This window comes from Tissierella sp. (genome assembly GCF_031460495.1).
Classification (GTDB): Bacteria; Bacillota; Clostridia; order Tissierellales; family Tissierellaceae; genus JAVKTS01.
In genome coordinates, this window is the sequence record NZ_JAVKTS010000006.1 from 57,672 (window position 1) to 160,778 (window position 103,107).

Genomic DNA, 103,107 nt, shown 5'->3' on the forward strand with positions numbered 1-103,107 from the left:
TTTTTACCTCTAATTCATTTAATAGAGCTTTGAATTCGGTGATTTGAGTAAAGCTACTATCTAACTCTAACTGTAATTCTTGAGCTCCTCTTGGTTGTGAAAGAAGGTCCTTTAGCTCAAGTAAAGCTTCCTCATATTTTTTATTCTCTAACTCCATTTGAGTTTGTACATACTCTGAGTTCTTTGAGGATCTCTCTTGAGCCTTTTCTGTAACGAAGGATATAAAGTTATTACCCAATGTATTTACTATATTAGCAGCCTTTTCTGAATCTGTATGTTTCATTTTAATGGTAATCATTTGCGTATCTTTAATAGTCTCAAGGGTTATCTGTTCTGCCAATGTGCTTGGTCTGTATTCGTTTTCTAATTGTAAGTCAGCAATTGTTTTCTTTAGCACTTCTGGTGCTGTAATCTGTTGCCTATATGTCTCTAAACTCATGTCTGGATATTGGGACATTGCATCTAATAATTCATTGATGTTATCTGCACTTGCAGTGACATTTCCGTTCGTTTTATTACCTAAGTTTGATGTCATCATTATCATTTTAGCTTCATATGTAGGTTTTACTATCAAGAAACTATAGATTGCAGCTACGATTATTGCAGCAGCTGTTATAATCGCAATCATTTTCTTTCTGTTTATTAATATTTCAATTAGTTCCCTTAAGCTTATTTCTTCCATCATATTATTTTGCTCCATTACTTATCCCCCATTTAATTTTTGTTATATCTAATTTTACATTAGTTAGGCGTATAAATCAAGGAAATCAAATTATTGGATAAAAAAAAGAGAGGATTTATCCTCTCTTTTAGTTTAAGTTAGTTGATTATTGTAATGTAACTTTTGCTGCGTATAGTACTCTTGTATCGTCAGCTTGGTCAAATAATACTACATAATAATCTCCTGCAGCAAGCGGTGTAGCAGCTATTTGTTTAGGGTCAACAGGAGCTACATTACCAATTGCTCTCTTAGCTACAACTTCATTTCCAGCTGCATCATATACTGCAACTTTAAATAAGTCTGTAGTGAAACCAGCAAAGTCTAATTTTAAATCTGTACCATTGATTAATCCAATTCCTAAGTCAGGAGTGATACCAGCAAATGTATAAGATTGTGCTGGTGTACCATCCACAAATTCAACATATGCCACATATTTAGTTCCTGATAATACAGGAGATACTAAATTGTCTAATGTAGCTACAGTTCTTGTAGAATTGAAGTAAACTGCATCTGATACATTACCTATCACTAGTCCAACAGTGCTTTCTTCATATACCTTAACTGAAGCTATAGCTTTAGTTGCACTTACTGTTACTTTTTTTGCATTGATTATTGCAACACCAGTAACAAATTGTTCTACTTTAACATCTGTGCCAGGGAAATCAAATTTAACTCCTGTTACATCTTCTCTATTTCCTGCTGTATCAACTGCTCCAGATACTGGCTCTAGATAGTAGATGTAGTCTCCCTTAAGTGTTTGTGTTAAGTTTGAAATTGTTATTTCATTAGCTCTGTTAGAACCTCCACCAGTATAAACATAAACTGGTTGATTCCTATCATTTAGATAGTATATTTTGTATGATCCAGTTGTTACATTTTCATCATATGTTATAACAACTGTCTTATTGTTTGTTGCTGTTACACCAGTAATTACTGGTTTTGTAATGTCTTCGTAATATGGTACAAAGATTGTTGATTTGCTTGGATCTGTATTTGTATCAGCTTCGTCTCTAACACCTAAACCTACTAAATCTTCAGCTAGAGCTGTGAAGTTAATTGGATAGTCTCTTCCAACTACAAAATTACTTGTTACATTATAGTACCATTCTGTTAAGTGAGTGTCATCTGTTGTTACAGTTGCAGTTAATGGAGCACCTGTCCTTTTAGCTACTGGCTCTGTAAATACAACTTTAAGTCTCTTTGCATTAATTTGTTCTATATATTCAATTTCTGGTGCATCATTAGTTATTTCATTACCATTGAATAAGAATCTAGAATCTACTGTTGGAAGAACATACTTGTTACCTGCTTCATCAACAAATGTTCCTGTCATAGTTTCTATTTTATAGTTAGTTAATTTTAAATTATCTACTGCAGCATTTGCTTTGTAAACTATTGTAGTTCCATCATTGATTGTTCCAGAATAATTGAAAGTCTTAACAGTACCAACAAAAGCACCATTTCCATCAATTTCTCTTACTGTAATTGGGTCTGGATAAGACTCAACATATTCGTCTAAATTTACATGGATTTCTTGCTCATTTGCAGCGTATATATAAGTTATACTTGGTGCTGTAACATCTAATGAGCTTGCTGTAGCTATAAAGTTAGCTTTTGCATTAGAAACTACATTGCCATATAAATCTTCTACATCATTGATTGTAACAGTATAAGATGTATTATTTGCTAATGTTTGAGTAGTTAATTCAACTACATTACCTGGTAATAAACGAGCCTTAATAGCTGATCCGATATCTTTGTTTATTACAAAGTTAGTTGGATCTATAGCTGTAGCTTTTACTAATCTTTCAGAGAAGTGTAACTTAACCATTGTAGGATTTACATATTCAACTTTTGCTACATATGGTGGTTGAGTATCAACTGCTACTCCAGTGAAGTTGTACTTAGCATATGTTGTTCCAGTAACAGGTTTTAATGCGTTTCCAAACTCATCTTGTACACCTTTTACTTCGATTCTATATGCTTTGTTAATTTCTTGTTGTGCTGTTGTAAGAGTTACTCCTCTCTCAGAGTATCCATCTGGATAAGTTGTATCCCAAGCTTCAGCACTTAATACTGGAAGAACTTCATTGTTTCCGAAAGTAATTACATAGTTGCTGATATCTTCAAGAGAAGCTGCATCCATTGCATTATTTTCAGTAAATTCAATTTCAACTATATTATTGTTATATGCTTTTATTGTTCCTGGTTTTACAGTTGGAGATGTCTTGTCTGCAGAAGCTCCTCTAAAACCACGAGTTGTTTTTCCTAGTGGATTAGCAAGTACTGATCCATCTATTAGGTTTTCCATTGTTAATGTATATGATTTGTTAGCTGTTTGATCTGCAGTCATAAGAACAACTGTCTCTATAAGACCATTAGCATCTACATCATAAGCTTTAACACTTGTGATTTCTAAATCATTAATTGTATAGTTTTCAACTGCCTCTAAAGCTGCTTTATCCATACCATTAGCATCATCAAATTTCACAATTATCATACGGTTATTTTGAACTTGAAGAGTAGTTACTCTTGGAGCTATTCTATCTTCAGTTGCTGTTATAGTACGTGTTGTTTTAGTGATTACTTTAGCATCACTATTCATTACATTTTGAATAACTAATGTATAAACTACATTTCTCTTAGCTGCATCTGTAGTAAGAGTAACTTTTGTTCTATCAGCATTTAATGTAGCTTTAACTACTTTAATGTCTTTATTCATTGTATAGTTTTCAGCATTTGTTGCTGAAGCAAAGTCCATTCTGTCTGAGTATTCTACAACGAATCTATTTGTATCTGTAGCGGAAATTTTAACTACTGTTGGAGCTGTAGTATCAGCTGCTAAACCAGTAAAGTTAATTGTTTTTCCGTTTGAAGTTACAGTGTATGATGTTCCACCTACTAAAGCTTCTGTTTCTAGAACAAATACTTTAGCTGATTCTTTAACAACATCTTTAACTTCTACTACAGTTGTACTACCTTTTTTAACGATTACGAAGTCAGCTACTGAAGCAGCTACTTCTTCTTTAACTTTTACTTCAACTTTGTTGTTAGCTATTGCTACAGCTGAAGTAATTTCGATATCTTTTGATAATTCTGGTGCAGGCATTTCGATTTCTAATTTGTCTGCTAATGTTTCAGTTGAGTCTTTGATTTTTGTTCCAAGAGCGTTTAATGTCATAACTGCCATGTTTCCTCTTAGGAACTTAGCGTCAACATCTATGTCAGCTAAAAGACCTAACTCTTCAGCTTTGTCTAGAGTGTCTTTCCACTCTACATCGCCATATCCTAATACTACTAAAAGTACTCTTGCATACTCATCAGTTGCTAATAAGTCACCAAATCCAAATTGTGCTGGAGCTTTACCAACAAATGTCTTGTTAGCTTCTGCCCATGCAAGGAATGGTGAATAAGCTTCGATAGTAATGTCTTTGTAACTTGGTGCTGTTGGGAATCCTTTTGCTACTTCGAATTCTCCCATAAGCTTACTTAGTAAAATAACTGTATCTTGTCTTGTTAGGCTGTCTCCAAGCATTAAGTCGCCTGATGCATTGCCTTCAAGAACGCCAACTTCTTGTAGGAATTCTCCAGCTGTTTGAGGAGTAACTGCTTCCACTGCAAACACTGATGAGAAACTTCCTAGAACCATAACTAATGCTAATACTAATGATAGGGTTCTTTTCATCTTTACAAAACCTCCTTGAAATTTATTAAAAATTTGTGTTGCATATTATAGTCTGAATAAACTATAAATATTGCACTCTATAAAGTATTATAGCACCTGAATTTCTTAAGGTCAATATCATTATTCCTTTGTAACAATATTGTAATACTTCATAATGGTGCATTTATTTACTTCATAGTGATATTATATACTATGTTTTTGTGAAATACCATTACAGTTGTGTTACAAATGTGTGACAAATGAATATAAAGGGGAGACCCCTAGTTGTTTAGTATTCCTTCTCTGTAGTCATATCTTAATTCGTCTTGCATATAGGAGATTAGGTCTATTATTAGTTTGGCTGCTTCTCCTTTGGTTAGGTCTCTGTGTGGATATAGGTAGTCAGATTTTTCTATGAAGCCTAGCTCTTTTGCTACATATACATAGTCCTTTGCCCAGGCTTGTACCTTGTCTTCATCTTTATATCCTAGGGAATAGCTTTTGATTGGTGCTAAGTTTTCAAAGCCTAGTATCCTGACTACTATTGCAAAGGCTTCTTCTCTGGATAATGGTTTATCTGGATTGAAGTTTTCATCTAATCCTACCATTATATTTCTCTTGGCTACTTCCTCTATATAGTCAAAGTTTCTATGATTTGGATTTACATCATTGAAAAGAGGCTTAGGTTCTTCTACTTTTTTTCTACTGCTTCTTCTAACTTCTTCCTTTATAATAGGAATGTCCATTGCTTTGATTATTGTTCTTGCAAAGTCTCCTCTGCTCATTGATGAATTTGGCCCTATCATTGTACTTTCCAATGGTAGACCTTCCATGCTGGCTATTAGTAGTAGTTCTTCTTCATATTCATGCCCTAGTACATCTCTTAATGCAGGTATATTTAATCTCTTGATCTCTGGATTAGTATCTAGGAAGAGGCTAGATGTACCTACATTCCTTGCTTTAGTATTGACATTTAGCTTAGGCAAGTCATAGGTGTATTTTAGTACATTTTCTTCTTTTTCTGTAATTCTATAGCCACCGTTGAAGCTTATTTGAGATGGAATATTTTCTGCATAGGAGTAATCCTTTGTTTTATTGTAAGATGTCTCTACTATGGCTGTACCTTCTCTATTATTTACTGGTGTCAACCTATTCTCATATCTTATTGTATATTCTATGGTTTGAGTTTCTGTTGCAGACCATGGTCCATTATATCCTACTAGATTCCCCACTGTTTCTATGACTACTGATTCATTCCCCTTATCTACATCATAGGTCTTTCTAGCTGAATAATCTCCTGCATAGTAGCTTAGTATTGGTGTATTGTGAGCAACAGAGCCTTGATTCCATTGATAGTAGGGGTCTTTTACTTCGTATTTTTTACCATTTACATCTATGGATTCTTTATACTTTTCTAATGTTTTTGTTGTAGTTACTTGTTTGTCCTTTGTTTCAAGGCTACCTTCTAAGGTAATGCTTCTAGTTAGTTTTGCATTTAATGCTTTGTTTTCTAACTTATAGCTATAGGTCTCTGACACTGTATTGTCTTTCTCTTTTGTCTTTATTGTTAGAGTTCCTTCCATTATAATAGGTTCTCCTGTGACAAAGATTACTTCTTTGTATGTGGTTTCGTTTATTATTCCACCTTCGTAGCCTGGTATATTGACGGCCATTGCACTAAGGGGTGAAAGTAATATTGAAATAATGATTAGTAATGATAGTATTCTTTTCATTTTCAGCCTCCTTAGTCTTCTATTAGTAGTACATAGCCTTCGTCAAGGGATGAAACCTTTTCTTTTACTGCGTATACCTTTGCCCCTACTCTTAGGTTGTAGATTTTATCTATTGGCAGTGGAAGGTCGTTTAAGAGTATGACTGATTTCCTTATGTCCATTGTTTCATCTGCTATGTTTTCCCATCTATTATTTAACGTATTGTAGTTCTTTACTTTTGTTAAGGTTATTGTACCTCTATCATAGTCTATGCTCTTTATCTCTCCTTGGACGGAATGATTTAGCTTTACATTTTGAGCATAGCTTTGCTTATGTGGTGTAAGGTTCAGTGCTAATAACTCTGCACCGTATTCTGATTCTCTGACTATAAAGTAGGCTTGTTTGTTTTTGTAGTAGTTATTCTTTAGCCTATTTCTTAGGGCTTGATTTTTTATATCTGTTAAATTTGTAAATCTTGAGGAAATAAAATAGCTGGCATCTATGGTTTCTTTTAGATCACTATCATATATCAAGGTATCTTCTGACATAGAAAATCTCTGTGAGTCCTCTTTCTCTTGCCATTTTTGATCTTCTAATAGTAGATAATCTAATCTATAGTTGATTTTCCCTATTTCTATTTCGTAGTCATAGATATCTTCTATTTTTCCTCTATAGATTGAAATCTTTGTATTATCTATTCTATCTTCCAGTAAATTAGCTGTCATGGATATTAGAGATGTGTTTTTTGTTCCATAAATATTATCTACTGTAACGATTACATCTTTGTTTTTATCTATATTTAATGTATCTACTATTCTATTGTCCTTTAACACTATGGTTCCTTCGTTGAAGTGCATTAGGTTCTTATCTACTACCATGGTGCCTGTAGTGTATTGGATATTGGATACTTTAGCTTGATATCCTTGAGCTTGTCCATTCTTTACTGTTAGCTTAGCTACTTGCATTCTGCTATAGCTATTATCATAGGCTATATATACTTCTTTTCCCTTAAAATATTTAAGTTTTTGTAGGGAAATTTTTTCGCTTCCATTATATATAGTATCTCCTGACGCTTTTAAGCTTACAAGATATTGATTGTGTGGTGACCATTTCCCTTCATTATATATATAGGGAGTCTTGATAATTATTTCTTTATTTCTATCATCTACTAGTTCTATTTTCCCTCTAAGTACTCCTGATATTATTTGTTCTTCATCTTCTATTCTGATTTCAGCTACTTCTGAGGTGTAGATACTATTGAAGGTAAGGAGTACTTTGTCTCCTTCTTTTATTTGGTTGATATTGATAGTTCTATTTCTCTTTAGATATATTGTATTGGGTGTTATTCTATATTTTTCTCTTCCTTGGTTTGTCTTTAGTTCTAAGGAGTTATTTGTGATAAATAGGACTTCTCCTCTTTTAAATCTACTTCCTGCCATAATATATCCATCTCTGTCTGGGTCTTCTTCTTCGTAGCCTGTTATTTTTGTTGCTAGTGTACCTTCATAGTTTACATCTACTTCTTGTCCGAAGTAGAAGTCTGTTAAGGTCTTTTTCAGGCCTTCTATTTCTAGTTTTGTTTGTTGATTTACTCTGATTATATGGGTTTTTCCTTGGTAGTCTAATATGGTTAATGTAGACTCCTTGAAGTTTAACGCTTCAATGGTGCCGGAGATAGGCGGAACGATACGAAGATCGTTCCCTACATTGGTGGCGTGGACAGTCTGAAGTCCACGGTGGTCCTTCGCTAGGCCTACAGATAATAGGATTGCAATTATCATTAATGGTATTAGGATTTTATTTTTCATGGTTTTGTCTCCTTATCTGTTGGATAGGAGTATTAGTTTACTCCTACCCTTTATCTCTACTGTTGTAGAGTTAAGCTTTTGATATTCTTGAATTTCTTCATTTATTATATATATACTGCTGCTCTTTGTATTGGGATAAACTATGGTATCTTGTTCTAGGAATAGTTTACCTGGTCTTAGCAGTTCATTGATACTCAATGTGTTCTTTCCATATATATAGTCAAATGATAGCTCATATGCTTTAGAAGCTGCTTTTGTGCCTCTTGGAAGATGAGTTCCTGTTGTTATGTCTATATGGATCCTTAGATATGCATCCTTATCTCCTTTATCTGCTTTGCTGACTGAAAGGGTATACATATCCCTTACATTGATGACAGTGGTCATTGTTCCATCTTTGATGGTTAATCTATTATCCTTTCTTGCTAGCTCTATAGGTACTAGTACTGTAATTTTATTTTGATTTCTATATTTTGCTAAGGATAGGTCTAAGGCTCCTGCTCCATTTTTAAATATTGAAGTACCTAGAGTAATATTTAACCTTCCATTAATGGTTTCTTCATTGCCATTTTCTTTTAATTTATTTTCTGCTTCTTTTCGTTTTTCTTCTTTTTCCTTTAGCTTTTTATCTTGGCGAATGTCTAAAGTCTTCACTGTAACTGTAGCAAAGTCTATGGCTGCACCGTATTTATTTAATGCTCTTACCATAAATGTATATTCAGTCTCTGTTTCTAGACCCCTCACTAAAAATTCTGCCTCTGTGGTGCTTCCTATGAAGTTGTTTTCCTTTTCTTTAGTCAATCTTCCATATATTTCGAATGAAGTCGCTCTATTTAAGACAGATTCAGCTGATTTTGACCAAATCAATTGTACTGTAGACTCATATCCTGGTATTCCTTCTAGGACTAATGGTCTCGTTGGCACTGGTATTTCATAGCTAAAGTTATCATATGGGTCTGATACTCCTCCATCTGGATTGATGATTATCAAGCTTGAATTAGCCAAATCGTTTGTCTCAGGGAAGGTTACTTTAATTACCTTATCATTCTCTACTATGATAGTTGCTGCTTCTACTCCACCTACTACTCCTACTTCTCTATTGACATTGTTAGCATCTACACCTATGATACCTTCACCATTGAGAAGCATTTCTGCTGTAATGTGTTTTTTATCTACTATTGTAGCTCCTACTATGACCTTTGCGCCATCTTGAAACATTGTACCTGTTAGGGTTACTTCTGTTTCTGTGTCATTTGTAAATAGTTTATTTGGAGATACTGTTTGTATTGCTGGCTTAGATATATATTCAAAGCTAATGTTTCCTGATGTCATAGTGCCATCTGGGTTTTCTACTCTAATGGATACCTTTCCAAGTCTTGTAGATGCTGGTGTCAGTAGTTCTATTGAGTTATGTGTAATCTTGGTTATTTCTGTAGCTTCTACTTCACCAAAATATACTCTTAGTTTTTCTCCTTCGTAGCCTTTCATAGTTTCTCTAAAGTCAGAGCCGGTAATGACAACTTTTGTACTTCCTGCTGCAGATCCTTTAGCTGGAGTTATTGTAGTAGTTTCTGGGTCTGATTCTCCCTTAGTGATTTCTATGAATATTGGTGGGTTTAATTTATCAGATAGGGCTGAGCCCCCATCTGTGTTTTGTACTACTACGGGCAATAGCTTGCCTACTTGTGATTCTGGTAGAGCTGGCATGGTGAAAGTAAGTTTTGTAGGAAGGTCATATTCTATTGCAGCTTCCCCTATGGTTAGCAAGTTGGATACTTTGATAATAGCCTTATCTCTAAAGTCTGTACCCTCTACTGTTATTATACTTCCGCCTTTATAATTTACTTTTAGAACTCTTGCATTGCCGTTTATCTCTTTTCTAAATTCCTCTATTGGTTGTCTACTGTCTCTTGTAATATTTGTAATGACTGGCTTAGAGTCTGGGTTTTTGTACTCAAAGTCTCCACTACCTGTACCACCATCTGGATTGATGATAAAAATCGGGGTCTTACCTACAGTGTAGTATGATGGTGTCTCTATGCTTACATGGGTATTATTTACAAATGTAGTCTTTGGTGCATATCCCCTATCTACTAATAGTCTACCATCTTCTATGGCAATTCTTACTAATTCTTTTCCTGAGTAGTTGCTAGTTCCTGATTTAAGTAATTCCATTGGTAGATATCTTTCCTTGTTATCATAGTTTGTAATGGTTCTCTTATATTCTATTCCGCCTTCTTCAATTGTAAATGCTAGAGTTTTATAGTGACCGTTGTATTCTACCTTTAGTCCTCCCAATAGTTCTACTGTAGCTTTTTGGTTGTTAATTAAACCACTATTATCTTTTTCTCTATCTATATTTCTATTGCTTATATTGCCTAATCTAATCAATGGCATGGTCTGTGGATAGGCTATGTTATTGTCCTTATATACATATACATTGGTAGGAGCAAAGCCTGTTCCATGGACTTCTACCTTGTCTCCACCTTCTTTACGACCTTTGTCAGGCACTACATCTGTAATGGCCACCTTAGTTGCCTCATAAGTATAAGGTGTTTTAGCAGATATTCCTCCATCATTATTCAATAGGAATACATCTACCTTACCTGGTGCATGAGCTGGTACTAATACCTTGATATAGCCTAGGTTAAATTCTACTATTTGAGCTTCCTTGTTGCCAAAATATATCTTTGGAAGTATTGGAGAATTATAGTAATGGTCAAACTTAGGATGAGCTGGCTCAAATTTAGTTAGTCCTGCTTTTTTATCCCAATCCTTTATACCTAAGTCTCTCAAATCATCCCATATATCATTTATATACAAATCGTTGAAGGTCTCTCCTACTTCGTAGTATAAGTCTCCATTTAAATCATCATATGGTTCAAAATATCTAAAATCTTTTCCCCATATCTCCACTATTTCAGCTCCTGCTGCAGAGCCTTTTACTGGGGATATCTTTGTGATTTGTGGACTACTGGATGGTATTACATAGAAGAATCCTTTTTCGTCATTTGCTGTACCTCCATCTGGATTCAGTACTACTACTGGCACTGGCCATCTGTCTGTATTTTTGTCCTTTTTCAAATCTCCTACATATTTTGGTACAATAACCGTTATTCTTGTACCTTCTATATTTACTGTTGTATCTGCTGCTGGCACTTCTACTGCATTGATATATACCTTTGGTTTAGTTGCTGTATTTGTCTCAAAGTTTTTCCCTATTATTTCTATTGCGTATCCACCTGCTACTGAACCTTCCTTTGGTATTACATCATAGATCTCTGGTCTTCTCTCTGGTTGTTTGACGAAGAAGAAGCCTGCATTGCCTGTTTTTGCATCCTTTTTAGTATCAGGGTTTATTATGGTTAAGTCCTTATAGCCTTCTGGATGGTTGTTCATAATAGGTACTGTAAAGTAGATAGTCTCTCCATCTATTACCTTAACTTTTTGCCCTACTATTTCAGTATTATTTACCTTATATGGCGTGATATAAGATAGTTCTAATTCTGTTCCATCTGATGCCCTTAAAGTTATATGATTGTCCGCTACATTTACAGTGTGAACTAGTCCACCTTGTTTGTTAGCTATGATTTTGCTTTCATCATTTGAAGCTATGGTTATATCGTAGTTATTTAGTCCACCATCTGATAGCAATATTTCTCCCTTGGTACTTACTGTTAGGATGTATTTTTTATTGTTTACATCCTTTAGAAGTATCCCTTGATAATATGGTTTTACATCTATTTTTTTGTCCTTGATTTCAAATATTGGAGCATCTGGTTGGTAATCGACTAACTGTATTCTATTGTTTTGTGGATTTCTATTGTATTCATTTAATTCAAGATCATCTAAGAATACTCTCGTACCTATTAATCTAAATACATTTTCTTCTGTACCCATAGGGTCTGGTCTAAGAAAGTTTTCTCCCTTAATCATTACTATGGTGCCTGAATTACCCTTCTTTGGGTTAAAATCTATTATCTTTGGATTGGTAAAGGTCTTTACATAAAAGAATGGTCTTGTATCCATTCCCCCTGATGGGTTCATTACCTGAATTTGAGTCTCTCCTTCTCTACCTTTTGGTGCTGGGAAGGTGATTTCTGTACCATCTTCTTTTCTCTTCACACCTTTGACTACTTCCCCATCTATGATTACTTGTACATCTCCTTGGAAGCTATTACCTGTGATAGTAACTGTTTCTCCTCCATCTATGGATACTGTATCTGGCTTTACTGTATTGATAACTGGTATGGTGCCTGATTCTGGTACTACAAATTCTACAAAATCTGGCTTGATATCTGTAAGACCTAAGGTCATAGAGTTTCTAACTGGGTTTTGTACTGATACTGCTTCTTTTGTAGCTTTAGATACTTTTGCCCCCTTTGGAAGCATGACTAATATCTTTATACCTATATCATTGTTTTCAGTACCATCTAATTCTGCTCCTTTGTCACTGAATATCCTAATATATGCATCTGGATTCGTGTCTTTGTCTATTACGATATCTCCTATTTGTATCCGTGGATATCTATATATTTCTGCTCCGCTATCATCTCTATATTTATGAAGCATAAAGTTCTTTCCATAGATAGCAAACATTCTATCCTCTGGTATTTCATACTCTAAGTCCTTTGGTATAACTTGAATTTTCTCTGGTGTAATGGATACTATCTCTGGTTGTATGGTACTTAAAATATATCTATAGCTTCCCTTCTTCTCTGCTCTTTCTCTAACTATTATTTTTTCCCCATTTGATTTTGTAAATGTAGTTGTAGTCTCTACTACTACATCTTTTATAGGGCTATTGTCTCCTATGGTCACTTGAGATGTCCTTACTGTAAGCTTGTCTAAGGCAGGATTAAAGTCTACATCCCAAGCTGTACCTTTCTTTAAGAAAGTAGCTACACCACCTATGGTTACTTTTATTTCCCTTGTTGCGGTAACTTCTTCTTTTAAAGTTCCATAAGTTCCTGCTCCATAATTTATGGTTAGTACTTCTGGATTTGCACCTATTCCACTTATTGTTGGTTTTACAGTAGGATCATCAAGAGTAAATTCATCTATATTCATTGTACCTAAAAACTTACCACTTATTGTAGTATTAGATCCTGTATCTGGTCCAGATGCTGGTAGTACAGATTGAATAAATGGTTTTTTTGTGCCGTCTATTACCGTGAACTTTTGGTCTAATACTTTCCTTTGTGTAATTTGTTTACCAGGGTCTGTACCGTTGGCAATATTTGTAAGGACTACAAAATATTCTCCTACTGGTATGTCTGGTATTTGTGCTGTAAGTATATTATATTCTTTTCCATCTTTTACAACTTTGGATTGAAATGTTCTATTTTTACCTCTATTTGATACTTTGTAGCTATCTGTACCATCTATAGCCGAAAGAAAGAATATATCATACTCTCTTAAATCTACAGTTGTACCTGTTACTGGAGATTCTAAGAAAATTGTCTCTCCTTTTGAGCCTCTATTTGGTGTCATTTGTAGATTATCTACTGCTATTTCTTGATATAGGAGGAACTGATCTTTATATGTGTAAGTTACTTTTACTTTTACTTGTACATTTTGGTTGGCATCATTAAATGTCTTATATTGTTCTGTATTTCTTTCGAATACTATATCCTGTAAGCCTAGGGGTAAGGTTATATTATTTATTGTTGCTTCTTCGCTACCTGCTGAAAAATCATTTGATATATCTTGAGTAGCTCCCTCTTTATATATTTTAGCTGTGATATTATATCCATCTATTTCTGAAAAGTTTGTTCCTTTTAGTGTCAGTTCTCCTTCGTATCCTGATTTTACTTCTGGGGATACTTGAGTAAGTGTTGGCATTGATCCTTCATTTAGATCTATTTCTGTAGATCCTACTTTAATTTTGCTACCTACTTGGTCTGTAGCTAATATGAATTGTAATGTTGTTTCTGTATTAGTCTGTCTATTGGTAAGGACTACATTTCCTGTATTGGTTATCATGGATACATCTGCGTCCTTTAGAAATTTACCATTGATTGTTAGGACACGTCCTATTGACTGACGATTCTTATCATATATTTTATACAATATTACTTCCGATATTGAATACTTGTCTTCGTCATAGGCATGTACTGTTATTTGTCCTACGGGAAGTAGTGGAAGTAGTATTGAGATTATTAAAATGTAGGATATTAGTTTTTTAAATTTAGTCATGGATCCTGCCCCCTCGTTTTTTTAATTCATGATTACTGTAATTATTATCGACAAAAATTGTCTTTTCTTTATCTTTATTGTACATAAATCTGTGATTTGTGCCGATATAATATAAGGATAGTGAAAAGTGAATAGTTATTCACTTGAGATCATCGAAAATCTAAGTTTTGTCATTCAGAGCCATAGACAAAGAATCTTATAAGTATTAAAAACACAAGATTCCTCACTATGTTCGGAATGACAGATCTATTGAGGAATGTTCCAATTTTAGAAAGGACGGGGGGATTTTTTATGCGTAGGAGTTTAGCTTTATTTTTGTCAATGATCATGTTATTTTCCTTCATTCCCATTAATGTTGAAGGTAAAAGTTATGTAAAAGAAGTTGATGCTCTCTTTGGGGATTTCCAGTTAAAGGTAAATAGCAAGAGAATTAGCGGTCATAAGGAAAGTTTTATATATGATGACAATCTTTATGTTTCTTTATTGGATTTGGCTAAAGGTTTAGAGATGGGAGTTAGTGTCAGAGGCAATACTATCAACATTACTTCCAAGGGGAAAATAAATGCTTCTTCTAATCAATCCATAGTATTCCAAAGGGGCTATGAGATTGAAGCTAAGGAAAGGATAATCGAAAACTTAGAGGATGAGGTTCGTGCTCTAAAGGGACAAGGTCCTGCTGGTATTCAGTATGAGATGAATTCTTCTATTAGAAGTATTAAAGTTGGCTTTGGAAATATTTCGATTTATCTGGATGGAAAGAAATTAAATTTGGATAGTGAAGTGTTGAGATATAATAATGACATTTATGTAGGATTGGACTCCATTGCTCCATATTTGTATATTACTCCTAGTATGGGTAAGGACAAGACTAGTGTAAATATTGATGCTAATGGAATATTGATTGAACACAATTTATACTCTACAACAGAAACATTGCTAGCTATAAGAGAAGGTCGAAATTATCTCTTGGATCTGCAAAAAACTGAAGTAGAAAAGAAGAAAAATCTTTTCGAAAACTATAAGTTACCTTACAAGAAGATAGGAGATATTGCAGATTTAGAAGATTATTTGAATAAGCATTTTAAGAAAATTGGGGATATCGATGTAAGCTTTGATGTGATGCAACAATCAAATTGGGTTAATTTAGATATTAGCTTCCCAAGAGCTAAAAATGCTCAATGGACTAAGCTAAGAAGGTCTGATGTGGAGCAATGGATTTGGAGGATTTATACTGCTGTTATACAGCTTTATGATGATGAGGCAATCATATCTGGTGCCATAAGGAATCCATATTATACTTATTATTCAAGTTCTAGTTTGAAAAATTATCTTACTTTCTATACTAAGGACAGTGATATCTTCTTTGATTTCACCAATAGCAAGCTTGTTCCAGATAGGAAATCTAGTCCCGATAATTTACTTGATGTATTGAATAAGGAATTACCTAAGTATCTTAATTATAATTTAACTTATGATGTAAAAATTACAGGGGACAATATAGAGTTAATTGTATATCCAAGCTCTGATAATTTTAACAAACTGTCTCTATTTATGAGAATGGGATATCTAAAATCCCTTAATCAAAAGATTAAAGCTATCTATCCTGATTTAGCAGTACATGGCAAGGTGGTTTATCTTGGAGATATTTTACCAATTGATTTTTATATTAGTGAAAATAGAATTAGTTCAGATGCTCTATTAGAGGAAACTGAAAAGCATATCATCAACAATTATGGGTATTTCTCTCATGGAAACAACAGTTTTAGAATGAATTATTCCTTATATGATAAGGACATGAAAAATTATTATTTATCTATTGAAACTGATTTCTCTGTAGATGAAGATAAATGGATTAAATCAGGGGATAATGGTAAGCAAAGATTGAGTTCAAATATTCACAATGCTGTAAGCTTTGTTCTTTCTCTGTGGGATGCCAATGTATCTACTGAAGTAGTGGATAAAAATGGAGTAATGATTACAGATTTCGATTCTTACCAAGAGGTGGTATCGCTTGTAATGGCTAGTCCAAATAGTGGACAAATAGTAGAAGGTGAAAAGGTATATTTATACACCGACACTCCTTCAGCAAGTATTTATTATACTAAGGATGGTAGCACTCCTACTACTGATACGGGTATTTTATATGATAATCAAGGTATTGTAATCACAGAGGATACTACAATTAATGCCTTTGGATATAAAACAGGCTTAGGAGCAGGACCTGAATCTACTTTTACTTATACTGTAATAAGAGATGAAAATTTATCCTATGGTTTAACTGCTTTAGTTGTAAATCCAGGCTCTTTGGATACTGGATTCTCCAATGCTAAGAGAGATTATAAAGTAAATGTAGATACAGATATAAATTCTATAGATATTACGCCTACTGCTAATGCAGGTGTGATTACTGCCAATGGAAATGCTGTAGCTACTGGAACTAGTGTAGCTGTTCCTTTAAGTGGAGCTTCAACCACTATTACTATTTCTGTGAAAGAAGCTAACAAGGCAGAGAAAATATATACTGTTATAGTAAATAAAGGTGGCAGTCAAGGTGAAACTACTTTTGCTATTGCAGACTTAAAGTTCAATACTATGTTTGGATTGATTTTCAGTGGTAGAGTAACTAGCAATAAAATCAGTGATTTAAATGGATATGAAGTGGAGCTATTGAGTAAATCCGGAGTTCCTATAGGGGACAGGATTGCTACTTCTAGCAACGGAGATTTCTCTTTCCCTAATACTCAGCTGAGTCCAATTGATAAAATCATTGGGTTTAAGTATAGAGTATATAACGATAGCAACGTCTTAGTCTTAGAGAAGAATTTGAATTAATAATAATGGTAAGGGAGTGGTAGTTTTGAAAAGAATTATATTGATCATTCTTTCCTTAATGCTGCTCCTTCCCTCTTTTATATATGGGGAAGGAATGGCAACAAAAGATTGGATAGTTGAAAAAGGATATTTCGGTGTAGGTGGATTAAATCTTGATAAAAAAATTAAGAGATCAGAGCTGGCTACTCTAGCTATTCGTATGGTAGGTCTTGAAGCAAAGGCTAAAGAATATACTGGAAAGTCCTCATTTAAGGATGTCAATGATTGGTCTACTCCTTATGTTGAAATGGCAAAAAAACAAGGATTAATCTCTGGTAAATCTAAGGATTTATTCCATCCTAATGGTAATTTAACCTATGTTGAACTACTTGCAGTATTTATGAGAGCCTTAGGCTACAAAGATGGCATTGATTTTGTAAAGTATCCTGATGACTATTATAAAAAAGCTTTGGAGATTGGACTTGCCGATATGTACATATCTCAGGATGAAGAAGTCCTTAGGGAGATTGTCCTTTCCACTATGGTAAAGGCTTTGAATACAAATATCAAGGGTCAAGATTATACTCTATATAAGTCCTTGAATAATACTGAGCTAGAAGAAGTTATAGAGGAAGCTACGAAATATATCTCTATGACTAATGTAAAATTTAACACTACTATTTCAGGAGTATTTAGTGGGATATTGAAAGGTAGTGATGATTTCACAGGATATAAGGTTGTATTGTTATCTGAAAATGGAACTTTCTATGGAGATTCAATCCTAGGGAAGAGCGGCTCCTTTTCAATTGATAAGTTTGATATTAGTGTAGTTGCAAAACTAAGTGGATATAGATATGAAGTGTACAACAATAAAGGTAATTTAATCCTAAAATCAAAACTACAATAATGGAGGTGTGCATATGAAAAAAGTTCTTATTTGGCTATTGGTATTTACTATGTTACTTGGCTCTATTCCTTCCTTTGCAGCTGATAGAGATGTAATCCACACTGGATTGAAGAAAATTTATAGGGCTGGCGATACTGATGCTTTAATAAATGATGTAATGAATAATATAGGAAGTCCTGAATTCCTTAGTCAATATTATAGAGAAGAAACTATCGATGGTGTCACTAAATATGTCAATGTGGTTGATGAGGAAAATGCTCATTTAGCCTATGTAAGCTCATTGATAGCAAGTGGAGTTAAGCCTGAAGATTTAGCAGAATATTTGAAAACCAATGCAGGCACGGTTGGCGCTGCATTGAGTAAAGCTACTTCCGATGTGGCTAAGACATTTGAGCAAATCACTGATCCTAACAAAGGTAAAATCGAAGAATATATTGGCAATACTGATGCTCTTAAGCTAAAGAGCCCTGACAATTATTCTACTCCTATACCTGGACTTGTTGAACATACTACAAGGATTATGATATTAACTAGACCTAGTAGTGTTTCTTCTACAAAATGGCTGTACAAGATTGTAGAAGCTCCTGTAACTTTCAGTACTAATGATGAGCTTAAAGATGGGGAAATATATACAGCTGGGAAGGATATTGCTATTGCAGAAGGTAAATATATATTGCTTTGTGCGGCAGATTCTTCAAATAGGATCAAGGCTTATGCTAATATAAAGATTACTGCTGACATGTTGAAGAAACCTAGGGTAAAAGTTGATGCAGCTTTGGGTGAAGATATTGATGCTAAGTTTGAGGATAGTAAAAATAAGTCAGGTGCTACTGTGGTTAGTAGGCTTCCAGTGGGTACTTGGAAAGTGGCGATTCTTGATTCTCCTGTAGGTGAAGTTTTCCAAGATAGTACTTTTGCTGGTTCCTTAGCTTATACTTCTGGAATGGAACTAGTATTAGCTAATGAAGCTGAACAGGATAATATGGATGGTTTTGAGAAAGATATAATTGTATATAGTGTAAAAGATGGAATTATTGAGAAGTATAAGGTCTTTGAGCTAAGTAATGCTAATGTTTCTGGGGCTTTAGAGGCTGGGAAGCTTGTTATGAAGATCGATGACGAGACTGAGTATAACTTTTCTGCTCCTGAAAAGGGTGGTAAAAGTGGTACTACAAAGATAGCTGAATTAAAGGGTTTAGAGGGCTTTGGTGCTAGCAAGTGGATGTATGCTTTTGTTGAGAATGATACAGATGTGAAACCTAAGCTTGATAGGATCTATGGTGGAAGCCTTGACTATGTAGCTGGACAAGATATAGTGGCTACTGCAGGAAGTCATTTGATGATATTGGCTACTGATAGTGCTGGTAAGGTTAGAGCTTATGGGATAGTAACCCTTGAGGATGGGATGATAAAGGATCCTTTGGCAATGGTATTATCACCAGAGACTCATTATAGAAATATTAAAAAAGGTAGTGATGTAGGTGAAACTAATATTACATTAAGTAGTTCTACTTCACTTGACAACTTATTTGATACTCAGCCTGCTTCTGTAAAATGGAGATACATTTATAGCAAAGATAAATTTGATATACCTGAGTTAAACTCTTTTATGACTGACACTAATGAGTTGACTACTGGATCTGACTTTGTTGTGGTTACTGAAAGTCAACTTATGGCAGAAGAAGTTTTCGCTAGAAATCTATTGATTCTTGCTACAGAAGGTAATGATGATTTATTTAAGATAAAAGGGTATGCGATGATTCCTTTGACACGAGAACATGTTAAATACCCTATCGCTAAGGAACTTGTGGAGAACACTCATTACTCTACTCCTGAAAAAGGACCAGGTCCTGCTACTACTAAAATTAGTACTCTACATGCCGGGGGAATCGATGGACATTCAACTTGGTGGTACAAAGTAGTTAAAGCCGTAGAGCCTGCACCTATTGAATATAAAGATGTAATAAATACCACTGGTGGATATAGGACTTATACTTTGGGATCTTCTATTACTGCAAATCCTAATGATTATTTGGTACTTGTATCTGTCGATAAGAATAGAAGGGCACTAGCATATAAGAATATATTGTTAAAAGAAGAAAATGTTACTGCAGCTACTGCTACTAATCTGAAATCCATAACAGACTACGAAGGCCCTATACCTGGTACTATTGCAAATAGTACAAGGTTTACTAAGTTCTATAATAATACTCCTTCTGCTGTAAAATGGATGGTAAAAATAGGTGATAAAAGTCTTGGCACTATTGAATCAGGAATGATTGCAAAATCTGAAGATGGATTTGTCGAATACAATGTTGGTGATAATATTGCTAATGTTAGTCCAAATAAGTGGATATTGTTGGTTCGAACTGATATTGATGACAAGATAAATGGATACGCAAATATTCAATTAAGACAAGAACAAGTAAGAAGTATCAATGCAAAGGAAATGAATACTGATAATTATAAAATTGAAAAAGGAGTTAATCCTGGTAGCACTAGACTCTATGACTTAAATCGTGGTGGTATTGAAGGCTCTCCTCATACTGGTTGGAAATGGATGTATAAGCTGATAGATACTAAGCTTACAGGAGAAAATATTCCGTATTTTAATCAGAAACTTGAAGGAGTAAATCTACCAACTAATGGAAATGTAACTATTGGAAATGGTTCAGATTATGGTTATATACTTCTGTTGGCTACTGATGGCAATGGCCTTACCAAGGCTTATGCTCAGATTCTAGTGACATCTGATGATGTTAGAGCATCTGCTCCTCCATTAGCTGTGAATATTGGACCTGGTGATTCTATTGATAGGGTCAAATTTATTGGTACTGATTCTTCTTATATGTATAAAACTGATACTAAATTAATTCCTGCCCCTGCCCTCGATGATGTATTATATGGTGCTACTAACTATATTGTATCTGAGAATGTAGGTATAAGCGGAAAAGCAGGAACTCATCTAATGATTTACAAGGTTGATGGAGATATGAAAATAAAATCTTATAAAGCCTTTGTAATTAAAGATACTGATATTAAGAAAGGCGAAGTTGAAGTTGAAAGTCAATCTTTGCTGGAAGGTAGTGTGAAGAATGGGGGGCAAATTATTTCCTTCACTCTTAAAGGTGTTGATGAATGGAATGATGTTAAATATGATGCAAATATTAGAAACAAACTTTATGCAGGCCTAAGAGCTGACAAACAGAATACAGAATGGCTTAAGGTAGTAAGTGCTTTACAAACTGGGGGTCCTGGAAATATATTTGTGGAGGGCAATAAAATTAACATTAGAATACCTGCCACCGAGGGATATAATATATCAGAAGAGCAAAGTATAAGTCTTGTAGTTCCATTTGAACCTATCAAGGGCGCTATCAATCCTGTAATTGCAAGTAATTCTATAAATATAAAGCCAACTCTTGAGGTTAACATATCTGGAACTGTAGTGTCTAATATAATTAGGGAAAAAGATATAAAAGTTGGCGGTGCCACTATTGTATTGACCCTTACAGATGCTTTTTGGAACATGGATGTTAAGGAAATTCTAAACGATTCTTTTGTAGAAGGTATTGCTGATATTGATCAACCAAATACTAATTGGGCTAAAATAAAGACGGCTGTAATTGCAAACCCTAGCTCTGTTGTGGTAACAAATGAAAGGGTAGTGACTATTACTTTACCTAAAGTAGATGGAGTCGCCTATGGTAGTGACAAGGAAGTTATTTCATTGACAATTGATGAAAGCTATATTCAAGGTGCTGATACACCCGTTGAAGCTACTCCAAAGTTTACCATATATCCTAATGTACTAAAAGTAGACACTGAACTTGTTAATCCAGATAACAAGGTAATAATGCAAGCTCCTGATAACAAAGTGCCACTGGCTAGTGCTGACACTTGGACTGTCAAATTAACTAATTCTACTTTAAAAGATAATATCACTGACAAAGATGTAACTATTATAGGTATGCCTGCTGGATTAAAACCTGTAATTACAAGGCTATCCGATAAAGAATTAGCGGTTAAAATGACTGGTATTGCTTCTAGTAGTTTAGTAGATGGTAGTGTAAGACTTGTGGTAAAAGGAACTGCAGTCAAAGAATTGAATTCTATTGATTCTAATGAGCTTTCTTTACCTTATATAAAAGGTACTCCTATGGATTTAAGTCTAGTCAAGTATGAAATAAAGGCCGATGGAATTTATCTATCTATGCCTTCTGGATTTGAATATGGAGAAATAAGGTATAGTTTAGATTCTACTAATGGAATTAATGGCGAATGGCATAGTGTAACCTCTATAAACCATAGAGTTAATGAATTAGTTGGTCCCCTAAGAATCTATGTCGATGAAGAAGTACAACCAAAAGTATTTAAAGAAATAGTTAATTTGAATCATCCTATTGCACCTCTTGTTAGGGTTAAGGGATATGAGTATAAGCTTAAAGATGAAAAGTACTTGGCCAATATAACTTTAGAAAGTGAAGTAGCTAATCTAGAATATAGCAAGAATAATGGGTTAGAATGGTCTGATTTATCTGGTTTACCAGACAAAAAAGTAACTGATTTGGATGCATCATCAATCCTCATTGTAAGAACAAAAGGAATATTAGGAGAAACAGGTGTATTACCTTCATTAGCTACTCCTAAATTAAATGGAGTATTCTTAGGAGATGTAAAACTTGATGTAAGCCAAAGTAAGATTGATGGTGCTACTACAACTATGCAATATAGTCTAAACTCTGATATAAACGGTAATGGTGGTAGCTGGAATGCTGCAAAGACCCTTAATCCAACAGTTAGCTTTGCTAAAGATAATATAGTTTGGATTAGAGAAGGAAATAGCGAGATAAATAAGAGATATATTGGTACAGTAAGCCAAGTTGCACCATTGCCAACTGATATAAAAGACTTTGTTGATTATAGTATATTAGATAAGACTATGACTAATAAAAGTGATGTTGACTTACAATATAGAATTGCTAATGGGAATTGGTTTAATTTAGATAAGAAATCTGCTGATGCTGATTCTCTTGTAAATAATGTAGTGTTTAGCCCTGGTCTTGTTGAAGTTAGAAGAAGAGGAAATTCTAACGAGTTGCCTTCAGCTCCTATTTTAGTAGCTGAGATAGCTCTTGCTATAAACCCTCCTGAGTTAAAGTTTGATAATGATACAAAAACTATTAAGTATTTTGATAATGGAATCTTTAATGATTTAGATGTTCTTTTTGAGTATAAGCTAGGCGCTACAGGGGATTGGAAGAATGGTGGTAGCTTGTCTACTGACGAAGGCCGTAATGGGGATGTCACTGTATTTGTTAGAAAGAAACCTACTAAGACCTCCGTTGCTAGTAAAGAGGTAAACTTTAACTTTACTAAGAATATTTCATTTACTAATGTTAGTGTTAATGTCGCTGGTGGTGTTATTGACGGTACTACGACTTTGATGCAATATAGTACAGATTCTACTACTGGAAAAGATGGCAACTGGACTCCTGCTGCAAACGGTAAAACTAATATTAAGTTTGTACCAGGTATGAATTTATATATTAGGGAAAAAGATAAACCTAATACATTTAGGAAATTGTTTGAAAACTTAGGGAGGGAAGCTGCTCCTGTATTAGCAGGTGTAACTTATGATGTTCTAGCTAATAGGATTTCAAATGGAAGTGCTCAAAATCTTGAGTATAGGATTGCTGAAGAATCTTGGATTCGACTTGATGCTAATAGTGATAAAATGCCTGCAGGCCTAAAGGCTGGAAAACTTGAGTTTAGAAAATCCGCTACAGCTACTACTTTAGAGTCCATATCAGTTACAAAAGTTTCACCTTTTGATATTATAACTGCTGAAGGGTCTGCACCAGTTATAGATTATAATGATACAATAAACATTATTAATTCTATTAACTCAAAGACTTCTATTGATTGGGACATATTTGAATATAGGGTAGATTCTACTTCTGCAAATACTTGGAGTAATGGTATTCACTTATCAACTCAAGATTTATCTGGTGATAAGAATGTAGAAATTAGAATTAAGGCTACTTCTACTACATTGGCAAGTAAGATCGCCCTTGTTAAGTTCACTAAGAATTTAGATCTATATCTTGTAACTTTAAGTGATTACACTAAACCTTATGAGTTGAATGGCACCACTACTGATATGGAATATAAGATTATATATCTTGATGGAAAAGAAGCGGGCTGGAATAAATGCCTTAAAGATACTACTCCTTTAGTTGGAGTAATGGATACTACTAATGTAGCTCAAATTATCCTTCGTGATGGTAAAGCAGGTCATATAGATAATGAGAGAATAATAAGAATAAGCAATGTAGATTCTGCACCTGTAGGTGTAAAGATAGAAAGCTACGATTATTCAGTGGCTGGAAAGGTCCTTGTGAAGTTAGTAGGTGTGGATAATGCCATGGAATATAAGACTTCTGATGAAGATACTTGGACTCCTATAATAGGCACTGAAGCTAATATTGATCTTTCTACTAATTATGACTTAAGGGTTAGAGTAGCGACTGGGTCAAATGGTCAGCCTTCTATATCTACTTCTAGGCTGAATGGTTTGTATCTAGGTGATGTTACTATAAAAGCCGGTAAGCTTATAGGTACAAATACATCTATGGAATATAGCCTAGATAATGGTACTAGCTGGAAAACTGCTATAGAATCTGAAACAGCTATTGAGATGAAATTAGGTAACAAGATAATGATTAGGCAGTTAAACAACCATATTAACAATAGATTTATGGGTGAGATAGCTCCTGCTACTGCACCTAATCCAAGTGAAATTGATTATAGTATTATAAACAAAAAGATTGTTGCTGATATAGGTCTTGAATATAGGATTGCAGAAGGTCCTTGGATAGAAATCACTAAAACTCCAGTAACTGATGTGAATTTTATGGCTGGAAATTTGGAATTTAGAACTAAATCTAATGGTTTGAATCTAACATCTGGATCTATTATTAAAGCTACTATAGCAAAATCCATAGATACTCCAGAAATTACAGCTGTTGATACAGGCGCAACTAAGAGTATAGAGTACTATGACACCACTTGGAAACCTATTGATAGCAATTTTGAATATAAGGTTGGCAGCAATGGGAACTGGAAACCTGCTAGTGACTTTGCAACGGATACTACAAAAGATGGTAAAGTAATGGTATTTGTAAGAAAGGTAGCTACTCATAAAACTTTACCTAGGAATGAAAAATATGTTAATTTTGATGCGAGTATGACATTTGACAATGTAAAGGCTAATATTGCTTTGGGAAGGATAGAAAATACCACAAACTCCATGGAATATAGTATTAATTCAAGTGATGGATTAGATGGATCTTGGAACCCTACTAGCAACACAGGTTCTAGTACTAATATTGGATTTGTAGAGGGTATGAATGTGTGGATTAGAGAAAAGGCTAAACCAGCTAATGTGAAGCATTTGCTAGTTGATTTAGGTCGAGAGAATATTCCAATTGATGACGATTTAGATTTTAATATTGCAGTAGGTAATATAAGCAATACATCCTCTTCTAATCTTGAATTTAGGATCAAAAAAGGAAGCTGGCAAAAATTAGCTGCTAATACTACTATAAATTATCATTTTACAGATGGTAGCCTGGAGTTTAGAAGGGCAGCTACTGTGGACAAATTAGAATCATTAAGTAAGGAAAGATTTGTAATCAAAGCAGCAGCTTCTGCACCTGTAGTGACTTTTGATGATGTGGCTAACAATATTACTTCTATTAACGGGGGAAATACAGACTGGGAAAATTATCAGTATAGAATAGTTGGTGAATCAACAAATTGGATTCAAGGAGAGTTGTTGCTTACAGATATAGATCTTAGCGGGAAAAAGACCCTTCAGATAAGAAGAAAGGCTGATCCTATTACTTTAGCAAGTCAAATAGCAACAATCGATTTTACACAAAACTTAGAACTAAGTCATGTAACTCTTAGTAAACATGTAAGCCCATATGAACTAAATGGCACTACAGCTCAGATGGAGTATAATATTTATTTGACGCTTGATAGAGTTGTAGGCTGGGAAGCTTGCACTGACGGTAATACTAAAATGCCCGATTGGTTAGCAGAAAGTATGGATCAAAGTGGTGCAGATTCATTTGTAAAACTTGAGATTCGTGATAGTAATCAACATGCAAATATTGTTGTTATAGTTCCATAAAACCTAAATAAGTTTAGAAAATGGTGCCAGGCACCATTTTCTAAACTTATTGTAAGATGAAAGCAGCTAGGAGAATATTCTCCCAGCTGCTTTTCTATCTAATTTTCCCTACATATCTTTAATTTTGATATATCTAGGGAGTTTTTACTTGTTACCATTTCTACCACATTAAAATCATTTCTTAATTCCTTTACCTCATCATGGACTACTTGAATTTCAGTCTTCAATTCTTCAACTGCCAGCTCAAAATCTTCCTTTGTAGCCATGGTATCTCTTAATTCCTGCAAATCTGCCTTGGTAGCCATAGTATCCCTTAATTCCTGTATCTCTGCTTTTAATTCTGTCCTTACTCCTTGTATCTCTGCTTTAAGTTCTGTCCTTGTGGATTGCATTTCTAAATATAACTTTTCCATCAAATCATAAAACCTTTCATCCATTTTTTCACGCCCTTAAATATTCTTATATAAAGTATATCATTTTATCATTCTCATGCAAAAAGATAATTTTGGACAAATTGATTCTGATTTCCTATAATAAGTTTAAAAAATGGTGCCTGGCACCATTTTTTAAACTTATTTCTTGTAGTTGTGGCTGTAGTAGTGTTCTACATTTCTGAAGTTTTTCCACAGTTCTTTGTTTTCTAGTTCTTTTGTGAATCTTCCATTTTCTTTGTAAAAGTTACCGTTAGTTACATCTATTGTTTCCTTTAGTTTACTTATATACTGCATATATTCGTTTCCTTCCCAGCCTAGGTATTGGAATAGTTCTGCCATTAGGAAATTAGGTCCTATGGTGTTTCCTTGTCCTACAAAATCTTTGTTGAAGGTTTCTTTTGCTCCATTGTTACCCCAGATTAAATAGGGTGTTTGGAAATAGTTTGTAAATCCTTCTTCAGTGGATAGATCTATATCAATGCCTAGCATATTATATCCTACTCTATCTGTGCCTAACCATGGATTGTGGTCTCCAAATATAACTATAACTGTTGGCTCTTCTTCATTTCTATAGTAATCGAATAATTCCTTGAGAGCCTCATCTGTTCTGCTTATTCCTGATAGATAATTATTAATGATATTATATGTGCTAGGATCATAGGAGCTGTGTTTCTTTAGATACTCAGTATCCGTATAATCTTCTGCAGGATATGGACCATGGTTTTGGTAGGTTACTGAAAAATTGAAATATGGTTCATTGTTTTTCTTACTGTTTTCATAGCCCTCAATGATGGAGTCAAAGAAATCCGTATCATCCATATATGCCTCTTGTATCTCTTTATATTTATTTTCATAATAATAATATGCATCAAATCCTATATAATCGTTGACACTTCGCCTATTGTAGAAGGAGCCAGTAATAGGGTGCATGGCTTCTGTTCTATATCCTTGTTCCTTTAGATACCATATATGGGAGTTTGTTCTCCTATTGTATTTGGGATGAGAATGATATCCTGTTAGAAATCCTCTTTCTGTATCTATAGTTCCTCCTGCAAAGACATTGGTAATTAAATGGCCTTGTATGGATTCTTCCTGCAATTTATGAAAGTTTTCATATACAGTCTCATCTACTTCCATACTTTCAAATACTGAGAAATCATTGTAAGCCTCTAGCATAATAGCTATAATATTCACCTTTTGGTCTTGAGGGATATCTTGGTAATTATTTTTATTTAGTTCTTCTTTTGCTTTATCTTCATCATATCCTTCTAATACATTGTCTTTTGCATCAGCTATATTGTATATAAAGGGATAGATAAATCCTTTTGATTGTAATTGGTCAGTTTCTACCCAGATGTTTATTATGCTTTTATCTCCTACTTCTGCATATATCTTGGGATTAAAGTAGAATCCTTTAAATATTGTTATGCTTACGAGAATTAATACAAGTATGGTTAAGATTCTCTTGTCTTTTGATTCTATCTTATAGTTAAAAAACTTCTTCAAGAAAATAGCAATCCCTATTAATAATATGAATATTATTATCATCAATGGAGTTAGAGAAATTTTATATTTGTCTGCCATCATCAATGATTCAGTGAATAATGTGACATCCACAAAGGAAAATGGATCATCTCTATAGGTTAATTTGAATTTATTAATTATAGACATGATGACAAATAATAGGCTGGTCACTGTGAAGCTTATCCATAATCTATTGGATATTAAGTAGATAAAAGACATCAATAGAAAAATAGGTATAAAATTCATCACCATAAGCACTATATCTGTAAGATAAGATTTAATAAACACTAAATCCACTTCTGCCCTTGAAAATGCAAAAGTTATTGTCATTATGAATAAGCTTAGGATTATTATGCCAGCAAAAGTAGTTATAGCAGAATTGAATTTTTGTCTCTTCTCTTCATATATAGATGCTTGTATCCTTTTGTTCATTTAAAAACCTCCAATTAAAATCTAAAGTATATAAATGGATTAAATGTTGAATTAATTAAGTACATTGTGCAAGTTAATAATAATCCCATCAATAATATTGGCTTTACATGTCCTTTAAGTACTTTACTAAAGAATGTATCTTTTCCATCTATTTTTTCAATAATCATAGGATATAGAGGAAATGAAGCTATAAAAGCTAGTCCCAGCTCAAATTTGTATTCCATTAAATAATATAAAGCTTTTTGGCTTATTAGCGATGTATCATTTTGACCTATCATTATCATAAAGTAATTATATGCATATGTAATGTTTTCTGATCTAAATAGCAACCATCCAAGGATTACAAATATCATAGTGTAAATATGCTGAAATAAATTAGGTAATTCTTTGAGGTATTTTCCTATGATGAATTTTTCAATAATGAGTATTACACCATAGTATAGTCCCCAGGCGATAAAGTTCCAAGCTGCACCATGCCATAGGCCTGTTAAAAACCATACTACTATTATATTCCTAAGATATTTTAAGGAATTAACTCTATTTCCTCCTAAAGGAATATATACATAATCTCTAAACCAAGTGCTTAAGGAAATATGCCATCTCCTCCAAAATTCACTAACAGATTTGGATATATATGGGTAATTAAAGTTTTCTAAGAATTTAAAACCGAACATATTCCCAAGTCCAATTGCCATATCTGAATATCCTGAGAAATCAAAGTATATTTGAAATGTATATGATAGTATTCCTATCCAAGCAAGTAATGTAGACATCTCATTTATTGGAGAATTAAAAATTTCATCTGCAATTAAGCCTACTGTATTTGCAATTAATACTTTCTTTGACAGTCCTAGTATAAATCTTTCTATTCCATAGGTAAAACCATCTAGGGTTTCTTCTCTATAGTTGATTTGCTCTGCTACTGTCTCATATCTAACTATTGGTCCTGCAATAAGCTGTGGGAATAGTGAGATATACAGGGCCACATTTAGAGGGTTCTTCTGCACCACCCCTTCTCCACGATATACATCTATTACATAGCTCATACCTTGAAATGTAAAGAATGATATTCCAATAGGCATGATGATATTCATAATAGGAAGAGACATCCCTAGTCCAGCATTTATATTAGTTATAATAAAATCTGCATATTTATAGTATCCAATGATTCCAAGGTTGACTAAGGCTGTTGCAATGAGTACTAGCTTTAGTTTGCTTTTGCTTTCTCTAAAGATATGAACTAGCAAACCTAGTAAATAGTTTGCACCTATTGAAAATAGCATTACTATTAAATATTTTGGTTCCCCATAGCCATAAAAGAATAAACTAAAAGTCAATAAAACAAGATTTTTCAATTTACGAGGAGAAATATAGTAAATTAAGATTGATAATGGTAAAAACACAAATAAAAAAATCAAACTACTAAATAACATTATTTCAACTCTCCTATTGCTTTCTTTAGTTGTAAATCTTCTGTTGCTGTATTTTTTACTTGTATATCTGGTTCTATTCCTTTGCCATGAATAGAAGTTTTATTTGGTGTTAGGTATTCCGATGTTGTTAATTTTATTAAGCTGCCATCTACAACAGGGCTTAAAGATTGGACTATGCCTTTTCCAAAGGTTTTAGTGCCTATTAATACTCCCGCTTTTCTATCTTTTATTGCGCCTGCTAATATTTCAGAAGCAGAAGCAGAATTTTCATTGACTAGAACCACAAGTTTGTATTTTGATTTAGTTAGTTTTGATGAATATGTGAATAATTCATCATCACTTCCTCTTGTATGAACTATTGGTCCCTTTGTGACAAATAGTTTAGCTATTGATACTGCTTGATCTAGTAATCCTCCTGGATTATCTCTTAGATCTAAGATTATTTTATTAATTCCTTTTTTATCAAATTCTGATAAGGCCTTTTTCATATCCTTAGTAGCTTGGGAGCTAAAATCTTCTAATTGAATATATCCAATATTATCCTCTAACACTTCTGAATGTACTGGACTAATAGTTATTGTTTCTCTTGTTACTTCATATCTGTGAAGTTTTTCTCCTCTTTTAACTGTAACTGTTACTTTTGTGCCTGTTACTCCCTTAATCATAGATGATACTTTTTCTATTCCTAGGTCTTTTATATCTATATCATTTACCATTATAATTAAATCGTCTTTTTGTATTCCAGCCTTTTCTGCTGGTTGCCCCTTCATTGTGCTATTTACATTTATATATCCGTCTTTTTCTTCAATATAAATACCTACTCCACTAAAAGTTCCTGACAAGCCACTGTATAAGCTATTTGCTTCTTCAGGAGTATAGTAGTTACTATAAGGGTCAACTGATTGGAGCATACCTTTTAATGCACCTTCGATTAATGTTCTTTCTTCTATTTCAAAGGGGTAGCTTTCTTTAATATAGTCTAGTACTTCAAGAAAAAATTCTACATCAGCTGCTGATTCTACAGCTGTATCCTCTGCTGCTGCAAAATTTGGTGCAATTAATACTAAGATAAGGATAAATATTATACTTTTAAATTTATTATTGTACATAGTGTGTTCCTCCTTATGGTCAAATAAAGTTGCCCTATTCTTATTATTTTACAGCATTATTTAATATTGGTCAACCGAAGCACAAAAGCAAAATAAGTTTAAAAAATGGTGCCTGGCACCATTTTTTAAACTTATTGCTGGTGTTGTTTTTAATTTTAATATGGTATAATCTGTCTATATTGGTTATGGAGGATGTATATGGATAGTGAGAAATTAAGTAATAGACAGAAGAAGGCTTTGGAAACTAAGGATAAAATATATAAAGCTGCTTACCTCTTGTTTAAAAATTATGGTTTTGACAATGTAAGTGTAGATTCAATTGTAGAATCTGCAGGGGTTTCTAAGGGGACTTTTTATGTTCATTTTGATTCTAAAAGCTCACTGATTCATGCTCTTAGTGTTGATTTGGTTGATGATGTTGATTCAGACTATAAAGATTTTGTAGAATCTTTACTCCCTAGTACTAACCCATCAGATATACTTATTTTATTTGCTGAGAAAATATCCACTACAATAACAGATGTAGTGGGCTATGACTTAATTAAAGCTACCTATGAAGCACAGATAACAAGAAAAATTAATATTGATGAATCTTTAAAATATTCTAGGGATTTATATCAAACATTTAATAAAATAATCAGTATCGGTATTGAGAAAGAGGAGTTTAAATCTACTAGCCCTGTAGAGGTAATTACTAAACAATGTATCGTTGCCATAAGGGGGCTCACCTATGAGTGGTGTATACGATATCCTGATTTTGATCTCAAATCAGAAGTTAGAGATCATTTTAGCCTACTATTAGAGGGCATTAAAAAATAATATAGTTGAATAAAAAAGGCTAATTCTAAAAATAGAATTAGCCTTTTTATTACTTAATTGTATTTCAGCAATACTTGTTCAATGAACCTTTGTAGAATTGTAGCCATTTCAGCTCTTGTAGTGTTTCCTTGAGGCTCTATTCTGCTTTCGCTTCTACCTTTTATCAGTCCTTCTCTGACTGCCCATTCCATTGCTTCCAATGCATAGTCTGAAATCTCAAGGCTGTCATCATAATTGGATATGTCAACTTTGTTTATAGGGTATCCTTTGTATTGTACATATCTATAAAGGATTAGTACAAATTGTTCACGGGTAATACTCTTGTTTGGACCAAATTCCATCTCATTCATGCCTTTTACAATTCCATTTGCTTCTCCCCAAGCAACAGCATTTGCATAATATTTATCCTTAGTTACATCTGTAAATTTGGATTGTCTTACTGTTGGTTCCCCTTCTATACGATATAGAACAGTGAGGAACATTCCCCTGCTAGTTTCCATATGAGGACTAAAATCCTTGTCACTTGTGCCAATCATTAGGCCTCTTTCGTATACAAATTTAACTGCTTCATAAAACCAGTCTCCTGGGGAAATATCTTTAAAATTATCTTTATAGTTATTTATTACTTCAAATTTTAAATCTACTTTAGGGTTTTTTGGTTCCTCAGGTTCCTCTGGCTTTTTTGGTACGCTTGGAGTACTTGGTCTAATTGGTGCATTTGGTTTATCTGGCTCATTTGGTTCTTTTGGATCTTCTGGGTCAATTATTGGGCCCTGAATCCTTTGAAAGTTTACATCAACGGAGCTGCCAACCTTGTTAAAATCAAATACAGTAAAGCTACTTTCCTCTCCCATTATTTCTATTAAGCTATTATTCTTAAGAGGGCTATGGCTTTGCTTAGTTTCAATAATATTGCCATTTTCATCCTTTAGGCTAACAATTATATTACCATTATTTATTGACTTCATGGAATTATTTAGAGCTTCTACTGTAACTGTAGTCTTATTATCCTTTGATTTCATGAAGCTTCCTAAGGACACTACTTTGTTATTTTTAGTTATTAGGCTTTCTATTTTCTTATAATCTATATTGTTGTATATATCCCTATCATCTACAGGCTTATTATCTTCATATAGGACTACATTGAAAAATACTCTATATCCATCTGTTGGTATTTCTCCATCTTTATCTAAAATCAATTCTAATATTTCTTCATCTAAAATAATATCCTTTACATAAATTCCATTATTTATAGTATCTAAATCCTTAGAGCTAGTTATGGTTTCAGTCAATATAGGCATAGTATCAAAATCATGACTAGTATATACCTCAATAGATATACTATGTTTTCCCGCCACTAAATCAACTGGTGAGCTATTCTTTAACATAAGACTTAGAACACGCTCTCTGTCCTTTTCTTTTATTGTTTTTATATCATATATCTCAACATCTGGGATTGCAATTTTTAGTGTTCCTTCTTTAATATCACTAGATGTTGAAAAATTTGATAAGACTTTATATTTTGGATTTTCTATGACTTCAGGTACCGTATAAAGTACTACAATTCTTTTATATTCTCCTGGCTTAATTTCCTCTTCTATCTTATAGTTTTGATCACCTATGTTAATATTTACTTCTGTAATAGGCTCTATTCCTTCATTATAAAGAGTAAATCTAATAGGCATGTCAATATTTGGTAGTACATCCTCCAATGAAAAATATACTTCCTCTAGAATAGCTGAATTCTTATAACTTGCTTTAGCAATGGCTAGCTTAGCCTTAGGCTTTTCCATGTCTGTATTATCAGAAATCAATAAACCAAAGTTAATTTCCTCTGAGGCTTCGTCAATATATGCATTAGAGAAATCTACAGTATGGTTATCTTCCATCTCCAAAAGCTTTATTTTAGGTGTTAAGATATGGTTAGCACCATCAAATATAATTTTTCTTCCCCATATGCTGTCCTTATATAGGGTATTGATATCCTCATATGATTTATCAATTTCACTCCATATTATAGATAAATCCTCTAAGTCATCTGCTCCCTTTGTAAATTTAAAGTTTGTATAGTTACCTAAATCTACAGTATCTTCTGCAACTATTTCAAAATCAGGATATAATGTTCCATTGGAATTAATAGCTACTATTTTAATTATATTTTCACTATAGCCATCAGCTATATTTTCTGTATTCCAACCTATAATAAATCGTTGTTCACTATCTGGAAATTCAACAGATGTTATTTGAGGATTTTCATCCTTCAATTCATTATTGGTTAGTCTAATATTTTTGAGAATATTTCCTTCTTCATCTAGAATTGCGTAAAACACTTCTGTATTCCCTGTTTCTCCAATTGCAATTTCATAGGTAATGGCTGATATTCCATTAGATAGCATATCTACATTAAGGGCTCCTACCTTATCTACTGTTCCCTCATATAAGACCTTAGCTTCACTCCATTTGTCGCCCTCAAGGACGGAATACATTATATTGTCCTTAGAGCTGAAGTCTAATGGATTATCTATAGATGATTCTAGGTTTCTCCATGCAACTATCGATTTTTCGCCATTTGTAGCCACCACAGGCATCATATCAGCACTATAGTTTTCCGTTAGCTGATATGTAGTTATAATATCTCCATCATAGCTACTGACCATTATTTCAGCTTTTCCTAGTATATTATAAATATCCTCATCAGTTGCTTCTTCACCAGCGTCTTCTATTTTATCCATTACTCTTGTCCAGGCAAGTACAGCTCCTTCTTCAGTTCCATCTATTACTAAATCCATATCCCCATATTCTGATGGATTTATTTCATTACCTGGAGAATAATATTCTCCAGATTTCCTTGTAAAGTACACAGCTGTATCATTTATATTAGTACTATTACTATCACTTAGATATGCCATAATCATCCCATCATCTGTAAATACAGGGTTTGAATAAGGATAGGCATTTGTTTGTAATATGGTCATATTTTCTCCAGTAGAAGTCATTCTTCTCAGTGAGTTATACCATGATCTATTATAGTTTTCTAAATAGGATCTATCTTCAAATTTAACTGTCTCATCTAGAGGCTCTATTTCCATATAGTAATAATTTTCATCATCCTCTGCATATCTCATTAACATAGATTTGCCTGTTTTAGAGGTATATAGTTTGCTGATTTCATCAAACTTATTAAATTTCCAAGTCTTACTTGCTTCTGCTATTTTTATTTTCTTTGAATATTTAACGAAGGCAATTTTGCAGGTGAATTTAATTCCTGTTTCCCCTGCTATAGTCAGCCTTTGACCATTCTTTTCTCCGCTAATTCCATTTAACCATAGATATTGTTGATCTAAGTCTATTTGTCCATATGGTCCTAGTTTTAGACTGGCAACTTTATAATCTGCCCCTAAGCCTCCAAAGCCATAGACATAGAAGTATGGGCGAAGCTCTGTTATATAATCTCTAGTAGAATAATATGCATTTTCTTCTTCATCCCAATAATAGTCGTAAACTATGTTTTTCCTTCCAACTTGAGCTGTAAATCCTGTTATAAATTCTGCGGTTACTGGAACTGGACCAACCCAAGAATTTACGACCATACTGTAGGTTCCTCCTGCTCCCAGATACACATCAGAATTTAAAAGAATCATTTTCCATTCTTTATCCTGTAAATCATAGTAAATTTCCGATTCTAAATAAGCTCCTCCACCATAGGTCTTACTAAATCCACCATGTTTTTTCTTACTTGACTCCATGGTTGACTTGCTTTTCTGTAAATAATCTCCCTTTTTAATAGACTTTAAATCACTAATTTCAGGCATAAAGCTAAGTTTTTCATCTTTACCAGTATCCTCTAGAAATACTCCTGACGGATTTTCTCTAGTCAAATCTCCTACGGCAAATTTAATCATACCTTTATATACTAGAGGATTATCTGTAGGTTGAACTTCAAGTCTAATGGAACTTGTATTAATTCCATATAAAGATAGAAAATCTAAGGTGTCCTTCACAGTCCCGCTTAATCCAGAGTTAAGGTTTGAGGGGGACATAATTGTGTTTTGAAAATCTCCTGCAATATCTTCAATTTCTTCTACTAGATAGTCATCCATCTTAGGTACATCTATTAAAGTATTAACTATTAATGAATCTGATAATTTTATTTCCTTTGTACTTGTATTGTCTGATATCTTAAGTTTTAAATACATCCTTACCTTATCCAAATCCTTGAGGCCCTTAAGATAGTCTTCCATATGAAAATCACTTTTAACTAAAATAGTATCAGTAAATTCGTAGGAATATTGTGTTGTTTCTGCAACTAAAGTTGAGTTGTTTCTTTCATCAGTTAATTGAATATCGTAATTTTTCTTCTTATCTCCTTCAATTGCCATTTCCATAGTAAATATTGCACTATCTGCTTTTTCTATAATATTTATTGCACCATCTACACCTTCTACCTTACCATTAATGTTTATAGTTTGATAGAATATCATGTTGTCGCTAAAGTTATTAGTATTTATTTTTTCAATGGATTTATAGGCTATGGCTCCATAAGGTATAAATTTGCTTTGTCTTATGGTATCATTATCTATTTTTATTATCACCGGAAAATATGATCCATCTGGAAATGTTACTTCAATTACATATTCAATATTATCCTTTACAGTTATGGAACTAGTATCAGTTTTATTAATGAATTCATTGGGATTGAAGTTTAAAGCAAAGAATTCAAATTCATTTTTACTAATAGTTTGCTCTAGCTTTCCACTAACCCCATTAATTTTTGCATCTGGGCAATAAACCCCATTTCTATATACTCCACCCTTGATCTTTATATCTCCCAAATAAGTTATATTAGTATCTCTATTATATAATTTTATGGCAGCCTTATACTGTACCGGTGAGAAGTTTACTATAGTTTGAGGATATAGTCCAAATTCATTTGTGGACTTTTGGTTAGCTTTTATCTGACTATTGCTAATTACAACAGGCTCATAAAGATTTGTATCCTTTGGAGTAAAGGTTACACTGCTGCTGATGTCATTTTCCTCATATATGGCTATTCTACCTTTTTCGTCAGTTTTCTGTGATTTATTCTGATTATCTCCATTTGTATAATATACTCTAGCTTCTTGGGCTGGATAAACCTGAAATATAAATAGCTTATCCTCAGATTTATCAATTTCTACATTTAAGCTTGTTTTCATTCCCGTTAAGCTATGAGTAGCTGTTATAGATGTATTTCCACTTGATACTCCTTCTAACAAAAACTCAAGCCCTGGCAAAAAACCAATATTTGAGTTATCTATCTCTTTATAAACACCACTATCATTATACTTAAGAGATATTTTATTGTTATCTTCTACCTGCCATACAATCTTATCTGCAAGACTACTCCATTTGTATTCTTTATTATTTATGCTTATATTTTCTCTTAAGGTTATTTTTCTATTTAGAGCTAGTATTTCTTCTGATGTCATAGTTGAAAACATATGATTATTATTTAAATATAAAGTATCAATATGCCTATCTCCTGCCATTATTTTAAGGGCATTTGAATTATATACATACAAAATATAAGAATCATAGGAGAAGGTTTCACTAGACTCATTTTTTGCTTTCAATACTATAGTGTAGATATCTACAAGTCTAGATCTTTCTACTGAATCTATATTTATGGGGAGTTCTATGTTTATATCTGCTGGATTAGTCGTAGTAAAGAATGGTACATCTTCACTATTTTTGGTTATAGATAGATCAAACTGGGTTTCCTCATTAAAATTATCTATTTTAAATCTTGCATCTATATAATTATGTTCATCTGTTGTATAAAAATTAGTAGGTTTATATAATATTGCCTTTACATTGGGATATTTTACAGCAATATTAGCAGCTGCTGATAGTATTCTACCTGTTGCTAACTCTGTTGAAGATATCTCTAATATATAGCTAAATTTACCTAGTTTCGATGTGTTTACAAGATACTCATTATTAATAGTATAGGAGGTTAGATTTTCATTTGTTGTAGCATCTAGGCTTTCTGTATGAACTAAATCTCCTTTTATAAGATTTTCATCTATATATTTTGCCTCATATAAATTATAATTAAATCTTGTTTTAGTTCCATTGCCTCCATATAGTTCATTGTTCTCAACTATATTAGTAGCATAATATACAATCGCATTATTACCTTTGGTGATTTCAATGTTTTTTCCACTACTAGGTATAGTCAAAAATGTAGTACTAGGGTTTAATACTTCTAAGGTCTTGCTATGAATACTAAATTCCTTGCCACTTATTCCACCATTTAGTGCTGTCAATGTAAATTCAACAATCCCAATTTTTCCTGTCAAAAGGATATTACCATTATTAGTAATAGTTGCAATGCTTTCATCTTTACTTGACCACTGGAAATCTGTTGAATCTTGCCATGTTGCATTATTTTTTACATTATAATTTAATGAAATAAGATCTTCATTATCGGCAGAAATTCTATTAGTTGACGGCCAGTTAGTATATAGGATTTCCAAGTCACTAGGATCATCTATATATATAATTGGTAAGATTGTATATTCCTTTAGCAAGGGATATACAAGCTTGATTTCATCAGTCACATTCTCTTTAAAATATATTTCTGTAATATAGTAGTTATTTTCATCTGATAGATTTTGAGGCGGGTTAAATTCACCTCTAAGTTCATTACCCAGATGACTTTCATGGTAATATAGATCCACAAAAGTGGGATCTCCATCATTTCCTATGACCCTTGCCTTGATATTAGGTATTACTCCATCTCCATTGGTATTGGCTCCCAGCCAACTAGTTAGGTCATAATTATCTGCTATGGATATGATTACCTCACCTTTGGGTTCCATTCCATTGTTGATTATGTTTATATTAGTATTTGCAAAGTATACTAAGGATTTTGCTGGATCAAAAGAAGCAAATGTAGATTCAAATAATTGTGTGCTGTATGCTTCATCTTGTGGATTTCCAGCTAAATCTATTGCTCCTATTACATCTGTCACTTCTATATAAGAAGGGAAACCATCTATTAATATGAAATCATCCTTGTCTTCTATTTCAAGTAAAAAACTAACTTCATTAGAGATAGTTCCATCTCTTTCTACGGGATATAGGATTCTATCATTGACTTTTATACTGATATCATCCACTAATACTGGCTCATTATATTCTATGGTTATAGGAATATTCTCTCCATAATAAAATGTATCACTAGGGGAAGAAATTTCCTTTACATAAGGATTGATTATATCTATAAAATTAATTTGCTTTTCTATATAATTATTATTTGCATCATTGAAATAAGTATAAACAGCCTCTGTTACTGTTGAATAATCAAAATGACTGTATATGGAGCTAATCATTACATTAGGCTCTCTAGCTGGTCCTAGGTTTATTTCTTCTATTTCAATAGTGCCTAGATTAAAATCAGTTATATTATTGTTAAGGATTGAAATATTCTTTGAAAAAGAAATTCTATCTATAAAATCTGTACCGATGATAAAACTAACATCTCCAATTGTTTCTGGATCTTCTGGATTTTCTGGGGCTTCATTCTCATTATGAAAAAATCCAATAGGTAGATTTATATGAGAAAATACACCTAGATCTATGATAGTTCTAAGGTCTCCTTCTATTTTTGTGTCATTGGCAATATACATGGTATCACTATTGTTGAAATATTTACCTGGGCTTTCTGGGAATTCTTCTACATCAGTTAATTTAGATAGGTCGACTAAATATGTTTCTTTAGCATTATTATAAGATTCGGTTAAATCAAGTTGATTTTGAATTCTTATAGGAATAGTCATATTTGGCTTTTCATTGTAAAAAAGGGCATTTTCAATATTGCTGCAATTTACATAGAATACTCTATCCTTAGTCCAAAACTGACTTGGATTGGATATATTTCCAAATTCAACAGGATTATTCACTAGTCTATAAACTTCTATATCCAGTGATTTTTCTGTTTCTCCTGCTGCAAAAATAATAGTTCCCTCTTCTATGGCAGAAAAATGCTCATTACTTCCGCTACCTGAGTATATTTTGTAGTCAAAGGAAATATCTTGGGTAGCGGGATTGTTTAGTTTAAATTTGACTACTGTGCTATGGCTAGTATCATAATCTGCATAGATATTTTCCTCTAATTCATAACTTATGAGACTCCTATAATCTACTTCAAAAGAGCTTACCCCTTCAGCCATGGCTGGATTTGCCATGGGATATGCATTTATGACAATGGATTGAATTAAGATACATGCGACTAAAATCATATTAAGAGACCTTTTTAACTTAGATGAACACATATTACCCCTCCTTTCAATGACCGCAGTCATTTATAATTTAATATTACTATTTATTAGGAGAGTAGTCAATAAAAAATAAGTTTAAAAATCGGTGCCTGGCACCAATTTTTAAACTTATTGGAAATTGTTATACTAAGTCTCTGTTTACCATTTCTGTTACTACAAATGTTGCTATATCTTCTGCGTAGGAGCCTGTTCCGAAGCCTGCGTCATAACCTAGTTCTTTGGCTAATTCATGGCTGATCCTTGGTCCTCCACAAGCTAATACTACTTTATCTCTTAGGCCTTCTGCTTCTAGTAGTTCTACTAGTTGAGTAAGGTTTGGTATGTGAACATCTTTTTGTGTAACTACTTGGGATACTATTATTGCATCAGCATTTAACTCTATTGCCTTTGCTACTAATTCTTCATTAGGCACTTGTGAGCCTAGGTTATATGCATCTACGCCTTCATATCTTTCTAGACCAAAATGGCCTGCATATCCCTTCATGTTCATAATAGCGTCTATTCCTACTGTATGGGCATCTGTACCTGTACAAGCCCCTACTATAACTACTTTTCTCTTAATGTTATCTTTAATGTATTCTTCTACGGCTTCTTTAGATAGTACATCTACATCTACCTTTGGAACTTCAATTTTTGTAAAGTCTACTGTATGAGTAGTTTTACCATATACTACAAAGTAAGTGTATCCTATGCCTAAGTCTTTTGAATATACTACTGCTGGTTCATCAAATCCCATTTTTCTAGCTAGTTGACGAGCTGCTTCTGATGCTTCATCGCTTGCTGGTACTGGAAGTGTAAATCCCATTTGCACCATACCGTCATTCATTGTATCTCCATATGGTTTTATATTTGTTAAATCTACCTTTGCAATTTCCACCATTATTTGTCACCTCCAAGCATCAATTCAATAAATGGATTTAAGTAACCTGAGTCCTTTTTAGCTACTCCGTCTAATCCTTTTCCACCTGTTCGTGACCTTTTTACTCCACCAAATTTACCTTGTTCTATAGTTTGGAATAATCCTTCTTTTTCTATTTGAGTAAGAAGAGCTTCTGCATTTTTTAGGACTTCTTGTGCTCTTGATTGAATCATTCCGCCTTCCTTAAATTCTATCTCATCTCCTAAGTTTCTAGCATTATTGAAGATATATTGAGCATTTTCAATGGATAGATATCTATCATGTAAATGAGGTGTATGGATTGCTTCTGTTAACATTCCTAGTAATTGAATTCCTTGGTTTGTCATTATGGATACCATGTTGAACAATGCATTTTGTACATGTCCTTTAAATATATTTCCTGTCATGAATTTTGTTGGAGGCATGTACTTTAGTGGTGCTTTAGGGAATATTTCTCTTGCCATTTGAGCTTGAGATAATTCAAGTAAGAATCCATTTTCTACGCCTGGCTCCATTTCAAATGCATGGCCTAGTCCCATTTGTTCTTCTGGTATTCCAGCTTTTAATGCAAATTGTTCATTGATAAATTGTGAAGCTAATACTGTATGGGCTGCTTCTACTGCATCATCTGTAGTTAAGTAATTGTCTTCTCCAGTGTTGATGATGATTCCAGCGTAACCATTGATTATTCTTGAGAAATATTGGTCTACTAAGGTTCTTTGCATATTGATATCTCTAAATAAGATTCCGTATAATGCATCATTTAACATCATATCAAGTCTTTCGCTTGCTCCCATGGCAGCTATTTCTGGCATACAAAGTCCTGAGCAATAGTTACATAATCTAATATATCTGCCTACTTCTTCTCCTACTTCATCTAATGCTGCTCTCATTAGTTTGAAGTTTTCTTGGGTAGCATAAGTTCCACCAAAACCTTCTGTTGTTGCACCATATGGTACATAGTCAAGCAAGGATTGTCCTGTAGTTCTGATAACTGCAATAACATCTGCTCCTTGACGAGCTGCTGCTTGTGCTTGAACTATATCTTCGTGGATATTTCCTGTAGCTACTATTACATATAGATATGGTTTTGCACCTTCACCTATTGTATTTAGATATTCTTCTCTTTTTTCTCTGTTTGCTTTGATTTTAGCTACTGTTTTTTCTGCCATTTCATATATAGTTTCTTTGATTTTAGCTTCATCTTGGGCTGGAAGTCTTGTAATGTCTATTTCACCTGTTGCTATTTTCTCAGCGATTTCTTGAGGTGTAAGTCCTGTGTTTACTACTGCGTTTCCTATCCAGTATGCAGCACCTCTTTCAAGGCCTCCACCTTCTTTTATATTGTCTACAACAACATTTGGAAGTGGTTTTTCTATTTCATCTACTCCATCTATTCCTAGAAGTCTGACTATTGTTCGCTCTGTTGCAACAGTTGTATGTCCATCTATGAATTTTTGCACTTCATCTGCAATATTTTTAGCTGCATTTCTTGAGCTATCAATTAATTTTTGATCAAGATTTAATTTTGACATAGTTTATTACCTCACTTTCTTTGAAGTCTTGTGGAAGGACATGTGGGACACAACTCCTGTCCCTCTGTCCCATTATTTTAAAAAACTTTCTGCTAGCTTAAGCACTTCTTTATTTAGTCCCATTATTCTTGCTATGTTTAGTGCGTCTTTGGGGACTTCTTCTTGGTTTTTTACTACTTTTAGTCTGTAGTCCATATGTTTATTGATTATGTCCAATTTATCTTCTTTGGAGATTTCCAGTGCTAGGTCTCCAAAGTCCAATTTGGATAGTCCTACTACTTGGAGGTGGGCTACATTATCTAAATTAGCCACATTATCATAATGGGTAGTTAGTAATGTAATTGATTTTTTCTCCTTGAGATATGCTACGATTGCCTTTGATATTGCATAGCCTTCCTCTGGATTTGTGCCTCTTGCTAATTCATCTATGAGGATTATGCCCTTTTCATCTGCCATTGATATGGCTTCTCCAACTATTTTGATCTCTCCCCCGAAGGTGGAAAGTCCTGAGTCAGTTGATTGCATATCTCCTATGGAGGATTTAATAAAATTATTAAGTCCTAGTTTCATAGATTTAGCTGGAACAAAAAGTCCATATTGTGCCATGGCTGACAATAGCCCTACTAGTTTTAAGCTGATGGTCTTTCCTCCCATATTAGCTCCTGTGATACAGGCTACTCCTTCTCTTAGGGCTATAGATATAGGTGTAAAGCTTAGTCCCTTAGTCTTTAAGAAATCTGCTACCTTGGGATGGATTCCATCTTGAATTTCTACACTATGTTCTTCAGTTATTTGTGGTTTTATACCATCTATATCTAAAGCAAATTTTGCTTTTCCTAATATTAAGTCTAATTTTCCTATATGGGACATATTTCTAAAGATTTCTTTCCTTCTCTTATTTACTTCCTTGGACAATTCTTCTCTTATTCTTAGTTCTTCTTTTTCTTCTCTATCCTTTAAGATGAGGATTTGTCTTTCAAGCAAGGTCATTTTTTCCGAAGGCTTAATAGCGAATTTTATGTTCATATAGGTTTCTGATACATAAGTAAGATAAGGATACTCTTCTACTTTCTCAATTAAATCCTTTCTATCCTTTGGTATGACAATGGAAGAATCGGGTCTTAGGTCGATATTTAGTTCATCCTTTATCTTTTCCTTTATTTCTTTTTTCTCTAGCTTTATTTCTTTATCTGCGTTCCTTTTTTTCTCTCTTATATCTCTTAATTCCATTGAATATGCATCATATATATAAAAGGTTGATATCCCTGTGTTCTCAGGGTCTAGGGCTTTCTCTAGAGATAGTATTGGTCTTATTTCAGTATCATCAAATACTGGAATATTATTTTGTTTTATTAATAAGTCTAAGTCTTTAACTAAAAAAAGAAAGTTTTTAATCTCAAATAGCTCAACTTCTGTAAGAATAAAGCCCTCCATTGTTCTTTTCACCGAGGTTCTTAAATCCTTTATATGAGCAAAGATATTGTTAAACTCCCTTCTTATGTCCTTGTTTTCAACTAATGGAATAAACTTTTCAAGTTTATCTAATTCTTCCATCAATTCATTCTTTCTGTGGACTTCAAATTCCTTTAATCTACTTTTATACATCATTCCGTATGGTGTAAGAGTAGATATTTTATTTAATATATATTGAAAATCTAAAGATTCTTTTGTACTTTCATCCATAAATCTCATATTATTCACCACCTAATATTAAATCCATTACTGGGATAGTGTTAATGTAGGATTTCATTTTTGCTAAAAAATCTACTGGCTCAAAGTAATATCCTTGTGGTGCATAAGGATTTAATGTTATACCAATCAGATTGATTGGGTCTAATACTTTTATTCTAACACCTTGTTTCATGAACTTTAGCCAATCTCTAGGTTCTATAAATATCCTTGTTCCATCACGAATTACAATATCTATGTTTTTATATTTTCTTGTTGATCTAGTCAAATCCTCTAATGTACCATTGACTAAAGAACCTGGAATAACTAAATATCTTGAGTTATCCTTTAGGTGATCACCAATTATATGGCCTGCATTTAAGGCTGTTTTTAATTGGATTTTATCTATATTATTATTTTCATCTATTACTGCTAATTGGTTGTCCTCTATTAACTCTCTAATGCTATCTCTTGCTGTCTGATCTTCTATGGTAGAGAGTCCTAAGGTATTGACTACATGGATTGTTTCCTCTATGGCTTTATTCATATCCCTAGATAATACTGCACCTGTAGCTAAAATTGTAGCCTCTGATATTGCTGGAGCTGCTTGAGACAACCTGTCTAATGCTCCGTCTATTATTGTAAACTTCGCACCTAGGCTTAGCATCATATCACAAACTGCTTTTATTTCAGATAGGCGCTGGGGGCCTGCTATTTGCACATAGCCCCCATCTTTTACTTTGCCTATTATTATATCACCAAGGGGTGTTCTGTAATCTGTTACTTTTAGTATTTCTATATTAGCATCTCCAAGTTCTAACATACCTGTTGATGTTGCAATAAAAGATCCTTCATCTAGGAATATACGAGGCTTTTCTGTTTCAGTTACAATATCTAAGGATTCGCCATCACGACCAATAGATGTAATTCCAATAGATACTCCTTCATCAATTGCTTCACCTATTAAATGGTTTAGAGATACTGTCTTTCCACTATTTTTAGCCATTCCTACTATGGATACTATTTTGTATTTACCATTTATTAGTTCTAGCATTGAAAAACCTCCTTATTCAGTGAAGGACCCTGAGGTCCTTCACTGTGTTTTAGTTGTGTCTTTTGTGTCTTGCTAAATCATTTGGTTCCATTGATTTTACTTCTGGTCCTTGTAATAGTTCTGCTACACCAGTGATCAATGGTTTTTTCTTACCTGTACAAATATCACATTTACATGGTTCTTCTAGTATTTGTGGTTCAGTATAAGTTGTGATTACACCTTCAAAGTTTCTTAGTACTACCTTAGTAGGTGATTGAGAAATTATATATTGAGGCATTACTGGAGTTTTTCCTCCTCCACCAGGTGCGTCAACTACAAATGTAGGTACTGCATATCCTGATGTATGTCCTCTTAATGCTTCAATTATTTCAATTCCTTTTGATACTTTTGTTCTAAAATGCTCAATTCCCATGGAAAGGTCACATTGATAGATGTAATAAGGTCTTACTCTCATCTTAACTAATCCATGTACTAAATCCTTCATTATATGTGGACAATCGTTGATTCCTCTTAGAAGTACTGATTGGTTTCCTAATGGAATACCTGCATCTGCTAACTTTGCACAAGCTGCTGCTGATTCAGGAGTAATTTCCTTTGGATGATTAAAGTGAGTATTTAACCAAATTGGATGATATTTCTTTAGCATATTTACTAAATCATCTGTAATTCTTTGTGGTAATACTACAGGCGTACGACTTCCTATTCTCACTATTTCTACATGAGGTATTTCTCTTAGTTTTTTGATGATATATTCCAATACATCATCTCCAACTAATAATGCATCTCCACCTGAAAGTAATACATCTCTTACTTGTGGAGTATTTCTAATATATTCAATACATGCGTCTATTCTATCTCTAGGTACTCCCATGTCATTTTGTCCTGCAAATCTTCTTCTAGTACAATGTCTGCAGTACATTGAACATTGGTCAGTTATAAGGAATAATACTCTATCTGGGTATCTGTGAGTTATTCCTGGTACTGGTGAATCTTCGTCTTCGTGTAATGGGTCTTCTAGGTCAGATTCACTGATATGAGTTTCCATTAAAGTAGGAACTGCTTGCATTCTAACTGGGCAGTTGTGATCATCTGGATCCATTAAAGAAGCATAATAAGGTGTAATACCTACTCTGAATTTTTCCATTACTGTACCAATGTTTTTCTCTTCTTCTTCTGTTAAGTTAATAATTTTTCTTAATGTATCTACATCTGTAACTCTGTTTCTTACTTGCCATTTCCAGTCATTCCATTCTTCTTCGGTTACATTTTTCCAAATTTCAATTTCTTTATAATGTCTCACTTAATTAACCCCCTTATATTTTAGTTAATAACTAACAGTGAATAGTGATGCAAAGGGGACTGCCCCTCTGCTCCATGTGGGACAGTACTCCTGTCCCTCTGTCCCTACGCGTATAGTTCTGTGAATATTTTTCTTAGTTCTGCTGATTCTCTCATTAGTTCTAATGATATTGCTGCATGTCCTTTTGTATATCCGTTTCCTACTATCATGTTTACATCCTTGCCTACTCCTTCTGCTCCTAAAGCAGCTTTTGTAAAGCTTGTAGCCATACTGAAGAAGTATACTACTCCATCATCTTTACAGATTAGGATTGATGACATTTCTGTATTTTGTATATTTACTGTATTGATTACTACATCAGCTAATTCTCCATTTGTAGCTTCTGAAACTTTTTCAAGGATTTCTACTGCATCTGTTGCATTAGCTTTAATATATACATCTGCTAAATTAGCATCTTTACATCTTTGAATTGTAGTATCTCTTGAGCCTATGCAGATAACTTTACCTGTAACTCCTGCTCTTTTCTTTGCTTCGTATAGACAAAGCATACCTGATTTACCTGTTCCACCTATTACTACAACTGTATCTCCAGGTTTAACTAATTTTGCTGTTTGGGCTGGTGCTCCAGCTACATCTAATACTGATAATGCTAAGTTTTCTGGCATATCTGACGGAATTTTAGCGTAGATTCCTGATTCAAATAGTATAGCTTTTCCAACTATATCTACTTGGTCAACATCTGATCTGATTTCTTTAAATTCGTCTATGCGAAGTGGTGTAAGTGATAATGATACTAATGTAGCAATTTTGTCTCCAACTTTAAGATCTATTTTTCCTTCTAAAGCTGGTCCAATTTTTTCTACTGTACCAATTAACATTCCGCCTGAGCCTGTAACTGGGTTTTGGTGTTTACCTCTTTCTGCTACAATGCCCTTCATTATTTTCTTGATTTCTTCTATGTCTCCCTTAGCTTGCTCTTTAATTTGTGTAAAGCTTGCTGAGTCTACGTTCAATGTTTGTACGTCAATAAGTATTTCGTTGTCATAAATCTCCATATCGTTGTCAATTTTTAATGCTGGTTGTGGCAACACTCCCTTTGGTTCAATAACCCTGTGTGTACCATATGGATTTCCTTTTTTCATTTGACATTCCTCCTAAATATTATTGAATTTTATTTATTTACTTAATTCACCATGATTAATTAATGCAACATTCATGCCAAAGTTAGGATACAGCCAATTTAGAATTAAATATTATAAATTGTGAATAAAAATACAATGTTTTAGGGTTTTTTTCAATTTATTGTTCTTATTCTGGTATTTTTCTAGTGAAATAATAGAAAGTATACTATTTCTACCAGAAGATTGGTGCCGGATTTTGGGCGAAGTAACGGAGATGCTTTTTTGTCTTTTGAATGGGACAGTACTCCTGTCCATCTGTCCCGCTCCGGGCAATTGATTAATTTAAATTCCTAACTTTGATATTCTATATTGGAGTGTTTGTCTTGGAATCTTAAGTAGTTCTGCTGTTTTGGTTATGTTGTTATCTGTTTTATTTAAAGCTTCTTTAATTAGGGTTCTTTCTGTTTCTTCCATGATTTCATTTAGAGATGATTCATATATATTAGTGTTCTTCTTATATTGTCTAAATTTATATGGCAGTTCTTCCAATGTTATGTTTTCTACATCATTGATACTCATTATTCCTTCAATTAGATGTTCTAGTTCTCTTACATTACCATCCCATTCATAATTGTGAAATATGTCTAGGACTTCCTTTGATATGCCTTTTACATTCTTATCAAACTTTCTATTGAACTTATCTAGGAAATAATTTGAAAGTATTGGAATGTCATCTTTTCTTTCCCTAAGGGATGGTATTTCAAAGGAAACTACATTTAATCTATAGTAAAGGTCTCTTCTTAGCTGCCTCTTTTCTACTGCTTCCTCTGGTAAAACATTTGTTGCTGCAATTATTCTAACATCAACGATTTTGGTATTTGTTGCTCCTACTCTCCTAATTGTGCCATCTTGCAATACTCTAAGTAGCTTTGATTGTAATTCTAGGGGCATGGAGTTGATTTCATCTAAAAATAAGGTACCAAAATTTGCTAGTTCAAATAATCCAGGTCTATCTTCCGCTCCAGTAAATCCTCCTTTGATTGTCCCAAAAAGAATTCCTTCTAATAGGTTTGCTGGCAGCGCTGCACAGTTTTGTGTGATAAATGGCTTAGATCTTCTTGGGCTTGAATTGTGTATGGAGTGTACAAATAGCTCCTTTCCAGTTCCTGTATCTCCAGATACTAATACGGAAACATCTGATTCTGCAGCCTTTAGGGCAAGATTTTTTAGCCTAAGAATTTCCTTGTTTTCTCCTATTATATCTTGCAATGTAAATAGAGCTGACTCCTTATCCTCATTTAGTGATTTCTTTTCTTTCTTGCTACTGTATAGTTTACTTTGAAGATCTACTATCTTTTCTGACATTTCTCTTACTGTTGTAATATCTATTGATATTTCCAGAGCACCAAGTATCTTTCCCCTGCTAGTAATTGGAATGGATGAGTTTATAGTTGTAATTTTTTCTCCTTTATAATTTAGAAAGGTTTGCTCTTCTTTATAAATGGGTTCTCCAGTTCGTATAACAGTAAGCAATGTGCTTGTTTCTTCTGTAAGGGATGGATATATTTCAAGTAAATGTTTGCCTACTACCTTGTCTCTATCTATTCCATCTATGCCTTGAGCAAACTTATTGTAATATACAATTATCCCATTCTTATCTATTACATGAACTCCTTCTTCTAGATAATCTAAAATTTCAATTATATTTTCTCGAAAAAACAAATCCTTCAACTTAATTCCTCCTTTGGTGCTTAATTTTGGGCAGTAATTGCCAATTTTTAGGCACTCCCGTGCCTAATATTAAACATCTAATACTACTTTTTCAGTTATTCCTATTTGTTTTCTGATCATATTTCCACCAATTCTCTTAAATTTCTCTGGATCATCACTTACATAGTATTTGTATATTCCATCTTCTAGCTTTTCATTAAGTAGTCCTTGTTCCTTTAGGATGTTTTTTGTTAATTTTGCTGTTTCGTAAGCTGGATTTACTAAGGTCACTTTATCACCCATTACCTTGCCTATGGTATATCTTAGGGCTGGATAATGTGTGCATCCTAATACTAAAGTATCTATATTATGTTCTTTTAATTCTAATAAGTATTTTTGCGCAGCTAGATATGCTACATCTGAATTCTCCCAGCCTTCTTCTACTATTTGAACAAATAACGGGCATGATACCCCAATTATCTCAGAACTAGGTAGCAATTTTCTTATTTTTTTCTGATAGGAATCGGAGTTTATTGTGCCTTCTGTACCAATTACGCCTATTGTCCTATTCTTAGTACATGCAGCGGCAGCAAAAGCTCCTGGTTCTACTACTCCTATGATTGGAATATCAAACTCTTCCTTAGCTTCTTCCATGGCTAAGGCAGATGCTGTATTACAGGCTATTACTATAGCCTTTATACCCTTAGTCATTAAAAACTTGAAGGACTCTTTTACATACTTGATTACTGTTTCTTTTGATCTAGTTCCATAGGGAATTCTAGCTGTATCTCCAAAGTATATTATATCCTCACCTGGTAATTGTTCCATTATTTCATTTAATACTGTTAACCCACCAATACCTGAATCAAATACTGCAATTGGTCTATTGTCCATAAAATTTCACCTCATCTCTATTTTACTAATAATATATAGATTTTACAAGAAAAAAGAACACTCTAGTGGAGTGTTCTTTTTTAGAAGTTATTTCCTATGGTAGTTGTGGTGCTTCTAGTGTTGGTTCTGCTTCTGTTTCTACTGGCATGAAGTCATTCATATTTGTCATTTGTGCTTCTAACATTTGCATCACATCAATTGAATTATTCTCATCTACTTTTGGTAATTCTACTCTTATTACTTTGTTATTGATATTGTAAGCTCTTGACTTGTAGTTGATTTCTAAGTTTAATACACCTTTTGCTTCTTCTCCTAAAAGTTTAGCTATTTGTCCAATATCTATTCTGAAATCAATAGTACCTGCTTCATGAGTAATATATCCTTTTTCGTTAATACCAAATTCTATAACAATACCTTTTTCTCCTAGTATGGTTACATCTTTATAAGTATCCATAAATGTATTGAATTTTGCTTTGATATTTGGCATTTCTTTTTCGATTTTTTCTAATTCCGCATTAATTTCTTCTATAGCTGCTGCTTTTTCTTCTTCTGGAAGATTTACCATGTTTATGACTACATCCATGTATTCTTTTATAAATTCCATTGTATCTTCATCATCCATGAAGTAGTTTCCTGTATATCTTATTAAATCTTTTAATTCAGCGTCGTCTATTGTTAATTCATAGATAGTTAAATTTTTTCCATCAACAATTCTTTTTTCTTTTTCTTTTACTATTTCAAATCCTGGTTTAAATTTCTCTACCATGTCTTTAAAATATTCTTCCATCTTAGGTTGTAATTCCTTGCTCCATTCCATCAGCTCATTGAAGTTAATTTCTTCACTTGTAGAATTCATCAATTCACTCATATCATATACTAAGTATTCCTTAGCAGGATCTGGTGTAATAAAACCCATTAGCATGGCTGGAATCTTGATAACTTCAAATATTTCAGGACTATCGCCAGACATATCTGTATCAACCCATATACTTATGTCTTCATTGATTAAACCTTGAACATTTAAATTCATATCCACCTTAGCTTTAGCAACTGTCTTATCTTCATTTTGTACCATTCTTTGTTTTAATGTAAGTTTTGACATATTGATTAATGCCATTACTTGTTCTATGTTTGCTTGCTGGTCTTCTGGGAAACCTTCTGCATTTAAATTAAAACTAATTTCTGAACTTGAATCCATTGAAGATATGTCTTGCATCTTGCTAAAAGCATTAAAAAGTTTTTGCTCATCATTTACACATGCAGTCAAACTCATTGCTATTACTAATATTAATGCTATTATTGATATTTTCTTCATACCCATATACCCCCTAAATTATTTGCACATATTATGTACATGTATTTGTTGTTATTATTATAACATTTCAGTTTCTATCTTACAAGGATTATTGGAATAATGTGACTTTAGTAACTTTATTTGTCAAGAGGTTGAATATAAAACTCTCCAACCTCTTGATTCTCTAGAATGTTAGTGTACCATTTTCATCTTTTATTATCTGCAATATTTGCTCCTCTTTGCCATCTAAAGCATTTATATATATAATGAAATCCGAGTCATTATATTTGCCTTTGAATTCATAGCAAAGGATTTCATTTTTACCCTTTGGTATTAAGGCTAATCTGATGGAGTCTATGTTAAAATTAGTCTTTACCTTGGATTTTGCTTCCTCTTGGTCTATATGTGGAGTATCAATAGTTCTATTATGATGATTCATGTAATATGCTGATGCATCAAATCCTACTATTTCACCTGTATCTAAGGCTACTTTTACCTTGATCAAATCTGGGTAAATGGTTACATCATTTTCCTTATATGCAAAGTTAAACAATATGGTTCCATCATATTTTAGAGAATAATTAGGCTCCATACCATCAAAACCTTTCTCTTTTAAATAATTTGATGCCTTTTCCTCTGCATTCTTTATAGATAGTTTTGCGTTAGATACTGCCCTTGGATTTACCATCCATACTACTTTACCACCCTTTTTCGATACAGCCAAGTAAACCGCTAAGTCCTTTTGTTGGTTTTGTGGATATATATGGAATGTATGAGAAGGGATTTTCACTTCATTAATATTTTCTCCTTCTTCAAACAATTCCACATCACTAACCTTATTCTTTCCAAAAAACTCTTCTGCAACGGACCTAGCTTTCTCTACTGACACATCATTATCCGGAAGCCCTACGGGTTTCCTGTTTAAAATTTGGTCTGAAAAGGGACCATCATATATTAATTCTGGTGACTTACCCACTTGTTTATCTAAGTTTATCAAGGATGTCTGAAATACGTTTTCATCCCCTTGTTTTATTTTTTTAGTTTGTTTATTGCTCATTGATGCTACTAAAAAGTTTGATTCTCTTAAACTATCTTGAAGCTTGGATAGCTCTCCATTAAATGAAGCTGCATTGGCTTGAAGACCGTTTAAGGCTTCTCTTTGTTCATCTGTGACTTCTTCTCCTTGGAGATGCCTTTGTATCAAATATGAGGAATAATCTCCTGCCTGAGTTAAGAACTTCTCTGTTTTTGCTGTTTCTGCGTGAGTAATTGGCATTTGACCTAGTTTATCCTTTGCAGAAAATGCTTCGCTCATTATTTGAGAAAACAATACTATATTTTGCTCTTTTGAATTAGCGACTAAGGCTTTGGATAAGTTTACTTGAACATTTTCCACATGCTTTTTTACATCAAAGAACAAATTTTGATAGTGATTTTCCAATGCAATTTCATGCTGTCTTCTTACTTGATTTTGATTATATCCCCACACTAAGGCTGCAACTAGTAGTAGACTTAGTAGACTAGGGGCAATTAAATGCCTTCTATTATTCATTTCTTACCTCCTATAAGCCAAACCAGTGTTTCCCGATTTTAAGCATTACTTTTCTTGACCATATCCATTTAGATGTTGCTGTAGCTGGATTCCAGTAGTACAAACATCCATAGGTAGGATCCCAACCATTTAAGGCATCTCTTGCAGCTTTTATGGAATCTTTATTTGGAGTTAAATTTATTTGTCCATCAGCTACTGCAGTGAATGCCAATGGCTGATATACTACTCCTGCTACTGTATTTGGGAAGGATTGGCTTCTTGTTCTATTTAATACTACTGCTGCTACTGCTACTTTACCTACATATGGTTCTCCCCTAGCCTCCCCATGAATAGTTCTAGCTAACAAATACTCATCAGCACTTCTATTGACACCTTGAGTTGATGCAGTTGTAGATGTAGTTGCCATACCTAATGCTTTAGCAGTGGATGGTCCTACTACTCCATCTACGGTTAACCCATTTTTAGCTTGAAATTTCCTAACGGCTCTATAGGTTCTTGCTCCATATACTCCGTCTACTGATCCATCATAATATCTCCATCTCAAGAGTTTATCCTGTACAGTTCTCACATCCTGCCCCTGTGAGCCCCAATACAGAGTCCTTGGTGCAAACAATGCATTATACCTTGATGCTGTTTGAACAGGCTTTTTTGGCTCATAGAATAGGAAAATTGAAAGAAAAAGCATAACAAATACTGTGGTTAATATAACAAATCTTTTCAATGTCTTTTCTCCTTTCATCATTTTTCTTAAAAATGCTTTGTAGTAGCTTTTTCTTATTTTTAGTATTATTTCATTTTTTATACATTAAATTTAAATAAGTTTGGAAATCGGTGCCAGGCACCAAAATCCAAACTTATTCTTTTAGTTTATTAATGAGGTCTACTATTTTCCACTTTAGCTTCAATGGTGGTTCTTGGTCTTTGTCTATGGTTACCCCTAGTTCTTCTTCTATGTTATATGCTACTGAATGGGTAATATCTGCAAAGCATAGTGGTGGAAACATTATGCACCACCAGTTTTGACCTTTCCCTTCTCCTAAGGTAATTAACAAAGTTTCATATTTTCCTGCTGGTAATACTAAATTTCCATATTTCCGTGTAGGAAAAGTGTCTTGCCCTAAAGTCACTGCTACCGAATAATCTTCCCCTTCTTTTTTTATGACTTTCTCTGTTATTGCTTTCATTTCAGTAATATTATTCTTGATTATGTTTCTACTTTCATCTAGCGATTTGGTAGACTCAAATTTCTCTCCCATTTCCTTTAATATCTCATCTCTTATCTTAAGTTTTAATGCTTGATCTTCCTCTTTATCACTATTTGCTCTTATATGGAATCTGATGATTTCATCCTTGTAGCCTTCTTTAGCATTTGCCTCTATTAATGGATGAGCTAAATAAGTATAAGAGATAATAAATAAAGATAATAGCAGTATTGTTTTTTTATATTTCATTTTCCTTGGCCCCCTAACTTGTCCTTTTCTATTAGTAATTCTTGCCAAAGATCTAATTTCTATACATAAATATTTAGGACAACAGGAGTAGTGTCCCATGGGACACTACTCCTGCCCCTCTGTCCCGCTCTCCCTATTTTATTAATCCTACTCTTCTAAGTCTAGGAGTTACATTTACCTCTATTTCCATTTCCGAGAATACTTCATCCCAATCTTGGGATACTTCTTTCCATATCTTAGGGTGGAATTTGGATATATATTCTCTGACACCTATTACATCTGCTTTATGCTCTTTTTGTAATACTTCCAATGTATGATTTATTTCTTTTTCCATTACTTCTTTAATTGATTTTTCCATATTTTTAAGTTTTTCTTCTCCATCTATCTCTGGCTTGTCTCTTATTATATATTCCTGCAAAGATCCTTGTGTTTCTATATCTATTTTAAATTTTAGATTTTTTTCACCTTTTATTAGCTTTCTCTTCATATTTTGTCCTGTTATTTCATAGGACAATGTGGCATCATTATATGGTGCGTCTATTATTCCAGTCTTCACTTCACCTACAAGAAATGTAATCCCTCTGTTTTCCACTTCCCCTATATGCCCTACTACTTCATAATCTTTAATTATACATCCTCCAAAAACCTTAAGATCATTATTTTCAACCTTTATTCTAGGCACTATTACTGCTCCTTGATCCATGCCTTGGATGAAGTCTGTTAGAGGTTTTGATCTATATCTAACTGAAGAACCAGTATTGTTAAGCAAAGTATATACAGTCCCTTCTATAACTTCTTGTTTTGTAGCTTTAGGCACGGATTTAAGTACATCTTCAGCTTTCCCTTCTGCTGTTGCAATTAATAGTTTTTTGTTTATAACATAATCTCTACTTAGCCCATCCAAGATTTCCCTCATCCTATGTGAATCATTTGCAAGTTCTTCACCTATTATTAATGCTCTTATATGTTTGAAGTAAAATGGATATTGTACTATGTGGGACATTTTTTTAGTTCCTTCAAAAATAGAAGTTGCAGGAATTGAGACTACAAATACTCTTTCTTGTTGGGTTGCATTTTTTCCTATGGCATTAATATTGAGGTAAGATATTGTTAATATATAATCCTCTCCCTCATCATGATTTAAATCTACACCTATTGAATAGGGAAATATCCTTTGATTTATTTCCACCATATCCCAACATCCTGTAGTTAATATTAGTATAGCTATTATTATAATCAACAGTATTTTCTTCATTTAAGCCCTCCTCCTCGTTTTATAATATCCAATACAGTAGATTATCATAGGCATCAAAATTGCTGAGAACAGACCTGCATAATTGAGGACTTTTCCTAACTTACTACTGAGTTCTATGATGTTCTGAGGCATTAGAGCTATTATGTATATTAAAGGCAAAAGAGGTAAAATAAATAGGTCTTGAGATTTAGTGCTACATAGATTTGAGAGGATTTTTCCTCCTGCATAGTAAAATGGCGCTATTGACCCAAAAACAATTATGACCCAAATTGCCACCACTAGGCCATCTAAATTTTCAATGAAAAATCCAGGTAAATCAATCTCCTTAATCAAAGATAATGTAGGGAAGGTTTGCCTTTGTAAATGACTAAGTCCATATTGAGATAATGATATTACGAATATAACCGTATACACCAGTATTACAAGAGCAATACCCATAAGACTTGATTTTAAAGTCTTTTCTCTTTCCTCTGCAAAAGGCAGCACAAATAATAATATTTCGAATCCCATATAGCTAAAAAAGGTGGTTTGTATACCCTTCGGTAGTTGTTTGATGCTGGATTGGAATACTGGCAACATATTTGTAAAATCTAACTCTGCTAAAGTTACTAGAGTCAAAAGTATTATAAATCCTATTACGATAGGATAGATATGATATCCAGCTCTACTAATGATTTGAACATCTAGTCTTGCTATATAGGATGTGGCAATGATAAATGTAACTATTATAATCTCTGTTGGTGTAGTGAGTAACAAGAATGCTTTTATCATCTCAGCAAGATTTCTTGCCACAGATGCACTTACAAGAATGCAATCAAATAATAATACTATAAGAAAGATATTAAATATCCATTTCCCTAGAACCTCTCTCCCAATTTGGAAGAAATCTTTATTTGGATAAAGTTCAAATATCTTGTTTATAATTATTAAGAATGGAATTACTAGTAATCCTGATAGTATTATAGCTATCCATCCATCATTTCCCATAACTAATGATATTTCATTTGGTAGTGTTAGTATTCCTACCCCAACTACCGTGGAAACCACTAGAGCTTTTATTTGTTTAGATGATATCTGATTAATATTTTTCATTATTACCTTCTCCTCATCCTTCTCTTGTTTCTTGGTTGTGTAAAGGCTGGCCTCTTTTCTAATGTTTGTATTGGTGCCTTTATTAGAGTGTCTTTTAATTCTCCTGAATCAAGTCCTAGCCCTGAATATGGTGATGTAAATGGTACTCCATAGCTATTTAGTTTGATTAAATGTGTGCCTAAAACAATTATTCCTAGCATAATCCCATATAGTCCCAAAATAGCTGCTCCGAAAATTAAAAGAAATCTCCAAACCCTAAATCCTGCTGACAATTCGTAACTTGGTATTGCAAATGCAGATATGGTTGTTATTGCTACTATGATTATCATAAGGGAACTAACTATTCCAGCTTCCACTGCTGCTTGACCTATGATAAGTCCTCCTACAATGCCTACAGTTGTACCAATGGGTCCAGCTATCCTCGTTCCCGATTCCCTTAAGAGCTCCATGGTGAGTTCCATCAAAACTGCTTCTACTACTGCTGGGAAAGGGACATTCACCCTACTTGCAGCTAAATAGTAAATCAATTTTGTAGGAAGTATCCCAGGATGATATGCAGTGATAGCTATGTAAAATGCTGGTGCTAGGACAGATAATAATATAGCTATCACTCTTATTATTCTTATGAGTGAAGCCTCTGTCCAACGAGTATAATAGTCCTCAGAAGATTGCATTAATGTACCTAATGTAGCAGGTACCATTAGTGCAAATGGAGAATTATCAACTATAATAGCCACTCTGCCCTCATAAAGCGCTGCTGACACTGAATCAGGCCTTTCTGTATTTTCAATTTGAGGAAATGGAGATAAATAATTATCCTCTATTAAATTCTCTAATATTGAGCTATCTAGCACTGCATCTATATCTATGGATTTTAATCTTTGATTTACTTCTCGAACTAAAGATTTATCTACAATATCTTCCATATACATGACTGCGATACTAGTTTGCGACCTTCTGCCTACCTTTTCCATCTTGATTTTCAAATTAGTATCTTTGATTCTTCTCCTAACTAAAGTCATATTGACCTTTACGGATTCAGTAAATCCATCTCTAGGTCCTCTAATTACTGTTTCTGTTTCTGGCTGACTAACACCCCTTGAAGGCCATCCCTTTGTGTCAAATATTAAACATTTATCCACATTATCAATTAAGATTACTGTATCCCCTGAGAGTACAGCATTTATTACATTTTCCATATGGAACTCTTCTTTTATATCTATAGTGGATAAGGCCTCTTTTGCTATTACATCAATTAAAGAGGATTTAAAGCCTTGAAGGGAAAAGGATCTTATTTCTTCTTCTCTAAATAAAGAAAATATTGCATGTTCGGCAATATACTCCTTGTTTACTAGCCCATCTATAAATACTAAAGTCATCTTTATCCTATAGACATCTCCAACTTCAATTTTTCTAAACTCAACATCATCACAATCAATGAATATTGTTTTTAATATTTCTTCATTTTTCTCTAGATCTTTAAGTAGTATTTTTTCCATAGCCAGCCCCCTACATAAATAACATTAAAATAAACATTAATCCACCTATTGTAATATAAGAGTAGGATATAACCCTTATAAGCTTCAACTCTCTTATGTATCCTTTTTGTTTATAGGTTTTTCCGTCAACTAATAGAGTAAATAACCCTACTGCAATTATTATTAAAATAGTAGTATAATTAGCTACTGCCTTTAATTGGTTCACCAATTTATAAAACAAAAAACCCACCTCCTGTAAATAATATAGTTTACAAAAGGTGGGAAATATATACATTTATTAAATTGTCTGTACTGCGAGAACTGTCCCTGAAGTTAACTTTTCTTTTAATTTGTTCATAGAATGATTGAGTTTATCTAAATCATCAAATAATCCAAATACAGTAGATCCGCTACCACTCATTAAAGAACCTAAGGCTCCCCATTTTTTCATCTCATTTTTTATTTCAAGGATAATTGGATGCTCTTCTATGACTACTTCTTCCATTACATTTACCATATTGTTTGCTACTGACTTTAGGTCATCATTGGCAAGGGAAGATAGCATCTTTTTCATGTCTAATTGTGGATTATTCTGGAGTTTTAGATTGTTATATACTTTTGCTGAGGATACCTCTATACCTGGATTAGCTAGTAGTACAAGTTTGCCGCTGAAGGATTTAAGTCTAGTAAGTTTTTCACCTATGCCTTCTGCCAGCGCAGTACCTCCCATAATACAATATGGAACATCTGCCCCAATCTGTACCCCTAACTCCATGAGTTCTTCTTCTCTTAGATTTAATTTCCATAGATCGTTTAGACCCTTTAATATTGCAGCTGCATTGGAGCTACCTCCTCCTAAACCAGCTGCTATTGGTATCCGCTTGTGTATGTTTATTTCTATCCCCTTATTTATTCCAGTTTTCTCTTGTAGGATTTTCCAAGCACGATATACTAGATTTGTAGAGTCTAATGGAAGATTCTCGTCATTAGACCCTAGGACTATATCTTCTTTTATTTCCCTTATGGTTAAAGTATCCTTTAGGGATATTTGTTGCATTATGGTATTTATCTCATGATAACCATCTTCTCTTTTATATAATACATCTAGACCTAGGTTTATTTTACCGTAGGAATCTATGATAATTTCTTTCATCTTATGTTTCTCCTTTGATATGTTTCTCTTTCGAAAATTGACGCTTTTATTATACCATAGTTCTAGAATTATATAAAACTATTATTTTAGAATGTTACATCTACTTTTTTCTCGATAATTATCTTTTCTCCAGGCAATATATTATTTGGGTTGATATTCTCATTCCCTTGTAATATTTCTTCTATAGTTGTATTGTATCTTTTAGCTATATCCCATAGAACAGTATCTCTTTGTACTATATAGATGGTTATACTAGGGCGGTTTTTCTTATCAATTAGTTCCCCAGTTTCTTCTATTGAAGATATGACTGATAATAATCTGTTTCTATTTATTTTAATCTTATGTTTGATAACAGCCTCTATACTAAAACTATCTTTGGATATAATAGGTTTTATAGACTCTAGATTTATATCTATATCTATTAATCCTCCAGGCCTTTTATCCTCCAATGGTAGATAGTATTTATAAGGAATTTCCTCCCTCAATGTGGCTATCTCTTCTGTTCCTTCTTCTAAGTAAATTACTTGCAATGAAAGAATTCCCTCTATGATGATTTCCTCTTCTCCAAACCTTGTTTCAATTATAATTGGATGTCCCGATAAATCATATATCTCTTTAATTCCATTGTTAGATAAATCCTTATATATATTTTCTTTGTGAGTTATAGCTTTCACATTTTCAATTAGGTTTATTTCTTCCATGACTAGTTTTATTTTTTCCCTTGTAGAATATGCATCTACAATCAAAGATTTCTCATTTTCATCAAAGGCAGTACCCGAAATTCTTAGCTTTGTTTCTATATCTAAAACTTTCAGTTCCCCTTCATCATTTTCTAATACCTCATATCCACCTTCTACTACTTCGATGAGAAGTTCTCCTTGGCAACCAGATAAAGCTCCTGGTATTTCTAGGAAATGATTGAAAGGAATTTCTTCTTCAATTGATGACATCTTGTTTTCTCCATAATAGATTATCCTAGCATTTACTATGCCTGATACTATTATTCTATCTTCTACTACTGTTGACTCCTGCTCATAGGCAGTAATTGAAACCTTTAATATTTCTTCAATAGCAGGTTTTTCATCACTTATTTCAAATGCTTCTTTTACAATGGCATAGGATGTCTCTCTACCATAAATCTCTTTGTATTTGATGGTTTCTTTTAATGTTTGTAAATCTTTCATATCACTTGCAGATTTAATTATCTCTATGGTATTTCCTTCTTCAACTTTTCCTTCTAGGCTTACTAATGCTTTTAGAGCCATTTTTCGTTCATCTAATATTTCTTCTTGGATATATTCTATATTAGGCTTTATCATTGCTGACATTTCTTCTGTGATACCTAGTATTTCTATTTCCTCTCTAAAATCTGCGTTTGTGTCAATACTGTAAATATTATTCTCTACTTCCTCTGATCTATAGACTACTTTAAACTTTACTACACCTGATATAACAATTCTATCCCTTATTACCTTAGTAGTAAGTATTTCTACTGTTCCATCAGTCCATAATATCTTGTTTATATTAGGCTTTGATGGATTCAAATATATTTCTGTCTCTACTAAGGCTTGGGTCTCTTCTTTGCCTCTTAGTTCTTCAATCCTTAGGACATTTTTGTTAATCTCTATGGTCATAATATCCCCCCTATTATTTACTTTATATAATCCTATAGAGATATATATGCTTAAATGTCTTAAATAATGAATAAATCCTAAGGCAAAATACAAATAAAATAACTGTACCCTTTCAGTTATTCTGAAAATGTACAGTTATGCATTAAGAAATTTTTACTTGTGATGGGGATTGTGCGCAAATTGTTACTTCTACAGTTCCTGTCAATACATCTGTGTAAGTGTAGGATACTTTTCTACTGCTTTCGTATTCGTTACTTATTCTAACAACAAATAAGTTTGGATATGCAGCTTCTAGTACTCCCTCTCTAACTATAGTTTTTTTTCTTCCTTTATTAGCTTTTAGTATTACATCTTTTCCGATGTACCTCTCGATGTCTTTCCGAATTTTGATTAAGGTATTCTTTTCCAATAGCATAAACCACCTTCCATAAGTTGCTCCCCGAATTCGAGGGCAGAAGAAGTGTTACCCATTTATAGATTATATCATAGATTTACTTTTTTGTCAAATAAATAAGTTATTATACTATTTATATGTTCTTTTGTCAATTCTAAATATTGAAAGTTTTTACTGACCATTCCAATTTTTAATAAAAAAATATGCTTTTTCCTCTCAAATTCTTGAAGATTTTGTCAAATACTGTGGTATAATATACCTAATTGAATTAAAAAGGGGGAAATTGTTTTGAAAGGTACTATAGTTTCTGCATGGGTAAAGACTTGTAGATCTTTATATGGTGATAATGTAACTAACGAAGCCTTAGATCATGTTAATATCAGTCCAAATAAGATATTCACACCTACTGAAGAAATCGAGGATAGAGCTGCATTAGGAATACTTGATTACATAGCTAAAAAGCTAGGAAAAACATCGGATGAAGTATGGAGAACTATGGGGAACAACAATGTAATCACTTATTCTAAGGATTATCCAGCATTTTTTAGATACAAAAACCTTTATTCTTTCTTATCTGCTATGTACGATATCCATGTAGTAGTAACAAAGAGATTCGCTGGGGCAAAGCCACCTATCTTAGGTATAAAAGCAGTGGATAAATATAATGCCCATATGACATATGCATCTAAAAGGGGAATGTTCGCTTATTTCCATGGTATGTTAGAAGGGGCTGCCAAATATTTCAAGGAAGATATTAAAATTGAAACCTTAGAGAAAACTCAGGATTTCACTAAAATATCCATCACTTTCCCTGAGGAAATATATCTTGAAAAAAAATACAGATTTAATAAAGCCTTATCCTTAGGATTTATTAAATCTATAGAGGGAAAAATTGCTTTGGCTTCTCTTGTATTGGTTGGTATTCCAGCAGTATTATTAAACAAGTTTGTGGATTCAAAAATAGCCTTACCTGCTACTTTGATTCTAGCAGTAATGGTACCATACCTTGTAGGAAAAGGATTATTTAGACCTATAAAGTCTATTTATAATTCTTTAGATGGACTATTGGACAAGGACTTATCCTTTGTAGAAGGCATATCTACTAATGATATATTTGAAAATATCAACAATAAAATCAACAATGTTAAAAATGAAATTAAAACTGATTTTGTAGGATATAAAGGTACTACTGATGAATTGAATGTCTTTGCAGACAAATTTGCAGATATATCCAACAATATGGCCTATACATCTACTGAAATAACCAATGTAGTAGAACAAGTGGCAAATGGGGCTATAAATCAAGCTGATGAAACGGAACAAGTAGCCTATCAATTAAATAGTTCAGTTATTTCATTAAATGAAGTTGTAAGGAAGGAAAACCTAGGTAAAGATGAGCTTGAAAGTGCTGTATCTCAAATTAATCAAGGTTTTGAGGATTTGAAATCTACTTCAGATAGTCTAAATAATGTATTGGGACAGTTCTCACAGGTTCAAATAAAGGGACAAGATCTCCAAAACAGGGCTAATGAAGTTCGTAATATCGTAGAAACTGTTGAGAAAATAGCTGAACAGACTAATTTATTGGCTTTAAATGCTAGTATAGAAGCCTCTAGAGCTGGAGAATTTGGTCAAGGATTCACCGTTGTTGCAATGGAAATCAGAAAATTGGCTGAGGGCTCCAAGGAAGCCGTACAGACTATTAATGCTAACTTAGAATCTTTCGTAAGGGATATAGATGGATTTGTATCAGATATATCTAATCAATTTAATGTATTAGAAAAGGAAAATGTTAAGTTAAATGGAGTTGCAGAGGATAATCATGCTTCAGTAAATTCTATTGCAAAAGTAGCAGATTTAATTATTGAATTAATTGACGAACTAACTAAGGAAACAAATAATATAAATACTATTTTCCACGGAATAGAATCATTAGCAGCTATTGCAGAGGAAAACTCAGCTTCTTCCCAAGAAGTATCTGCCAATGTTCAAACCTATACTGAAGAAATACGAAGAATGACTGAAAGTATTCATGAGTTTAAGAAGGTTAGTATGGACTTTAGCAAAGATCTAGAAAAATATATAGTTTAATGGGACAAGGGGACAGGAGTACTGTCCCTTTTATTATTGACTTTGCAAATCTTAAGAACTACAATTTAGCTAAAGACTAATTTCTATTTGACCCTATAGATTTTTGAACCGACATAATAAATCGGAAATTAGCTTAACAAGCAAACAAAAAGGAGAGAAGGAGGAAAAGGTTTGATTAGGAAGAAGAGAGTATTGAGTACATTAGTAACTGTGATAATAATTATTGGGATGCTACCTTTTGGTGTTTTTGCTGCAGAAACAAATGATTATGATAGTAGCTGGGCAAAGACTGAAATCAACTATATGAAGGAAAAGGGAGTCCTTTCTGGTTATCCAGATGGAACATTTAGACCAGGCAATAATATGAGCAAAGCAGAGTTTTATAAAGTTATTAATGGACTAATGGGCTTTACTAACAAGTCTAAAGTAAGTTTTATTGATGTTAAATCAACAGATTGGTATTATGGCGAAGTAGGGAAGGGATTAGCTGCCAAATACTTATCAAATACAGTAAAACTAGGGGCTAATAGCAAGATTAATAGAGAAGAAGTCGCTAGGATAATTGGCTTTGTCTTTGGAATAGAGAAAGACTTAGCAACAGCTAAAGAATTCACTGACTATGATACATTGTCTGAAGCAACCAGAGGTGTTATAGGCGGATTAAAGAAAAATGGATTTATCAGTGGTTATCCAGATGGAACTTTCAGACCTAAATCAGAGATTACAAGGGCTGAAGTTGTGAAGATGCTAAATAATATAACAGGTGAAATAGTTAATCTAGCATCTACTGTAAATAAGAATATAAAGACAAATCTTCTAGTAAATACTGGAGATGTAGTTTTAAAAGATATGGTAATAGAAGGTAATTTATATCTAACTGAAGGAATTAGACAAGGTGATATAACTCTTGATAATGTAGAAATAAAAGGAGAATTAGCTATCAAGGGTGGGGGAGCTAACTCTATAATCATTAATAATTCCAAGATAAATACAGTAACAGTGGATAGACAAACAAGATTACTACAGGTGGAATTTGAAAATACTAGAGTAGAGCAAATTATTAATTTACAGGATGGAAAAGTAACAGATATAGTACTAACAAAAGAAGAGATTTTAGATGGAATATTAGATGATTTAGAAGACGGAGCCTTAAATAATATTGTATATCCTGGGGATGATAAAGACGAAGAAGGAAACAGAATCTATATATTACCTTCCTTTGTTAAAAAATATATCAATGACTTTTATAATATAGATAACATTGGTGTACATTTAAGTAATCATGATGTGGGTGTAACCCGAGGTCATCACAAAGTAACATTAATACTAGATGATGCAAGTGCTGAAAGAATAATTAAAACGGATACATTTACAGTAGATACTCCTAAAGGATTTACAGATATTTTAGCATATGGTATCAATACAATAATACTGGATAACAATATTGAGATTACAGGCAGTATAGACAATTCAGGATTAAAGAACATTATATTTAATGGATATAAACTAATAATTAACGGAGAAGATGTAAACGAAAAGCAATCATCAAAAGAAACTATTGGAAAAGAAACAAGTGTAAAAGAAACTAGGAAACTACCAGAAATATATGATACTGGGAAGGCAAAAATAGTAAAAATACCTGCCATGCCTGAAAAGGGATTTAAATGGCCCTATTTATTAAAGATCCCATCAAATACTTATAAAAAATCAAATGCAGATCTGCCAAAGAGATATTTAATGTTTGAAATGGCAAATACAAACGAAGCTAAATATGACGAAATGGGACAAATTATGATAGAGCGCTTAGAGCTCCAACAAGCGGCTAGCTTTCGGCTAGCAGAGAAACTATGGTCGCCTGTAATGGTGCCACTATATCCTAGAACACACATCCCTTATTTTGCAGAGAAAGATTATACAGATCCAAACTTTATCTTTGAGCATCAATTTGATAGGGATAGTGTAATGCTAGAAGAATTACTGGAAGATGAATTTATCAGGGAGCAACTTTTGGAAAATTATAGTGAAAATTATTATAATGTAGAAGACTTTTTAGACTTTGACAAGCAAATTTTAGCTATGATAGACCATGCCATAGACTACTTAAATCAATATGGACATAATGTAGAAGATAAGATACTAATTGGTGGTGACTCTGCTTCTGGACATTTTTCAAATAGATTTGCTACATTATATCCTGAAAGAGTTAAAATTTCCTCTGCTGGACTGGTTATATCAGGAGTCATGGCAGCTAAATCAGAATATGATGGTGAAAAATTAATGTATCCAATAGGAACTTACGATTATGAAAAAATAACAGGTAAAAAATTTGATTTAGTTGAGCACAATAAAGTAGCTAGGATACATTATTTTGGTAAAGAAGATGACCATGAGGCCCTAATGCCTTCAGATGTATACGGAGATAAAGAAAGAGATATAATGATTAAGTTATTTGGTGCCCATCTAGACAATCCACTTCAAAGAATTAGGAATGTAAATGATTTTTATGTTGAATCAGGTGGCAAGGGCATAATTGTTTATATGGATAAGACAGGGCACGATGTTTCCAATTCAATGGAGGACTATTTATTACAATTTTATAGAGAAAACTTAAGAAGCGAAAGGCCTGTATATAATCTACCAAAGAATCCTAAAGGATTAGAAGTAGAGATATACAAGTAAAATGTGGGACAAGGGGACAGGAGTACTGTCCCTTTTTTAGTGGGACAATACTCCTGTCCCTCTGTCCCGTTTTATATACCGAAAAATATTTTTGTTATGTAGACTGCTGATAATAATCCTACTAAATCTGCAGTTAATCCTGTTGTCAATGCATGCCTTTGTTTCCTTATGGATACTGAGCCAAAGTATACTGCTAATATATATACTGTTGTCTCACTGGACCCCATCATTACGGCAGCTATTCTGGCTACCATGGACTCTGCCCCATGAGTTGTAGCTAGTTCGCTGACTATTCCTTGTGCCCCAGACCCAGATAATGGTCTCATAAGTATCATGGGGAATACTTCATCAGGAATATTAAGTAGTTTTGTAATGGGAGATAGGGTCTTTATTAAAACATCCATGGCTCCCGATGCTCTAAAGACTCCAATGGCTACTAACATAGCAACAAAGAAAGGAATTATTCTTATAGCTGTGCCAAACCCCTCCTTAGCTCCTTCAGTAAATGAATCATACACCTTTACTTTCTTAGACATCCCATAAAATATAATACCTACAATCATAAAAGGGACAGCAAATTTGGATATTAATTGCATTATATTTACAAACATTCTCTTACTCTCCCCCTAGATCTTATTAGTTTTTTTCACCTGATATCTTGGTAGTTCCTGTAATAGCTTGGATAAGATTATGGCTACAGTTGTAGATGTTATGGTTGCTATTATAGTTGGACCAATTATTTCAGTTGGATTTATTGCTCCTGCAGCTGACAGTATTGCCATGGTTGAAGCGGGTATTAGGGTAACGGATGAAGTATTTATGGCAAGAAATGTTACCATGGCATTAGTGGCTGTATCTTTTTTTCTATTTAGCTTCTGTAGTTCTTCCATAGCTTTTAACCCAAAGGGGGTAGCAGCATTGCCTAATCCTAGTACATTGGCAGAAATGTTCATTACCATAGCCCCCATGGCTGGATGATCAGGTGGCACATCTGGAAATAAGAAGACCATAACTGGTCTTAAGGCTCTTCCTATTCCTCTAATAAGGCCTGAGTCCTCAGCTATCTTCATAATTCCTAGCCATAGACCCATTACACCAACAAGCCCAATAGCAAGCTCAACAGCTGATTTAGCACTATCTATGGCTGCATTAGTTACTTGATCTAAGTTCCCAGTTATAGCCCCTACTACAAATCCAATAATTATTAAAACTGCCCAAATAATATTAATCATATAATCACCACCCATAAAAGATAGTGAATAGCTATTCACTCTTCACTATTCACTCTTCACTATTCACTATTAACTATATTCTCCTCCCCCTCCATATATTCAAAAAATAATAAGAGCCAGGTTATCCTGACTCTTAGTGTTCTCTATATTCCCAGTAATGCTGTGGCTATTGTAAAGTATACAATCAAGCTTAAAGCATCTACTATTGTTGTAATCAGTGGTCCAGCCATTATAGCTGGGTCTAATCTTAGTTTTTTTGCTAATATTGGTAGTATTCCCCCTACAAGTTTAGCCGATACTACCGTTATGACTATTGTAAGGGAAACCGTTGCAGATATTGGAAATCCAACTTTTTCAATTGTCATAAGTCTAACAAAATTTGTAGCTGAAAGTACCAATCCAACTATTAAACTTATCCTCAATTCTTTCCATAAAACCTTCAATCCATCACGGGTTGTAATGTCTCCCGTTGCTAATCCTCTTATTATCAAAGTAGAAGATTGATTGCCTGAATTTCCCCCAGTATCCATTAGCATTGGAATAAATGTACTTAAAATGACTACAGATGTTAATACATCTTCAAATTTACCCATTATTCTTCCAGTAAATGTGGCAGAAATCATTAGTATCAAAAGCCATGGTAGTCTATGTTTTGCTAAAGTTAGTACCTTGGTATCTAAATATGCCTCATCTGATGGGGACATTGCAGCCATTATCTGAAAGTCTTCTGTTGCTTCTTGTTCCATTACATCCATGATATCATCAACGGTAATTATTCCTATCAACCTTTGTTCTTTGTCTACTACTGGTAATGCTACAAATCCATATTTTTTAAATGTATCAGCTACAGTTTCTTGATCATCATGGGTATTTACATTTATTACTTCATCTTCCATAATATCGCCAATTATTTCATCTAGTTCTGAGACAACCAAGGTTCTTAAGGATATAAAACCCTCTAATGTCCTCTTTCTATCCGTCACATAACAAGTGTATACTGTTTCTTTATTAAGCCCAGTTTTCTTTATATGTGATAGGGCTTCCTTTACTGTCATATTTTTTCTTAACTCCACATATTCTATGGTGGTCAAGCTACCTGCTGAATCTGGTGGATATTTGAGGAATTGGTTTATCAACCTTCTTTCATCATCTTTAGAATAGGCAAGAACTTTGCTTACAATATTTGCTGGCATTTCTTCCAAAAGGTCTATCATATCATCAAAGAATAATTCATCTATAATATATTCTAACTCTTTATCAGTAATGGAATTTACAATGCCTATTTGTTGTTCTATTGAAAAATGCGCAAATACCTCTACAGCTAAATCCTTAGGCAACATTCTAAATATTAGCAAAGTCATATGAGAATCCAATGAATCTAGTAGTTCCGCTATGTCTACTTCATTCATTTCTGATAGTTCTTTTTTAATCTGAACATATTTTTTTTCTTTAATTAAATCTAGGATGGTTCTTTCATCCATGGTCATTCCTCCTAATTAGAGAACCATGTATAATGAAAATGGTTCTCTGTTTTTATTTTGTATTTTGATATTACTGGGCAAAGGACCCGAATCCATTTTCATCACCAACCCTTTCTATATAGTGAATAAGTAATAGTTAAAAGTGAATAAGTTAAAAGATTTAAAGACTTTAAACTGTTCACTGTTCTATTATACCACATTATATGCAACTCAATTAAAAAAGATAGGTCTCCCTATCTTTTTGTGTTTTAAACTATTCACTCTTCACTATTTTTTAACATCCACCTATTGATCTATCCGGGATTACCGTGAATCCTCTTTTTAACCAATTATCACTATAATCTACTGTGAATTTTCCAAAGTCTTCCTCTAAGCCTTTTTCTAATAAAAATGTGAAGTCATCTACTTTAGATTGTGAATCCCCTTCTTTATGCTCATCCAGAGCTAGACCAAATGATGGTCCACCTCAACCATAGCTAGCGATATATATCCTTAAAGGCTTATCAGTTTTTTTATTTTCAACAACTTTGATTAACTCTTCCTTAGCTTTTGGTGTTAAATCTATAACCATATTGTTACCTCCTATATTTATTTTTCTTAGATTTTTTATTATCTATTCTTACTATTTATTATATACCCCATGAGGGTATTTGTAAACAACAATATTAAATTTATCTATATATTTATTATCTATTATAGATTACCCCAATTAATCAATTTCTAAATTGTTAATATTTAAAAAAGATTCTTCACTGTGCTTAGAATGACAAATCTTGCCCTCTAATCAAAGTTAAGAATCTTTTCCTTTTTTATTAATTTTCTTGTTTTCTATTTCTAATTTTACTGTGCTTCAATTACATAAATTTGTGATTTTACCTTAGGATGCTACATTGCTCTTCCTGGCATTACTGCGTCTACTACGCCTATTACCAGAGCACCAATTATAGCTCCCCAGATAGATATACCGAAACCAGGAACTATAAATTTGGTAACATAAAGAATGATTGCAGAAACAAGAAATCCCGCTATTCCTTTTCCAAAAGGGGATGCATTTACTCCGGTAAATGTTTGGACTAAATGATCCAATACACCAATCACTACAGATGCTAGCAATAAACTCCATATACCATTAATAGTAAATCCTGGAGTAAAATATGCTGCTATGGCTACTACTATTGCAGTCACCAATACTCTAATAAGCAAATGGCCAATACTAAAATCATTATCTCTATCCCTATCTCTATGATCCTCTCTGTTTCTTTCGTTATTATCCATTACTTCACCTCCTAATATAATAATCTCCATTCAGTTTAGTTTTTATACAATTAATTATTAAATATTTTTTATATTTACAGAAATAAATATAAATATACTGGAAAGAATATAAAAGATATGCTACTATATTAGTAAGAATTAAAAAGGAGGTCAGAAATATGGAAATCACTAAAGATGTATTGATAGGTGAATTAATTAGAAAAAAACCTGAAGCTATAGAAGTTCTTATGTCATTTGGTATGGGCTGTGTTGGATGTCCATCAAGTCAAATGGAAAGCTTAGAAGAAGCTGCTATGGTACATGGTTTAGATTTAAATAAATTAATGATTGCATTAAATTCATAGTTAAAAAATAAAAGAGCTTATTTCTAAGCTCTTTTTTTGTTTATTCTTTTCCTACTAAAGTATCTATTTTTTCTCTGTCAAATCCTACTATTTCTTCACCATCTATTACAAGTACTGGAACACCCATATGACCCATAGCCATTAGTTCTTTTCTTGCTTCCTTATCCGTTTGGACATTTTTTTCTGTAAATTCTATCCCTTTTTCATTTAAATAATCTTTAGCAGAAATACAATAGGGACAAGTGTTACTTGTATATACGATTACATTAGCCATTCTAATTCCTCCTTCAATATGCTTTAAATCAATTATACCCTATAGGGGTATAATTGTCAATAGCTTTATATTTTTTATTTTACCCATAGTTTTTTGAAATAATCATTGATTTTACTTGTTTTTCCAATTTGACAATTATATTTTTTAGTAATATAATATTAATATAAACTAATGAGGATGAAAAATATGATAAAAAATTATATGGAATTAATTGTGGATGAAATCTACAGCGAAATAAGAAGTCTCTACCACAACTGTGATATGAATAAATGTGAACATGATATTAAATCAATTGCCTTAACTAATTTACCACCAGTTTATTTCAAAAATGATATAACTGAAGGAGAAAAAATGGCTTTCCTATTAGAACGGCAAAGAAGAATCACAGTTTTAGCCAAGGTTGCTGAAGCGGCAGATTCTGTATGTGCAAACTGTAATATAATCAAAAAATAAACGCGAAAATCTTTATAATTAGAAGGTCTTCGCGTTTAATTATGTTTTTTAATCCATAGGTATCATAGGAATTGGATTATCTACTGGCTTTCCTGTAATTGGATCTATGTAAATTATCCAATAACCTTCTGTATTTACTCCTGGATACCATGTATTGAATCCACTAGCTCCACTGTAGGGATGTTCATCGCTTGAAAACTTACCAGGCACTCCATATACAAAATATTTTACCATTTCCCCTTCATTATATAATCCAAATAAATAATGTTGATATTTGTTCACAAGTTGATTACATGTAACTACATTATCCATATATAGGGCTTTATTATTGCCTCCAGAAATGTATGAGAAATATGGAAGAAAAGATCTATATTCATTTTCTTTGTCTAATTCAACAATCCACCAATTATATCCTTTTAAATTATGATTAAATGGATCAATGTAAGGAAAAAATCTTAGAATACTTAGTACATAGCTAGTTGTTTGATTTTTTTGGTTTAACTTTCTCATATAATCTAAAGTCTTGTAATCAGGTTCCATAGATTCTTCTTCAAAATCCAATGGATCAATTTCATTTCCTTCATATAATTGTTCTGGAGTATATTCTTGAGCTGTTATTTCTTCAACAATTTCTTCTACAATAGCTTCCTCAACGGCAATATCTTCTCGAATTTCTTCAACTATGTTTTCAACAATAATTTCCTCAATTTCTTCAACAATTGGTTCTTGAGCAACTATTTCTATTGTTTCTTCTAAAGTCTCTGTTGATACTTCTTCATATGGAATGGAATATTCCACAGGTATAGACTCTCCATTTGCCACTGGTTCAAGAGCTGGTATATCATACATTGGGTCATAGGCCTGCTCCAAGATAGGAACTTGACTTATTTCTGTGTTCAATGATTCCATGTACCTTTCAATTACACCATTTTCCTTGTCTATATATCCTCCTAATAGGATATCCTTATCTTTCATTACTAGGATACCTACTATTTTTTCCATGGAGAATCCTTTTGATTCTAGGTCTCTTTGTATAAATACAAATTCTCCTCTTCCTTTCCCAATGTCATCTGTAAATATCTTGCCCAGTTCTAGAATTGAATTGGATTTATCCTTAGTGATAAATCCTACATTATAACAGTCCTCTATTCCTGCGTTCTCAACACTTACTGTAAGAATTCCCCTAAGTCCTCTGATTTCTAGTTTACCATGGCCCTTTGGGTTTGATCCAGTTATTGTAGCGAAATCTTTCTTTAGTATAATAAATTTTCTAGTATATGATAATGTTGTCGCCATAATCTTACCCCCTTTTTACACTTTATTTAATTATATGTCTAATGGGGGCAAAGATTTACTTATCTTTATAAAATCTTCTACAGATAAATTTTCAGCTCTTTCCTCTAATCTTATATTTGATACTTCTAGGGCATCTTTTATAATTTCTTTTTCAATATTAAATCCATAGGATGATAGGGCATTAATTATGGTTTTTCTTCGCTTTGAGAAAGCAGCCTTGACTACTTTGAAGAATTTATCTCTATCTATCTCTGGTAATTCTTTCTTTAGAGTAAGTTTTATTACGGCAGAATCTATTTTAGGTTGTGGCATAAATACGGTTTTTGGTACCTTTACAACGATTTCAGGATTACTATAGAAGTTAACAAATATGGATAGAGATCCATATTCCTTTCCACCAGGACCAGAAGCCATTCTCTCAGCCACTTCTTTTTGTACCATTACTATTATGGATTCTAGATTCAAATTATCCTCTATTAACTTTGCAATTATTGGAGTGGTTACATAATATGGTAAATTGGCCACAACCTTCACTGGACCATTATCTAATTTTTCCTCGATTAATTTTCCTATATCTATTTTTAATATATCTCCGTGAACTATTTCCACATTATGATATTTTCCAAGGGTCTCATCTAATACTGGCAACAAAGTATTATCTAACTCAACTGCTACAACTTTTTTTGCCCTTAATGCTAGTTCTTCTGTCAAAGTACCCATACCAGGACCTATCTCTAGAACATAGTCATTTGAAGTAATATTACCTTCACTAACTATTTTCCTCACAATATTTCCATCTATTAGAAAATTTTGTCCTAGACTTTTGGAGAACTTAAAGCCATGTCTTTCTAGAACTTCTTTCACACGAGATGGTGAATATAGCCTTTTATCTTCCATTTTGATTTTCAACCCTTTCTAAAGCCTTTTCAAATTCTTCCCTTGTTATTCCAAAATTATTTAATCTGTTTAGGAATTGCTTAGAATTTGAATATCCAATTCCTAGAATATCCCCTATTTTTTCTCTCTTTTCAGCTGCATTTGATCCACCAGCTAATCCTAGACTTATGATTTCTTCCTTTGTGAACTCAAAAGTTTTGTCTATAGTAACAGGTCTAGCTTTTGAAATGGCTTCAATTATATCTTCCTTTGTGGCATTCTCTACCCCAATATCTCCCTTTTTCAAAGCTTTTCCTTGAGGTAGAAAGGCATGCTTGCAAATCTTAAGATGCTTAGATAAATCCTTTCTAATTTGCTCTCCAGCATAATCAGGATCTGTAAGAATAATGACCCCTCGCCTCTCAGATAAATTTATCAAGGTCTTAATAAATTCCTTTTTATATCCAAATCCCCCTGTTGCAATAACTTCAGCATCTAATGCAGCTTTTACAGCAGTAATATCATCTCTACCTTCTACTACAATTACTTCCTTTATCAAAATAACAACCCCTCTTGGGGACAGAGGGACAGGAATTGTGTCCCATTTTATGGGACGCAACTCCTGTTGTCCCTAAATAATCCCAAATAATTTTTTAGTGTTTCTATTAGTTGCTTCTCCTAGTTCTTCAATAGTTATTCCTCTTATTTCTGCTATGGTTTCTGCCACATATTTTACAAATATAGGCTCATTTCTTTTCCCTCTATATGGAACAGGTGTAAGATAAGGGCAGTCTGTTTCTATGAGTAATTTATCCAAGGGGACTGCTTTTGCAACTTCTTTGGCTACCTTTGCATTGTTAAATGTAACAGGCCCTCCTAATGATATATAAAACCCTAACTTTATATATTCTAAAGCCATTTCTACACTACCAGAATAGCAGTGCAACACTCCTCTTAAGCTTCCATCTTGGGCTTCTTTTAGTATGTCAAAAGTCTCCTGATTTGCCTCTCTAGTATGAATAACTACCGGCAAGTCTACTTCCTTTGCTAACTTTAGTTGCTCTTTAAACCATTTCCTTTGTACATCTCTCGGGGAATTATCATAATGGAAATCAAGGCCTATCTCCCCAATGGCAACTACTTTCTCTCTTTTTGCAAAGGATTTTAATATTTCTATAGTAGAGTAATCCATTTCCTTTGCAGAATGAGGATGAACTCCTATTGCTGCATAAATATTGTCATATTTTTCAGCCAAAGATACAGAGGCAATGCTAGTCTGTAGATCAGCTCCAATATTTATCACTAATTCTACTCCATTACCCTTTAAGTTTTTAATTATCATTTCCCTGTCATTATCAAATCTTCTATCATCAAGATGTGCATGGCTATCTATAATCATTTTTTTGTTTCTCCTTTATGATATTGTTGCTCCTGATTGTAAATCTTCTAAAGTAGATACTAAGCTTAATTTTCCTGAACTATCCTCTGCAGCTAATACCATTCCTTTGGACTCTATTCCTCTTAATTTTACTGGTTTTAGATTGGTAATGACTACTACCTTTTTGCCTACTAAATCCTCTGGTGAGTAGTATTCTTTTATGCCTGATACTACTTGACGCTGCTCTTCACCTAATTTTAATTGTAATACATATAGTTTATCTGCCTTTGGATGGTTCTCACAGGAAATAACTTCTGCAACCTTTAATTTTATCTTATCGAAATCATCTATTGTGATTTCCTCTACTTTTTCTTCTACTATTTCTTTTACATCTTCCACTTTTTCAGCCTTCTTTCCTTTACTTCTTTTATCTATTAAAGCTTGATTTGCATCATTTAATTTAATTAATTCCTTTTCTACCTCAAGTCTTGGGAATATTATTGCTCCTCTGCTTACCCTTGTGCCTACTTTTATGCCTCCCCAAGCTTTGGAATCTTCCCAAGAGATGTCTCCACTTAAGCCAAGTTGATTTCTTATTTCTTCAGAAGTTTTACTCATAAACGGTTTAATTAGTATAGATACTATCCTTAAGGACTCTGTCAAATTATATAGTACAGTGTCTAATCTTTCTTTATTATCTTCTTTTGCTAATACCCATGGCATAGTTTCATCAATATATTTATTTGTTCTTCTAATTAACTTCCAAATTTCTTCTAAGGCGTTGGAGAAATTTAGTTTATCCATATATTGTTCTACCTTATTAGCTACATTTATACCTACTTCTTTTAAGGAATCATCAAATTCTCCTTCTTTAACAGGAGCAGGAATTATACCTTCATTATATTTTTCAACCATGGTAACAGTTCTACTAACTAGATTACCAAGATCATTGGCTAAATCTGAATTTAATCTTTGTAAGAATTTTTCCCTTGTAAATGAGCCATCTTGACCGAAGGAAAATTCTCTTAGCAAGAAATATTTAAATGAATCTATTCCATATAATTCAATGATTGGCTCAGGGTATATTACATTACCCTTTGATTTTGACATTTTATCATCATCGAATAATATCCATCCATGACCAAACACCCTCTTTGGTAATTCTATATCCATTGCCATCAAAAGTGCTGGCCAGATTATGGTATGGAATCTTACTATTTCTTTACCTACTAAATGCACATCAGCAGGCCAGAATTCCTTGAATTTTTCTTCATTGTCAGTTCCATAGCCAAGAGCTGTAAGATAGCAGGATAATGCATCTATCCATACATATACTACATGGGATGGATCAAAGGGTACCTTTATTCCCCAATCAAAACTAGTCCTTGATACACATAAATCCTCTAGTCCATCCTTTAGGAAATTATTTACCATTTCATTCTTTCTTGATTCAGGCAAAATAAAGTTTGGATTGTCCTCATATAATTTTAATAGTTTATCCCTATAGTTTGAAAGTCTAAAGAAATATGCTTCTTCCTCTGCAAGATGAACTTCTCTGCCGCAATCTGGACATTTGCCATCTACAAGCTGAGATTCTGACCAAAATGCTTCACATGGAGTGCAATAATGGCCTTTGTATTTGGATTTGTAGATTTCTCCCTTTTCATATAACTTTGTAAATATATCCTGTACAGATTTTTCATGATGTGAATCTGTGGATCTGATAAATACATCATAGTCTATCTCCAAGGTACTCCATAGTGATTTAATATCTGCCACTATATTATCTACATAGGCCTTTGGTGTTACACCATTTTCCTTAGCTTTCTCTTGGATTTTTTGACCATGTTCATCTGACCCTGTAACAAAGAATACATCATATCCTTGCAATTGCTTAAATTTCTTGATGACATCTGCAGCAACTGTAGTATAAGTATGCCCGATGTGCAGATTGTCTGATGGATAATAAATTGGTGTTGTTAAATAATATTTTTTCATCATAAAACCTCCTTTTAAAATTTCCCTCAGTGAAATAAATAAAACCTTCGTCTCTATATAGAGACGAAGGTTAGCTTCGCGGTACCACTCTAATTTATCTAAATCTCTCGATTTAAAACTCACTAGGTTTATTAAACCTTGCAGTGTAACGGCTGCTTCCGTCACAGTCTAAAATATTCGACTGTAAAGCTCCGGGGCCATCTTCGGAATAATCTTAATCGCTGGCTTTCACCTATCCCAGCTCTCTTTAGAATAATCTTAATCCTACTCTTCCCTTCCACTCTTTAAATTTAATTTGTAGTCTAATATAACTTTTAGTATATCTTTTCTTATTTAATATATTATTATACTCTAAGTATTATCTTTAGTCAACTAAAGAACTGCATCTATTTTTTTCTTAACCATAGATTCCTGAAAGAATAAATAAACTCCTATCATCAAGAGAATATCTCCCAGACTTATTATCCTTGCCAAAGGATAAGGTCTTGGTAATAAAATTACATCAGCTAAATAAACAAATTTAGTATCTTCTGAGATTATAGAATGTTTTATATCAAAAGGTTTGTCTGGCATCTCTTCTGTATAATGTTCATATCCCTTAGCTCCTTTAAAAGATACAGGCATTTTGCCACCATTGGCAAAGATGACTATGAAATTTAACACCATTCCAATAAGAATAAATTTCATAAAGTTCTTTTTAATATTTAAAATAACCCCTATTATCATAAGTAAATAGGTGAATAAATGTATGTAAAAAAAGTATTTATCAAAAAATTCTGTTCCTAATATAAGATTTTTGCCCTTTAACCAAGATATCGATCCTTGAATTAAAGCTGCAATAAGAAATAGATACCATCCCTTTATATGCATTTCTCCAATATTCCTTATTTTCCCTTTTCTAAGTATGGCTACAATAAATCCAAGAACAATAGATTCTATAAACAATAAGATCACTCCTACTCATTTAGCATATCTACAAACTTTTCTGCAAGAGCTGGATGGAATTGAGTTCCAGCATTATTGATTATCTCTTGTAAGGCCTCTTCCTTGTTCAATGCTTCTCGATATGGCCTGTCTGAAGTCATGGCATCGTAGGAATCAGCTATGGCAAGTATGCAAGCTTCTATTGGTATATCATCACCAGATATGCCTTCAGGATATCCTTTGCCATCATATCTTTCGTGATGGTACATAATAATACCAGAAATCTTTTTTAAAAAATCAACCTTACTTATGATTTCAGCACCTATACTTGAATGTTTCATGATCTCTTCATACTCTAGTTTTGTTAATTTTGCAGACTTATTTAAAATATTATCATTTACACCTATTTTCCCAATATCATGTAAAATTGCAGCATTTTTAACATTTTGAATCTTCACATAGGATAGACCATAAGCCTCTGCTAACCTAGTGGCATACTTCTCTACTCTAGAGGCATGTCCAGATGTATAAGGGTCTTTGGCCTCCATTACAGAATTAAAAGCTTGTATGGTAGATAGATATAGATTCCTTGTCTCCATATATAGTTTAAAAGTATATCTTGCTAATAACAATGGACCAAAGAATAGTATGACTGCACCATAGCCATAGCTAATAAAAGCTAAAGCTATAATAATGCCTATGGTCCCTACCCCTATTATGCTACCTATTATTCCATATATATTAGAAAACCAAATCTTGGTGAATTTTTGATTGTTCAATAAAGCAATTAACTTTGATATTATTACAGTGTTAAAGATTGTACCTAAGACTACTATTAAAATTGTTAGAAATAATGAAAATCCTCCTATCTTCCCTCCAGCACCTAAATATATTAAGCCCATAGCAGATGTTACAATAATACTTTGGGATACATTAAATATTGTAATATAATAGGGTGTATTTAACAGATGAGTATAACCATATTTTGGAACCCTTGGACACCTAAATAATAATCCTATAAAAGATGCCGTAGTTCCCAATAAAGGTCCTCCTACAATAATAGATGCAAGGTTAATAGCAGAGCCTACAGAAACCCCTGTAGAATCGTTAGGTAACATTATTAATAAGGACTCAACAATAATGGTAAGCACTGTCCAAAATAATAGCATTTTTATATCTGTAATTGTAAAATTTCGAATTAAGAAACCATAAGTTATAATTGCTAATATAAAAAGTACTCCAATATATATATATGTTTTTCTATCTGGCTTCAAATACAACTCATCTCCTTATATATCTTATACCGGTTAATAAATCAGTACTATCTAACCCAAGTTAAATTCGCTCCAGCGGATAACGCTAAAGCTAGAATGCTAAGTAAAACTGTTAGAATTCTTTTCATGGAATATAGCCCCCTTTTTGGATACTATGCTGATTCGCTATTACAGCACGCTATATTCGCTTCGCTATTATATTAATAAATTTATTAGCCGGTATTGATATCTATTTTGATACATAACGATTAATTGCGTCCAAAGATGCCTCTACAACTGCTTCCTTATAATCAGACCCAACTAAAGAAGAACCACAAATTCTTTGCTCACTACCATTGTGAACAGCCATGATGATGACAATTACCACTTGTTCTGTTGATACATTGACAGTTTTTATATCTTCTAGTATAAAAGCATCCTCATATCCATAAGCATCTTCAACAGTCTTTAATGTAATATCTACTAACATTCTATCTATATTTCTACTAGTATTTATTCCATTTATTGAGTTCTCAAAGATATCCCTATGGTTGTCCAAAGATACTTTAACTGTAGCCCTTTGGCCATTTTTCTCGTGGGACACAGACACTATTTTAAGTCTGCTTTCAGCCCTTTTAAGGCTATCATCTTGTATCTCTGCTATACTTATTTTCTTATGGTCTATTTGGATATTATATGTAGCTATGAGAACGGATTGGATATCCCTAACTAATTGTTTTGCAGATCTGCCTCCATTTGAAACAATATGAATTTCATTAAAAGCTTCATTCTCTCCTAAAATGATCTTGCAGGTAACTACCGAATCTAATTTTTCAATTGTTTGTTCAATTATCTCTATATTCATATTATCCCCCTGGATACATATTTATTATAGCCTATATAAAATTGTTAAATTTTCTCAATCATATTTTCAATTCTATCACTAATATATCTGCCTTACAACATAAAACTAGAAAGATAGAAATAAATAGTTGTGAATGAATAATTTTCCAATTTATGGTCCATCCTATAAATTATAGCAAGAAATTTTCAGAAGATTCCGGGTATTGTAGCAAAAATTTGACAAATCTAGAATTATTGAATACAATACAATAATAGTTAAATTATGGGAGGTATATTATGGAAAAAAACATAGTCAATAAGACTTGGAAACTCATAGTCTTGACTGCCCTCGCTATAGCTATGACTGTATCTTTAGGGGTTTTTATGTACCAAAGTGATGCTAATAGTATCACTTTAGAAATGGAAGATGAAGTGATAAAGCTAACTTCAAATTCTGACACAGTGGAAGATCTTCTTGAAGAAGAAGACATTCCTTTTAAAGAAGGGGCTTATATTAATCTTGCCCTGGACACTGAACTAGAAGAAAATATGAACATAATTATAAAAAATCCTAAGGCATATACTATTTCATCAGGTGAAGTTGCTATTGAGATAAATTCAATTCACAATACGATAGCTGAAATCCTAGATGAACAAGGTGTAGTCTTAGGGGATAAAGATTTCACTTATCCAACATTAGACACAAAGATTTCTAGTGGTGAAAGTATTCAACTATTTAAGGTTAGGGAGGTGGTTGAAACCGTTGAGAATTCTATTCCTTTTGAAAGCATTGTAAAGAAGAACAATAAATTAGATATAGGTAATGTTAATCTTGTTCAAGAAGGTAAGGATGGCCTTTTGAAGACCTATTATAAAAAGGAATATATCAATGGTGAACTAAGTTCCACTGAAATAGTAAATGAAGAAGTGTTGATTGAGCCTATTTCTAATATTGTAGAAAAAGGTACAAAGGATTTAATTGTTACTTCTAGAGGTGATACTAGTTATAGAAAAGCTATAACTATGTCAGCTACTGCTTATGATTTATCCTATGAAAGCACTGGAAAAAAACCCGGTGATAAACATTTTGGTCTCACAGCCTCCGGTACAATGGCTAGACCAGGTGTAGTTGCAGTAGACCCTAAAGTAATACCCCTCGGGACAAAGCTTTATATTCAAAGTCTCGATGGTACTAAAGATTATGGTTTCGCTATAGCAGAAGATACAGGAGGAGCAATCAAAGGAAATAAGATTGATTTATTCTTTGAATCTTCAGAGAGAGTTTATAAATTTGGAAGAAGAAAAGTAAAGGTTTATATATTAAAGTAAATATTTACTATTCATAAAAAGGTTAGACTCCTGAGGAGTCTAACCTTTTTTATCTTCTTTCCATTCACATCCTAAAATTTTCTCTACAAATATCTTTGTTAGACCTGGATCAAATTGAGTTCCAGCATTTTTTATGAATTCAGCTACTATTTCGTCTTCTGATAAGGCTTTCTTATAAGGCCTTTCACATGCCATTGCATCATATGAATCCGCTATGGCAATTATTCTGGATATAAGGGGTATCTTTTCCCCTTTTAATCCTCTAGGATAGCCTGTCCCATCATACCTTTCATGGTGAGCTAAGGTGTATTCTGCTATTCTTGTCATTTCACTTACGGTAGAAAGTATTCTATAGCCAATCTCTGGATGTTTCTTTATCTCTTCCCATTCCTCTTCATTTAAACGACCAGGTTTATTTAAGATAGCTTCACTAATGGCTATCTTTCCTATATCGTGAAGTAAACCTACCTTTTCTAATTCTTTTATTTCATCTTCTTTCAATCCTAAATGAATGCCCATTTCTTGGCAGATCTTGGCTACCCTGGTGGAGTGTTCTTCCTCTCTCCTGTTTTTTTCATACAGTGCTTTTATTATGGTTTCTATGGTCTTACTCCTCATGCTAGGTCCCTCAAACAACTTATTAGAATACATATTGTCCTCAGCTTTTTTTAGTATCTCTGAAATATTGACATCTTTATCATTTTTTGTCCCTAATCCATAGGATACAGATATTTCCATACTTGAAAGTTTACTGTCTGAGAATCTCTTACCTGAGCCTAAACTTTTAATTCTAGCTATAACTCCTTCTGCTTTACTTTCATTAGTCTTAGACAGTACAATGACAAATTCATCTCCACTAATTCTTGATATTAAATCATTAACTCTACATCCTTCTCTCAGAATACTTGCAACACTTATAAGGAGTTCGTCTCCGAAATGATGTCCAAAAGAATCATTAATAAGCTTTAGTCCATTTACATCTGCCATTATAATGGAAATAGGCAGGTTTTCTTCTATGTCTATCCTTTTAAGTTCATCTTCAAAGTATCTTCTATTATATAGACCTGTAAGTTGGTCGTGATAGGACAAATAACTTAGTTTATCTTGTAACTTTTTCCCCTCAGTTATATTTCTCCTTACAGCCATTACTTCATTTTCATTGATTTTTGATATCCTAATTTCATAATGTCTGTAGCCTTTAAGTTTGTTTAGTCCATATTCAAGGGTTTCTAGGATATTATTTTTCAGCACATTTCTAATTTTAATTTCCATAGAATCTATAATATCCTTAGGAAAAATATCTTTTATGTTTTTCCCTAAGTTATTCTCTCTAACCAGGTATAAGTCAATATCCGCTGTTGCTTGTATGTCCGTCAATATGCCTTCCTTATTAATAGTAAATAAAATATCAGGAAGTGCACGAATCATTGCCTTGTTCCTCTCTAAGGCTTTCTTTAGCCCTTCTTCAGATTCAATAATTCTTTCATATTGCTGTCTTAACTCATGTCCCATTGCTGTTAACTGATTATAGGAAGCTTCTAGTTCTGTATTTTGTGCCATTATTTCTTCTGTATCTTGTTCTGTTTGTTCAAATAACTCTTGGGTCTTATTTAATGTTAAGTTGATGGAATTTCTAAGCTCTAGGAATGGATCTACCTCATTTATAGGTAGTCTATAGCCCATATTATTTTCCAAATTAATATTTATAATATCATTATCTAATTTCGTTAAAGGTAGAATAATATGTTTCCTTTGAAAATAGCTAAAAGACATAAATATAATTATGGCAATCCCTAATGCGATAAAAAACATTCGCACCAAATCGCTATTGTCCCCTCTGAACTCTTCTCGAGACATAAAATTGCCAATAACCCAATCTGTTCCTTCTACTGGTTGATATGATAAATATCCTTCAACTTCGTCAAATTTTGTTTCTATATGACCAGAAGTACCTCCCATTAGTTCTTTATTTATTCCATTACTTATGGAGCTTATATTGACTATTTCCGATTCAGAAGTATATTTATACTTAGGATGAGCCAATATGTTTCCAGCACTATCTATTAAGAATGAATAGCCTAATCCTTTAATTGTAGTGTCCTCAACTATGGTGATTATATTTTCTATGTTAATATCAGTAGCAACAACACCTTTGAGGGAATTATCGTGACCATATACTGGCATGGATATGGCAATAATTAGCTTGTTGTCTAGGGCATTAGTATAAACCTCAGAAATAATTAATTTATTGTCCTGAACCGCTTTTACATACCAGGTTCTAGTCCTTAGATCAAAGTCACTAGGAGGATCCCAATCATCATTGATAATCAATTTATTGTTTATATCTCCATAATAAATAGACCTTAGGGTATTGTTGCTTTTTACAAGTCTTGTAAAGTAGTCTACAGCCTCTTCTTCCGTCCATTTATTAGTAGAAATAAAGTTTGCAGCTGCAATGGTAAATTGGCTATGATATTTTATCCTTTCATTAATCTGCCTAGCTAAGCTCTCCCTGGATTTGATTATATTTGACTGCTTGTCCTTAGTGATGACATCATTCAAATAAGCATGCTGTATGGTTAGTCCTATAAGCACACTAAGAGTTAACAGTATCCCAAACAAATGGAATTTCTTCCGAATAATATTCATATTATGCACCTCGACAATTTGGTAAATTTTCAAACTATTTTGACATGTTGTATCTATACCCAAAAATTGTCTCTTGCCTACTCAATAATCCTTTATTTACCATTTGTTTTAATCTATTTTCCAAATTATCTAATGTGAAGGTAATGCCAGCTTCCTTTTCAATATCCATTATGATATGAATTAAGTCCGTATCATTTATAGGAAGCTTTGCTAGAATTATTTTCATGAATTTTTCATCATCTTCTTTTCCTTTGTTTTTCAGTTCATCAAAGGGATTTTCCGTATGTGGACTGGAGCTAGTGGCAGCTCTAATTCTAGCAAATATTGTTCTTCCCATGGAGGCTGATGAAATGAATACATCTCCTGTCCTTAGATAAGGTAATCTTCTGGTTTCTTCCATTGTAAGGTCTGTTTCTTCCTTTATAGTCTGTATATCAGATGCTCTAACAGTTCTAAATATAAATTTAGTATTTAGCTGAGCAGTAATAGTTTCATCTAATAATGTAGGTCTTTGTGTGGCAAGTATTAAAAATGCTCCATATTTTCTACCTTCTTGGGATATTTCCTTTAATATGGATTTAGAAGGGGAATCATATCCCTTTGGCGCAAAGTTGTGAGCTTCATCTGTGACTACTATAAATGGTGGAAAATATTCTGCAGTAGTCTTTTTATATAAAGCATCCTTATAATCTCTTCTCTTGTGATAAAGATTGTTTAATAAATAAGTACTAAATACTTGAAGAATCCTAGTATTACCCTGGATGACCATTAGCTTGCCCCTTTGAAGTCCTTCTTCAATTTCTCGAATATCCTTTGAAAATATACCTTCGTTGTCCAATCTCTTCAATCTCCACATTATTCCCTTTACTGAATTATATGGGCAAGTTTTATCATATTTCTGATAAACTTCCTTTCTTCTTTCCCAGGCCTTTCTTTCTTCCTCTGTATCTGCATAATTAATCCTATTATCTATTCTCTCAGCAGATCCTTCTTCTTGGGCTTCTGTAAGCATCTGTAACCTACTGTAGAAACTATAGAAAGAATCCTTTCTCTTAAACAGTACATCGACTACATTATTCATGGCATCGGTCAAAGTGGAAGCTGCATCTAATAAGTTTTTCAAATCTTGGGCAGCTAGATCTTCAAATTTTACTCCCACATGAAATCCTACTTGAAGACATTTGAATTTATCTTCAAAATCCACTGTATCTACCGGTAAATAGGCCGCTTTTTCACTAAAATCCATCTCAAAATGGGGATCTAACACTATTGTAGGAATATCTTGCTGCATTAATTCTTCCAACAGTACTCTTAGACCAAAGGATTTTCCTGAACCAGAACCACCAAATACTCCTATATGAGGATAATGGTGCATGGATTTTATATCTAATATATAGGGAATTTCCCTTTGAGGGCATAGACCCTTTTCTTCAAAAGTATATAATAAATTCTTGTACTCTTCATCCATACCTACTGCCATATCATCTGTATTTCTAATAACTCCTAGAATTAATCCATCTTCTTTTTTGGTTTTTATCATCAAATCCTTTACTTCACGAAACTCAGGTAATCTAATATCTGAACCCGTTTGTACGGGATATAGTGCTTCATTAAGTAGTCTTACCTTAGCCACATAGATGGTTTCCTCGTCAATATTGTATCCTAGAGACTTTAATGACTCCAAAACAGATCCATCTACAAAGTCTCCTGATATATTTAAAGGAATATATCTATTGAAAGTTTTCGCCTCAACAACTTCTCCTAGCAAATCATTTTGATAAGGGTCCTCTATTATTAAAAATTCATTTATTCTAAAGTTTCTAGTCTTTGATCCTATAAATACTTCCTGTTGACTGGTAATACCAACTACTTTCATTTAATCACAACCTTTCACCTAAAACTTTTTAATATCTTTTGAGGTTGATATGAGAGATAAGGGGCTACATATGAGAGCTTTGATGTAATTATCACACTAAAGAAAAAAATTGGGAGAGTTGCACTGTTTGAGCGAAGCGAGTTTGCAACTCTATTTTTTTCTGTGTGTTGATAATTCTCAAAGCTTGAATCGTAGAACCGTTCTCACATATCAACCGGACCCAAGTATAATTTAGTTCCTCTTAGCTCTTTCCGAAATGAAAAATCTTTCGTATATGTCTCTGTCCATATATCTCTCCATTAAGCCTTTCATCATGGCATTTGATATTAGAACTTCTTTATCTACTATGTCTAACCACAGAGGAACTCCACGACTGTTTTCTGGTGTTAAGGTAAATACTAGTCTACCCATTTCTTCTAAGCTGTCTTTTTGGCTATCTATAATATCCATTCCTATGACACTAGGGGCTAATGATGACCTCATAAATACTGAAGAATATCCTGCTTCCTTCTTTTTATTAGCCTCATCTTTGATTACTATCATTTCTCCATAATCAAGCTGACCAAAAAGTATTTCTCTATCATAGGAATCTATCTTCAACTTAGAATCCACCTCACCTAATTTATCTCCAATTATTGAAGTTTTTATATCCTTAATAACTCCAACTAATAAAATCCCATGTTTCTCGCATTTCTCTCTTAGCTTCATCCACAGCTCGTAGGAATATATATAATACCTTATGAGAGAACCATCCATTAAAATAGCATAGGGCTTATATTTCTCCACACTCTCCAAGGCAACCTCTACTTCTATACTGGCTAGAGCCTTGTTTTTCTTTTCAGCGATGATTTTTTCATCTTCTTCTAGTATGTTTTTTTCTTCATCTTCCATTATTGGGGAATATACATAGGATTTAAATATAGGCTCATTATGAGAGATAGTTGATTTTGCTAAACCTTGAAACATTTCAATAAAATGAGGATAAGATCCTCCCATTTTATTTGTAGAGCCATCTACGCCTACAATTCCACCCTTTGACTCATAAAGAGCCAAATGTCTATTTTCAAGCTTTGTCATGGGAATAATAGTACCAATATGCTCTTCTATAAAAGACCTAAGTTGATTTTTGTTTAAAGAAAATACATCACTATACTTGTCCTGTATTAGTTTATTCAAGTTTGATATTTTTTCTTTAAGTTCATTATGTATATTGTACATGAAATTCCCACCCCCTGTTTTTATTAGTGAATAACTATTAACTATCTTTTAACCTAAGGCTTTCTTTATATGCTAAATTCTTAGGTATATTGTGTTCTTCTGAGATCTTTTTTACTGCTTCCTTTTTTGTAAAACCTTCTTCTATATATTTTCTTAACATCACTTCAATATTTATTTCTTCTACTACTATTTCCTCTGAATTTCCTTCTATTACAATTACAAATTCCCCTTTTACACCAGAATCCTTAAATTTTTCTAAGGCTTGAGATGATGTGCCACGGAAGGTTTCTTCATATTTCTTTGTTAGTTCCCTGGAAATTGAAATCTCTCTGTCCTCTAAGATATTTATCATATCTTCTAACAAATCCATTAGTCTATGAGGGGATTCGTATATTATTGTTGTATATTTATATTCCTTAATTCTTTCAAGTTCTTTGATTCTCTCCCTTTTCTTTGAGGATAAAAAGCCTTCAAAGATAAATTTATCAGTTGATAATCCAGAAATAACTAAGGCTGTGATAGAAGCTGTAGCACCTGGTAATGGGACTACATCTATACCTTCATCAATTGCTTGTCTTATAAGCTCTTGACCTGGGTCTGATATGCCTGGCATTCCTGCATCTGTGACTAGGGCAATACTTTGACCTAGATTCATCTTTTCTATTAACTCAAAGCCTTTTTCTCTAATATTATGTTCATGATATGATGTCAATGGCTTTTTGATCTCAAAATGATTTAGCAGCTTGATTGTATGCCTAGTATCCTCTGCTGCAATTAAATCCACTTCTCCCAGTATTCTTATGGTTCTAAGAGTCATATCCTCCAAATTACCTATGGGAGTTGGGCATATATATAATTTTCCTCTATCCATTTTATTTCTCCTTACATTCTTAGTGGGACAGCAGTATTACTGTCCCTCTTTATTTTGACAAATTGTAAAAGCACTCGTTTCACTTCAAGATTTGATACCTTCAACAAGTCATTTAAAAACAGGAAACTAATGGAACGCTCCGCTAAAAACCCTAGTTTCCAAAACAGTTTTTAAATTTCCTTGGAAGGTATAGCAAATCTTTCAGAGGTACTCCCACACTTTTACTATTTGTCTATTGCAAGTGGGACACTACTCCCGTCCCTCTGTCCCGTATATCTTATATATTTCATCTGTATATTTCCCATCTTCCTTATATACTATCAAGGGATCATAAAACTTTAAATCAGGTTTACCATCTTTTACTGCTTCAATTAATATTAGATTTGGTTTCTTATTTATCTTAGGTTGAACAAATCTTATGTATTTTGGTTCAATTTTATATTTTCTTAATGTATAAATTATATCGACTAATCTATCTGGTCTATGTACCATGTAAAATCTTCCTAATGGCTTTAGTAAGTACTCTGAAACTTCAACTATATCCTCTAGGGTACAGCTTATTTCATGTCGTGATAAGGCAAAGTTTTCCTCTGAATTGATTAATGCTCCTCCTGATTTCATATATGGTGGATTAGTTATAATAGTATCTATGGTATTTTTCTTAAATTTAGTTGGTAAATCCTTTAAATCCATATTTAATATAGAAATTTTGTCCTTCAGATTATTTAACTCTATGGATCTTCTAGCCATATCAGCAACTTCTTCTTGAATTTCTATACCATAGATTATATCCACATTATCCTTTTCACATAGCCTCAGTGGAATAATTCCAGTACCTGTGCCTAAGTCTACTACTGTACCCTTAGGCTTAGCAAATTGAGACAAAAATATGGCATCGGTACCATAGGAAAATCTTTCTCTATTTTGTATTATCTTTAAATCACTTCCCGGAACTATATCTATTCTTTCATTCATCATACATTTTACCTCTTCATATTTTCTGAATTTTTAATAAGTTTAGTTTTTGGTGCCAGGCACCAAAAACTAAACTTATTGGTTGCAAAAAAGACCCTAGTGGGTCTTCTTTTTAAGTACTATTCTGGTTTAGGTGCGTCTACTGGACAAACATTTGCACAAGCACCACAATCAATACATTTGTCAGGATCTATAACATAGATATCTCCTGCTGATATGGCATCAACTGGACATTCTGGTTGACAAGCGCCACAAGCGATACAATCTTCATGAATTCTATATGCCATTTTTTTCACCTCCCCATGAATTAAAGATTAATACGATTTCATTCTAACAGATTTGTAACAATATTAAAAGATATTTTAAACATATTTGTCTACTTCTTAATCTTCCAAATCTTTCACATCTACTACTTCCTCTGTCGAATCTACTATTCTCTCATAAGAAGGGTCTATTTCTCCTGTATTGGTGATGTCTTTGACTAAATAATAGATTAAATCATCAGTATTATCCTTTAGTCTCACCTTTACTTTTACTTTTTCTAATAATGTATAAGTCTCAACTACAATTCCCTTTCCTTCTGGAGTCAATACTATGGCACCTACTTGAGGCATCCCTTTTAATAACTCTTCATAGACTGAATGTTCATATTTTAAGCAGCACATAAGTCGTCCGCAAAGGCCCGATATTTTTGTTGGATTCAAGGATAAGGATTGTTCCTTTGCCATTTTTATAGATACTGGTTCGAATTCTCCTAAGAATTGACCACAGCATACAGTTTTACCACATGGCCCTATGCCGCCTATCATCTTAGCTTCATCTCTTACTCCTATTTGCCTAAGCTCTATTCTGGTCTTAAATATAGCAGCCAAGTCCTTGACTAATTCTCTGAAATCAACTCTTCCATCTGCTGTAAAATAGAATATTACCTTGTTATTATCAAAAGTATATTCAACATCTACAAGTTTCATAGATAGATTATGTTCTTCTACCTTTTGTTTGCACAACTCTATTGCCTCGGCAGCCTTCTTTTTATTCTCTCTATGAATATCAAAATCCTCATCTAAGGCTACTCTCAGGACTTTTTTCAAGGGTGCCACTATTTCTTCCTCAGTTACTTCCTTTGGTCCTACTACTACATGTCCAAATTCAATTCCCCTAGCCGTCTCCACTACTACAAAATCATTAAATTTAACATCTATTTCATCAGGATCAAAGTAATATATCTTACCTGCCTTCTTAAATCTTACTCCTACAACCTTTATCATCTATATTCCTCCTATATACTAAGAAGCATTGTCTCTAGAGATAATCCAAAATTAACATTTCTTCTAATATTATTTTTAGTATCTTCTATTTTATATATTATATCATTAATTCTGGTAAAATCTATAAAGGATTGTCTAGATAGCATTTCTACTTTATCATTGTTTGTTAATACTGGTGTTTCTCCAATTTCCTTGTAGATTAATAAATCTCTAAACCAGTATATAATAATATCTAGTATTTCCTCAATGTTTTCTTTATTTTCATTGAAAAAATCCATAGAAGTAAGTGCTTTTACTTTATCTCCATTTAACAAACTATCTATTATAGATATGGTTTCTTCCCTTTTTTGAAAAAAATCTTCTGAATTTGCTAACTCTATAGATTTTTCAACAGAACCCTTTGAAAAATCTGCTATAAATTTAGCCTTATCTATATGAAGTCCATATTCTTTAACTAATAAATCTATAATTTTTGAATTTCTTATTGGATAAAATTTTATGATTTGACATCTGGATAATATTGTGGGAATTAGCTTAGTACTATTGGATGTAATTAAGATAATATTTATGTAATTAGGCGGTTCTTCTAAAGTCTTTAATATTCTATTTTGACCATCTATTCGAATCATATCACTACTATCTATAACAAAAACCTTCTTATTTCCTTCAAATGGAGTGGTAGCCATGCCCTTAATTAGCTTATCTATTTCATCTTTTTTTATAACTCCTTTTTCAGGTGAAATAAGCTTGAAATCAGGATGATTATCTGCATTAAATTTGATACATGAGCTACAGACATTGCATGGTTCTGGAGATTTATTATCTTTACATAAAATTGCCTTAGAAAAGGCTAGGGCTAGGTTTTTCTTACCTAAGCCCTTTTCTCCTTCAAATAAATAGCAATGATTAATAGTGCCATTTTTAATGGCACCTTTTAAAGATTCAATTTGTTTTTCATGGCCTAATATTTGACTGAAATCCATTTCTTACCTCTGTCTATATCTTCATGTATTTGTCTATATCTATTACGAATAAATTTGCTCCACCAACTAATACCTCTTCATTTCCAGACTTAACTTTTTTGCTTGTACATTCTTTTCGTATAAGCTCTGTCACAGTATCAATTTCATTGTTCTCTACTCCTATTAAAAGGGTAGTATTGCCAGATTTTAGGAAACCACCAGTTGAAGAGAGCTTAGTAGTTCTAATTTTATTATCCATCAATGTCTTGACTACTTTTGAAATATATTCATCTTGAATTATTGCAATAATAAGTTTCAAACTAATCCCCTCCTATATCCTAATATGATTTTCTACATCTAAGATAAATACTGTTGCCCCTCCAACCTTTACTTCTAATGGGAATGGCATATAGGTATCTCCAGGCATTGTAACTGATAGTAATGATGTTGTAATCTCTCTAGTCTTACAGTTCTCTTCTATAACCTTCAGTACATCAGATACTTGTTCATCATCTGCTCCAATTAATAGGGTAGTATTTCCTGATTTTAAAAATCCACCTGTAGAGGATAGTTTCGTAACCCTATGTCCTTTCTCTGTTAAATCATCAATTAGACTTCCTGAGTCTTGATCCTGAACTATACATATTATCAGTTTCATTTCTTCACTCCCCTTTTTTATCTAGCAATCTTTCTATTTCTATGATGCTTTGTTGCAATACTTCTTCTACAGTTTTTGTTGCATCAATTATTTTTATATTCTCAGGGTACATCTCCAATAATTCCATGTATCCATCATAAACCCTTCTATGAAAATCATTTCCTTCCTGCTCTAACCTATCTCCAGGGACTTTGCCTAGTTTCCTTTCTAAGGTCAACTCTGGATCTACATGGAAGAAAAGTATTAGATCTGGATAAATCCCTCTAATGGCAAAGTCATTAATAGATTTTACTCTCTCAATACCTAAGCCTCTACCTACACCTTGATAAGCCAAAGATGATAATGTAAATCTTTCGCAAAATACAATCTTTCCCTGCTCAATAGCAGGTAGAATTTTTTCGTGAACATGTTGTCCTCTTGCAGCTGCATAAAGTAAGGCTTCGGTTTCTGCACCCATTGAAGTGTTTTTTTTATCCAATATTATATGGCGGATTTCTTCCCCTATTAAAGTGCCTCCAGGTTCTCTTGTCATAATAAATTCTATGCCTTTATCTTTCAAGTAATCACTTAATAATTTTATAATTGTTGATTTACCTGAACCATCTGGCCCCTCTAAAGTTATAAACAGTCCTCTCACCTAAAAACTCCCCTTCTTATTCAAGTACAACTAATTTATCTTTATTATATCCCATTAGCCCTACTATTTCTATACCATTTTCCATTAAAAACACAATCTGGTCATATAACTCTTGTGTTATTTCCTCACCTGGTACCACCAATGGCACTCCTGGTGGGTATGGAATAATAGAAGCAGCGGATACTCTACCTATACTATCTTTTAACTCTATTTGCTTTTTACCGCTATGGTATGCTTCATATATAGGTTTCATAACCTTTGGTATTGGCATTTCAATGCTAACAGGCGTTATTTCATCATATGGTGCATTTTTTGCTAAATCTTCCACAGCAGCTATTAATTTTTCATAATCCTCTTCTTCATTCATAAAGGATGTTAAGGCTAATGCATAGTAATAGTCTGTCATCTCTAGTCTTATATTATATTTAGCATATAATTGTTTCTTTACTTGAGAGCCTTTCATTCCATCTATTCTAAATAATATCTTCGTATTATCTTTTGCAAATATGGTTTTATCATTTTCATCTCCAGTAAATACGAATACTCTATCAATTGCATTAAGCCTTTTTATAGTTTCTTCACATTTATCTATATTCCATTCCAATTTTTCCCTTGCTTCTTCAGTATCCATATATGCTGTTGCTATTTCATTTGATGCAGTGAAGAGATATGAAGGTGAAGTTGTTGTATATAATTGATACCTGTCTCTAAGTTTATTCAAATCTACTCTATCTGTTCCTACATGAATCATTGATGTCTGAGTAAAACTTGCTAGGGTCTTATGTGTGCTATGAATTACTATATCTGCACCACATGCTAAGGCTGGCTTAGGAAGTCTCTCTGAGAATGTCATGTGAGGTCCATGGGCTTCGTCTACCATTAATATTCTATTGTGTTTGTGAACTATATTTGCTATGGTCTCTAAATCAGAACATACTCCATAATAATTAGGATATGTTATGACCACTGCTTTAATTTTTTCATCTTCGGCTAAAATCTCATCTATTTTCTTTGGATCCAAACCTGTCATTACATGGTACTCTTCATTATAATTTGGATACATATATATAGGATTTAATCTATTTAATATCATAGAATTATATACTGCTTTATGACAATTTCTTTGAACTAGAATCTTATCTCCTGGTTTAGTTATTGTGGCTAAAGCTATATAAATGCTTCCAGTTGAGCCATTTACTGCATATTGAGTATACTTTGAACCAAATAATTTTGCTGCTAGTTCTTGGCTCTCTTGGATGATGCCCCGAGGGTCTAGCAAATTGTCCATGCCTTCTGTTTCTGTTGTGTCTATAAATGGTATATAGTCACCCCAATTAATTAGTGTATTTTTACCCTTATGTCCAGGCATATGGAAAAACACACTGTTTTCTTCCATTAATTTTTTTAGCGCATCAAATACGGGAGTTTTCATTCCCAGCCATCATCCTCCTAATAATTTTTCTATATCTTATCTATTATATATCACATTTTCAGATATATAAACCATTAATTTAAAAAAACTTTTTATAAAACCCTGTATTAATTTACAGGGTTTAGTTGATGGAGTTCAGATATGTAATATCCAAGCAAAATCCTTATTATATTTTTATACTGATCATAGGTTTCATCATATACAGATGTCCTTGATATCTCATCTAGGCATTCTTTGCAAACTATTTGACTTAGTAGATTTGTCTTCGATTTATTGCTTCCACATATCCTACAATACATATTAATCCACCCCTCACCATGATTCTATAATTGGATTATTACCTTGTTATATATATTTTATTCCCCTGAATTTATTTCGTGCTTGGCTATGAGTGAGATTGATATTTATATTTTTCTATAGGAAAACCCATATAAAAAAACTCATATGGGTTTAATTTTCCCACAGGGAGAATCACCTGTGCCTTTACTATTGGGGGTACTGCTGTGGTATTAAGCGTATTTCTTGATTGCTTCTATACCTTTTTGTGTTACTTTGATTTTTCTCTTAAACAAGCCCTTTTCAATGATATATCCCTGTCTTGTTAGATGTGAAGTAACACTTGATACTTTTAGAGATTTCCATTGTTGATCTTTCACATAACTATTTACATTTTGTGGTGCGTCATTAGCAATTTTTAACAATCCAACATATGATGTATTTAATCCAACTTTATTCATCTCTGCTTGTTGTCCTGTTAGTTGAGGTAAAACTTCATTGGCTTTTTTAGTTACATAGAATTCATAGAACTTACTACCCACTAGACCTGCTCTTTCTATATAACCACCACGATCTAGTTTTTCTATTGCTGAATTGGAAGCCTTTGAATCAACACCTAATGCATCTGTTATATCCGCCATGTATATATGGCCGTTTCTAATTAATTCTAATACTTGAATGTCCATTTTATCTAATGTAACATTTTCTCTCTTGCCTTCAGATACTTTAATTTTCCAGTCTGATTGAGCATAATATTTTGAAGGTTTTAATTTTGTAGTTATAAGACCCACTATAACAGTTACTAAGAAACCAATGATAGCTAAATGTGTCCATTTTCCAACGCTAAATATTCCTAATAATTCAGTAAGTGTTAATGCTGCCATGGATACCATTCCTGCTAAAACTCCCCATAATGCTCCGTTTGAATTGAATTTAGGCCAAATGGCTCCAAAGCAAAGTAATACTGCAGGTGGTACTAACCAAGCATTAGCAAATGCAAATAAATATGTTGGTCCTCCTGGGAAGTAGCATAATGCCCATGTTAATATTCCAACTAATAACATTATTATCTTACTAGCTTTTAGTGTTGTCTTACCATCCGCTTTAGGATTGATTATTCTTTGATAGATATCCCTAGTAGCAGTTGATGATGCTCCTATTGCGGCTGTAGAAGCAGTAGAAATAGATGCAGCTACTGAACCTATGATGAAGAATGATGATACTACTGGTGGAAATAAACTTGCGAACACTCCATATGCTGCTGTAGGCAAACTTGTTCCTCCAGCAAGTGTATAGGCTTCTGGCATTACTGCTCCTGCATATGCACCTATAAATGCAAGAGGAATCATGAATACTGTAATTAATAATAATCCTGCTATACCAAATGATTGCTTTGCAATTTTTTCATTTCTACAGGAAGCAATTTTCATCCAATAATAGTTGTTTCCCCAAACTAAAGCTGCACCGAATAGTAAAATAAATGTGAGTGCACTTGGATACTTTAAGGACATAATTCCCATGCTTCCGCCTGTAATTCCTTCTGTAAATACATTTGCTCCTCCCCAGTTTGCTTGTAGAAAGTCAATTCCACCAAATCTTTTAACAGCCATTGTTAAAAATAGTGGAACGGCTATAATTCCTACAGATACTTGGAAAAAGTCTGTTATTGTTGCTGCCCACAATCCACTGATATAAGTAAATACTAAAATTATAGCAAAAACTATTGCAAGAACTATTCCTTGTGGCCAACCTACGAACCCAGATACTATACCAACTACAGACATTATATTGTTAGCCAGTATACCACACAGTCCTATAATAGTACCAACGGCAACTACATTCCTTACTTTGCCATCATATCTCATTTCTAAATACTCAGGAAGTGTTTGAGCTCCATTTGTTCTAATGAATTTGGAGAATACTAATCCATAGAATATAAGACCTAATGCAGAATAAATAACTCCCCATATAAGTGAACCTTTGATTCCGTATAAAATAGAATATCCTGGTGCCAAGGATACTGTTGTACCAGCAAAACCTATGGCTGCTACTCCCATTATATTGATTAATAAACTTACCTCTCTACCAGCTAGTATATAGTCTGAAGTGTCAGATACCCACTTCTTACTATACATTCCAGCACCTACCATTATTGCTGCAAAAACAATGAAGAAAATAGTGAAAATAACTTGTACATTCATCTTTCTACCACCCTTACATTTTATTTAAAATACCCTACTGTAATTTCTTAGTAATAGACATATATTATTCTTCTACTATACCAACTGCTCTAATCCATCCTGCACTTGCATCTTTAATTTTAATTGGAAGGCAAATTATTTCGGAACCGGTTATTGGGAGTTGATCAAGATTAGTAAGCTTTTCTATATGAAGATAAGCTTCTTCCTTTCCAGCTCTATGTCCTTCCCAAATAATTGAACTGTCTCCTGTACGATTAAACTCTTCTCCAGTTAGTGGCAGTGGTATATCCCAACTCCATCCATCTGTTCCCATAACTCTTACACCTTGATCGATTAACCATAAAGTAGCTTCTTTACTCATTCCACACCCAGCAGTTAAAAATCTTTCTGTTCCCCAATATTTAGGTGCATCAGTCATTATTAATACAATATCTCCTTTTTTTAACTTATAATTAATTTTCTCAAAATACTCAATAAAATCTTTACTCATTACTTTATATCCATCAGGCTTATCTCTAAAGTCTACTACTACTCCATGTCCAAAGAACCAGTCCAGAGGTACTTCATCAACAGTCCATGCTCTTTCACCCTTATTCATAGTTGGATAAAAATGATATGGTGCATCAATGTGAGTTCCTGTATGAGTTGATAGTGTTACATATTCTATTGCCCATCCATTTCCTTCAGGTAGATCATCTACTGTTGCATTACCAAAAAAACTTGCCATTTCTTCAGCTGTTTCTTTGTGGTTATTATATACTATTTGTGGCCTTTGTTTTGGTGGATCACTAGGTAAATCACTTTCAACTGAAATACTTAAGTCAATAATTCTTTTCATCTGTCATTCTCCTCTTTTAAGTTTATTTTTTCAATCCTAAGATTTCTCTTGCTTCATCTGAAGTAGCTACTTCATTGCCACTTTCCCTTATGATATTTGCTGCACGTTCTACAAATTGTTTATTTGATTCTGCTAATTGACCTTTTGCAAACATCACATTATCTTCCATACCTACTCTTATATGCCCACCCATTGCTATAGCAGTTAGCATAATTGGCATATGCCCTCTACCAATACCTAATGCAGACCAAGTAGATCCTTCAGGTATTAAGCTCTTTAGATAAACTAAATTCTCTACAGTTGCAGCTGTTCCTCCAGCAGCCCCTAAAACAAATTGGTAATGTAAAGGTGCCTTTAATATACCTTTTTTCACATAATACCTTGCATTATAAATCATGCCTGCATCAAAAATTTCAATCTCTGGTTTAACTCCATATTCTTGCATTGTTTGACCTAATTCTTCTAAAAAAGCAGGCGTATTTAAAAATACAGTATTATGTTGCCAATTCATTGAGCCACAATCATATGATGCCATTTCAGGTTGAATAGACTTCAAGTGGGCTTGTCTTGTTTCATCTGTAGCATTTAAATCACCAGAAGTTGTACAATTAATTACGATATCACATTTTTCTTTAATAAGTCTTACAGTTTCTTCAAATCTTGATTTATCCATAGTTCCTAAGCCTTCATCATCTCTCATGTGGAGATGTGCAATTGCAGCTCCTGCTTTGTAGCATTCAAAAACATCTTCAGCAATCTCTTTAGGTGTTAGGGGTACATTTGGATTGTCCTTCTTTGTTGGCCATGCACCTGTTGTTGCTACTGTAATAATAGTTTTTGCCATTGTTATTCCTCCTTTGTAAGAATTAATCTCTTTCAAGTAACATAGCTACTCCTTGTCCACCTCCACAACAAAATGTTATTAATCCTAAATGAGCATTTCTCTCTTTCATTTCATAAACCATTTTTGTTGTTAATATCGCTCCCGTTCCTGCTAGTGGATGCCCTAAAGCAATGGCTCCTCCATTTACATTTAGCTTTTCTTCATCTATTCCTAGCTCCTTCACACAAGCCAGAGTTTGTGCAGCAAAGGCTTCGTTTAACTCAATTAAATCAATGTCTTCTAACTTAAGATTTGTTTTTTCAAGAATTTTTTTAGTAGCAGGTACTGGTCCAATACCCATAATGTTTGGGTCACAGCCCACTGCTGTAAAAGCTTTATATCTTGCCAAAATCTCTAAACCAAGTGACTTAGCCAACTCTTCCTCCATAATAACTATAGCTCCAGCCCCGTCACTCATTGGTGAACTATTACCTGCTGTGACCATCCCATCTTTCTTAAAGACTGGCTTTAATTTAGCCATAGATTCTAGATTAGCATCTTTTCTAATAGGTTCATCTTCAGATACAGTAATTGTCCTCCCCTTACCCAAATCAACTTCAATAGGTAATATTTGTTCTTTAAATTTTCCTGATGATTCTGCTTTAGTAGCTTTTCTATGACTATTTACTGCATAATCATCTAGTTCTTCCCTTGTGATATTATACAACTCTGCAAGATTTTCCGCTGTAATACCCATATTAGGGTTTCCTATATGATCTGGTGAAAGCTTTAATCCCTCAGAGAATTTTGGTGGAGTTATAGAATATCCTATTTCAGGTTTTAACATCACATATGGTCTGCGGGAATCACTTTCAACACCACCTGCAACTATTACCTTCGCCTCTCCAAGTTGAATCATCATTGCACCTAGGGCAATTGCATTAAGAGAAGTTCCACATTGTCTATCAATTGTAAGTGCAGGCTTTTCCATTGGTATTCCAGCTTCAAGAGCAACCATTCTTGCAATATTATTCACATCATGGCCCATTAGATTTCCAAAGATGACTTCATCTATTAAGTCCATACTTATGCCAGCTCTATTTATTGACTCTTTAACAACTGATGCACCCATTTTATATGGCTCTACAGATGCCAATACACCTCTGCATTTTCCTACGGGAGTTCGTACAGCTGATACTATAACTGCATTTTTCATATTCTCCTCCTTTATAGAATGATTTTCTCGAATATAAGTATTGCAAATACCATGCCAATTTGTTATCAAAAAAGGAAGCTTGAAATTATAGGCTTCTAGCCATATAGTTTCAAACTTCCTTTTGTTTAAGTGTAAACAGTTGTTTACACTAGTTTTTTATTTTCTCTTACATAATTGTAATAAAGCATCTTTGGGTAAATGTGTAAACATAAGTTTACGCAAACCATAGTTTACAGTTTAACTTTTATCTATATTATATTTATCAATTTTTTTATATAATAAAGTTCTAGATATTCCTAGTATATTTGCTGCCTGTGTCTTATTGTTATTACATTTATTGAGAGCTTCAGTTATCGTTTCTTTTTCCAGTCTATCTTTCATATCTTTAATTAAAAATTCATTATTTCCATCTATTCTAGAGCTTTTCTGAAGCCTCTTATTCTCAAAGTAAGGACTAAAATGTTTCCATTCCAAAGTTTCACCCCAAGACATATTCATGGCTCTTTCTACTACATTTTGTAGCTCCCTTATATTCCCTGGCCATTCATACTCTAAAAGTCTACTTTTAGCCTCATCTGTTATACTAGGCACACTCATTCCTAGTTGAAAATTCAATCTATCCAACAAATTATCTGCTATTAGTGGAATATCTTCTTTTCGCTTTCTTAGAGGTGGAATAACTATCTTTATAACATTAAGTCTATAAAACAAATCACTTCTAAACTTTTTTTCTTTTATCATTTTATCTAACGAAACATTTGAAGCAGCAATAATCCTAACATTAACAGGGATACTCTCTTTTCCACCTACTCTTTCAATTTCTTTTTCCTGTAAAGCCCTTAAAAGTTTTGGCTGCAATACTAACGGCATTTGGTTGATCTCATCAAAAAACAAACTTCCTCCATTAGCCATTTCAAATCTACCCTCTTTTCCACCTTTCTTAGCTCCAGTAAAAGCTCCCTCTTCATATCCAAAAAATTCGGATTCTAGCAAATTACTTGGTATCGCAGCACAATTTACCTTTATAAAAGGTGCAGAGGTTCTAATACTCAAATCGTGTATAGAATGGGCTACAAGCTCTTTCCCAGTCCCAGTCTCCCCTTCAATTAATACAGTAGAATTTGATCTTGCAGCGTTAATTATAGTATCTTTCATCTGCCGAATTTCTTGACTATTACCTATAATATTATCTATGGAGTACTTTGCCCCTCTAATCTTTCTCAACTCTTCTTGATAATATTCAATTTGATTGAGCATACTATTGACTTTTGATGAAAAATCTACAGCACCCTTCATACCCCTAATAATTACATGTATAAATCCTGCAACTAATTCTCCACCTTTAAGGATAGGTATATAAGTGGAAAATGCCTCTGTTTTAGAAGGTCCCTTTGAGATGATTACATGACCAGTAATTGCTTTTTTAGATTTAAGAACGATATCAATCTTCGTGTCAGGAATTAGCTCATGCACAAATTTGCCTTTTATATCCTCAAGTTTTATTCCGCCCATCATATCTGACCACGCCTCATTAACATATACATATCGACCTTGGGGATCTGTTATAACAACACCGTCTAAATGATCTATAATAAGTTTTGATATATCTGGGCTCAAATTTTTAATAGTATCTGACATTGTAACCACTCCTTGAAGTCAATTGTTATTATACATATCCCATTACTTTGTACTTCTATTGTATATTATATAATAAAAAACATATTAAAACAAAATAATCAAATTCTAAAGATTATTCACCCCAGAAAACAATAGAACCCATATGGATTTTCCATATGGGTTTGACAAATGTTTAGTCTTCTATGTTTAATTTTATCTTCAATTTCTCCAACATATCTTTTGTCATCATTTCTAAATTATATTTTGGATTCCAGCCCCATTCTTCCCTTGCAGCTGTATCGTCTAATGAATTTGGCCATGAGTTAGCAATTTCCTGTCTAACAGGGTCAACATCATAGTCTAATTTGAATTCTGGTATGAATTTCTTAATAGAAGCTGCTAACTGTTCAGGCTCAAAGCTCATAGCTGTTACATTAAAGGCATTTCTATGTTTCAATTTTGATGAATCAGCTTCCATCAAATTCACTATCGAATCCAATGCATCCGGCATATACATCATGTCCATCTTTGTTCCCTTATCAATAAAGCTGGTATATTTTTTATGCTTTAATGCTTCATAATAAATATGAACTGCATAATCTGTGGTACCTCCTCCTGGAAGTGTTTCATATGAAATTAATCCTGGGAATCTAACACCTCTAGTATCTACACCAAATCTTTTATGATAATAGTCACATAACAATTCTCCTGCAACTTTTGTCACTCCGTACATAGTAGTTGGCCTTTGAATTGTATCCTGTGGAGTATTATCTGGTGGAGTAGATGGACCAAATGCAGCGATTGAGCTTGGGGTAAATACTTGTAAGTTTTTCTCTCTACCTAATTCAAGAACATTGTATAATCCATTCATATTTATGTCCCAACATGCTACTGGGTCTTTTTCTCCAACAGCAGATAAAATAGCAGCTAAATTAATTATAGTATTAACATTATGTTTATCTACTATTTCTCCCATTTGCTTTGCATCATTAATATTAACAATTTCAAAAATCCCTGATTCAATTAATTGTTCATGTCCTTCTTTTATCCTTCTTCCACTAGCTATAACATTTTCTACTCCATAAATTTCTCTTAATTTTGTAGTAAGTTCTGAACCAATTTGACCTAATGCTCCGGTAATTAATATCTTTCTCATGAGATTTCCTCCTATTGTTCTGAAGTTTGTAATTCATTAATAACTTTAACTAAGTTTTTCACTAGGTGATCGTGATATATTTTTCCGTTTTCTTTAGTAGCCTTAGATGGTTGACCTGTAATTCCTCCTGATGTTTCAGCATGAGCTTTAGCTGATTTCAATGAGCTTGGAACATAGCATAATGTATCATGCTCATATGAAGGATCCACAGAATATAAGTCTTTAGGACTTATTGGATTGTCTACAGCTTTATCCATTTGTACAAGTTCTTCATATCTATAAAGCATATGAGAGCTTTCTATTTCGTCAGCATGACCTACTGGACCATAACCAAGCTTCTTTACAATATCCTTTGACATATATGCTGGGTCGAATATCTTAATTTCAACATCTAATTCTCTTTGCGCTTTTTCTGCTGCTAATTGCATCCAAATTATATTTACTATTCTATGCCCATTTAATAGTACAAATTTCTTAACTCCGTGATCTGACATAGATTTTATAATATCAAATAAATATTCAACTAATACTTCTGCTCTAATAGTAATTGTTCCTGAAAGTACCATATGATGTGGGCTCCAGCCAAACCATAGTGGTGGAACAATTAATGCGTTAGTCTCCAATGCAGCTGCTTCTGCCAATGTTATAGCCACATAGGTGTCTGTACCAACTGGTAAATGTAGACCATGTTGTTCTGTACTTCCTATAGGTATTATGGCAACTCCCTTACTTTCTTTAATTAATTCCTCTGTTTCCTTCCAGTTATTTTCCTGCAACCAGTTTTTCATAAAATCCCCCTCTATATAGATTATTTTTATTAATAAGAAATCTCTAATTGATGTTTTATATCATGAGCTTTTCTTATAATTTATAAATTATAAATTAATGTTTAATTGATATATTATTATTGTATTATGTTTGTCTTGATATTAATGTGTTTGTGCATACATTTCGCAAGATTTCTTATTAATAAATTTAAAAATCCACTAGCCAAAATATGAATTTTGACCAATGGATTATAATTCTATCTATTTTAGTATATTCATCTCTTTTCCAACTGCTTCAAAGACTTCTACTGCTCTGTCTAATTGCTCTTTAGTATGATCTGCTGTTACCATACATCTAACTCTTC

72 protein-coding genes and 1 other annotated feature (1 of these 73 cut by a window edge) are annotated in these 103,107 nt (G+C 33.2%); of the genes, 9 read left to right on the forward strand and 63 right to left on the reverse strand.

Translation table 11 applies throughout. From position 1 onward, the window contains the following. The 5 genes from RIN63_RS13330 to RIN63_RS13350 form a co-directional block, all read right to left on the reverse strand. On the reverse strand, positions 1-700 hold the 5' portion of the coding sequence (locus RIN63_RS13330; RefSeq protein WP_310445234.1) for a Wzz/FepE/Etk N-terminal domain-containing protein. It extends 533 nt beyond the left edge of the window; the window shows 700 of its 1,233 coding nt (coding positions 1-700); it begins with the start codon at positions 698-700; its stop codon lies beyond the left edge, outside the window. Between the two features lie 127 nt (positions 701-827). Next, entirely contained in the window at positions 828-4,406 is a 3,579-nt protein-coding gene (locus RIN63_RS13335) for an Ig-like domain-containing protein (RefSeq protein ID WP_310445235.1), read from the reverse strand. 260 nt (positions 4,407-4,666) lie between these two features. Beyond that, positions 4,667-6,118: an S-layer homology domain-containing protein gene (locus tag RIN63_RS13340; protein ID WP_310445236.1), complete on the reverse strand. Its 1,452-nt coding sequence runs from the start codon at positions 6,116-6,118 to the stop codon at positions 4,667-4,669. An 11-nt stretch (positions 6,119-6,129) separates the two neighbouring features. After that, entirely contained in the window at positions 6,130-7,905 is a 1,776-nt protein-coding gene (locus RIN63_RS13345) for a hypothetical protein (RefSeq protein WP_310445237.1), read from the reverse strand. A 12-nt stretch (positions 7,906-7,917) separates the two neighbouring features. Beyond that, positions 7,918-14,100, reverse strand: coding sequence for an IPT/TIG domain-containing protein (locus tag RIN63_RS13350; RefSeq protein WP_310445238.1), 6,183 nt, complete (start codon positions 14,098-14,100; stop codon positions 7,918-7,920). Between the two features lie 291 nt (positions 14,101-14,391). Between RIN63_RS13350 and RIN63_RS13355 the strand changes: the two genes are divergently transcribed. The 3 genes from RIN63_RS13355 (at position 14,392) to RIN63_RS13365 (ending at position 26,018) form a co-directional block, all read left to right on the forward strand. Then, a complete protein-coding gene (locus RIN63_RS13355; RefSeq protein WP_310445239.1) occupies positions 14,392-16,932 on the forward strand; it encodes a chitobiase/beta-hexosaminidase C-terminal domain-containing protein in 2,541 nt (846 codons plus the stop codon). Between the two features lie 94 nt (positions 16,933-17,026). Continuing rightward, entirely contained in the window at positions 17,027-17,818 is a 792-nt protein-coding gene (locus RIN63_RS13360) for an S-layer homology domain-containing protein (protein ID WP_310445240.1), read from the forward strand. A gap of 13 nt (positions 17,819-17,831) precedes the next feature. Next, entirely contained in the window at positions 17,832-26,018 is an 8,187-nt protein-coding gene (locus RIN63_RS13365; RefSeq protein WP_310445241.1) for a hypothetical protein, read from the forward strand. Positions 26,019-26,116: 98 nt separating this feature from the next. Here RIN63_RS13365 and RIN63_RS13370 read toward each other — a convergent pair whose 3' ends face one another. From RIN63_RS13370 to RIN63_RS13385, 4 genes are all read right to left on the reverse strand, one after another. Next, positions 26,117-26,455, reverse strand: a complete 339-nt coding sequence (locus RIN63_RS13370) for a hypothetical protein (RefSeq protein WP_310445242.1) — start codon at positions 26,453-26,455, stop codon at positions 26,117-26,119. A 135-nt stretch (positions 26,456-26,590) separates the two neighbouring features. Further along, positions 26,591-28,408, reverse strand: coding sequence for a sulfatase-like hydrolase/transferase (locus RIN63_RS13375; RefSeq protein ID WP_310445243.1), 1,818 nt, complete (start codon positions 28,406-28,408; stop codon positions 26,591-26,593). Between the two features lie 14 nt (positions 28,409-28,422). After that, complete coding sequence (locus tag RIN63_RS13380) at positions 28,423-29,841, reverse strand: MBOAT family O-acyltransferase (protein ID WP_310445244.1); 1,419 nt, start codon at positions 29,839-29,841, stop codon at positions 28,423-28,425. Continuing rightward, positions 29,841-30,950 carry a S41 family peptidase gene (locus RIN63_RS13385; protein ID WP_310445245.1) on the reverse strand — a complete coding sequence of 370 codons (1,110 nt, stop codon included), beginning with the start codon at positions 30,948-30,950 and terminating at the stop codon, positions 29,841-29,843. The genes RIN63_RS13380 and RIN63_RS13385 overlap by 1 nt, the downstream gene beginning before the upstream one ends. 198 nt (positions 30,951-31,148) lie before the next feature. On the opposite strand from RIN63_RS13385, the gene RIN63_RS13390 reads away from it, so the two are divergent. After that, positions 31,149-31,769 carry a TetR/AcrR family transcriptional regulator gene (locus RIN63_RS13390; RefSeq protein ID WP_310445246.1) on the forward strand — a complete coding sequence of 207 codons (621 nt, stop codon included), beginning with the start codon at positions 31,149-31,151 and terminating at the stop codon, positions 31,767-31,769. A 53-nt stretch (positions 31,770-31,822) separates the two neighbouring features. Here the strand turns inward: RIN63_RS13390 and RIN63_RS13395 are convergent, their stop codons facing one another. The 20 genes from RIN63_RS13395 to RIN63_RS13490 all read right to left on the reverse strand — a co-directional run bounded on the left by RIN63_RS13395 (position 31,823) and on the right by RIN63_RS13490 (position 61,597). Further along, a complete protein-coding gene (locus RIN63_RS13395; protein WP_310445247.1) occupies positions 31,823-40,087 on the reverse strand; it encodes an S-layer homology domain-containing protein in 8,265 nt (2,754 codons plus the stop codon). Positions 40,088-40,214: 127 nt separating this feature from the next. Further along, positions 40,215-40,973 (reverse strand): OAM dimerization domain-containing protein, encoded by a 759-nt coding sequence (locus RIN63_RS13400; protein WP_310445248.1) that lies wholly within the window; start codon positions 40,971-40,973, stop codon positions 40,215-40,217. After that, the gene (locus tag RIN63_RS13405) at positions 40,973-42,526 is read right to left on the reverse strand and encodes a lysine 5,6-aminomutase subunit alpha (protein WP_310445249.1); all 1,554 of its coding nucleotides are present in this window, start codon (positions 42,524-42,526) and stop codon (positions 40,973-40,975) included. The genes RIN63_RS13400 and RIN63_RS13405 overlap by 1 nt, the downstream gene beginning before the upstream one ends. Before the next feature lie 72 nt (positions 42,527-42,598). Beyond that, on the reverse strand, positions 42,599-44,218 hold the full coding sequence (locus tag RIN63_RS13410; RefSeq protein WP_310445250.1) for a MutS-related protein: 1,620 nt from the start codon (positions 44,216-44,218) through the stop codon (positions 42,599-42,601). A 1-nt stretch (position 44,219) separates the two neighbouring features. Then, on the reverse strand, positions 44,220-45,248 hold the full coding sequence (locus tag RIN63_RS13415) for a hypothetical protein (RefSeq protein WP_310445251.1): 1,029 nt from the start codon (positions 45,246-45,248) through the stop codon (positions 44,220-44,222). A 49-nt stretch (positions 45,249-45,297) separates the two neighbouring features. After that, entirely contained in the window at positions 45,298-46,548 is a 1,251-nt protein-coding gene (ablA, locus tag RIN63_RS13420) for a lysine 2,3-aminomutase (protein WP_310445252.1), read from the reverse strand. A 104-nt stretch (positions 46,549-46,652) separates the two neighbouring features. Continuing rightward, complete coding sequence (locus RIN63_RS13425) at positions 46,653-47,690, reverse strand: zinc-binding dehydrogenase (RefSeq protein WP_310445253.1); 1,038 nt, start codon at positions 47,688-47,690, stop codon at positions 46,653-46,655. Between the two features lie 321 nt (positions 47,691-48,011). Next, positions 48,012-49,400 (reverse strand): sigma 54-interacting transcriptional regulator, encoded by a 1,389-nt coding sequence (locus RIN63_RS13430; RefSeq protein ID WP_310445254.1) that lies wholly within the window; start codon positions 49,398-49,400, stop codon positions 48,012-48,014. A 69-nt stretch (positions 49,401-49,469) separates the two neighbouring features. Beyond that, positions 49,470-50,273: a glutamate racemase gene (gene murI, locus RIN63_RS13435; protein ID WP_310445255.1), complete on the reverse strand. Its 804-nt coding sequence runs from the start codon at positions 50,271-50,273 to the stop codon at positions 49,470-49,472. 94 nt (positions 50,274-50,367) lie between these two features. Continuing rightward, complete coding sequence (locus tag RIN63_RS13440) at positions 50,368-51,588, reverse strand: hypothetical protein (RefSeq protein WP_310445256.1); 1,221 nt, start codon at positions 51,586-51,588, stop codon at positions 50,368-50,370. 163 nt (positions 51,589-51,751) lie between these two features. Then, a complete protein-coding gene (gene ypeB / locus RIN63_RS13445; RefSeq protein WP_310445257.1) occupies positions 51,752-53,119 on the reverse strand; it encodes a germination protein YpeB in 1,368 nt (455 codons plus the stop codon). 10 nt (positions 53,120-53,129) lie between these two features. Further along, entirely contained in the window at positions 53,130-53,840 is a 711-nt protein-coding gene (sleB, locus tag RIN63_RS13450; RefSeq protein ID WP_310445258.1) for a spore cortex-lytic enzyme, read from the reverse strand. A gap of 133 nt (positions 53,841-53,973) precedes the next feature. Beyond that, positions 53,974-54,570 (reverse strand): stage II sporulation protein R, encoded by a 597-nt coding sequence (spoIIR, locus tag RIN63_RS13455; RefSeq protein ID WP_310445259.1) that lies wholly within the window; start codon positions 54,568-54,570, stop codon positions 53,974-53,976. 133 nt (positions 54,571-54,703) lie between these two features. Then, a complete protein-coding gene (locus RIN63_RS13460; RefSeq protein WP_310445260.1) occupies positions 54,704-55,825 on the reverse strand; it encodes a Ger(x)C family spore germination protein in 1,122 nt (373 codons plus the stop codon). Then, entirely contained in the window at positions 55,826-56,917 is a 1,092-nt protein-coding gene (locus RIN63_RS13465; RefSeq protein WP_310445261.1) for an endospore germination permease, read from the reverse strand. A gap of 2 nt (positions 56,918-56,919) precedes the next feature. Further along, on the reverse strand, positions 56,920-58,416 hold the full coding sequence (locus tag RIN63_RS13470; protein WP_310445262.1) for a spore germination protein: 1,497 nt from the start codon (positions 58,414-58,416) through the stop codon (positions 56,920-56,922). 10 nt (positions 58,417-58,426) lie between these two features. Further along, positions 58,427-58,636: a CLC_0170 family protein gene (locus tag RIN63_RS13475; protein ID WP_310445263.1), complete on the reverse strand. Its 210-nt coding sequence runs from the start codon at positions 58,634-58,636 to the stop codon at positions 58,427-58,429. A 57-nt stretch (positions 58,637-58,693) separates the two neighbouring features. Beyond that, complete coding sequence (gene ispE, locus RIN63_RS13480) at positions 58,694-59,548, reverse strand: 4-(cytidine 5'-diphospho)-2-C-methyl-D-erythritol kinase (RefSeq protein WP_310445264.1); 855 nt, start codon at positions 59,546-59,548, stop codon at positions 58,694-58,696. 86 nt (positions 59,549-59,634) lie between these two features. After that, a complete protein-coding gene (locus tag RIN63_RS13485; RefSeq protein WP_310445265.1) occupies positions 59,635-61,182 on the reverse strand; it encodes an SPOCS domain-containing protein in 1,548 nt (515 codons plus the stop codon). Positions 61,183-61,324: 142 nt separating this feature from the next. Beyond that, positions 61,325-61,597: a Veg family protein gene (locus RIN63_RS13490; RefSeq protein ID WP_310445266.1), complete on the reverse strand. Its 273-nt coding sequence runs from the start codon at positions 61,595-61,597 to the stop codon at positions 61,325-61,327. A gap of 267 nt (positions 61,598-61,864) precedes the next feature. Between RIN63_RS13490 and RIN63_RS13495 the strand changes: the two genes are divergently transcribed. Together RIN63_RS13495 and RIN63_RS13500 are read left to right on the forward strand one after the other, a co-directional pair. Next, positions 61,865-63,667 (forward strand): heme NO-binding domain-containing protein, encoded by a 1,803-nt coding sequence (locus tag RIN63_RS13495; RefSeq protein ID WP_310445267.1) that lies wholly within the window; start codon positions 61,865-61,867, stop codon positions 63,665-63,667. A gap of 171 nt (positions 63,668-63,838) precedes the next feature. Next, complete coding sequence (locus RIN63_RS13500) at positions 63,839-66,346, forward strand: S-layer homology domain-containing protein (protein ID WP_310445268.1); 2,508 nt, start codon at positions 63,839-63,841, stop codon at positions 66,344-66,346. A gap of 71 nt (positions 66,347-66,417) precedes the next feature. Here the strand turns inward: RIN63_RS13500 and RIN63_RS13505 are convergent, their stop codons facing one another. The 5 genes from RIN63_RS13505 to RIN63_RS13520 form a co-directional block, all read right to left on the reverse strand. Further along, on the reverse strand, positions 66,418-66,957 hold the full coding sequence (locus tag RIN63_RS13505) for a spore maturation protein (protein ID WP_310445269.1): 540 nt from the start codon (positions 66,955-66,957) through the stop codon (positions 66,418-66,420). A gap of 15 nt (positions 66,958-66,972) precedes the next feature. Further along, a complete protein-coding gene (locus RIN63_RS13510; protein ID WP_310445270.1) occupies positions 66,973-67,578 on the reverse strand; it encodes a nucleoside recognition domain-containing protein in 606 nt (201 codons plus the stop codon). A 143-nt stretch (positions 67,579-67,721) separates the two neighbouring features. Further along, positions 67,722-69,059, reverse strand: a complete 1,338-nt coding sequence (mgtE, locus tag RIN63_RS13515) for a magnesium transporter (protein WP_310445271.1) — start codon at positions 69,057-69,059, stop codon at positions 67,722-67,724. A gap of 274 nt (positions 69,060-69,333) precedes the next feature. Then, positions 69,334-69,630: an iron-sulfur cluster biosynthesis family protein gene (locus tag RIN63_RS15390; RefSeq protein WP_399324939.1), complete on the reverse strand. Its 297-nt coding sequence runs from the start codon at positions 69,628-69,630 to the stop codon at positions 69,334-69,336. Between the two features lie 314 nt (positions 69,631-69,944). Next, on the reverse strand, positions 69,945-70,334 hold the full coding sequence (locus RIN63_RS13520) for a phage holin family protein (RefSeq protein ID WP_310445272.1): 390 nt from the start codon (positions 70,332-70,334) through the stop codon (positions 69,945-69,947). A 158-nt stretch (positions 70,335-70,492) separates the two neighbouring features. Between RIN63_RS13520 and RIN63_RS13525 the strand changes: the two genes are divergently transcribed. Next, a complete protein-coding gene (locus RIN63_RS13525; protein WP_310445273.1) occupies positions 70,493-70,678 on the forward strand; it encodes a DUF1858 domain-containing protein in 186 nt (61 codons plus the stop codon). A 40-nt stretch (positions 70,679-70,718) separates the two neighbouring features. Here the strand turns inward: RIN63_RS13525 and RIN63_RS13530 are convergent, their stop codons facing one another. Continuing rightward, a complete protein-coding gene (locus RIN63_RS13530) occupies positions 70,719-70,952 on the reverse strand; it encodes a glutaredoxin family protein (protein WP_310445274.1) in 234 nt (77 codons plus the stop codon). A gap of 186 nt (positions 70,953-71,138) precedes the next feature. On the opposite strand from RIN63_RS13530, the gene RIN63_RS13535 reads away from it, so the two are divergent. Then, a complete protein-coding gene (locus RIN63_RS13535) occupies positions 71,139-71,405 on the forward strand; it encodes a late competence development ComFB family protein (protein ID WP_310445275.1) in 267 nt (88 codons plus the stop codon). 48 nt (positions 71,406-71,453) lie between these two features. Here the strand turns inward: RIN63_RS13535 and RIN63_RS13540 are convergent, their stop codons facing one another. The 8 genes from RIN63_RS13540 to RIN63_RS13575 all read right to left on the reverse strand — a co-directional run bounded on the left by RIN63_RS13540 (position 71,454) and on the right by RIN63_RS13575 (position 79,995). Continuing rightward, a complete protein-coding gene (locus RIN63_RS13540; RefSeq protein WP_310445276.1) occupies positions 71,454-72,701 on the reverse strand; it encodes a hypothetical protein in 1,248 nt (415 codons plus the stop codon). Positions 72,702-72,731: 30 nt separating this feature from the next. After that, positions 72,732-73,598 (reverse strand): 16S rRNA (adenine(1518)-N(6)/adenine(1519)-N(6))-dimethyltransferase RsmA, encoded by an 867-nt coding sequence (gene rsmA / locus RIN63_RS13545; protein ID WP_310445277.1) that lies wholly within the window; start codon positions 73,596-73,598, stop codon positions 72,732-72,734. Then, positions 73,588-74,136 carry a ribonuclease M5 gene (rnmV, locus tag RIN63_RS13550; RefSeq protein WP_310445278.1) on the reverse strand — a complete coding sequence of 183 codons (549 nt, stop codon included), beginning with the start codon at positions 74,134-74,136 and terminating at the stop codon, positions 73,588-73,590. The genes rsmA and rnmV overlap by 11 nt, the downstream gene beginning before the upstream one ends. A 72-nt stretch (positions 74,137-74,208) precedes the next feature. Next, positions 74,209-74,976: a TatD family hydrolase gene (locus tag RIN63_RS13555; protein WP_310445279.1), complete on the reverse strand. Its 768-nt coding sequence runs from the start codon at positions 74,974-74,976 to the stop codon at positions 74,209-74,211. 15 nt (positions 74,977-74,991) lie between these two features. After that, the gene (metG, locus tag RIN63_RS13560) at positions 74,992-76,956 is read right to left on the reverse strand and encodes a methionine--tRNA ligase (RefSeq protein ID WP_310445280.1); all 1,965 of its coding nucleotides are present in this window, start codon (positions 76,954-76,956) and stop codon (positions 74,992-74,994) included. A gap of 53 nt (positions 76,957-77,009) precedes the next feature. Continuing rightward, positions 77,010-77,242, reverse strand: a binding site (T-box leader). An 83-nt stretch (positions 77,243-77,325) separates the two neighbouring features. Further along, on the reverse strand, positions 77,326-77,898 hold the full coding sequence (locus RIN63_RS13565; protein ID WP_310445281.1) for a DUF5317 domain-containing protein: 573 nt from the start codon (positions 77,896-77,898) through the stop codon (positions 77,326-77,328). Positions 77,899-77,909: 11 nt separating this feature from the next. Continuing rightward, positions 77,910-79,151, reverse strand: coding sequence for an HD-GYP domain-containing protein (locus tag RIN63_RS13570; RefSeq protein WP_310445282.1), 1,242 nt, complete (start codon positions 79,149-79,151; stop codon positions 77,910-77,912). A 229-nt stretch (positions 79,152-79,380) separates the two neighbouring features. Beyond that, the gene (locus tag RIN63_RS13575) at positions 79,381-79,995 is read right to left on the reverse strand and encodes a hypothetical protein (protein ID WP_310445283.1); all 615 of its coding nucleotides are present in this window, start codon (positions 79,993-79,995) and stop codon (positions 79,381-79,383) included. A 275-nt stretch (positions 79,996-80,270) separates the two neighbouring features. On the opposite strand from RIN63_RS13575, the gene RIN63_RS13580 reads away from it, so the two are divergent. Further along, positions 80,271-81,302: a 3D domain-containing protein gene (locus tag RIN63_RS13580; RefSeq protein WP_310445284.1), complete on the forward strand. Its 1,032-nt coding sequence runs from the start codon at positions 80,271-80,273 to the stop codon at positions 81,300-81,302. 39 nt (positions 81,303-81,341) lie between these two features. Here RIN63_RS13580 and RIN63_RS13585 read toward each other — a convergent pair whose 3' ends face one another. The 20 genes from RIN63_RS13585 to RIN63_RS13680 all read right to left on the reverse strand — a co-directional run bounded on the left by RIN63_RS13585 (position 81,342) and on the right by RIN63_RS13680 (position 102,763). Further along, positions 81,342-83,951, reverse strand: a complete 2,610-nt coding sequence (locus tag RIN63_RS13585) for an HD domain-containing phosphohydrolase (RefSeq protein WP_310445285.1) — start codon at positions 83,949-83,951, stop codon at positions 81,342-81,344. 34 nt (positions 83,952-83,985) lie between these two features. Further along, positions 83,986-85,827, reverse strand: a complete 1,842-nt coding sequence (locus RIN63_RS13590; RefSeq protein WP_310445286.1) for an ATP-binding protein — start codon at positions 85,825-85,827, stop codon at positions 83,986-83,988. Between the two features lie 231 nt (positions 85,828-86,058). After that, a complete protein-coding gene (locus tag RIN63_RS13595) occupies positions 86,059-87,045 on the reverse strand; it encodes a DNA double-strand break repair nuclease NurA (protein ID WP_310445287.1) in 987 nt (328 codons plus the stop codon). A gap of 37 nt (positions 87,046-87,082) precedes the next feature. Further along, complete coding sequence (gene rsmI / locus RIN63_RS13600) at positions 87,083-87,916, reverse strand: 16S rRNA (cytidine(1402)-2'-O)-methyltransferase (protein WP_310445288.1); 834 nt, start codon at positions 87,914-87,916, stop codon at positions 87,083-87,085. Between the two features lie 249 nt (positions 87,917-88,165). Beyond that, complete coding sequence (locus RIN63_RS13605) at positions 88,166-88,894, reverse strand: tRNA1(Val) (adenine(37)-N6)-methyltransferase (RefSeq protein ID WP_310445289.1); 729 nt, start codon at positions 88,892-88,894, stop codon at positions 88,166-88,168. Between the two features lie 116 nt (positions 88,895-89,010). Continuing rightward, positions 89,011-89,178 carry a 4Fe-4S binding protein gene (locus RIN63_RS13610; protein ID WP_310445290.1) on the reverse strand — a complete coding sequence of 56 codons (168 nt, stop codon included), beginning with the start codon at positions 89,176-89,178 and terminating at the stop codon, positions 89,011-89,013. A gap of 96 nt (positions 89,179-89,274) precedes the next feature. Next, positions 89,275-90,159 carry a stage 0 sporulation family protein gene (locus RIN63_RS13615; RefSeq protein WP_310445291.1) on the reverse strand — a complete coding sequence of 295 codons (885 nt, stop codon included), beginning with the start codon at positions 90,157-90,159 and terminating at the stop codon, positions 89,275-89,277. 11 nt (positions 90,160-90,170) lie between these two features. Beyond that, the gene (locus RIN63_RS13620) at positions 90,171-91,142 is read right to left on the reverse strand and encodes a DNA polymerase III subunit delta' C-terminal domain-containing protein (RefSeq protein WP_310445292.1); all 972 of its coding nucleotides are present in this window, start codon (positions 91,140-91,142) and stop codon (positions 90,171-90,173) included. Positions 91,143-91,155: 13 nt separating this feature from the next. Beyond that, positions 91,156-91,440, reverse strand: a complete 285-nt coding sequence (locus tag RIN63_RS13625) for a cyclic-di-AMP receptor (protein WP_310445293.1) — start codon at positions 91,438-91,440, stop codon at positions 91,156-91,158. A 12-nt stretch (positions 91,441-91,452) separates the two neighbouring features. Further along, entirely contained in the window at positions 91,453-91,779 is a 327-nt protein-coding gene (locus RIN63_RS13630; protein WP_310445294.1) for a cyclic-di-AMP receptor, read from the reverse strand. Positions 91,780-91,783: 4 nt separating this feature from the next. Next, positions 91,784-92,407, reverse strand: coding sequence for a dTMP kinase (gene tmk, locus RIN63_RS13635; RefSeq protein WP_310445305.1), 624 nt, complete (start codon positions 92,405-92,407; stop codon positions 91,784-91,786). Positions 92,408-92,432: 25 nt separating this feature from the next. Next, positions 92,433-93,848 (reverse strand): aminotransferase class I/II-fold pyridoxal phosphate-dependent enzyme, encoded by a 1,416-nt coding sequence (locus RIN63_RS13640; protein ID WP_310445295.1) that lies wholly within the window; start codon positions 93,846-93,848, stop codon positions 92,433-92,435. Positions 93,849-93,955: 107 nt separating this feature from the next. Continuing rightward, positions 93,956-94,147: a sigma factor G inhibitor Gin gene (locus tag RIN63_RS13645; RefSeq protein ID WP_310445296.1), complete on the reverse strand. Its 192-nt coding sequence runs from the start codon at positions 94,145-94,147 to the stop codon at positions 93,956-93,958. A gap of 210 nt (positions 94,148-94,357) precedes the next feature. After that, the gene (locus RIN63_RS13650; RefSeq protein WP_310445297.1) at positions 94,358-96,325 is read right to left on the reverse strand and encodes a sodium:solute symporter family protein; all 1,968 of its coding nucleotides are present in this window, start codon (positions 96,323-96,325) and stop codon (positions 94,358-94,360) included. 64 nt (positions 96,326-96,389) lie between these two features. Next, on the reverse strand, positions 96,390-97,163 hold the full coding sequence (locus RIN63_RS13655; protein ID WP_310445298.1) for a cyclase family protein: 774 nt from the start codon (positions 97,161-97,163) through the stop codon (positions 96,390-96,392). A gap of 22 nt (positions 97,164-97,185) precedes the next feature. Next, positions 97,186-98,007, reverse strand: coding sequence for a 3-keto-5-aminohexanoate cleavage protein (locus RIN63_RS13660; protein ID WP_310445299.1), 822 nt, complete (start codon positions 98,005-98,007; stop codon positions 97,186-97,188). 22 nt (positions 98,008-98,029) lie between these two features. Next, complete coding sequence (locus RIN63_RS13665; protein ID WP_310445300.1) at positions 98,030-99,202, reverse strand: thiolase family protein; 1,173 nt, start codon at positions 99,200-99,202, stop codon at positions 98,030-98,032. Between the two features lie 237 nt (positions 99,203-99,439). After that, entirely contained in the window at positions 99,440-100,840 is a 1,401-nt protein-coding gene (locus tag RIN63_RS13670) for a sigma 54-interacting transcriptional regulator (RefSeq protein ID WP_310445301.1), read from the reverse strand. A gap of 172 nt (positions 100,841-101,012) precedes the next feature. After that, positions 101,013-101,975 carry an L-threonine 3-dehydrogenase gene (locus RIN63_RS13675; protein ID WP_310445302.1) on the reverse strand — a complete coding sequence of 321 codons (963 nt, stop codon included), beginning with the start codon at positions 101,973-101,975 and terminating at the stop codon, positions 101,013-101,015. A gap of 11 nt (positions 101,976-101,986) precedes the next feature. Then, positions 101,987-102,763 carry a creatininase family protein gene (locus RIN63_RS13680; protein ID WP_310445303.1) on the reverse strand — a complete coding sequence of 259 codons (777 nt, stop codon included), beginning with the start codon at positions 102,761-102,763 and terminating at the stop codon, positions 101,987-101,989. Positions 102,764-103,107: the final 344 nt, after the last annotated feature.

Coding starts and splice junctions, on each gene's coding strand:
- rsmI (WP_310445288.1), bottom strand. CDS start 87,916: ATGGATAGAGGAAAATTATATATATGCCCAACTCCCATAGGTAATTTG.
- RIN63_RS13530 (WP_310445274.1), bottom strand. CDS start 70,952: ATGGCTAATGTAATCGTATATACAAGTAACACTTGTCCCTATTGTATT.
- RIN63_RS13410 (WP_310445250.1), bottom strand. CDS start 44,218: ATGAGATTTATGGATGAAAGTACAAAAGAATCTTTAGATTTTCAATAT.
- RIN63_RS13470 (WP_310445262.1), bottom strand. CDS start 58,416: ATGGAAAAAATACTACTTAAAGATCTAGAGAAAAATGAAGAAATATTA.
- RIN63_RS13665 (WP_310445300.1), bottom strand. CDS start 99,202: ATGAAAAATGCAGTTATAGTATCAGCTGTACGAACTCCCGTAGGAAAA.
- RIN63_RS13615 (WP_310445291.1), bottom strand. CDS start 90,159: ATGATAAAGGTTGTAGGAGTAAGATTTAAGAAGGCAGGTAAGATATAT.
- RIN63_RS13640 (WP_310445295.1), bottom strand. CDS start 93,848: ATGAAAACTCCCGTATTTGATGCGCTAAAAAAATTAATGGAAGAAAAC.
- RIN63_RS13440 (WP_310445256.1), bottom strand. CDS start 51,588: ATGAAGAAAATATCAATAATAGCATTAATATTAGTAATAGCAATGAGT.
- RIN63_RS13485 (WP_310445265.1), bottom strand. CDS start 61,182: ATGACCATAGAGATTAACAAAAATGTCCTAAGGATTGAAGAACTAAGA.
- RIN63_RS13505 (WP_310445269.1), bottom strand. CDS start 66,957: ATGTTTGTAAATATAATGCAATTAATATCCAAATTTGCTGTCCCTTTT.
- RIN63_RS13360 (WP_310445240.1), top strand. CDS start 17,027: ATGGCAACAAAAGATTGGATAGTTGAAAAAGGATATTTCGGTGTAGGT.
- RIN63_RS13650 (WP_310445297.1), bottom strand. CDS start 96,325: ATGAATGTACAAGTTATTTTCACTATTTTCTTCATTGTTTTTGCAGCA.
- RIN63_RS13620 (WP_310445292.1), bottom strand. CDS start 91,142: ATGGATTTCAGTCAAATATTAGGCCATGAAAAACAAATTGAATCTTTA.
- RIN63_RS13680 (WP_310445303.1), bottom strand. CDS start 102,763: ATGAAAAACTGGTTGCAGGAAAATAACTGGAAGGAAACAGAGGAATTA.
- ypeB (WP_310445257.1), bottom strand. CDS start 53,119: ATGAATAATAGAAGGCATTTAATTGCCCCTAGTCTACTAAGTCTACTA.
- RIN63_RS13670 (WP_310445301.1), bottom strand. CDS start 100,840: ATGTCAGATACTATTAAAAATTTGAGCCCAGATATATCAAAACTTATT.
- RIN63_RS13605 (WP_310445289.1), bottom strand. CDS start 88,894: ATGATGAATGAAAGAATAGATATAGTTCCGGGAAGTGATTTAAAGATA.
- RIN63_RS13555 (WP_310445279.1), bottom strand. CDS start 74,976: ATGATTATAGATAGCCATGCACATCTTGATGATAGAAGATTTGATAAT.
- RIN63_RS13590 (WP_310445286.1), bottom strand. CDS start 85,827: ATGAAAGTAGTTGGTATTACCAGTCAACAGGAAGTATTTATAGGATCA.
- RIN63_RS13405 (WP_310445249.1), bottom strand. CDS start 42,526: ATGTCAAAATTAAATCTTGATCAAAAATTAATTGATAGCTCAAGAAAT.
- RIN63_RS13525 (WP_310445273.1), top strand. CDS start 70,493: ATGGAAATCACTAAAGATGTATTGATAGGTGAATTAATTAGAAAAAAA.
- RIN63_RS13340 (WP_310445236.1), bottom strand. CDS start 6,118: ATGAAAAGAATACTATCATTACTAATCATTATTTCAATATTACTTTCA.
- RIN63_RS13610 (WP_310445290.1), bottom strand. CDS start 89,178: ATGGCATATAGAATTCATGAAGATTGTATCGCTTGTGGCGCTTGTCAA.
- RIN63_RS13395 (WP_310445247.1), bottom strand. CDS start 40,087: ATGTGTTCATCTAAGTTAAAAAGGTCTCTTAATATGATTTTAGTCGCA.
- RIN63_RS13390 (WP_310445246.1), top strand. CDS start 31,149: ATGGATAGTGAGAAATTAAGTAATAGACAGAAGAAGGCTTTGGAAACT.
- RIN63_RS13385 (WP_310445245.1), bottom strand. CDS start 30,950: ATGTACAATAATAAATTTAAAAGTATAATATTTATCCTTATCTTAGTA.
- RIN63_RS13370 (WP_310445242.1), bottom strand. CDS start 26,455: ATGGATGAAAGGTTTTATGATTTGATGGAAAAGTTATATTTAGAAATG.
- ispE (WP_310445264.1), bottom strand. CDS start 59,548: ATGAAAGAAATTATCATAGATTCCTACGGTAAAATAAACCTAGGTCTA.
- RIN63_RS13630 (WP_310445294.1), bottom strand. CDS start 91,779: ATGAAACTGATAATATGTATAGTTCAGGATCAAGACTCAGGAAGTCTA.
- spoIIR (WP_310445259.1), bottom strand. CDS start 54,570: ATGAAATATAAAAAAACAATACTGCTATTATCTTTATTTATTATCTCT.
- RIN63_RS13540 (WP_310445276.1), bottom strand. CDS start 72,701: ATGGCGACAACATTATCATATACTAGAAAATTTATTATACTAAAGAAA.
- RIN63_RS13520 (WP_310445272.1), bottom strand. CDS start 70,334: ATGGATAATAACGAAAGAAACAGAGAGGATCATAGAGATAGGGATAGA.
- metG (WP_310445280.1), bottom strand. CDS start 76,956: ATGATGAAAAAATATTATTTAACAACACCAATTTATTATCCATCAGAC.
- RIN63_RS13425 (WP_310445253.1), bottom strand. CDS start 47,690: ATGAAAAAAGGAAATCCATATGGTACACACAGGGTTATTGAACCAAAG.
- RIN63_RS13575 (WP_310445283.1), bottom strand. CDS start 79,995: ATGAATATAGAGATAATTGAACAAACAATTGAAAAATTAGATTCGGTA.
- mgtE (WP_310445271.1), bottom strand. CDS start 69,059: ATGGATGAAAGAACCATCCTAGATTTAATTAAAGAAAAAAAATATGTT.
- RIN63_RS13350 (WP_310445238.1), bottom strand. CDS start 14,100: ATGACTAAATTTAAAAAACTAATATCCTACATTTTAATAATCTCAATA.
- RIN63_RS13335 (WP_310445235.1), bottom strand. CDS start 4,406: ATGAAAAGAACCCTATCATTAGTATTAGCATTAGTTATGGTTCTAGGA.
- RIN63_RS13490 (WP_310445266.1), bottom strand. CDS start 61,597: ATGCTATTGGAAAAGAATACCTTAATCAAAATTCGGAAAGACATCGAG.
- RIN63_RS13580 (WP_310445284.1), top strand. CDS start 80,271: ATGGAAAAAAACATAGTCAATAAGACTTGGAAACTCATAGTCTTGACT.
- RIN63_RS13380 (WP_310445244.1), bottom strand. CDS start 29,841: ATGTTATTTAGTAGTTTGATTTTTTTATTTGTGTTTTTACCATTATCA.
- RIN63_RS13595 (WP_310445287.1), bottom strand. CDS start 87,045: ATGTACAATATACATAATGAACTTAAAGAAAAAATATCAAACTTGAAT.
- RIN63_RS13365 (WP_310445241.1), top strand. CDS start 17,832: ATGAAAAAAGTTCTTATTTGGCTATTGGTATTTACTATGTTACTTGGC.
- RIN63_RS13655 (WP_310445298.1), bottom strand. CDS start 97,163: ATGAAAAGAATTATTGACTTAAGTATTTCAGTTGAAAGTGATTTACCT.
- RIN63_RS13400 (WP_310445248.1), bottom strand. CDS start 40,973: ATGGTGGAAATTGCAAAGGTAGATTTAACAAATATAAAACCATATGGA.
- RIN63_RS13675 (WP_310445302.1), bottom strand. CDS start 101,975: ATGAGAAAGATATTAATTACCGGAGCATTAGGTCAAATTGGTTCAGAA.
- RIN63_RS13535 (WP_310445275.1), top strand. CDS start 71,139: ATGATAAAAAATTATATGGAATTAATTGTGGATGAAATCTACAGCGAA.
- RIN63_RS13465 (WP_310445261.1), bottom strand. CDS start 56,917: ATGAAAAATATTAATCAGATATCATCTAAACAAATAAAAGCTCTAGTG.
- RIN63_RS13375 (WP_310445243.1), bottom strand. CDS start 28,408: ATGAACAAAAGGATACAAGCATCTATATATGAAGAGAAGAGACAAAAA.
- murI (WP_310445255.1), bottom strand. CDS start 50,273: ATGGACAATAGACCAATTGCAGTATTTGATTCAGGTATTGGTGGGTTA.
- RIN63_RS13345 (WP_310445237.1), bottom strand. CDS start 7,905: ATGAAAAATAAAATCCTAATACCATTAATGATAATTGCAATCCTATTA.
- RIN63_RS13645 (WP_310445296.1), bottom strand. CDS start 94,147: ATGTATTGTAGGATATGTGGAAGCAATAAATCGAAGACAAATCTACTA.
- RIN63_RS13660 (WP_310445299.1), bottom strand. CDS start 98,007: ATGGCAAAAACTATTATTACAGTAGCAACAACAGGTGCATGGCCAACA.
- RIN63_RS13415 (WP_310445251.1), bottom strand. CDS start 45,248: ATGCTAGAACTAATAAATGGTAAATACAAAATAGTATCCATAGTAGGA.
- rsmA (WP_310445277.1), bottom strand. CDS start 73,598: ATGGAAGATAAAAGGCTATATTCACCATCTCGTGTGAAAGAAGTTCTA.
- RIN63_RS13585 (WP_310445285.1), bottom strand. CDS start 83,951: ATGAATATTATTCGGAAGAAATTCCATTTGTTTGGGATACTGTTAACT.
- RIN63_RS13460 (WP_310445260.1), bottom strand. CDS start 55,825: ATGAAGAAAATACTGTTGATTATAATAATAGCTATACTAATATTAACT.
- RIN63_RS13355 (WP_310445239.1), top strand. CDS start 14,392: ATGCGTAGGAGTTTAGCTTTATTTTTGTCAATGATCATGTTATTTTCC.
- RIN63_RS13510 (WP_310445270.1), bottom strand. CDS start 67,578: ATGATTAATATTATTTGGGCAGTTTTAATAATTATTGGATTTGTAGTA.